This window comes from Lysinibacillus sp. G01H (genome assembly GCF_028872195.1).
Taxonomy (GTDB): Bacteria; Bacillota; Bacilli; order Bacillales_A; family Planococcaceae; genus Lysinibacillus; species Lysinibacillus capsici.
The window spans coordinates 2,710,562-2,825,904 of record NZ_CP118397.1 but is presented as its reverse complement, the minus strand read 5'-3'; the positions used below and the strand labels follow the sequence as shown (position 1 = coordinate 2,825,904).

General features: G+C 36.8%; 110 protein-coding genes and 1 other annotated feature (2 of these 111 running past the window's edge). Of the genes, 77 read left to right on the top strand and 33 right to left on the bottom strand.

All coding sequences use genetic code 11. From position 1 onward, the window contains the following. On the top strand, positions 1-464 hold the 3' portion of the coding sequence (locus PSR12_RS14420) for a hypothetical protein (protein WP_257522471.1). 805 nt of this gene lie to the left of the window's left edge; only the last 464 of its 1,269 coding nucleotides appear in the window; its start codon lies beyond the left edge, outside the window; its stop codon occupies positions 462-464. Between the two features lie 245 nt (positions 465-709). Here the strand turns inward: PSR12_RS14420 and PSR12_RS14415 are convergent, their stop codons facing one another. The 3 genes from PSR12_RS14415 to PSR12_RS14405 form a co-directional block, all read right to left on the bottom strand. Continuing rightward, positions 710-988 carry a hypothetical protein gene (locus PSR12_RS14415; protein WP_221680234.1) on the bottom strand — a complete coding sequence of 93 codons (279 nt, stop codon included), beginning with the start codon at positions 986-988 and terminating at the stop codon, positions 710-712. Between the two features lie 32 nt (positions 989-1,020). Next, positions 1,021-1,377: a hypothetical protein gene (locus tag PSR12_RS14410; RefSeq protein ID WP_274769480.1), complete on the bottom strand. Its 357-nt coding sequence runs from the start codon at positions 1,375-1,377 to the stop codon at positions 1,021-1,023. 315 nt (positions 1,378-1,692) lie between these two features. After that, entirely contained in the window at positions 1,693-1,980 is a 288-nt protein-coding gene (locus tag PSR12_RS14405; RefSeq protein ID WP_274769479.1) for a Rossmann-fold NAD(P)-binding domain-containing protein, read from the bottom strand. 958 nt (positions 1,981-2,938) lie between these two features. Between PSR12_RS14405 and PSR12_RS14400 the strand changes: the two genes are divergently transcribed. From PSR12_RS14400 to phnX, 7 genes are all read left to right on the top strand, one after another. Next, positions 2,939-3,613 carry a serine/threonine protein kinase gene (locus PSR12_RS14400; RefSeq protein ID WP_274769478.1) on the top strand — a complete coding sequence of 225 codons (675 nt, stop codon included), beginning with the start codon at positions 2,939-2,941 and terminating at the stop codon, positions 3,611-3,613. A gap of 858 nt (positions 3,614-4,471) precedes the next feature. Further along, positions 4,472-5,608 (top strand): phosphonoacetaldehyde reductase, encoded by a 1,137-nt coding sequence (locus tag PSR12_RS14395; protein ID WP_274769477.1) that lies wholly within the window; start codon positions 4,472-4,474, stop codon positions 5,606-5,608. 14 nt (positions 5,609-5,622) lie between these two features. Continuing rightward, on the top strand, positions 5,623-6,651 hold the full coding sequence (locus PSR12_RS14390; RefSeq protein WP_257522467.1) for a PhnD/SsuA/transferrin family substrate-binding protein: 1,029 nt from the start codon (positions 5,623-5,625) through the stop codon (positions 6,649-6,651). Between the two features lie 28 nt (positions 6,652-6,679). After that, entirely contained in the window at positions 6,680-7,444 is a 765-nt protein-coding gene (gene phnC / locus PSR12_RS14385) for a phosphonate ABC transporter ATP-binding protein (RefSeq protein WP_202341406.1), read from the top strand. Positions 7,445-7,455: 11 nt separating this feature from the next. Next, entirely contained in the window at positions 7,456-8,241 is a 786-nt protein-coding gene (locus PSR12_RS14380) for a PhnE/PtxC family ABC transporter permease (RefSeq protein WP_274769475.1), read from the top strand. After that, positions 8,242-9,084 (top strand): ABC transporter permease subunit, encoded by an 843-nt coding sequence (locus tag PSR12_RS14375; RefSeq protein ID WP_263081940.1) that lies wholly within the window; start codon positions 8,242-8,244, stop codon positions 9,082-9,084. A 27-nt stretch (positions 9,085-9,111) separates the two neighbouring features. After that, entirely contained in the window at positions 9,112-9,906 is a 795-nt protein-coding gene (gene phnX, locus PSR12_RS14370; RefSeq protein WP_274769473.1) for a phosphonoacetaldehyde hydrolase, read from the top strand. A gap of 209 nt (positions 9,907-10,115) precedes the next feature. On the opposite strand, the gene PSR12_RS14365 is transcribed toward phnX, so the two are convergent. Continuing rightward, positions 10,116-10,889, bottom strand: a complete 774-nt coding sequence (locus PSR12_RS14365) for a DeoR/GlpR family DNA-binding transcription regulator (protein ID WP_202341139.1) — start codon at positions 10,887-10,889, stop codon at positions 10,116-10,118. A 337-nt stretch (positions 10,890-11,226) separates the two neighbouring features. Here PSR12_RS14365 and PSR12_RS14360 point away from each other — a divergent pair, with 337 nt between their 5' ends. Continuing rightward, on the top strand, positions 11,227-12,732 hold the full coding sequence (locus PSR12_RS14360) for a LamG domain-containing protein (RefSeq protein ID WP_274769472.1): 1,506 nt from the start codon (positions 11,227-11,229) through the stop codon (positions 12,730-12,732). Beyond that, entirely contained in the window at positions 12,732-13,868 is a 1,137-nt protein-coding gene (locus PSR12_RS14355; protein ID WP_342456132.1) for a metallophosphoesterase, read from the top strand. The genes PSR12_RS14360 and PSR12_RS14355 overlap by 1 nt, the downstream gene beginning before the upstream one ends. 278 nt (positions 13,869-14,146) lie before the next feature. On the opposite strand, the gene PSR12_RS14350 is transcribed toward PSR12_RS14355, so the two are convergent. The 5 genes from PSR12_RS14350 to PSR12_RS14330 all read right to left on the bottom strand — a co-directional run bounded on the left by PSR12_RS14350 (position 14,147) and on the right by PSR12_RS14330 (position 18,883). Then, a complete protein-coding gene (locus tag PSR12_RS14350) occupies positions 14,147-15,274 on the bottom strand; it encodes a GerAB/ArcD/ProY family transporter (protein ID WP_274769470.1) in 1,128 nt (375 codons plus the stop codon). A gap of 19 nt (positions 15,275-15,293) precedes the next feature. Further along, positions 15,294-15,539 (bottom strand): hypothetical protein, encoded by a 246-nt coding sequence (locus PSR12_RS14345; RefSeq protein ID WP_274769468.1) that lies wholly within the window; start codon positions 15,537-15,539, stop codon positions 15,294-15,296. A 3-nt stretch (positions 15,540-15,542) separates the two neighbouring features. Then, on the bottom strand, positions 15,543-16,730 hold the full coding sequence (locus PSR12_RS14340) for a Ger(x)C family spore germination protein (protein WP_274769466.1): 1,188 nt from the start codon (positions 16,728-16,730) through the stop codon (positions 15,543-15,545). A gap of 24 nt (positions 16,731-16,754) precedes the next feature. Continuing rightward, positions 16,755-18,281, bottom strand: a complete 1,527-nt coding sequence (locus PSR12_RS14335; protein WP_274769464.1) for a spore germination protein — start codon at positions 18,279-18,281, stop codon at positions 16,755-16,757. 158 nt (positions 18,282-18,439) lie between these two features. Then, complete coding sequence (locus tag PSR12_RS14330; RefSeq protein ID WP_257522459.1) at positions 18,440-18,883, bottom strand: hypothetical protein; 444 nt, start codon at positions 18,881-18,883, stop codon at positions 18,440-18,442. A 222-nt stretch (positions 18,884-19,105) separates the two neighbouring features. Between PSR12_RS14330 and PSR12_RS14325 the strand changes: the two genes are divergently transcribed. Beyond that, positions 19,106-19,321 carry a DUF3955 domain-containing protein gene (locus PSR12_RS14325; RefSeq protein WP_257522458.1) on the top strand — a complete coding sequence of 72 codons (216 nt, stop codon included), beginning with the start codon at positions 19,106-19,108 and terminating at the stop codon, positions 19,319-19,321. Positions 19,322-19,373: 52 nt separating this feature from the next. On the opposite strand, the gene PSR12_RS14320 is transcribed toward PSR12_RS14325, so the two are convergent. Further along, positions 19,374-19,739 (bottom strand): winged helix-turn-helix transcriptional regulator, encoded by a 366-nt coding sequence (locus PSR12_RS14320; RefSeq protein ID WP_274769461.1) that lies wholly within the window; start codon positions 19,737-19,739, stop codon positions 19,374-19,376. Between the two features lie 142 nt (positions 19,740-19,881). Here PSR12_RS14320 and PSR12_RS14315 point away from each other — a divergent pair, with 142 nt between their 5' ends. After that, positions 19,882-20,910, top strand: a complete 1,029-nt coding sequence (locus PSR12_RS14315) for a zinc-binding alcohol dehydrogenase family protein (protein ID WP_446720636.1) — start codon at positions 19,882-19,884, stop codon at positions 20,908-20,910. Positions 20,911-21,098: 188 nt separating this feature from the next. Next, on the top strand, positions 21,099-21,377 hold the full coding sequence (locus PSR12_RS14310) for a YuzB family protein (protein WP_221680239.1): 279 nt from the start codon (positions 21,099-21,101) through the stop codon (positions 21,375-21,377). A 51-nt stretch (positions 21,378-21,428) separates the two neighbouring features. On the opposite strand, the gene namA is transcribed toward PSR12_RS14310, so the two are convergent. Both namA and proC read right to left on the bottom strand, forming a co-directional pair. After that, a complete protein-coding gene (gene namA / locus PSR12_RS14305; RefSeq protein WP_221680240.1) occupies positions 21,429-22,439 on the bottom strand; it encodes an NADPH dehydrogenase NamA in 1,011 nt (336 codons plus the stop codon). Positions 22,440-22,487: 48 nt separating this feature from the next. Continuing rightward, on the bottom strand, positions 22,488-23,291 hold the full coding sequence (gene proC, locus PSR12_RS14300; RefSeq protein ID WP_274769459.1) for a pyrroline-5-carboxylate reductase: 804 nt from the start codon (positions 23,289-23,291) through the stop codon (positions 22,488-22,490). 46 nt (positions 23,292-23,337) lie between these two features. Further along, positions 23,338-23,552: a binding site (T-box leader), on the bottom strand. A gap of 86 nt (positions 23,553-23,638) precedes the next feature. Here proC and PSR12_RS14295 point away from each other — a divergent pair. The 16 genes from PSR12_RS14295 to PSR12_RS14220 all read left to right on the top strand — a co-directional run bounded on the left by PSR12_RS14295 (position 23,639) and on the right by PSR12_RS14220 (position 38,161). Next, complete coding sequence (locus tag PSR12_RS14295; RefSeq protein ID WP_274769457.1) at positions 23,639-24,628, top strand: MBL fold metallo-hydrolase; 990 nt, start codon at positions 23,639-23,641, stop codon at positions 24,626-24,628. An 8-nt stretch (positions 24,629-24,636) separates the two neighbouring features. Further along, positions 24,637-25,392: an SDR family NAD(P)-dependent oxidoreductase gene (locus PSR12_RS14290; protein WP_274769456.1), complete on the top strand. Its 756-nt coding sequence runs from the start codon at positions 24,637-24,639 to the stop codon at positions 25,390-25,392. Between the two features lie 109 nt (positions 25,393-25,501). Next, positions 25,502-26,296 (top strand): MerR family transcriptional regulator, encoded by a 795-nt coding sequence (locus PSR12_RS14285; RefSeq protein ID WP_274769455.1) that lies wholly within the window; start codon positions 25,502-25,504, stop codon positions 26,294-26,296. A gap of 74 nt (positions 26,297-26,370) precedes the next feature. Continuing rightward, positions 26,371-27,180: a CPBP family intramembrane glutamic endopeptidase gene (locus PSR12_RS14280; protein WP_274769454.1), complete on the top strand. Its 810-nt coding sequence runs from the start codon at positions 26,371-26,373 to the stop codon at positions 27,178-27,180. A 283-nt stretch (positions 27,181-27,463) separates the two neighbouring features. Then, positions 27,464-28,657, top strand: a complete 1,194-nt coding sequence (locus tag PSR12_RS14275; RefSeq protein ID WP_004231366.1) for an argininosuccinate synthase — start codon at positions 27,464-27,466, stop codon at positions 28,655-28,657. Between the two features lie 81 nt (positions 28,658-28,738). Further along, entirely contained in the window at positions 28,739-30,118 is a 1,380-nt protein-coding gene (gene argH, locus PSR12_RS14270) for an argininosuccinate lyase (protein WP_274769453.1), read from the top strand. A 202-nt stretch (positions 30,119-30,320) separates the two neighbouring features. Continuing rightward, positions 30,321-30,698: a carboxymuconolactone decarboxylase family protein gene (locus PSR12_RS14265; protein WP_221680248.1), complete on the top strand. Its 378-nt coding sequence runs from the start codon at positions 30,321-30,323 to the stop codon at positions 30,696-30,698. 496 nt (positions 30,699-31,194) lie between these two features. Further along, positions 31,195-31,572, top strand: coding sequence for a GntR family transcriptional regulator (locus PSR12_RS14260; RefSeq protein WP_009370283.1), 378 nt, complete (start codon positions 31,195-31,197; stop codon positions 31,570-31,572). Between the two features lie 7 nt (positions 31,573-31,579). Next, positions 31,580-32,659, top strand: a complete 1,080-nt coding sequence (locus PSR12_RS14255; RefSeq protein WP_274769452.1) for a DUF1648 domain-containing protein — start codon at positions 31,580-31,582, stop codon at positions 32,657-32,659. 13 nt (positions 32,660-32,672) lie between these two features. After that, entirely contained in the window at positions 32,673-33,956 is a 1,284-nt protein-coding gene (locus tag PSR12_RS14250) for an alpha/beta hydrolase (protein WP_274769450.1), read from the top strand. An 11-nt stretch (positions 33,957-33,967) separates the two neighbouring features. After that, positions 33,968-34,273, top strand: coding sequence for a DUF3784 domain-containing protein (locus tag PSR12_RS14245; RefSeq protein ID WP_274769449.1), 306 nt, complete (start codon positions 33,968-33,970; stop codon positions 34,271-34,273). 233 nt (positions 34,274-34,506) lie between these two features. Beyond that, positions 34,507-35,694: a hypothetical protein gene (locus tag PSR12_RS14240; protein WP_221680253.1), complete on the top strand. Its 1,188-nt coding sequence runs from the start codon at positions 34,507-34,509 to the stop codon at positions 35,692-35,694. A gap of 18 nt (positions 35,695-35,712) precedes the next feature. After that, on the top strand, positions 35,713-36,888 hold the full coding sequence (locus tag PSR12_RS14235) for an amidohydrolase (RefSeq protein ID WP_274769448.1): 1,176 nt from the start codon (positions 35,713-35,715) through the stop codon (positions 36,886-36,888). Between the two features lie 105 nt (positions 36,889-36,993). Further along, positions 36,994-37,146: a YpzG family protein gene (locus tag PSR12_RS14230; RefSeq protein WP_004231380.1), complete on the top strand. Its 153-nt coding sequence runs from the start codon at positions 36,994-36,996 to the stop codon at positions 37,144-37,146. Between the two features lie 119 nt (positions 37,147-37,265). Further along, positions 37,266-37,802 (top strand): hypothetical protein, encoded by a 537-nt coding sequence (locus PSR12_RS14225; RefSeq protein ID WP_274769445.1) that lies wholly within the window; start codon positions 37,266-37,268, stop codon positions 37,800-37,802. Between the two features lie 20 nt (positions 37,803-37,822). Further along, on the top strand, positions 37,823-38,161 hold the full coding sequence (locus tag PSR12_RS14220; RefSeq protein WP_004231385.1) for a cupin domain-containing protein: 339 nt from the start codon (positions 37,823-37,825) through the stop codon (positions 38,159-38,161). 30 nt (positions 38,162-38,191) lie between these two features. On the opposite strand, the gene PSR12_RS14215 is transcribed toward PSR12_RS14220, so the two are convergent. Beyond that, positions 38,192-38,683, bottom strand: coding sequence for a GNAT family N-acetyltransferase (locus tag PSR12_RS14215; RefSeq protein WP_004231387.1), 492 nt, complete (start codon positions 38,681-38,683; stop codon positions 38,192-38,194). Between the two features lie 69 nt (positions 38,684-38,752). Between PSR12_RS14215 and PSR12_RS14210 the strand changes: the two genes are divergently transcribed. Then, positions 38,753-39,181, top strand: a complete 429-nt coding sequence (locus tag PSR12_RS14210) for an NUDIX hydrolase (protein WP_274769444.1) — start codon at positions 38,753-38,755, stop codon at positions 39,179-39,181. Between the two features lie 53 nt (positions 39,182-39,234). Here the strand turns inward: PSR12_RS14210 and PSR12_RS14205 are convergent, their stop codons facing one another. The 3 genes from PSR12_RS14205 to mscL all read right to left on the bottom strand — a co-directional run bounded on the left by PSR12_RS14205 (position 39,235) and on the right by mscL (position 42,365). Beyond that, a complete protein-coding gene (locus PSR12_RS14205; RefSeq protein ID WP_274769443.1) occupies positions 39,235-40,395 on the bottom strand; it encodes an aminotransferase class I/II-fold pyridoxal phosphate-dependent enzyme in 1,161 nt (386 codons plus the stop codon). A 3-nt stretch (positions 40,396-40,398) separates the two neighbouring features. Further along, positions 40,399-41,514 (bottom strand): methionine biosynthesis PLP-dependent protein, encoded by a 1,116-nt coding sequence (locus PSR12_RS14200; protein WP_274769441.1) that lies wholly within the window; start codon positions 41,512-41,514, stop codon positions 40,399-40,401. 461 nt (positions 41,515-41,975) lie between these two features. Next, positions 41,976-42,365, bottom strand: coding sequence for a large conductance mechanosensitive channel protein MscL (gene mscL / locus PSR12_RS14195; protein ID WP_009370295.1), 390 nt, complete (start codon positions 42,363-42,365; stop codon positions 41,976-41,978). Positions 42,366-42,551: 186 nt separating this feature from the next. Here mscL and PSR12_RS14190 point away from each other — a divergent pair, with 186 nt between their 5' ends. Continuing rightward, positions 42,552-43,250 carry a lytic transglycosylase domain-containing protein gene (locus PSR12_RS14190; protein ID WP_004231399.1) on the top strand — a complete coding sequence of 233 codons (699 nt, stop codon included), beginning with the start codon at positions 42,552-42,554 and terminating at the stop codon, positions 43,248-43,250. Positions 43,251-43,285: 35 nt separating this feature from the next. On the opposite strand, the gene PSR12_RS14185 is transcribed toward PSR12_RS14190, so the two are convergent. Continuing rightward, entirely contained in the window at positions 43,286-43,543 is a 258-nt protein-coding gene (locus tag PSR12_RS14185) for a GlsB/YeaQ/YmgE family stress response membrane protein (protein WP_004231402.1), read from the bottom strand. A 798-nt stretch (positions 43,544-44,341) separates the two neighbouring features. On the opposite strand from PSR12_RS14185, the gene PSR12_RS14180 reads away from it, so the two are divergent. The 17 genes from PSR12_RS14180 (at position 44,342) to PSR12_RS14100 (ending at position 66,971) form a co-directional block, all read left to right on the top strand. Then, the gene (locus PSR12_RS14180; RefSeq protein ID WP_274769434.1) at positions 44,342-45,517 is read left to right on the top strand and encodes an amino acid deaminase/aldolase; all 1,176 of its coding nucleotides are present in this window, start codon (positions 44,342-44,344) and stop codon (positions 45,515-45,517) included. Next, a complete protein-coding gene (locus PSR12_RS14175; RefSeq protein ID WP_221680259.1) occupies positions 45,505-46,827 on the top strand; it encodes a D-arabinono-1,4-lactone oxidase in 1,323 nt (440 codons plus the stop codon). The genes PSR12_RS14180 and PSR12_RS14175 overlap by 13 nt, the downstream gene beginning before the upstream one ends. 360 nt (positions 46,828-47,187) lie before the next feature. Then, a complete protein-coding gene (ilvD, locus tag PSR12_RS14170) occupies positions 47,188-48,858 on the top strand; it encodes a dihydroxy-acid dehydratase (RefSeq protein ID WP_274769432.1) in 1,671 nt (556 codons plus the stop codon). A gap of 485 nt (positions 48,859-49,343) precedes the next feature. Continuing rightward, a complete protein-coding gene (gene ilvB / locus PSR12_RS14165; protein WP_202341117.1) occupies positions 49,344-51,110 on the top strand; it encodes a biosynthetic-type acetolactate synthase large subunit in 1,767 nt (588 codons plus the stop codon). Beyond that, positions 51,107-51,622 (top strand): acetolactate synthase small subunit, encoded by a 516-nt coding sequence (gene ilvN / locus PSR12_RS14160; RefSeq protein ID WP_004231416.1) that lies wholly within the window; start codon positions 51,107-51,109, stop codon positions 51,620-51,622. Before ilvB ends, ilvN begins: the two co-directional genes overlap by 4 nt. 89 nt (positions 51,623-51,711) lie before the next feature. After that, complete coding sequence (ilvC, locus tag PSR12_RS14155; protein WP_016991908.1) at positions 51,712-52,746, top strand: ketol-acid reductoisomerase; 1,035 nt, start codon at positions 51,712-51,714, stop codon at positions 52,744-52,746. Further along, the gene (locus tag PSR12_RS14150; RefSeq protein ID WP_221680262.1) at positions 52,733-54,268 is read left to right on the top strand and encodes a 2-isopropylmalate synthase; all 1,536 of its coding nucleotides are present in this window, start codon (positions 52,733-52,735) and stop codon (positions 54,266-54,268) included. The genes ilvC and PSR12_RS14150 overlap by 14 nt, the downstream gene beginning before the upstream one ends. Positions 54,269-54,452: 184 nt before the next feature. After that, positions 54,453-55,553: a 3-isopropylmalate dehydrogenase gene (leuB, locus tag PSR12_RS14145; RefSeq protein ID WP_205444110.1), complete on the top strand. Its 1,101-nt coding sequence runs from the start codon at positions 54,453-54,455 to the stop codon at positions 55,551-55,553. Positions 55,554-55,570: 17 nt separating this feature from the next. Beyond that, positions 55,571-56,980 (top strand): 3-isopropylmalate dehydratase large subunit, encoded by a 1,410-nt coding sequence (leuC, locus tag PSR12_RS14140; RefSeq protein ID WP_274769428.1) that lies wholly within the window; start codon positions 55,571-55,573, stop codon positions 56,978-56,980. A 32-nt stretch (positions 56,981-57,012) separates the two neighbouring features. Beyond that, entirely contained in the window at positions 57,013-57,603 is a 591-nt protein-coding gene (gene leuD, locus PSR12_RS14135) for a 3-isopropylmalate dehydratase small subunit (protein ID WP_257522447.1), read from the top strand. A 399-nt stretch (positions 57,604-58,002) separates the two neighbouring features. After that, positions 58,003-58,887 carry a ribokinase gene (rbsK, locus tag PSR12_RS14130; RefSeq protein WP_221680264.1) on the top strand — a complete coding sequence of 295 codons (885 nt, stop codon included), beginning with the start codon at positions 58,003-58,005 and terminating at the stop codon, positions 58,885-58,887. 256 nt (positions 58,888-59,143) lie between these two features. Next, positions 59,144-60,994: a dynamin family protein gene (locus tag PSR12_RS14125; RefSeq protein ID WP_274769426.1), complete on the top strand. Its 1,851-nt coding sequence runs from the start codon at positions 59,144-59,146 to the stop codon at positions 60,992-60,994. Between the two features lie 104 nt (positions 60,995-61,098). Then, positions 61,099-62,319 (top strand): RtcB family protein, encoded by a 1,221-nt coding sequence (locus tag PSR12_RS14120; RefSeq protein ID WP_274769425.1) that lies wholly within the window; start codon positions 61,099-61,101, stop codon positions 62,317-62,319. A 72-nt stretch (positions 62,320-62,391) separates the two neighbouring features. Continuing rightward, positions 62,392-63,393, top strand: coding sequence for a LacI family DNA-binding transcriptional regulator (locus tag PSR12_RS14115; protein WP_263081901.1), 1,002 nt, complete (start codon positions 62,392-62,394; stop codon positions 63,391-63,393). Positions 63,394-63,493: 100 nt separating this feature from the next. Then, on the top strand, positions 63,494-64,915 hold the full coding sequence (locus PSR12_RS14110) for an aldehyde dehydrogenase family protein (protein ID WP_274769424.1): 1,422 nt from the start codon (positions 63,494-63,496) through the stop codon (positions 64,913-64,915). A gap of 20 nt (positions 64,916-64,935) precedes the next feature. Continuing rightward, positions 64,936-65,781: an AhlS family quorum-quenching N-acyl homoserine lactonase gene (gene ahlS, locus PSR12_RS14105; protein WP_004231440.1), complete on the top strand. Its 846-nt coding sequence runs from the start codon at positions 64,936-64,938 to the stop codon at positions 65,779-65,781. Between the two features lie 17 nt (positions 65,782-65,798). Then, entirely contained in the window at positions 65,799-66,971 is a 1,173-nt protein-coding gene (locus tag PSR12_RS14100; RefSeq protein ID WP_274769423.1) for an iron-containing alcohol dehydrogenase, read from the top strand. A 137-nt stretch (positions 66,972-67,108) separates the two neighbouring features. On the opposite strand, the gene PSR12_RS14095 is transcribed toward PSR12_RS14100, so the two are convergent. Together PSR12_RS14095 and PSR12_RS14090 are read right to left on the bottom strand one after the other, a co-directional pair. Further along, positions 67,109-67,618: a ferritin gene (locus tag PSR12_RS14095; RefSeq protein ID WP_259419644.1), complete on the bottom strand. Its 510-nt coding sequence runs from the start codon at positions 67,616-67,618 to the stop codon at positions 67,109-67,111. Between the two features lie 201 nt (positions 67,619-67,819). Further along, on the bottom strand, positions 67,820-68,581 hold the full coding sequence (locus PSR12_RS14090; protein WP_004230735.1) for a TerC family protein: 762 nt from the start codon (positions 68,579-68,581) through the stop codon (positions 67,820-67,822). A 415-nt stretch (positions 68,582-68,996) separates the two neighbouring features. Between PSR12_RS14090 and PSR12_RS14085 the strand changes: the two genes are divergently transcribed. Together PSR12_RS14085 and PSR12_RS14080 are read left to right on the top strand one after the other, a co-directional pair. Then, complete coding sequence (locus PSR12_RS14085; RefSeq protein WP_274769422.1) at positions 68,997-70,757, top strand: ABC transporter ATP-binding protein; 1,761 nt, start codon at positions 68,997-68,999, stop codon at positions 70,755-70,757. A gap of 283 nt (positions 70,758-71,040) precedes the next feature. Continuing rightward, a complete protein-coding gene (locus PSR12_RS14080) occupies positions 71,041-71,469 on the top strand; it encodes an SRPBCC family protein (protein ID WP_342456108.1) in 429 nt (142 codons plus the stop codon). Between the two features lie 39 nt (positions 71,470-71,508). On the opposite strand, the gene PSR12_RS14075 is transcribed toward PSR12_RS14080, so the two are convergent. The 5 genes from PSR12_RS14075 to PSR12_RS14055 all read right to left on the bottom strand — a co-directional run bounded on the left by PSR12_RS14075 (position 71,509) and on the right by PSR12_RS14055 (position 76,587). Beyond that, positions 71,509-72,990, bottom strand: coding sequence for a spore germination protein (locus PSR12_RS14075; protein WP_257522439.1), 1,482 nt, complete (start codon positions 72,988-72,990; stop codon positions 71,509-71,511). Continuing rightward, a complete protein-coding gene (locus PSR12_RS14070) occupies positions 72,990-74,114 on the bottom strand; it encodes a GerAB/ArcD/ProY family transporter (protein ID WP_221680273.1) in 1,125 nt (374 codons plus the stop codon). The genes PSR12_RS14075 and PSR12_RS14070 overlap by 1 nt, the downstream gene beginning before the upstream one ends. A 149-nt stretch (positions 74,115-74,263) precedes the next feature. Next, on the bottom strand, positions 74,264-75,154 hold the full coding sequence (locus tag PSR12_RS14065; RefSeq protein ID WP_263081896.1) for an anti-sigma-V factor RsiV: 891 nt from the start codon (positions 75,152-75,154) through the stop codon (positions 74,264-74,266). Then, a complete protein-coding gene (locus PSR12_RS14060; protein WP_004230723.1) occupies positions 75,147-75,665 on the bottom strand; it encodes an RNA polymerase sigma factor SigV in 519 nt (172 codons plus the stop codon). The genes PSR12_RS14065 and PSR12_RS14060 overlap by 8 nt, the downstream gene beginning before the upstream one ends. Before the next feature lie 154 nt (positions 75,666-75,819). Further along, positions 75,820-76,587, bottom strand: coding sequence for a sulfite exporter TauE/SafE family protein (locus PSR12_RS14055; protein ID WP_221680275.1), 768 nt, complete (start codon positions 76,585-76,587; stop codon positions 75,820-75,822). Between the two features lie 215 nt (positions 76,588-76,802). On the opposite strand from PSR12_RS14055, the gene PSR12_RS14050 reads away from it, so the two are divergent. The 6 genes from PSR12_RS14050 to PSR12_RS14025 all read left to right on the top strand — a co-directional run bounded on the left by PSR12_RS14050 (position 76,803) and on the right by PSR12_RS14025 (position 82,148). Beyond that, positions 76,803-77,228: a hypothetical protein gene (locus tag PSR12_RS14050; RefSeq protein ID WP_036077327.1), complete on the top strand. Its 426-nt coding sequence runs from the start codon at positions 76,803-76,805 to the stop codon at positions 77,226-77,228. 74 nt (positions 77,229-77,302) lie between these two features. Continuing rightward, positions 77,303-78,298 carry an LLM class flavin-dependent oxidoreductase gene (locus PSR12_RS14045; RefSeq protein WP_274769416.1) on the top strand — a complete coding sequence of 332 codons (996 nt, stop codon included), beginning with the start codon at positions 77,303-77,305 and terminating at the stop codon, positions 78,296-78,298. A 722-nt stretch (positions 78,299-79,020) separates the two neighbouring features. After that, positions 79,021-79,410, top strand: a complete 390-nt coding sequence (locus tag PSR12_RS14040; protein WP_004230719.1) for a GntR family transcriptional regulator — start codon at positions 79,021-79,023, stop codon at positions 79,408-79,410. Beyond that, positions 79,407-80,096 carry an ABC transporter ATP-binding protein gene (locus PSR12_RS14035; RefSeq protein ID WP_221680277.1) on the top strand — a complete coding sequence of 230 codons (690 nt, stop codon included), beginning with the start codon at positions 79,407-79,409 and terminating at the stop codon, positions 80,094-80,096. Before PSR12_RS14040 ends, PSR12_RS14035 begins: the two co-directional genes overlap by 4 nt. Next, positions 80,093-80,920 (top strand): hypothetical protein, encoded by an 828-nt coding sequence (locus PSR12_RS14030; RefSeq protein ID WP_221680278.1) that lies wholly within the window; start codon positions 80,093-80,095, stop codon positions 80,918-80,920. The genes PSR12_RS14035 and PSR12_RS14030 overlap by 4 nt, the downstream gene beginning before the upstream one ends. Positions 80,921-80,933: 13 nt before the next feature. Then, entirely contained in the window at positions 80,934-82,148 is a 1,215-nt protein-coding gene (locus PSR12_RS14025) for a hypothetical protein (protein WP_274769414.1), read from the top strand. A gap of 103 nt (positions 82,149-82,251) precedes the next feature. On the opposite strand, the gene yfkAB is transcribed toward PSR12_RS14025, so the two are convergent. Further along, positions 82,252-83,364 carry a radical SAM/CxCxxxxC motif protein YfkAB gene (gene yfkAB, locus PSR12_RS14020; protein WP_274769412.1) on the bottom strand — a complete coding sequence of 371 codons (1,113 nt, stop codon included), beginning with the start codon at positions 83,362-83,364 and terminating at the stop codon, positions 82,252-82,254. 274 nt (positions 83,365-83,638) lie between these two features. Here yfkAB and PSR12_RS14015 point away from each other — a divergent pair, with 274 nt between their 5' ends. The 6 genes from PSR12_RS14015 to PSR12_RS13990 all read left to right on the top strand — a co-directional run bounded on the left by PSR12_RS14015 (position 83,639) and on the right by PSR12_RS13990 (position 94,361). Next, positions 83,639-84,337: a YjjG family noncanonical pyrimidine nucleotidase gene (locus tag PSR12_RS14015; protein WP_274769410.1), complete on the top strand. Its 699-nt coding sequence runs from the start codon at positions 83,639-83,641 to the stop codon at positions 84,335-84,337. 1,101 nt (positions 84,338-85,438) lie between these two features. Next, on the top strand, positions 85,439-90,238 hold the full coding sequence (locus PSR12_RS14010; RefSeq protein ID WP_274769408.1) for a DNRLRE domain-containing protein: 4,800 nt from the start codon (positions 85,439-85,441) through the stop codon (positions 90,236-90,238). Positions 90,239-90,964: 726 nt separating this feature from the next. Continuing rightward, positions 90,965-92,224: an RHS repeat domain-containing protein gene (locus PSR12_RS14005; protein WP_274769407.1), complete on the top strand. Its 1,260-nt coding sequence runs from the start codon at positions 90,965-90,967 to the stop codon at positions 92,222-92,224. Beyond that, positions 92,224-92,631 carry a hypothetical protein gene (locus PSR12_RS14000; RefSeq protein WP_274769405.1) on the top strand — a complete coding sequence of 136 codons (408 nt, stop codon included), beginning with the start codon at positions 92,224-92,226 and terminating at the stop codon, positions 92,629-92,631. Before PSR12_RS14005 ends, PSR12_RS14000 begins: the two co-directional genes overlap by 1 nt. 93 nt (positions 92,632-92,724) lie before the next feature. Further along, positions 92,725-93,063 carry a hypothetical protein gene (locus PSR12_RS13995; protein ID WP_258860462.1) on the top strand — a complete coding sequence of 113 codons (339 nt, stop codon included), beginning with the start codon at positions 92,725-92,727 and terminating at the stop codon, positions 93,061-93,063. A gap of 662 nt (positions 93,064-93,725) precedes the next feature. After that, positions 93,726-94,361: a 50S ribosomal protein L25/general stress protein Ctc gene (locus PSR12_RS13990; protein WP_016991678.1), complete on the top strand. Its 636-nt coding sequence runs from the start codon at positions 93,726-93,728 to the stop codon at positions 94,359-94,361. A 45-nt stretch (positions 94,362-94,406) separates the two neighbouring features. Here PSR12_RS13990 and PSR12_RS13985 read toward each other — a convergent pair whose 3' ends face one another. The 3 genes from PSR12_RS13985 to PSR12_RS13975 form a co-directional block, all read right to left on the bottom strand. Continuing rightward, on the bottom strand, positions 94,407-95,015 hold the full coding sequence (locus PSR12_RS13985; protein ID WP_274769402.1) for a DUF2812 domain-containing protein: 609 nt from the start codon (positions 95,013-95,015) through the stop codon (positions 94,407-94,409). Then, positions 95,002-95,325, bottom strand: a complete 324-nt coding sequence (locus PSR12_RS13980) for a PadR family transcriptional regulator (RefSeq protein ID WP_274769401.1) — start codon at positions 95,323-95,325, stop codon at positions 95,002-95,004. Before PSR12_RS13980 ends, PSR12_RS13985 begins: the two co-directional genes overlap by 14 nt. 109 nt (positions 95,326-95,434) lie before the next feature. Then, entirely contained in the window at positions 95,435-96,061 is a 627-nt protein-coding gene (locus PSR12_RS13975; RefSeq protein ID WP_205444071.1) for a YczE/YyaS/YitT family protein, read from the bottom strand. Positions 96,062-96,224: 163 nt separating this feature from the next. On the opposite strand from PSR12_RS13975, the gene PSR12_RS13970 reads away from it, so the two are divergent. The 3 genes from PSR12_RS13970 (at position 96,225) to PSR12_RS13960 (ending at position 99,274) form a co-directional block, all read left to right on the top strand. Further along, a complete protein-coding gene (locus PSR12_RS13970) occupies positions 96,225-96,647 on the top strand; it encodes a pyridoxamine 5'-phosphate oxidase family protein (protein WP_048392416.1) in 423 nt (140 codons plus the stop codon). Between the two features lie 94 nt (positions 96,648-96,741). Next, positions 96,742-98,487 carry an adenine deaminase gene (gene ade / locus PSR12_RS13965; RefSeq protein ID WP_274769400.1) on the top strand — a complete coding sequence of 582 codons (1,746 nt, stop codon included), beginning with the start codon at positions 96,742-96,744 and terminating at the stop codon, positions 98,485-98,487. Between the two features lie 250 nt (positions 98,488-98,737). Then, positions 98,738-99,274 carry a DUF6143 family protein gene (locus PSR12_RS13960; protein WP_221680290.1) on the top strand — a complete coding sequence of 179 codons (537 nt, stop codon included), beginning with the start codon at positions 98,738-98,740 and terminating at the stop codon, positions 99,272-99,274. A gap of 115 nt (positions 99,275-99,389) precedes the next feature. Here PSR12_RS13960 and PSR12_RS13955 read toward each other — a convergent pair whose 3' ends face one another. The 3 genes from PSR12_RS13955 to PSR12_RS13945 all read right to left on the bottom strand — a co-directional run bounded on the left by PSR12_RS13955 (position 99,390) and on the right by PSR12_RS13945 (position 103,115). Next, positions 99,390-100,193, bottom strand: coding sequence for a methyl-accepting chemotaxis protein (locus PSR12_RS13955; protein ID WP_004230681.1), 804 nt, complete (start codon positions 100,191-100,193; stop codon positions 99,390-99,392). Between the two features lie 57 nt (positions 100,194-100,250). After that, positions 100,251-101,822: a phytoene desaturase family protein gene (locus tag PSR12_RS13950; RefSeq protein ID WP_221680291.1), complete on the bottom strand. Its 1,572-nt coding sequence runs from the start codon at positions 101,820-101,822 to the stop codon at positions 100,251-100,253. Between the two features lie 393 nt (positions 101,823-102,215). Then, a complete protein-coding gene (locus PSR12_RS13945) occupies positions 102,216-103,115 on the bottom strand; it encodes a MerR family transcriptional regulator (protein ID WP_274769399.1) in 900 nt (299 codons plus the stop codon). A gap of 351 nt (positions 103,116-103,466) precedes the next feature. Between PSR12_RS13945 and PSR12_RS13940 the strand changes: the two genes are divergently transcribed. The 4 genes from PSR12_RS13940 to PSR12_RS13925 all read left to right on the top strand — a co-directional run bounded on the left by PSR12_RS13940 (position 103,467) and on the right by PSR12_RS13925 (position 106,884). After that, on the top strand, positions 103,467-104,177 hold the full coding sequence (locus PSR12_RS13940) for a TspO/MBR family protein (protein WP_221680293.1): 711 nt from the start codon (positions 103,467-103,469) through the stop codon (positions 104,175-104,177). A gap of 253 nt (positions 104,178-104,430) precedes the next feature. After that, positions 104,431-105,033, top strand: coding sequence for a hypothetical protein (locus PSR12_RS13935; RefSeq protein WP_054550453.1), 603 nt, complete (start codon positions 104,431-104,433; stop codon positions 105,031-105,033). Positions 105,034-105,218: 185 nt separating this feature from the next. Continuing rightward, positions 105,219-105,767: a flavodoxin family protein gene (locus PSR12_RS13930; RefSeq protein WP_221680294.1), complete on the top strand. Its 549-nt coding sequence runs from the start codon at positions 105,219-105,221 to the stop codon at positions 105,765-105,767. A gap of 217 nt (positions 105,768-105,984) precedes the next feature. Continuing rightward, entirely contained in the window at positions 105,985-106,884 is a 900-nt protein-coding gene (locus PSR12_RS13925; protein ID WP_221680295.1) for a LysR family transcriptional regulator, read from the top strand. A 22-nt stretch (positions 106,885-106,906) separates the two neighbouring features. On the opposite strand, the gene PSR12_RS13920 is transcribed toward PSR12_RS13925, so the two are convergent. Further along, positions 106,907-107,935, bottom strand: coding sequence for an S-layer homology domain-containing protein (locus tag PSR12_RS13920; RefSeq protein ID WP_274769396.1), 1,029 nt, complete (start codon positions 107,933-107,935; stop codon positions 106,907-106,909). Between the two features lie 125 nt (positions 107,936-108,060). Beyond that, positions 108,061-108,798, bottom strand: a complete 738-nt coding sequence (locus PSR12_RS13915) for an SDR family NAD(P)-dependent oxidoreductase (protein ID WP_221680297.1) — start codon at positions 108,796-108,798, stop codon at positions 108,061-108,063. A 160-nt stretch (positions 108,799-108,958) separates the two neighbouring features. Between PSR12_RS13915 and PSR12_RS13910 the strand changes: the two genes are divergently transcribed. The 8 genes from PSR12_RS13910 to PSR12_RS13875 form a co-directional block, all read left to right on the top strand. After that, entirely contained in the window at positions 108,959-109,567 is a 609-nt protein-coding gene (locus PSR12_RS13910; RefSeq protein ID WP_221680298.1) for a TetR/AcrR family transcriptional regulator, read from the top strand. 206 nt (positions 109,568-109,773) lie between these two features. Then, complete coding sequence (locus tag PSR12_RS13905) at positions 109,774-109,935, top strand: hypothetical protein (protein ID WP_004230657.1); 162 nt, start codon at positions 109,774-109,776, stop codon at positions 109,933-109,935. A 153-nt stretch (positions 109,936-110,088) separates the two neighbouring features. Beyond that, the gene (locus PSR12_RS13900; RefSeq protein WP_221680299.1) at positions 110,089-111,003 is read left to right on the top strand and encodes a metal ABC transporter solute-binding protein, Zn/Mn family; all 915 of its coding nucleotides are present in this window, start codon (positions 110,089-110,091) and stop codon (positions 111,001-111,003) included. A gap of 9 nt (positions 111,004-111,012) precedes the next feature. Continuing rightward, positions 111,013-111,741, top strand: coding sequence for a metal ABC transporter ATP-binding protein (locus tag PSR12_RS13895; RefSeq protein WP_004230653.1), 729 nt, complete (start codon positions 111,013-111,015; stop codon positions 111,739-111,741). 11 nt (positions 111,742-111,752) lie between these two features. Then, complete coding sequence (locus tag PSR12_RS13890; protein WP_004230651.1) at positions 111,753-112,625, top strand: metal ABC transporter permease; 873 nt, start codon at positions 111,753-111,755, stop codon at positions 112,623-112,625. Continuing rightward, positions 112,622-113,491 carry a metal ABC transporter permease gene (locus PSR12_RS13885; protein ID WP_221680300.1) on the top strand — a complete coding sequence of 290 codons (870 nt, stop codon included), beginning with the start codon at positions 112,622-112,624 and terminating at the stop codon, positions 113,489-113,491. The genes PSR12_RS13890 and PSR12_RS13885 overlap by 4 nt, the downstream gene beginning before the upstream one ends. A 222-nt stretch (positions 113,492-113,713) precedes the next feature. Continuing rightward, a complete protein-coding gene (locus PSR12_RS13880; protein ID WP_274769393.1) occupies positions 113,714-114,910 on the top strand; it encodes an MFS transporter in 1,197 nt (398 codons plus the stop codon). Positions 114,911-115,056: 146 nt separating this feature from the next. Beyond that, positions 115,057-115,343, top strand: the 5' end (the start) of a protein-coding gene (locus tag PSR12_RS13875) for an ArsR/SmtB family transcription factor (protein ID WP_221680302.1). Its footprint extends 367 nt past the window's final position; the window shows 287 of its 654 coding nt (coding positions 1-287); its start codon is at positions 115,057-115,059; the stop codon falls past the right edge of the window.

Here is a 115,343-nt window from a genome sequence, read left to right as displayed (position 1 = left end):
AACCACATCCAGATTTGCGACCAATCACAGAGGAAGAAATTAAAAAGTGTGTCAGTAACATTAAAAAATTTTTAAGTCAAGAATACACGAATGATTCGGGGAAATGGGCATTAAAGTCGCTATATCGAGATAAGGGATACATCCATGCAATATTAAAAGCAAAGGAACAGAAAGAGCGTGTATTTAAAAGAAAAGTGAAGCTGTTCATCGACTCAGAGACTTATCAAGTATTAAATTACATGGATAATAAGCCGTTTTTAAAAATGTATATGGAACTAGATGAAGCAGAGGAAATAAAGATTTCAAAAGAGGATGCATTTGAGAAATTAAAAGACTTCATTGAATTGACACCATATTATGTATATGATTTTGAGCAGGGTTACTATATATTATGCGGAAAGTTAGATTGTCAATATGCAGTAAAGGCGAATAATGGAGAAGTTGTTAAACTAAATGAAATGTAATGTAAATAATATTGCTTCATTTAAAATATTGAGACTGCACACTATTCTTTTCTAATTCAACAATCGGGTGCATATCTTTTCTTTGAACTGAACCCCGAATAGTGGACACTTAAAAAAAGTGGACCGATTCGAGGTTCAGTTCATTGTGAGTACCTGGTCATTTTTTGTTTCTACAAAATTCACTTACCAAACACAAATTTCATCCAATTCCTCTATTGAATATGGACGCTTGGTTTTATTTTTAATTATGTATAATGAGTTGGTTTTTTCTTGTTATCTAAATAACGCTCTCTAGAATGTTGTGTGAAGTCATTAAACAATTTTGAAAGTGAAGTAGAGTCAAGACTAGATTGTATAACCTCAAATAATTGTGGGTCATATGAAATAATTTTATCTTTATATGAACCTAAAATAATGATTTTCAGTAATCCGATATCACCCAGACGTTTATAATGCTCACTTGTAATAATGATTTCTTGTTCTGGGTGCAATTTTAACCATCTTCTTACGCGGAATTTATTCATATTTACCTCTCCTATACTTTAAAAGTTAAACATTATTTGATAGAAATTTGGTGTTTCTCATTAAGTAGTGTTGTACCGTTTACTTTAACAACAATATTTAGACATAGTAATCCACCAATTTTTACTTTTACTTTAGATATGGTTCCATTAGCTTCTGTAATTTCACCTTTCAATTTTACAAAGGGGTAGACGTGTTTGAACATATTGTCCCTACTTTTTTTATCTATTACCTCATTATTAATATAAAGAACTTCTTCTGTCATTGCATTTACAATTCGAATGATATGCCCTTTATACTCTAACTGCCATACTTTAAATACTTTTTTTTCTAAATCCTCGGTTGTGTTTTTCCATTCTTCTTTTAGTTCTTCACGAAAATTTTTAAACAAGTTATTTCCTTCAAAAAAATTAATGATTAATTAATAGGGTAGCGTCCATCTATTTAATATTATGAATTAATGTAATTTTATAGGAAATACTTATAATTGTATATACAAAAAATAGACAGCTGTGTTAGTTTTCTGTTTATCTATCTAAATCCATGTACAACAAAATAGCTTCAAGGAACAAAAATACTTAAATTGTCACCAAATAAGAAATATGCGCGTTACCTTAATCGATAATGAGTTTTTTTAATATAATATAACTATTGCTTTGTCAACAAATGTTTAAGTACAAATTGTTAATTTAAGATTTTTGAATCATTAGTAATGAGTTTTTTCTTTTGGTTTAAAAGTACAAATAATACTGTCAGAGAAACTATCATTAATTGTTACATCACAACTGGAAATGGGATCGAGTAGTTTTTGTAAGCTTACGATAAATTGTTGATCAGTAGTGTTAGAATACATATCTTTTTGTATGAAATTAATTATTTCTGCTTTAGTATCTTCGTCAGTTGCAATACGACCAACTGTTTCGTGATTATTTTGGATTAATATTCTTTCAATTTCTTCTTGAGTATGATCCCTTTCTGCTGCTTCTTTAGTCATTTCATCACTCCTTAAGAATGTGTATACCTAATAACACCTAATATTGTATTGGTAAATAATTGAAGTGTAGGGAGGTATCCGATTTTGAGGTACGCTAGTCAAGGGCTAAAAACCAAGTTAGAGGAATTACTTATTTGCCATATGAACAAATGACCAGATGTTCATTAATTTGAGCCTGAGAATTTTTAATATATATAATGAGTTGGCTTTTTTTATTACTTAAATACTGTTCTCTCATTTTTTGAGTGTAATCCTCTACTACTTTTGAGTCACTGCGTATGAAGCAATATTGATAGAATGAATGTCAATCGTTTTCCAAATGAAAATAAGAGGTGGAGTAGGTTCTATTGCTATCTAACTAGCTAAATGGGCTGGGTTAACGGTTATAGGTAAAGCTTCGAGAATAGAGTCATGTATTTTGGCAACGGGAGCTAGGTGCAGACTATATTATAATTCATTATGAGAAATTTGCTTCAAAGCTTAATAGAATAGGTTTTGAAGCAGTCGATTATATTATGTGTTTGAAATCGACAAAAGAAAATTGGACTAATATGGCAGAGGCTATCGCTCTACAAGGAACAATTTGTTCTAGTGTGTAAACTAATGAACCACTTGAATTGACAATATTAAATAATAAAGCTAACAATAGAGCCACATCAAATCTCTTTGAAAGTTTTTAATGCAGATGGTTAAGGGTAAATAGAGGATAGAACTGGTTCTTCTGTAGCTAACGAAGCCGTATACTTCCACAAGGAGAAATGTATATAGGAACTTCTATTGGTTCCCAACGTTTTAAAATGAAAGAGAACGTGTAGGAAACTTGAGATATAAGTGTGTGAAAAAAGTATGGAGACGGGTGTTAGTTAAAGAAACTGATATTGTTAAGGGCGATATAGAATCTCTACTAAAGTAATTAGATAGTGTAGTTTTCTTTAATGCAAATGATGGGAGAGATGGTATGGAAAACGACTGGGACAAAGCTATAGGTTCTCTTTCTAAAATAAATGTTTTTTCAAACCCAAATAACGAGCCGGTAACCATAAATGGTGAAGCTGATGATTTGAAGTGTATAGGTGTTGGGACAGATGCGGCTGTTTTTCAAGCTCTTTCCGCTCCAGCGTATGCATTTAAAGTATATGCCAAAGACAAAGTACACAAAGTAAAAATTGAAGCAAATGTTTATGAAATATTAGGAGATTCACCTTTCTTTTCAACATGCTTTGCTTCATATGACGAATACCTTGTTTTAAGTTACGAAGAAGGAAAAACGCTCTTTGATTGCATTCTCCAAGGTATTCACATTCCAAAACAGGTTATAAATGAAGTGGAGGATGCAAGAGAATATGTTCGGAAGCAGGGCCTTAACCCTCGTGATATTCATTTAAAAAATATTTTGCTCCAAAATGGAAGGGCGAAAATAATTGATGTCTCTGAGTACACACTTCAGGGTAATGATTATCGATGGGAGCATTTAAAAAAAGGATACGAGCAATATTATCATGTAATAGATGGGAACTCTGTGCCGTTTTGGTTAGTAGAAACAATTCGAAAATGGTATAACCAGCGTGGAAAGAATACTTCATATGAAGAGTTTACAAAAAATATTTTAAAATTTTTGTTAAAAAATAATTGAACTTACAGGAGCTACCTTTTACGAGATGATTTCATATTGGTCAGTAACGCTACTCACATCGAGTAGCGTATTTTTAATAGTAAGAGGGTGAGAGTATATCAATTTACTGCAGCTATGTTTTGTCTCTTCAAAGAGCAACTGCCCTCTTTTTTAAAGAAATCTATCTTGTAAAATACAAACCCATGGTATAAAAAGCTGCTGCAGGAGCAACATAGCAATGTCATTACTTCATTTAAGATTGTAAAATTGATTTTTTATAGAAGGTTCTTTTCTTTTGATGTTACCCAGTACCCTTCTAGTAAAGCTTCTTTAACTTCTTTGATAGTATTTCCTTATTAGGATTATTACGAAAATGTTGTTCTAGTTTATTCATTAAAGTGTCCTTCTTTAGCTTAGTGAAAAATTGAAGAGGCATCTGTTATATACAAAACATAGAATCCAGTACTCAAATAACTTTGAGACTGGTTTTTTTAAAATATTTGACCAGACAAGAAGCTCTTTTTCTCTAGAATTCTAAATTCAGTTTAGATAGTAAAAATAGCTGCAAGCTTAGATGTTTTTGCGGCTTTTTGCTTTTTTTAGGAAATTCAATCTGATAATATATATATTCTTGCAAAAAGATGCATCATTAGTCTTTTATGCTCAATCCTACCAAATTATACATATTTACAAACAACTTAGGTTGATTATGGAATATTAATGTATTGTAAATTTTATAAATTGATGTAAAGATATTTCAGAATGGATTGAAAAACTGCAAAAAGATGATTAATATTGCAAATGTAAGCAAGAATTTGCAAAGGAATAAATAAGTTAAGTGCAAAAAGCAGTAGATTAAGAAGGAAGAAGAGTGATTTAATGGGAATTTTTTTTAATCCAGTAAAAATTAATATTGGGGAATTAAAGGTTTTAAAGCGAGTAATTGAAGAAATGCCCCAAAAGGTAACAAAAGTGCTTTTACTTACTCGTGGGGGTAATTTTAATAAATCGCCAGAAAGCGCTGAAATGAGGAAATGTTTACAGCAGTATGAAATGCAGCAAGTAGATATTGAAATTTCAAATCCTACTGTAGATGATTTATTCGCATTGTTCAATGAGACAAAAGATTTTGATTTTGATTGTATCGTAGGTATCGGAGGGGGGAGTGTACTAGATTTATCTAAATCATTAGTAGCGATTAAAGGAATGCAAATTGAAAACTCTAAGCAGCTGTTGACAATTATTGAACAAAAAAACTACAAGAATAACGAGCAGACAATACCTTGGATTGGAATTCCTACTACTTCCGGTACTGGCTCGGAGCTAACATGCTGGGCAACAATTTGGTATGACAAGCAAGGAATCAAACTATCTATTGATAACCCATCGTTATATGCCTATGCAGCAATTATTGACCATACACTAACAACTTCATTACCAATTAGTATTACTGTTTCGACAACATTAGATGCTTTATGTCATGCAACAGAGGCCTATTGGTCAAATAAATCGAATGAAATTTCGAGAGTTTATGCAAAAGAGGCCATTCAGCGAATTATGCAAAATTTAGAACCGCTAATTGAAGTACCAAGTAATATAGAATATCGACGTGAGATTGCTTTAGCAAGTATGTATGCAGGCTTGGCCTTTAGTAATACGCGTACAACAGCTTGCCATTCCATTTCTTACCCACTAACAATGGAGCTTGGGATTTCACATGGTGTGGCAGCAAGCCTAACATTAGCAAAAGTGTTAGCTATTAATTTTGAGAGTATCCCTGAAAAACAACAACTTCTTGAAGCATTTGGTCATCGTTCGTTTAAAGAAATACAACAATGGATAGAAAGCGTACAGGAAAGAGCGGGTTTTGCTACAAGACTTGTGCAATACAAAGGAACACATGAAAGTATTAATCGTATTGCAGAAAATGCGTTTACAAAAGGTCGTATGGATAACAATCCAGTCCCCTTAACAGAAGCGGATGTTAAAAATATTTTAATCTCAATCTATGAATAGGAAGGTATAGAACAATGAAGAAAACAATTTTAATGTCATCAGTTTTAGCACTATCAATCGCTTTAGCAGCATGCTCTGGACAAACAACAGAAAGTAAAGTAGACGACAAAATCGACATTGTTTGGTACCCAAATGAATCAGGCTCTGATTTAAAGGCATCACGTGATGAGATAGGAGAATTAATCGAGGAAGCCACAGGTAAGGAAGTGAAGCATCACTTAACGACAGACTATGCTATCGCGATTGAAACAATTGCAAATGGCAATGCAGATATGGGTTTTATGGGTTCAAACAGCTATATTGAAGCGAAGAAAAAAAATGATGCAGTTATTCCGTTAGCAGTACAATCTGGCGCATCTGGAACATTAGATGATGCAATTTATTATAGTTGGTTAGCTGTAGATGTAAATGAACAGGATGCATTCAAAAAGGATGATGAATTTTCATTAGATACAATTGAAGGGAAATCAATTTCATTTGTATCAAATAGCTCAACCTCTGGCTTTAAAGTACCATCCTCAACAATCATTAAGCATTTCTCAGAAACGGATAAATACGCAGACTTATCTGAGGAAAGCATCATGACAGGTGCTGAATTATTTGAGCAAGTATTATTTGGTAACTCTCACCAAGGATCGGCGGTGAACTTGTTAAATGGTGATGTAGATGTAGCCGCATTCTGTGATACATGTGTAGAAGAGTATGTAGAGCTCAAAGACGGAGAAGCAAATAGACAAGGTGCTATTTATACAGTAAAAGAAAATGCAGCAGAGCCATTTAACAAAGTAGCAGGTAAGGATTTTACATTAATGAACGTAACGCCTGTATTAAATGAACCATTCGTTGCAAATTTAGAAACTATGGGTCAAGAAGATTTTGATACAATTCAAGCTCTATTTACTTCGGATGAGTTTGCAAATAACGAAATGATTTTTGGTTTAGAGGGTAGTGAGACTGCAACATTATTCACAAAGGAAGAGAATGAGCGTTTCCTTAAAGTTGAGGATGCATGGTTTAACCCGATTCGAGAATTAACAAAATAATTAGCAAAAAGCGAGGATATTCGAGATGATACCATTATTGCAGGTTAATAAAGTAGAGAAGTTTTATAACGAAGAAACAAAAGTATTAAAGGATATTAGCTTTGAAGTTTATCCAGGAGAGTTTATTTCCATTATTGGTCCTTCTGGTGCAGGAAAATCCACGTTACTACGCTGTATTAATCGAATGGTGAATTTTAATCAAGGAACAATCCTATTTGATGAACAAAATATCGGTCAACTAAATAAGAAGGAGCTACGAAAAGTACGTACGAAAATCGGCATGATTTTTCAGCATTATAATTTAGTTCCACGTCTTTCGGTTTTAGAAAATGTACTGCATGGTCGTTTTGGTTATAAAACGACTTTGCAGGGAATTTTTAATCGCTATACGCAAAAGGAAAAGGAGCGTGCCTTTTTCCTCTTAGAAAAGCTTGGTATTGAGGAACATGCATATAAACGTTGTGACCAATTAAGTGGGGGACAGCAACAGCGAGTTGGGATTTGTAGAGCGCTTATTCAGGAGCCTTCACTAATATTATGTGATGAACCAATTGCCTCGTTGGATCCGAACTCCTCAAAAATTATTATGGATTATTTGAAGATGATTTCCTCTGAGCTAGGAATTGCGGTAGTCGTTAATCTACATCAGGTGGAGGTTGCGCAGCATTATTCGGATCGTATCATTGGCTTAAACAAAGGCAATATTGTCTTCAATAATCGCAGTGCTGCACTGACGAATGTGGAAATCCAAAATATTTATAGTTCGAACATGCAAGATTTAATCATGATATAAGGAGATCTAACATGATTGACAACAAACTGAAACGTAGTAACTGGCATATATGGTTTTTTCTAATCGCCATTATACTATTTACCTATGGCTCTGCTGCCATCACTCAATTTAATGTTGTAGAAGGTATGATTACCTTGCCAGATGCTCTATTGTGGATGTTATCAAATTTATTTGTAACAGGTGAGTCATTAGAAAAATTACCGATTATACTTGCAGCATTATTTGAAACGATTTTTACGTCTATTGCTGCTACTGTATTTGGCGCAATCATAGCACTATTTTTAGGGTTATTTGGCTCTTCTAAAACGATGATCAATAAACCGTTAATGCTAGTTTCTCGCTTTGTAGCATCGCTTTCCCGAAATATTCCAGTTGTTGTCTGGGCGCTTGTATTATTGTTATCGTTTGGACAGAATTCGGTGACAGGTTTTATAGCTTTATTTGTAGGCTCAACAGGTTTCCTAACACGCGCATTTATCGAATCGATCGATGAAGCAGGTGATAAGTCTATTGAAGGCTTACAAGCAACTGGAGCAACATATTTTCAAATCGTCTTTAAGGGCGTATTGCCACAGTGTTTACCGCAGGTTATTAGCTGGATCTTATTCATGGTTGAAACAAATATTCGTAATGCAACATTGATAGGCATTTTAACTGGTACTGGCATCGGCTATGTGTTTGATATTTATTATAAAATGCTGAACTATAATGTAATTTCACTCATTACACTCTGTATCGTAGTAGCCGTTATTGTTATTGATGTGTGTTCAAATCATGTGCGAAAGGTGATTTTATAAATGGTACAGGCTATGGAAAATAATCCGCCTCGCAAAAGGCATATTCCATTAAAGAAATATTCACGAGCAGATATTTATATCCGTGTGATGCTCCTAATTTTTACGCTATCAACAATTTTTGCGTTCTTTATATTTAACTATAAAGGGTTTGAGCTAAAAACAGCGATTGTTGATACGTTAAGCAATATTAAAATAATGATTTTAGAACCAGGGCTATCGCATTTTAGCTGGGGAGAAGCATTTTACCAAATTGGCATCACAGTTGGTCTTGCTTTTTTATCAACAATTATTGGGGCAGTGATTGCATTAGGGTTAGCTTTAATGGCAGCTACAAATTTATCAAATGAATGGTTGTCCAAGATTGTACGAATGGGGATGGCATTTATTCGTGCGGTACCCACAGTTTTATGGGTATTGATCTTTGCAATTTCTGCTGGTTTAGGGAGTGAAGCCGCGGTATTAGGGATGCTACTGCATTCGGTAGCATATTTAGTAAAGGCATTTTCTGAGGCTTTTGAGGAAATGGATTCAGGCATTATTGAGGCGTTACGAGCTAGTGGGGCAAATTGGTGGCATATCATTATTCATGCAGTCCTTCCTACGACATTTACCTATTTACTATCATGGGTATTTTTACGCTTTGAGATTAATTTTGGTGTAGCTGTTGCAATGGGTGCAGCGGCAGGTGCAGGTGGCATTGGCTTTGAATTATTTATGGCATCAAGCTTCTATTTTGACTTGCGTGAAGCAGGGATGATTACATACTTTATTTTAATCATCGCGATTCTATTAGAAATTACATCAACACAATTAAAAAAACGTTTCTTCCCAGCGAAGGCTTAGTAGGGAAGAATATTTGGAGGACATACTATGAAAGCGATTGAAGGAATTATTTTGGATTGGGCAGGGACAACAGTAGACTTTGGCTGTATGGCCCCAGTCAATGTTTTTGTAGAAATTTTTCACGATGCAGGTGTTGAAGTCACGATTGAAGAAGCAAGAAAACCGATGGGTATGCTTAAAATCGATCATATCCGTACGATGCTTCAAATGCCAAGAATTGAACAGCTCTGGCAGGAGGTACACGGAAGCCCCTTTACTGAACAGGATGTAGAGGCACTTTATGTAAAATTTGAAAAAAGTTTAATGAAAACATTGGCTACCTTTACGGATCCGATTGACCACGTAGTAGAAGCGGTTACACAATTGCGGAGTAAAGGGCTAAAAATTGGTTCGACAACAGGTTATACACAAATGATGATGGATGTCGTTGTGCCGAATGCTAAGGCAAAAGGCTATAGTCCAGATTTTTATATTACACCTGATGCAACTAACTCATTAGGAAGACCATATCCATACATGATTTATCGTAATATGGAGCAGCTTCAATTACAGTCTGTACAACAGGTTGTTAAGATTGGTGATACAATTTCAGATATTAACGAAGCATTAAATGCAGGGGTTTGGGCTGTCGGTGTAGTGATAGGAAGCTCTGAAATGGGTTTAAGCAAAGAAGAGTATGAAGCATTGACTTCTGAGGAAAAGGAACAAATCATTGAAAGAACCGTCCAAAAATTTAAAGATCTTGGCGCGCATTATACAATTCGTACAATGAATGAGTTACCTGGGTTAATTGATAAAATAAATGAGCGCATAAATAGGTAACGAAATTCACCAAGATAGCAATGCTTAAATATATTTTTCTTCATTCAGCGACATAAAAATAAAGCACTCCAAATGTTAGAGTATGTCTAACATTCGGAGTGCTGTTAACATTTGTATAGGGAGCTTTTCAATAACACATTAAATGTTTTTTGTTTATGTGTATGGATCTGAAGTGTCATGCTTTACTATTTTCTGGTTACGCTAGAGCCTTAATTTGGAGAAATAATTCTTATATCATGACTACTATAGTCCTCTATTGTTTTAGCTGAAATTGAACTATCAGATACGATGAGATCAATTTCATTTAAAGGACAGATGTTTATATAAGATGAAGTCTCAAATTTTGTAGAATCCGCCACTACAATTTTATGATTTGATCGAGAAAGGATAGCTTTAATCACGTCTACTTCGTGGATTCTAAAATCTGTTAAGCCGTTTTTTAGTGATAAGCCATTCACTGTTATAAATGCAGTATCAATATTAAAATTTGAGAGAACTTCCTCGCATTGCTTTCCATATAAAGTATACTCATCAGGATTGTAAAAACCACCAGAAAGAATGACCTTAAAATTTTTATTCGCCCCTAAAATACTTAGAATCCGAATATCATTTGTAATGATGGTTAAACGGTGGAACTTTTCTACTAAAACCTTGGCGATTTCAATGGTAGTTGTTCCACCATTTAATGCTATTGCCTGTCCCTCTTCTATTAGTTCAGCTGCTACAGACGCTACCTCTTGTTTCTTTTCTAAATTTTCTACTTCCCTTTCAACAAATAATTTATTAAGTACATTTTTATTATTTTGCTTCAAAATGGCTCCTCCATGTACTCGTTTAATGGTGCCTTTTTTTTCAAGAGTTTCTAAATCTCGTCGAATGGTGTCTATGGATACATTTAATAATGACGCAAGTTCAGTAGCTTTCACAGCTTTCTGTTGTTTTAAATATATTTCTATTTTTTGATGTCTATGTTCTTGTAACAATTGTATAACCTCCATTTATTCTTGCAATTAATAATTGCTCTAATCTAAATATTATCAATCATTTAATTAAAAAATGCAAAATACAGCAAATGTGAAAGTGTGTACAAAGTAATTATTCCATGTTTTCTATGTGAATAAAGTTAATGTTATGTAAAGAAAGTGCTAGTTAGATTGTAAAACAGCAGAAAACAGATTATTCTTGCACTATACAGCAGAAATAACAATAAAGGAGGTGGGAATTAAGGTGTAATTAAAATTAAGTTATATATTTTTTCAAACCAATTATAGAATTAATTTTTGGACTACACAAACTCTTTTAAAAGGAAGGAAGTTTTTCGTGAAAAAGTCAAAAGCGGTATTATCGTCCACTTTAGCACTATTAATGTTAGGTCAAAGCTCAGTATTAGCAGAATCTCAAATGGCTGAAAGGGAAACACTTACTCAGCTACTTGTTGAAACAAGTAAATTAGAAGGGCTATTCTTTGACTCTGAAAAGAAAAACTCAGTACAGCTAAATAAAGAATTGGAAAATGTTCCATCAACTTATGAAATGATTGTGAAATTTGAACCAAATCTAAATCAGCGTCAAATATTGTTTGGGAATTTTAAATCAGGAAACAAAACTGCATATAATATTGAAATAACAGCTGATAATCAACTTAGATATTATGAAATAAATCAATTTGGCACTATTGATAAAAAAACAGTAGAAGCAGATATTACAACAGGTGAATGGACACATTTTGCTATAATAAGAGATGTTGCGAATAAAAAAATAGTCTTTATTCAAGACGGAAAAGAAATAGCTTCATTTGATAACGTAGATTTAGAGGAAGATCTTGCTTTTGAAAATTATCATAGTATCGGTAAAGATACTAGGGATCAGTTTCACCCGAATGCTGAAATAACAGAAGTTCGTTTATGGGACGATGTTCGTACGTTGGATGAGATTAAAGATAACGTTTATGCAGACATTAAAGGTAATGAAGAAGGGTTAATGCATACTTGGATGTTAGATGATTCCGTATATGATAGTCCTAATGTCTATGATAAAGCGGGAAAAATTGATGGAGTGGCATTTGGGTTCCAAAAAGAGTCTGTGATAGAAATACCAGAAGAGAGTGCTTATAAAGGAACAGGTATTGATTTTTCAAAGGGTGACTTGGAGATTGCAGCAGACGAACCTATTACAGAAGCTCCTCGTACAGTTGAAGCATGGGTGAAAATTCCAGCAGATACACCAAAAGAAAAACGTGTAGGGAATATCATCGGAAATTATTATCACGAATACTATAAAGACAAATCCAGATTCAATTTTGAAATTACTAGCAACGGTAATCCAAGAATTTATTGGCAAGCTCATACCGCTCATACACTTGATTATTCAACAAATGTGAATGTCAATTTAGGTGATTGGGTACATGTTGCCATGGTATTGGATGACAAGCAAGGTATTGGATCGACATATATAAACGGGGAAAAAATTAACGAACAATCTATTAATACACCTATTCCGAGTATCCCTCCTAGAGAAGAACTTAAAATCGGCTCGGATTATAGAGGTTACACAGCTGATGGTAAGCCTGAATATAATTTTAATGGTGAAATAGCGGATGTTCGGTTATGGTCTACTGCTAGAACTTCAGAAGAAATTAAAGCAAATTATAATAAAGCATTGGAAGGAAACGAAGAAGGATTAATCGGTAATTGGAAATTGGATGATGGAAAAGATGGAGTGTATCCAGATCATTCAAAGAAGAAGAACCATGCTCATGAGTATGATAATGAGAATAGCAACTGGATTGATCCTGACTTTGCAAAAGGGGACTACTCAATTGTGTAATTCCTGACACGCAGTATTTTGTTGAACATTTCCCAAATGAATTTAAGGAATATATGACTTGGTTTAAAGACACTAAAGATGATTTAAACATAGAACTTGTAATGCAAGTAGGAGATTTAGTTAATAATCCAGGAAGTATAAAGGAATGGCAAACAGTTCAAGAAGGTATGTCCTATTTAGATGGTATAGTGCCGTATGTTTTTGTGCCTGGAAATCATGATTATAACGATCAAATTAAACGTACTACAACTAATTTTAATCAATACTTCTCTTATGAAAAATTTTCAAAAAGTTCTACATTTGGTGGTGCTTTTGAAATAGGACAGATGGAAAATACGTATTCTTTCTTCGATATACATGGACTAGAATATATGGTGATTAATTTAGAATATGGCCCACGAGATGAAGTGCTAGAATGGGCTAACCAAATAGCAAAAAATAATGAAGATAAAAAAATTATTGTCAACACCCACTCTTACTTATATCACAATGGAGAACATCAATCGCTAGACCATATGGATAACCCAGGAAGATACATTTCTGATGCCAATAATGGAGATCAAGTATGGGATAAGTTTGTAAGGAAGCATAAAAATATTATTCTAGTAACAGCTGGACATATTGGTAGCGAGGATTTAGTTGTGAGAGAAGATATCGGTGATCATGGTAATTCTGTTAAACAAATATTAGTTGATGCTCAATTCATGAAGCCTTATGATTTAGGGATGGTAATGTTCATGACCTTCAAAGAGGGAAGCAACGATGTAGACGTGAACTGGTATTCAGTTAAGAAGGATAAGCTATTCCGTGCTGACAACCAATTTACTATAAATTTAAACGTTTATGATGATGAAAAGTCAAACCAATTTATTGGTGATGTAAATGGTGACAATGTCATAGATGTTCAAGATGCTTTTTTCTTGAAAAATCATATCAATAAGCCTGGTAAGGGCCCAGAAAAAGCAGATATTAATCAAGATGGAGCCATCGATGCTAAAGATATGAAAATTATAGTAGACAATTACTTAAGGGTAAATGAAAAAGTAGAAAATGCACCAAGGCCAAAAGAGAAACATGGAGGCCTAACGCTTGAAGATATTCTTGAGGATTTGGATATGAAGGATTTAATAAAATAAAATATATTTATTAAGCTGGGACATTACTGGTCAAAACGTTACAAAGCGTGAGAAATCAATTTTAGAAACGTTGATTTCTCGCGCTTATCTGATGTGATATTTTTTAATTTTGCTTTGATAATATACTTATGTCCCAGCGTTTTGATAAGAGTTTTCAGTCGCAGATTGGTGTACGGTTAATGATTTAGTACGATAGTTGACTCCAAAATGTTCCATATTGCGTAAGCTAGTTTATTTTAGAAGTCTAACTTAAATTGTTTAGTTAGAATTACTTCATGTTATGCCTTATCCATAGAATCATTCATCTCAACGTTTTTGATCTTTAATCTTCTGAACCTAGCTACAAGTAGCAAAATTAATGGTAGTAAAGTAGCGAAAACACCTATAGCTAATGGCCAAGTTTGCTGGTTGTATATATCCGAATGAATGATGTTCGCATGAACAACTTGTGAAAGACCTATGGAAACCATTCCAAGTGGTAGAATGAGAGGTCTATGATCTTTTAGTTTAAGCATTTGGCTTATTCCTATTAAAGAAGCATAAAAATATATAAAAGATCTTACAAATATTGTAACCATCCACATGAAAGCCATAATAATTTCTATGCGTTGCAAAAAATCCCCAATAGAAATTTTTTGAGCTAACGTATAACTCGGAAATGTTCTTAAGGATGTATTGGTTACGCCCAATACTAAAATTGTTAATGCTATAAAAGCAGTTATAATAAATCCACCCACTAATGTGCCAATATAAAAGCCCTTCTTGCCAGTTTGAAGGTTATTAATAGCAGAAGGAAAAATCATTAAAAGGACAATTAATGGAAAAGAAAATAAACCCATGAAATGCAACACACTATATATTAGCGGAGGAACTGATACTTCAAAAAAAGGTTGTATATTTCTAATGTCAATTTGCGGTGAGACAAAGAACAAAAAAGTAATAAAGATGAACAAAAAAATTGGAAAAAGTATCTCTAAAGTGCGGGCAAACACTTCTATACCTTGATACACAGCGAATAGAATAATAAAGTTGAAAAGTATGGTAAATACTACTGGTGGTGTTTCAGGCATCACCTCTGTTTGTAGAAAATTACCAATGAAGTATAATAATTCTCCTGATGAAAGTAGTGTTAACAGGACAAAACAGAGAGAAATAAATTTACCGACAATGTTTCCTAAGAACTTTTCAGTTACTTCTACAATAGAAAGGTTCTCCATTTTATTTGATAAAATGATATAAAGCTTTACTAAAAATAAACTTAATAAGGTACCTATAGTGGCTACAATCCAAGCGTCTTGTTTTACTTCTGAAGCTATGCTTGCTGGTATTATTAATATTCCTGTACCTACCGTATAGAGAGTAACAATTATAGTGAATTGGCGGGAGCTTATCAATTGTTTTTTCATAATAGATGCCTCTTATTAATTATTTTTTATTTAACAAATTCTCCATTAAAAAGTCACTGATTGGTTGAAAAATATAAATGATGGGGTCCAGTGGGCTAATCATTGAAACATTTAAACTGATAGCAATGTTTAAGACTGCTCCTAGGACTAATAAAAATAAGAATAACCCAGCTAATTTTGCACCACCTTTTTTTAATTTAGGCAGTTCAATTAATGCAATAGCAATTGAAATGATTAATATGCCTAAGGTGATAAACATAGTCAATTTTTACTCCTTTACTTTTGAGTTTTGCATAGTCCCTAGCCCTTGCGTATTGACTTTAACCTTAACATTTACTTCTACCTCAGGATAGATTGTTTGCCAGTCATCTTTGATTTTTCCCCAAAGTGTAGGGTCTGCACGATGAATCATTTCTCCAAAACCAAGCACATCGGCTTGATAATTCACTTGAAGAATATTCAGTAATTGCTCAATATTTTTCTCAATTAGTTTTTCAGATTGATTATTAATCCAATCTATCTTTTTTAATGTTGTTAAATCAATATCACAATTGACCTCGGCAACATTTTGAACAACATTCATGTTAATCTGAATAGTAGGCTTACCATCAATAATTACTCCTTTTGTTTTTGTTTTAGATTGAGTAATCTCAGTTGATAATTCTCCTTTCGAAGGACAACTAATAATTTCAATCGTTGATTTGATTTGATTGTTTAAGTAATTTAAACTTTTACTATCATACTCATCAAGATAACCTAGTAATTTATCTTCTTTAAAAATAGCTAGCCCTGTAAACTTCAGCTTTACTGGCGTTTCAATTCTTTCTACATTAGTTTGGTCAATTCCTAAGCTTTTTTCTCCTAGTACTTCAATTGCTGATAGAACAAAAAATTGGTCGTTTACGCCTAATTTTGTTACTAAATCTTCAATATCCACTTCTAAAGTAGAGCCCCATGCATCTTGCATTACTTTTAAAGAATTTAACATTTTATTTGCAGGTATTTTTTCTATAGGAGTTAAGACGTTTAAAACATCTTTCGCAGTTGCTTGCTGTGATACTATAACCGTAAAGTCATTTCGTATCTCTTGATCTCTTCCTAAAAAATCTACGGTATCTCGTAAACCGTTTTTAGCTAATTCTTCACCCATAACAACCAGTTGTAAATGCGCAAAATATAATTTTCTTGGAGATAATGCCAATATCTTTCTTATAGCTTCAAACACTGTTTTTCCTTTAGCATGATAGGTAACAACTGGTGCATGGCCACTTGTAGATTGCTTTGACGAAACTTGACTAGGATCAATGACTTGTGCAGAAATAACGTATTCGTCATCAACAAGATCTATACCTAATGCTGCTACAAGCGCTAATTCATTTAACTCACGTTTACTCCAACACCCGCTTAGAATCAAAATTAGAAAGATTAATGAAAAAATAATAAAGTTCATTTTCATAAGGTAACCCCATTTAACAGTTAGTTATGACCGATTTTTACGCCCTCTTACATTATTAATCTGGTTGATCAATCGTGGACGTGTAAGTAAGGACCCACGTGGAAAAATAATTAAGGCATCTTTTTGATCTTGTGGTATTAAAGGTGCAAATGGGCTCATATAAGGAACACCAAATGAACGCAAACTACATAAATGGATGAGCAACAGCATAAGCCCTACAAAAACGCCAAACAGTCCAAACATCGCTGCTAACACCATTAACGGGAAACGTAAAATTCGGATAGAATTGGATAGACCATAAGCTGGAAAAAGAAAACTACAAATGGCTGTTAAGGCTACAATAATGACCATTGCTGCAGAAACAATTCCTGCCTCAACGGCTGCTTGACCAATGATAAGTGTTCCGACTATAGAGATTGCGGATCCAATCATTCTAGGCATCCTTAAACCTGCTTCCCTTAAAATTTCAAATGCAATTTCCATAATTAAAGCTTCTATAAATGCTGGGAAAGGAACGCCTTCTCGTTGTGCATATATACTGATAAGTAGCGGTGTGGGTATCATTTCATGATGAAAAGTTGTTAGAGAAATATAGAGAGAAGGAGCAACTAATGCAAGACTAATACCTAAAAAACGAATAAGTCGAATAAACGAACTAACAATTGCATTCTGATAATAATCTTCTGCAGATTGCAAGAAAGAAGTGAATAATGCAGGTACAATTAAAACAAATGGCGTGCCATCAACTATAATCGCAATTTTGCCTTCTAATAACTCTCCGGCTATAACATCTGGGCGTTCGGAATTATAAACGGTAGGAAATAAATTAAACTTTGAGTCTTGAATTAATTGTTCAATATAACCACTCTCTAAAATACCATCAATATCTATTTGATCTAATCTATGAAGTACTTCGTTAACAATCTTCTCATTCGCTATACCGTTTATATACATAACAGCTATTTCTGTTTGAGTAAATTCACCAATCACTCTTGACTTTATCCAAAGATTTGGACTTTTGATTTTGCGTCGAATTAAAGCTGTATTGGTTCTTAATGTCTCTGTAAATGACTCCCTTGGCCCCCTAATAACAGCTTCCGTGGCTGGCTCTGTTATTGCTCTCTCTTTGGGACTTCTAGTACTTGTAGAAATACCTAATGCAAGTCCATTTATTAATAGGATGGTTTCTCCACTCAAAATAGCGTTAAACAGAGAAGGAAAATCTGAGACATCTTTTATACTTCCGACAGTCAAGCAATATGTTTTTAATCGTAGCGCAATATCTTGTAATGTAGTTTCAGACGTCACCTCAAAATCAGAAATAATAGACTCTAATAAAAAGTCCGTAATTGAGGTGTTATCAGCTAGACCATCCGTATAAATAATAGCTATTGAGACCTCGATCGGTTTACCAATCAAAAATTCTCGAGTAATAATATCATTGCTGTTGCCTAGTGAATTTTTAATAGTTTTGATATTTTTCAGGAGAGATGTAGAAAGAGAATTAACTATTTTACTTTTTATGAGATTATCTATTTCTGAATTGCTCACTACAAGGTCCTCCTTTAGTTTTCTAATTAATAGAATATGCAAAAGATAGAGAGAATATACTTTGTCTATTTAAGAGAAGAAGAACTTAATAGAATTGTTCATTTGTTTTGATAGAAATAAAAAACAGACAACAATTTTTGTTGACTGTTTTAAAAACTTTAGTTGTTTAAAATAGTAGGTTTATCAAATGAAACAATATCAATAATATGGTCTAAACAAACAATCTGATAATGGAATAGCTCCTTGTAGGAATAGATATCGAGAGCTATAGTTCCTTTACTTATGAAATCTAAATAAGTTGATTTTGTAAAAAGACGTACTGAGTTACCCAAGAAATCATCTTCTTGATTTACAAAATGAAATGATTCGTCAAAAACAGTATAGGCTACATATGAATCGAATTCTATATGTATGACCGGTAATGTCTTATCAATTTCAATAGGATGGACATCATTTATAGTATATTCCTCAAAACTTATATCATTACTTTCGGAGCTAACGGAAGCTCTAGAAATAGAAACTCGCAAAGAGTTTGTCCCTGGCTCTACTATATTAGCTAAAAACAAATAACCTTTCCATTGCATTAAATCTTCATAGTTCATACAAATCACCCTTCCAAATTATCACTAGAGATTATGGTCATTTTATAGTTAGAATTTCAAAATGTCAATTTGGGATTGGTTGAATGAGAATAAAAATTTATTGTTTTTCAATAAAAAATAATTGACTTAGAATATATTTTGGATTTATGATTGTTACGGTAAGTTGTAGTAAGATGCAGTGGAGGAATTAAACCTTTTTACATTGAATGGAGGAAATAGGTTATGAAAAAATATATTTTTGCATCAATGCCAATCATATTAGGCGTACTTAGTTTTTTAATCGTTATGGTGAAAGGGAGTAATGTAGCACCTGATGGTACATTAGAAGAACCATTCTTTCTTATTCCAATAGGATTTTTATTGTTATTTATTGGATTTATATGTGTAGTAGGGGTAGCCTTAATTTCGTTTAATAAAAAGACACAATACGTTAAGTAATAGATAAAACAACCAGGTCAACATAAGAGACCTGGTTGTTTTAATATTTATTTTACTCAAAGAAAATATTATTTTTTAAATTATACTGCTCTCCCCAATCTCTCATAAGTTTTATGATTGGTTCAAGTGTTCGACCGAATTCAGTTAGTGAATATTCTACTTTGGGCGGTACTTCTTTAAAGATTTCTCTATGGATTATTCCATCCTTCTCTAATTCACGGAGTTGTAACGTTAACATTCTTTGAGTAATATCGGGCATTAAACGTCTAAATTCATTGAAACGCTTCGTTCCTGACATAAGATGATATAAAATAACGCCTTTCCATTTACCACCAATTACTGCAAGTGTTGCTTCAACAGGACACCCATAGGCATCAGGACAAGCTGAATAAGGGTTAATTTGATTGCTATCTGTCATTAAAATTCCTCCAGATTATTTATTTAGTATAAAAATTGATACTATACAACAAAAATGTGCGTACTTACATAAAATATATCATCATATTATTATAGCTGACATAAGGAAATAAAATATAAAGGCAAAAGGAGCAATTTTAATTATGGAAAAAATGAAAGCTGTAGGTTTACATCACTACTTACCTGTTGATCATCCAGAGAGTTTAGTAGATTTACAAATTGTAAAGCCAAGTGTCAAAGATAGGGATTTATTAATTAAGGTAAAGGCCGTTTCAGTAAATCCTGTAGATTATAAAGTAAGATCACCCAAAGAAAAGTTTGAGGACATTCCTAAGATTTTAGGATGGGATGTGGCAGGCATTGTTGAAGAGGTTGGTCCATTATGTACATTGTTTAAACCAGGTAATGAGGTATATTATGCAGGCGATATAACACGCCAAGGTTGTAATAGTGAATTTCACCTTGTTGATGAAAGAATTGTTGGTCATAAGCCGAAATCTTTAAACTTTGCAGAAGCTGCTGCATTGCCATTGACTTCACTCACTGCATATGAGTCCATATTTGACAGAATGAAAGTTAGTAGTTTTTCAAACGAAAATAACAATAAAACAATATTAATTATTGGTGCAGCGGGGGGAGTAGGTTCTGTCGCAATCCAACTAGCTAAATGGGCTGGGCTAACGGTTATCGCTACAGCTTCTAGGCAAGAATCACGCGATTGGGCAACTGACCTAGGGGCAGACTATATAATAAATCACTATGAGGAATTTATTCCACAGCTTAAAAAAATCGGTTTTGAAGCAGTAGATTATATTTTATGTTTGAATTCGACACAAGCATATTGGACTAAAATGGCAGAGGCTATCGCTCCACAAGGAACAATTTGTTCTATAGTAGAAACAGACGAGCCTATTAATTTGACATTACTTAAAAATAAAAGCGCTACATTTGTGTGGGAGTTTATGTTTACACGATCTATGTATCAGACTGAAGATTTGATTGAACAACATAAATTATTAAATAGAATAGCTATTTTAGTTGATAGCAATATTATAAAAACTACAATTTCTAAAATCTTATATCCAATTAATGCAGAAAATCTGAGAAAGGCACACTCAATTCTTGAAAGCGGAAAGACCATTGGGAAAATAGTACTTGAAGGTTTTGAATGATAAGTTTGTGACTGCCTTTTTTTCAGGGCAGTCATTTTCGTTTAATGGCTGTACATTAATTTTATAAGAAAAACTTATGTTAAAGATTAATAATATTTTATGAAAGTTATTTTGCTTAACGCTACAGTTTTCATGAAGTTTATGGAATTGTGGTATGATTATTTTTAGAGAGTAGGGGGGCAATAAACATGGTATTTTCTCTTTTTAAAAAAAAGAAGGAGCCACAGCAGCTAAAAAATAGAGTGGAGTTTTGTATCACTAATTTATCACTTGGTGCGGCAGATGCGTACGATGTATTAGTAGAGCGGGATGATATTGAGATAGAGGAATCTGGTTGTACATCCCATTGTGAAATCTGTGAGCAAGGTATTTTTGCAATAGTAAATGGAGAAGTCGTGACAGCAGATGACGTGGAGACATTGGTACAGGCTATTGATGAAGAATTAAAACAAAATCCATTATTCTAATGAAAAAAAACAGCTTGCTGGAGCACAAGCTGTTTTTTGATGGAAATGAATTTACCAACCACGAACGTATTGTACAGGAGGTTGCACGTCTTCTCTTAGCTCTTTAGCTGCATGTAGTGCCCAGTAAGGGTCTCGTAATAAAACACGCGCTAAGAATATTAAATCTGCACGATTATTTTGGAGTATCTCTTCGGCTTGAATGGCTGTTGTAATAAGACCAACTGCACCAGTAGGAATATCGGCCCCATGCTTAATCGCTTCTGCATGTGGTACCTGATAGCCTGGAAAGACATTGATGGCTGCTGGTACAACGCCCCCTGTTGATACATCAACTAAATCAACACCTTGAGATTTCATCCAGCGGCTAAAAACAATAAAGTCATCCATTGTTGTACCATCTTCCGCATAATCTTCCGCAGAGACACGTACCAATAAAGGTCCGTTCCATACACTGCGAACAGCATCGATGACTTGACGTAGGATGCGATATCGATTTTCCTGTGAGCCCCCATATTGATCTTGACGTTTATTCGTAGCGGGTGATAAAAACTCGCTAATTAAATAGCCATGTGCCCCATGAATTTCTAGTACATCAAAGCCAGCCTTTGCGGCACGAACAGCTGCTTGTTTAAATGCCTCGATGACATAGAGAATGTCCTCTTCCGTCATTTCTGTTGGCGTTTTATAGTCTGAGCTAAAGGCAATAGCTGATGGAGCAAAAATTTCGCCATCTACTGTTGCTTTGCGACCAGCATGTGCAAGCTGGATGCCTGTTTTAGCGCCGTACGCTTTCATCCCTTCAACTAATTGACTTAATCCTTCAATATGTGCATCATCCCAAATCCCTAAATCCTTATTTGAGATACGACCTTCTGGCACAACACCAGTAGCTTCTAAAATGATTAAGCCTACTTGACCAGCTGCACGTGTTGCATAATGGACGAAATGAAAGGGTGTTACCATGCCATCGTCTTGTGCTGAGTACATGCACATAGGGGCCATCACAACACGGTTTTTTAAGGTGATAGATTGCAATGTATAGGGTTCGAATAATTTACTCAAAATAAAGCCTCCTAATTCCTAGTGATACACTCTATTTTGCACATAATGCTACCCATTTGCAAGTGAACGAGATCGTGCCTCGGCTTCTTTAATGCAGGCTTCGATGGCTTCATTAAATTGATATTGCTCTAATGCCTGTATACCTGCCTCCGTCGTGCCCCCTGGACTCGTCACCTTTTTGCGTAAGACATCGGGTTCATCTAATGACTGCTTGAGCATCTCAGCTGTCCCCGCAAGTGTTTGAGTCATCAGTAAGCGCACTGTATCTTTCGATAAGCCTACCTTCGTCCCTACTCGTTCAAAAGCTTCCATTAAATAATAGATATAAGCAGGGCCACTACCTGAAAGGGCTGTGACAGCATGTAACTGATCCTCATCGACTTCAATAACGGAGCCAACAGCCTCTAATAACTGGAGGAAAAGGAGACGCTGGTCTGCAGACACCTCGTTATTGAATGCAATGCCACTTGCTGACATACCGATTGTAGCGGAAGTATTCGGCATCACCCTTGCTACTGGGCGACTCCCTAAAAATTCTGTAATCGTATCAATCGCAATGCCTGCTAAAATAGATAGTACAGCAGTGCTCGCTGTAAGTTTAGGCTTTAAATCACACATTGCAGCAATAGCATCTTTCGGCTTCATCGCTAAGATAATCAGATCTGCCTGTTGAAAAATCGCATGATCAAATACACAATGGACACCATATGTTTCATGTAAGAAATGTAATCGTTCTTTGTCAGAGCGATTGGTGACATAAATTTCCTGTGGTGTGAACACCTTTTGTTTAATCCAGCCTTGCATCAATGCTTCCGCCATTGAGCCTGCACCGATAAATAAAATTTTTTTCATGAACAAAACCTCCAGTTCAAAATAAAAAAGCGCTCTCGTCCTTATCTAGAAGGACGAAAACGCTCTCGTTTCCGCGGTACCACCTTTGTTTGCCAATTGTTGGCACAACTCTTAGCCCTCTTATCGCAAGGGAAACGGTTATGTTTGCATAACTGCTCAGAAGTAGGTTCGGTAATGGGAGTGGGTGATGTTACTCTCAGCAAATGTAACACTCTCTAACACCTTCACCAGTTACGTACTCGTCTTCTTCAACGCACATAAATAATTAGATTATTCAAAATTATAGTGAGGAATAGGCAACCTGTCAACAGGAGGATGACGAAAACAGAAAAAACTTGTAAAATAGAATGAATCAGTATTCACAAGTGCGTGAAAAGGGGGAGACAACTTTGTCTATATACAAAATAGAAATACCAACACCCTATGCAGTAGGAGATGTCAATGCATTTATTGTAAAAGGCGATGCACTTAGCATTTTTGATGTTGGCCCAAAAACAATGGAAGCCTATGATGCTTTAAAATGGGGGATTCGAGCAGCAGGCTTTGACATGCAAGATATTGAACAGGTTGTGTTAACCCATCATCATCCAGATCATGCGGGATGGGTCGATGCTTTTCCACATGCAGAAATTTTAGGGCATGCCTATAATGACAAATGGCTTCGTCATGATGAAGACTTTTTACGCTATCATGAACAATTTTACAGTGAACGTTTATTGGAGCATGGGGTACCACAAGAATATATTGCAAAAAGTGTCCATGTTCGTCGTGAATTGGAGCTTGTAGGGGAACGGCCATTAACGCAAATTTTGGCAGATGGAGATGAAGTGCCTGGGCATCCAGGATTAAAGGCAATCGAAACATTAGGTCACGCACAAAGTCATTTCATTTTTTGGGATGAAAAAACTCATCATGTGATTGGGGGAGATTTATTGCTTGAAAAAATAACGCCCAATCCATTAATAGAGCCACCATTGGATCGTACCGTAGGACGTACAAAATCTTTACTACAATATAATGCATCCCTTGAAATTCTGCGTCAATTACCTGTCAAAATGATGCATACAGGGCATGGAGCAGAGCTAGAGGATATTCCTTCATTGATTGATAAACGATTAGAGCGACAGCACCAACAATCACTGAAGGTTTTTGAATTATTAGGCGATGATCAATTAACAGTTGTCCAAGTAACAAAGCGCTTGTATCCGGCTATCTTCCAGCATCAGCTTGGTTTAACTTTATCTAAAACACTTGGTCATTTAGATTATCTAGAGTCCAATGAGTATATTACGTCAACGAAGACAGGAGCAGGTATCTATTTATTTCAAAGGAAGTAGGTTTATACATGAAACATTCTAACAAAACGATCTTTGTGACAGGAGCTACAAGTGGGGTTGGCTTAAAAATAACTGAATTACTAGTAGCTCAAGGGCATACCGTGTATGCCACAGGTCGCAATGCTGTTGCACTAAAGGTGCTAGAGCGTTTAGGTGCTCAAGTGATCCAAGCGGATTTAACCAATCTACATACACTTGATGATGTTTGTGCGCAGCTACCACCGATTGATGTAGCGATTCTTTCAGCAGGTGTAGGGAAGTTTGCTGTAGCCCCTGCTTTACAGGATGAGGATATTGCGCAAATGATCGAATTAAATGTTAGTGTACCGATTTATCTTGCCAAACGATTAGCCTCTAAGATGATAGAGCGCAAACAGGGCCATTTAATATTCATTGGTTCTCAGGCTGGGAAGGTGGCCACACCAAAAGCGAGTGTCTATGCTGCGACGAAACATGCTATTGTCGGTTTTACTAATGGGTTGCGTATGGAATTGGCTCCGTACAATGTAAAAGTGACAGCCATCCATCCTGGTCCCATTGATACACCATTTTTAGATAAAGCCAATGATACAAGTGGCTACCGAGAATCCTTAGGGCGCTTTTTATTGTCAGCGGAGGAAGTAGCTCAAGAGACAGTGAAAACGATTGATCGTCCTGTTCGTGAAATTAATCTACCTAGAATTATGGGATTATCAAGTAAATTGTATGCATTAGCCCCTGCAACCATTGAATGGTTAGGCAAATCATTTTTCCATAAGAAATAACAATATTTGAAACTGTAAACATGCTTCACGTGCATGTCTACGGTTTTTTCATATTTACATATATTTATAGCTATAGTAGTAAAGAGGAAGAGTTGAAAAGGAGACTTAGATGTATACAATTGGTCAAGTTGCAAAATTTTTAGGAGTTTCTAGAGATACCTTAAAATTTTATGAAGAAAAAGGATTAGTAAAGCCCCAGCAAAATAGTGAGAATGGGTATAGAACATACAATCATTTTGATATATATGATATCACAACAATCAATTTTTATAGAGAAATTGATTTTGAAATCAAAAAGATTCAGGAATTGAGAAAAGGCAAGAGTATAGAGGGCATTCAATCATTGTTAGTAGAAAAAGAACAAGTAATGTTAGAGGAAATAGCTTATAAAAAGCTACAATTAAAAAAGCTCCAGTTTGTAAAAGAGGATTGTCAAAAAATTAGCCAATTTCTAGGCACGTATACTATAAAGGAAATGAAACCATTAGAAATAATGGGCGTAATAGATCATTATACAGCCTATGATGAATATGATTCGTTAAAAGAAAATGCAGACAGTATAAAGAAAGCGGTAATTCTTACTTCTTTAAGAAGAGTTATTAGCTTCGATGATAGCGGAATGCTCGAAAATAAATTTATGGTTGTCAGGAAAGTAGAAAATAGCGATCATCTAATAAAAGGTGAAGTTTTAGCGCATCCAAAATGTCTTTATACTGTTATTGAAGATGGGCGCTGGTCAACAGGTGGCAAAAATACAGACAATAAAGTAGAGACTAGCATAAGAAAAGTAGCTAAGGAAAATGGCTATGAGCTTTTAGGGCTGGTTTATATCAACTTATTGCTTACCACTTATGAAGAAGGGCTTGAACGTATTTTTTTAGAAATGTATGTGCCAATAAAGTAATTTGAAAAAGCGTTTGACCTGTGAGCAACCCCTAGGTTTATGCTGAAGATATTCAGATGAAATGGGGGATCTACTTGCCTAGAAAAAAGAAATTAAAAAAACCAGTAGCAAGCTTTATTATTTTAACCAATATCATTTTTTGGCCACTTTTCTGTGTTGTAGGAGCCGTCAAGCTATTAGGCTATCCGACTTGGCTATTTGATATCGTACGCTGTCTATCGGCTTGGTCATCCACCTTTGCCTTTGCGCTACTTTTTCCAAGAATCTATCCTGAGCAACGTTTTATACACTTTGTCAAACAAAAATTCAAAAACAAATTGTCACTTTCAGTAATTGTTTTAATCGTGATGATACAAACAGCTATCTTTCTCATGATTTTGTTTCATATCATGAATAATTATGAAGAAACCTCTATTTTTACGCTGTCTTCATGGGGCATGCTCAGTTTTTATTTTGTTAAAACGCTTTTGTCAGGGCCATTAGGCGAGGAGTTAGGATGGAGGGGTTTTGCACTGCTGGAGCTTCAAAAGAAGTATTCGCCATTAATAGCTTCTATTATCATAGGCTTTTGGTGGGGAATGTGGCATTTACCGATATGGCTTACAACAGGGTTTATGGGAATAGATTTGGTCAAATATAGCTTCTTCTTTATGCTATCGATTATAGCTACGACCATCATCATGACAGTATTTTATACGATCAATCAGAATTTAATGATTCCTATTATTATTCATCAGCTCTTTAATTTTTTTATCGGTTCCATCAACGGAAACCTAATTGATTTAATCATGTATAATGCCATTTTATATTCGGCGGTGGCCGTTCTACTTATTTTGATTAATCCTAAAAAAGTATTGTATAAGATAAATCAGCCAAGTAACTAGAAAGAATCCAGTTTGTATAATGGATTCTTTTTTTCGTCCGTTGCTAAATTTATATAGTATACATTTATATAGATAGTAAAAAAACATTTTTTCGAGTGAATTGCCATGGATTTCTTGTCAACCTTATACAAGGAACGACTTACTTTTGACAATAAAAATAAAAGTCTATGAATTTATAAAAATACACTTGTATTTATTTTTATAACATGATACTATTCGTGTATAAACTTTTAAATGAATGTATAAAAATACATATCGATAGAGCAATGGAGGCGCATTTTTAATGGCAAATAAAAAAGTAGTATTAGCTTATTCAGGTGGACTTGATACTTCGGTAGCAATTCCATGGTTAAAAGAACAAGGTTGGGACGTAATTGCAGTATGTCTTGACGTTGGCGAAGGGAAAGATCTTGAATTCGTAAAAAATAAAGCTCTTCAAGTAGGAGCGATTGAATCTTATATGGTGGATGCGAAAGACGAATTTGCTGAAGGGTATGCATTAATTTCTTTACAAGCACATACTTGGTATGAGCAAAAGTATCCATTAGTATCAGCGCTTTCCCGCCCACTTATCTCGAAAAAACTAGTAGAGATTGCGAATCAAGTAGGCGCAGATGCTGTTGCGCATGGTTGCACAGGTAAAGGGAATGATCAAGTTCGTTTTGAAGTATCGATTAAAGCATTAAATCCAGACTTAGAGGTATTAGCACCAGTACGTGAGTGGGGCTGGAGCCGTGACGAGGAAATCGAATATGCAATGAAGCATAATGTACCGATTCCTGCAACATTGGATTCACCATTCTCAATCGACCAAAACCTATGGGGCCGTGCGAATGAAGCTGGCATCATGGAAGACCCATGGGTGTCGCCACCAGAGGAAGCTTACGGCTTAACTGTTTCTGTTGAAAATGCACCGAATGAAGCAGAGTATGTGGAAATCGAGTTTGTAGCTGGTAAACCAGTAGCATTAAACGGAAAAGAAATGAAGCTTGCTGATTTAATTCAAGAATTAAATGCAGTAGCAGGTGCTCATGGAGTAGGACGTATCGATCACGTTGAAAATCGTTTAGTTGGTATTAAATCTCGTGAGGTTTATGAAATTCCAGGTGCAAAAGTGCTGTTAACAGCGCATAAAGAGCTTGAGGACTTAACGCTTGTAAAAGAATTAGCACACTTCAAGCCAGTTATTGAGAAAAAACTTTCTGAATTAATTTACGACGGTCTATGGTTCTCACCATTACGTGATGCTCTTGAAGCATTCCTTGCGCAAACACAACAATATGTGAATGGTACAGTACGTGTGAAACTATTTAAAGGACATGCGATTGTAGAAGGACGTAAATCACCAAATTCATTATACAGTGAAAAGCTAGCAACATACTCGAAGGAAGATCAATTCAATCACGCTTCCGCGGTAGGCTTTATCGAGTTATGGGGTCTACCAACTGTAGTGAACTCATCTGTGAATAAAAAGTAATGTTGAACAAGCAAGGTGTGGTGAGGCATTTGTGCTTATACTACACCTTTTGATAAGTAATCGAGGAAAAGGTGAGCTGACATGACAAAACTTTGGGGTGGACGTTTCCAAAAATCAGCAGAAGCATGGGTAGACGAATTTGGCGCATCCATTGGCTTTGACCAGCAACTTGTGCTAGAGGACCTTGAAGGTAGTGTTGCACATGTCACAATGCTTGGTGCCACAGGAATTTTACCAGCAGCTGATGTAGAGGCCATACTAGGTGGTCTTGCCCAATTAAAAGATAAGGCAATTGCGGGTGAGCTTGAATTTAGCGTTGCCAATGAAGATATACACTTAAATTTAGAAAAAATGTTAATTGATTTAATAGGTCCTGTCGGTGGCAAACTACATACAGGACGTAGCCGAAATGACCAAGTAGCAACGGATATGCATCTTTTCTTGAAAAAGCGTGTGCAGGAAGCCATTGATTTAATTGTGACGTTCCAACAAACGCTTCTAGACAAAGCACAAGAGCATATTGAAACGATTGCACCAGGTTATACGCATCTACAACGTGCACAGCCAATATCCTTTGCACACCATTTAATGGCTTATTTTTGGATGCTAGAGCGTGATAAACAACGTTTTACAGAATCCATAAAACGTATTGATATTTTACCTTTAGGTGCTGGGGCAATGGCAGGGACAACTTTCCCGATTGACCGTTTAAAATCAGCAGAGTTATTAGGGTTTAGCGAGGTTTATGCAAACTCCATGGATGCGGTAAGTGATCGTGATTTTATTGTGGAATTTTTAAGTCATTCCTCCTTACTTATGGCGCATTTATCACGCTTTGCTGAGGAAATTATTATCTGGTCTACAGATGAATTTAAATTTATCGAACTGGATGATGCCTTCTCAACAGGTTCTTCGATTATGCCACAAAAGAAAAACCCAGATATGGCAGAGCTTATTCGTGGTAAAACAGGGCGTGTTTATGGGAATCTAATGGGCTTATTAACGGTGTTAAAGGGCACACCATTAACATATAACAAAGATATGCAGGAGGACAAAGAGGGGATGTTTGACACTGTTCATACGATTCTTGGTTCACTTAAAATCTTTGAAGGTATGATTCGTACAATGACTGTCAACACGGAACGCTTACATCAGGCTGTTCACGCTGATTTTTCAAATGCAACGGAGCTAGCAGATTACCTTGCTACAAAGGGGATGCCATTCCGTGAGGCACATGAGGTGACTGGTAAGCTTGTCTTTACATGTATTCAAAAGGGTATTTATTTATTAGACTTGCCATTGGAAGAAATGCAGCAAGAAAGTACGTTAATTGAAGCGGATATTTATGATGTACTAGCGCCAGAAGCTGCTGTTCGCCGCCGCCATTCCTTAGGTGGTACTGGCTTTGAACAAGTAAAAATCCAAATTGAAAAAGCGAAAGCCTGTCTTGTAGCCATTTAATTTTTGCGTGCATGTCCTTGTGACTTTTTGCATAGATATTCATTAAAGCTGTCCTGTGAGGCACTATGAAAACCTTTATCCTTTTTCACTGAGCCAGAGGGTGACGTGAAGAAGAGAACCTTACATATGTGAAGGACAATCCCCAATTCTGGAGACGCGGAATTGGGGTTTTTGTATAAGTAAATGTAGGAGGGATGAAGAAATGAATGAACGTTTTACAAAGGGGCTCGAAACAATTAAACAATATGTGACAGAGGAAGAAGCAGCACGGATGATTAAATCTGATGCATTAGCCGATATCGCACCCGATTTACGCAAAATGATTATTGAATTTGCTTACGGTGATGTCTATGCACGGCCTGGGCTGGATGCAAAGAGTCGAGCACTCGTCGTGATAACAGCGGTAGTTACACAAGGTGCTGCACCACAAACCAAAACGCATATTCAGCGTGGATTACATGCAGGCTTGACACAGACAGAAGTGGTCGAGGCACTTTTACAATTAGCACCCTACATCGGTTTTCCAAGAGTGCAAAATGCTTTAACGATAGCCCAACAAGTCTTTGCAGAAAAAAGCTAAAGCATGTATAAAAAATAGAAGAAGGCTCATAATAAGAGAGGAACCACTTATTAATCTAATCTGATGGGGAGGATGCAGAATGAGTAGTAATAGTCAAACACCCAAAGACCAAGAATCTCAGGAAAGTCCGCCACAACTGTTGAAGGTTGAAGCTTCATAAATCTTAAGCCTAAAGGTGAAACAGACTATTCTGTTTTGCTATAGATTAAGAAGAAGTGTAAACTATACCAGTTAAAAATCAAATAGAAGCAATAAGTGTCCATGGATCCAGAATTATTCTGGGTCCTTTTTGTTTCTTATGGGGTCTAAAGTACTCAAGATATCCGCTCTAAATGAAGTTCAAAGCACTACCAAGGGAAGGCTCTCGCTCTTATTGTGAAAAAACCTCTACTCAACACCATAAAAATTCCTTCATTTGACATTAGAGAAAATCTGTATTACTCTATACATAACAGATTTCTGTTTGGTTACAAGCAATACAGATTGGGGGAGTTTTATGCAAATACAATTAGATCCAAACAGTGAATTGCAGCTATATAAACAATTGGCCAATCAAATAATAGAATGCATTGCGCAAGGCGAGCTGAAAAATGGTGATACTTTACCGTCTGTACGTTCGATGGCTACAGATCTAGGCATTAACGTTAGCACGGTCAGTAAAAGTTATCATGAACTTGAAGAGAAGGGCTTAATTGAATTGAAGCCAAAAGCAAAAGCGGTCATTATTGGTGGTCAAAAGAGAGAGCTGGAAGAAACAGAGGTTGAAAAAGTCGAAAATGCCTTGAAGCCTATCATGGCGGAGGCTTTTGCGCGTGGCCTCGAGAAAGAGCAAATGACAAGTTTGTTCCAGCGAATTTTAAAACAATGGAAGTAGGGGTAGTATGCTTATAATTGTAGGCATCTTTATCATTGTCGGAATTATGGAAACGATGACCCCACATTTAACAAGAAAAACACTTGTTTTTGGTGTTTCCATACCCGAACCATATGTCAAACATCCACAATTAAAGCTGTGGAAGAAGCATTATAGCCAAATCATCGCAGGAATTACCGGCTTATTTTTAGTAGGTCAAATCGCTCTCTATCTTTCACCTATACAAGAGGAGAAGGTATCTTTAATTTCCTTTATCCTTTTGTATGTCATGCTCCTTTTGTCATCAGGTCTTTACATGAGTTATCATGTTAAAACGAAAAAATTAAAGGTGCAGGAGCAGTGGGAGACACAAATAAAAACAGTATATGTGACTGATTTGTCTATCCGTCAGAAAGAGGAAGCATTATCACCTATATTTTTTAGTGTACCCATCATCATCACACTTGCTTTAATTGCTTTTACGTACATGAACTATGAGACAATCCCAGAGGTTTTTGCGACACATTGGAATGGAGCAGGAGAGGTCGATGGTTGGACTCAAAAATCGCGGCTCTCAGTCATCAGTATGCCGCTTATATTATTGGCAATACAAACTAGTTTTTTCATGATGAGTCAAGGCATGAAAAGTGCCAAAATCCAATTAAGTGCACAGGCCAAAGAAGCATCCATTCATCGGGAGTTAACTCAGCGTAAATACGGAAGCTGGTACCTGGCAGCCATTAATTTTAGTATGACAATTCTATTTGTTGTTTTACACTATACAACTGTTATTTTACAAGACCAAACGGCTCCCTACTTCTTCCCACTTTTTCTTGTCTTTAATGTCGTTACGTTGGGTGGTTTACTAGTGTTCATTTGGAAGCTCAGTAAAAGTAATGAACGTTTTGATGAGGTACATACAAATGAAACAGCTGCCACAGATGATCAATACTGGAAATGGGGTATTTTTTATTGCAATAAAAATGATCCATCCTTATTAGTGCCTAAAAAGTTTGGAATCGGTTGGACTGTTAATTTCGCGAACAAATGGTGTTACATCTTAATAGCTATTACTTTACTGCCAATTTTATTGGTGATTTTCATATAGAAAGGAAGATTAGATGAAAAAATGGTTATTGATTTGCTGTATAATTTTACTTTTAGCTGCCTGTGGGCAAAAAGAGGTCACTGCACAACATCAAGGATCAAAGGGGACAAATGCAATGAATGAACAGTTTATTGGAAAATGGGAAGGAACTATTGAAACACCAAATGGACCATTACCGATTATTATCGATTTAAAGAAGGAAAGTGGAACATTATCCGTGCCAGCACAGGGCTTATCTAATTTTCCATTTCAAAGTGTGACGTATACAGGTGATAAAGTAAAAGTGTCCATAAATTTAAACGGCTCGGCGATTGCCATTAATGGCACAATCAAAAATGAACAAATAGAGGCTACATTTCAACAAAATGGTGCGAAATTTCCTTTAATACTAAAGGCTTATAAAAAGCAACCTGTTACCTATGACACATTAAAAATTCCCGTTCAAAACGGCAACTTAACGGTAGCTGTAGAAAAGGCTTCTACATCTCCATCACCAGTGGCACTGATAATAGCAGGATCGGGGCCAACTGATAAAGATGGTAATTCTGCTTTGGCTGGAAAAAATAATAGCTTGAAAATGTTGGCGGAAGGTTTAGCACAACAGGGCATTGCGACGGTGCGTTATGATAAGCGAGGACTAGGTGACAATCAAGCGCTCTTAACAAAGGAAGAGGATGGAACGTTTGACCAATACGTTGATGATGCTGTACAAATTATCCAAACATTGATGGCTGATAAAGCCTACACAAGTGTTCATGTAATTGGCCATAGCGAAGGCTCACTCATTGGTTTGCTCGCAGCTCAAAAGACAGGCGTAGCATCCTTTGTGTCCATTGCCGGTGCAGGTAGATCGTTAGATGAAGTGCTTTTAGAGCAATTAAAAGGTCAATTAGCACCAAAGCTTTTCAATGAATCCACGAATATTTTGACAGCTTTAAAGCAAGGGAAGCAAGTGAAAAATATTTCACCAGAGCTACAAGCCCTTTTCCGTCCATCTGTACAGCCTTTTCTGATTTCCTTGCTAAAATATCAACCTGCTAATGAGCTTGCAAAAGTAAAAAGCCGTGTATTGCTAGTACAAGGAACAACAGATTTACAAGTGAAGGAAGCCGATGCTGAGGCATTGAAGAAAGGCAAACAAGAGGCAAAATTACTTTATCTAGCGGGTATGAATCACGTATTGAAAAAGGCACCAGCCGATCGTGCCAAAAACTTAGCAACCTATGCAGACCCTTCACTGCCACTGCATGAAGAATTACTACCAGTAATTGAGCAATTTATTAAAAATGAAAAGTAGGATGATAAACCTTGGGAGTAATTGTCTATTTAATTATCATGCTGCCGTTTCTCATCTTCGCCATTGTTCTATCGCAAGGTAAAGGAGCTTTTCTACTTGCTGGCTTTCATACGATGGCACAGGAGGAAAAAGAATATTATGATGAAAAGGCACTGGCAAGATTTATGGGAAAAATGATGTATGGCTACTGTTTTTGTGTCCTTTTATGGATACTAAACGAATTATTCCATACACAATGGTTATTTCATGTAGGTCTTGTACTTTTTGTCGCCCTTACGATATTTTTATTGATCTATGTAAACACAGGTAATCGTTAAAAAAAATAGCATGTAAGACAAAGTAGAACCATTTTAGAATGGTTCTCTTTTTTTGTAAGCGCTTTACGAAAATTCTTTAAAATCTAAATATTTGGAAAACCGTAATTTTAGTGTCACGAATATGCTCGTTCATACGTTGTTTTTCTTCTTTTCTGTAAAAATAGAATTTTGAGAATAATTAGTATTATTATAGATGACATTAAAAAATTACTAAGTTAGGAGAATTCTTTGATATGTCGCAAATGTTAGCACTGACGATAGTACTTGCTATTCTTTACATCGGAGATATCGTAGCAACAAGAACGAAGGCGTGGATTCCATCTGTGTTCGTCTGTGCGGTATTATTTTTAATTGGCTATTGGACATTCTTCCCGAAAGATATTGTTAGTATTGCCGGGATTGGTCCAGTCGTTGCCACGATGTTAATGTATTTATTAATTACGAATATGGGTACACTTCTGTCCCTTAAGGAATTGAAAAACCAGTGGAAAGCCATCGTTATTTCTTTAGCTGGTATTGTAGGCATCATCGCCATATTATTTACAATTGGTGCCTTGCTATTTGATTTAAAAACGATGATTGTTGCAGTTCCACCATTAGTCGGTGGTGTAGTGGCAGCGCTAGTGATGTCAGAAGGCGCTTCTGCAGCTGGCTTAGAGGATTTAGCCGTCTTTGCCATTGTGATTTACGTCATTCAAGGTTTTGCAGGATATCCCATCACGTCCATTGTATTGAAGCGTGAAGCAAAACGTTTATTAAAAGAACACCATCAAGGGAATATACAATCGGTAACACTGGTAGAGGAAGATGTTGAACAGTCATCTGAGCAACCAAAATTATTTAGGAAAATTCCTACCAAGTACAATACAGAATACTTTAAATTTTTCCGTTTAGCGCTTGTTGGATTATTAGCGTATGGTACATCTACAGCATTAGCACCTGTTGTGACAGTCAATGCATTAGTGCTATGCCTAGTGTTTGGTGTCCTTGCATCGACATTTGGTTTTTTAGAAAGACAACCATTGCAAAAAGCAAATGGCTTCGGTTTTGCCATTATGGGGTTAATGCTCTTTATATTTGATGGCTTAAAACAGGCTTCCCCTGAAATGCTGATGCGTATTATTGTGCCATTAGTAGTGTCTATTGTCTTAGCAGTCATTGGTATGTATATTTTCTCTTTCATCGCAGGAAAAGTGTTAAAGGTCAGCCCGAATTTAGCGTTTGCTGTATCCTTAACAGCGCTCTATGGGTTCCCAGCAGATTATATTTTAACGAATGAAGTAGTGAAATCGTCCACAACCGACGAAAAAGAACGTGAAATACTGTTAAGCCATATGTTGCCACCGATGCTTGTAGGCGGCTTCATTAGTGTAACGATAACATCTGTTATTTTAGCAGGTATTTTCGTAAGTTGGTTATAAAACAAGGAGAGAGTAATCATGAACAATATCAAACGCATTATCGCGGAATTAAATAGTGAGCTTGTGACGATTCGTCAAAAATTGCACAGTGAGCCAGAGCTTTCTTGGGAAGAATATGAAACAACGAATTATGTAGCAGCGTATTTAGAGAACCTTGGTATTCCGTATAGACGAACAGAGCCAACAGGCATTATTGCGGAGTTAAAAGGGGGCAGGGAAGGAAAAACCGTTGCCTTACGTGCGGATATGGATGCATTGTCAGTTTATGAAATACGAGAAGATATTCCGTATCGCTCTAAAACAGATGGTAAGATGCATGCCTGTGGTCATGATGCGCATACAGCCATGTTGCTGATTGCAGCTAAGACATTACATACGGTACAAGAAGAAATTGAGGGAACAGTTCGTTTTATTTTCCAGCCAGCGGAAGAAGTTGCTACAGGTGCAAAAGCGATGGTAGAGCAAGGAGCAATGATAGGTGTAGATAACGTCTTTGGTATTCATATTTGGTCGCAAATTGACACAGGAAAAATTCAGTGCAATAAAGGTCCTGCCTTTGCCTCTGCTGATATTTTCAAAGTGCGCTTTAAAGGGCAGGGCGGGCATGCCGCAGTACCACATGATGCCATTGATGCCGTGATGATTGCTTCAACGTTTGCTTTGAATGTCCAAACAGTTGTGGCACGTACAGTCAATCCACTTCAACCTGCCGTTCTTACAATTGGAAAAATGGAGGTTGGCACACGCTTTAATGTAATTGCTGAAGATGCCATTTTAGAAGGGACTGTGCGCTGTTTTGATAAAGAGGTCCGTTCACATATCGAAGCGCAAATTCGTCATTATGCTGAGCAGATTGCCTCACTTTATGGGGGCACAGCAGAGGTTGTTTATGAATATGGTACACAAGCCGTCAACAATGATGTGGCGAGTGCCAGCTTAGTCGATCGCCTTGCAGCTGAACATTTTGGGGCGGAAGCTTATCATGTTGATGATCCGACAATGGGTGGAGAAGACTTTAGCTTTTACTTAGATGAAGTACCTGGCTGCTTTGCTCTAGTAGGCTCAGGCAATACAGAAAAGGATACACGCTGGGCACATCATAATGGCCATTTTAATATCGATGAAGATGGTTTGCGCGTTGGAGCCGAATTATATGTACAATATGCGTTAACTTGGTTAAGCGAAAACAAATAAAGAGAAGTGGACATGCTTCTTATGAAATTAGTATAAATTCACCTTAGCTGGTCATAATAAAGAAGATTTCACTTATGAAATCTATAATGATGAGGAGGATGAAAAATGAGTAGGTTCGAACAACTAGACCCCAAATCTCAAAAAATCCACCGCAACTGGTCAAGGATTAAGCGATCAAAATCGCAAGTAAATGGTGAAACGGAGATTACTCTCCATAACCGTCTCTTGCGAAGTGAAGCAAAGGCCCGTCAGTTTTAATCATGCTAGAAAAGTAAGTGTCATCAAGCCCAGAAAAAATTCTGGGTTTTTCTTTATGACTGAGAAAGATATATTATATTGTAAGGAAGTAATTTCTAACAGAAAAGGAGAGGAAAGCTATGATTAATCCTATTCCCATTTATCTACAGCAATTTGCAGGAAACGTCCAATTTATAGATGACGTTGAATCACAGTTTCAGCTTCATTCTAGTGCAGGCAATGAACAATTTGAAATTTGGTATTACGGTGATTTGCTAATCATTGAAGGGGAGGAAATGCCTTTTATTACAGGCTCCACCGCTAGAATCGTTGCTAAAGATCCTTTATCCGCAGAGGAAATTTTGCTCTTTGATGCGACTCTACATGGTTATAATGCGCTATTTTGTGAGGCGTATACAGAGGATCACCGTGACAAACGTCCACTAGAAAAATATAATTTACCCGAAACAGAAGTCGTATTATCATTTTTCTATAACATCGACTATGACGAAGAAATAGACGACTATGAGGTAGATGAACAAGAAAATGTTCGACTTATCAATGGAGAAACCACTAACTGGGAAACGATTAAAAGAAATGGCTATGATGCATTTGCTTTTTATATCAAAAAAGAAGATGGAACTCTTTTAGCATTTGCTGAAGAAGAACTAGCCTAATAAGAAAGGATTTTCGCGAAATGCAACTTATACAATTTACACAAGATTTAGCAAACCCCATTCATCAATACCAATCCATCGATACATTCTATAGAAAAATTACGAAAACAGAAGTGCCTACGACGATCGGTTTCATCTATATTGAGTCAGGTGGAGTGGTTGGTATGCATGAAGCCCCTGTTCCACAGCTATTTATCGTTATTAATGGGGAAGGATGGATAAGAGGTGAAGATGGTGAAAAAATCACCATAAAAACAGGACAGGGAGTGCTATGGCATCAAGGACAGGCACATGAATCTGGTAGTATAACTGGCTTAACAGCACTTGTTATCCAAGCGGAGCAGATAAATCTTACATAAATAAAAGTGTAACGGTAGTTGCAAGAACCGTTACACTTTTTCATATTGTTTAACCAATTTAACTGTCTTAAGTAGATGACCATCAAATTGTTCATCAAATTCTTCTATTGCTACAAATCCCTTTGCTTGATAAAAATGCATTCCAAGTTTATTTTCTTTCTCTACACAAACAAATAAAGACGATAGATTTGGTAGCATGCGTAGTCCTTCCTGTAAAAGTGCGGTACCCACGCCCTTACCATGCATATCAGGATGTAAATAAATCGCATGTAGCTCTGCCTCACCTTGTGTTACATTTGAAAAATTAGCAAAGCCTACTAGCCATTCGTCAAAAATTGCAACAAGAAACGGACTGTTGATAAGACGTTCAATTAATCGTTCTCGACTATAAGCTAGTTGTAAAAAACGATCTTGAATGTCACGTGGAATGATTCCTTCGTATGTATGATGCCAGCTTATTCTAGCAATTTCTTGTACAAAAGTAATGTCATTTTCTTGCATCTGTCGTATAATAAGTGTCAACACTTTTCACCTGCTATTCCAATTTTTCTCTTTATTGTAACATTCAATCATTCAAAGGGGGTCACTTTCATGCAAGTAATTGAAAAAGCATTTGGCTATATCACGCGAACGCATGAGGATCAATTACAGGTACTCGTATTTGAACAGAATTCAGTTGGGGCAGGTATCCAGGTGCCCAAAGGTACGGTAGAGGAAGGGGAAACACCTTTAGACGCTGTGAAACGTGAAATGCTAGAAGAAACAGGTCTAACCACACTTGTCGTTCAAGCGTTAATAGCACAGGACTATTTTAATCATCCATCAGGTGTTTTACAAAAACGGTATTTTTATCATTTAACATCCGATGAAACACGAAATACATGGCAGCATCATCCAACAGGATTAAACGAAGGGGATTTACTCTTTTCGTTCTATTGGATTTCAGCTGAGCAAGATGCCCTGTTAGCAAAGGGGCATGGGGATTATTTATACCGATTGTTAGCAAAGGTGAAAAATTGAACCTATCATAAATAAAACCGCGTCAACTGGACGCGGTTTTTATGTTGATTCAATTAAGCCTTGGCAGCAATCTCTAGGGCTTGTGCAAAATCAGCAATTAAGTCATCAACATGCTCAAGTCCTACAGAAAAACGTAGAAGGCCATCTGTGATGCCTCGTTTAGCACGCTCTTCAGGCTCCATAGCAGCATGACTCATTTTTGCAGGGTAAGAAAGAATAGATTCTACTCCTCCAAGAGAGACCGCAAATACTGGAATTGTCATCGCCTCAACCAATGCCTTTGCAGCTGCATAGCTTGGTAGTCGGAAGGATAAAACGGCCCCAGGACTTGTGCTTTGACGTTGATGTATAGCGTAGCCAGGATGTGAAGCAAGCCCTGGATAGTAGACCTGCTCAACTAGTGAATTACTAGCCAAATAAACAGCAATTTTTTGTGCAGATTCAGCAGAACGACTAAAACGTACATCTGTTGTTTTGATGTTTTGTAGAAGTGTGAATGAATCCTGTACACCTAAAATATTACCGAATGAATTTTGGATAAAGTAGAGATCCTGACCTAGCTTTTCATCGGCAGTAACCGTTAAGCCAGCAATAATATCAGAATGTCCAGATAAAAACTTTGTTGCACTATGAATAACGACATCTACACCAAGTTCTAGTGGGCGTTGGTGTAAAGGTGTCATAAAAGTATTATCCAAGAATGTAAGGCAGTGGTGTTGCTTGGCAAGCGCCACTATACCACGTATATCTGTAATGCCTAACGTTGGATTTGATGGTGTTTCCATATAAAGTAGTTTTGTAGCTGGCGTGATTGCTGCTTCTACAGCTGCTAGATCCGTAAAATCTACAAATGTATGGGAAATCCCAAAGCGTGGCAACACCTTTGTTACAAAACGATAGGTTCCACCATAAACATCCTCAGTCATGACGATATGATCTCCCTGCGATAACAGCATTAATGCTGCTGATACGGCAGCGATTCCAGATGAAAATGCATGGGCACGAACACCACCCTCAAGCTCTGCTACAGCTTTTTCTAATGCATCTCTTGTAGGGTTGCCTGAACGAGCATAATCATATTCTCCGAATTCATCTATACTTTCTTGATGGAAAGTAGAGGACAGATACATCGGGACATTAACAGCCCCTTTTTTATCACCATAGCCATCACGAACACCTGCGTGAATGAGGCTTGTTTCAATACGTTGCTTCATCCATTACGCCTCTTTTCTAAGGATATCAAATACTTGTCGTAAGTCTGCAATTAAATCTTCTGCTTCCTCAATGCCAACAGAGAAGCGTAATAAACGATCACAAACGCCACGCTCCACACGTTCTTCATAAGGCATATCTGCATGTGTTTGTGTAGCAGGATACGTAATAAAGCTTTCAACACCGCCAAGACTTTCAGCAAAAGTAATTAACTTTAAGTTACGAAGGAATGGGTCAATCCACTCAGGCTTTTGCAAGCGGAATGACAGCATGCCACCTTTTCCAGTATAAAGGACATCTGTCACTAACTCTTCTTCCTCTAAGTAAGCAGCAATCGCCTTCGCATTGGCATCATGTTGCTTTAAACGTAGATGCATTGTTTTTAGACCACGAATAAGTAACCATGAATCCATAGCTCCTAGCACCATTCCACTACCATTATGAATAAAGCCAATACGTTCAGCTAATTCTGTGCCTTTAGCAACCACTAGCCCAGCTAAAACATCATTATGACCACCAATATACTTCGTTGCAGAATGAAGCACAATATCTGCGCCTAATTCAATAGGGCGTTGGAAGTATGGCGTATAAAATGTATTATCCACAATTAACCATGCCCCATGCTTATGTGCTAACTCCGCATACACTTGTAAATCAAATTCCTGCATAAGTGGATTTGTTGGTGTTTCAATAAATATTGCACGTGTATTTTCATTCATTAATGCTTCCACCTGTTCAACTGATTCAAATTTTGAATAAACAGGCTTGATATTATAAGTATCTTGGAAGAAGTTAAATAGTCTATATGTACCGCCATATAAATCATCTGGCACGACTAATTCATCGCCTGGTTTAAATAGGGATAATACCAATTGAATGGCAGCCATCCCGGAACTACAGGCAAAGCCCATATCGCCACCCTCTAAATCAGCAATTCCTGCTTCTAAAAGAGCACGTGTTGGATTTTTTGTACGTGTATAGTCAAAACCAGTAGATTCACCAATCCCAGTATGTTTATAAGCAGTCGATAAATGAATGGGCGGACTCACAGCTCCTGTTGCTGGGTCACTTAAATTACCAAGTTGTACAAGCTTTGTTTCAATACTTCTGTTTACTGTCATGACGTCACTCTTTTCTTCAATATTATTAAAAGCAACAACTTTCGCTTTCAATTTAATAGTATTCTCAATAATTGTTACCAATTTAACATGGATACTAAAGAAGAACAAGGTGATTTCTGAAAATTAGCTAGATTATTTATAGTTAAACACCTAGGAATAGTAGGAGATTCCGGAATAAAGATAGAGCTGAAGAAGTGGAGGATAATTTCAAGTTAGCGGATACAAGATAGAAAGTAGCGGATAGAACGTGAAAAGTAGCGGATAGAACGTGAAAAGTGGTGGATAGAGCAGACAAAGTGAGGGATAGGTTCTGAAGTAGCGGATACAACGTGAAAAGTGGTGGATAGAGCGGACAAAGTGAGGGATAGGTTCTGAAATAGCGGATAGAGCACAAAAAGTAAAGGATACAAAATAAAAACATCTGCCTCCTTTAAATGAGAGACAGATGCTTTAACAACATGTTAGGCTTGTTCTTTTTTCAGTAAGTCGCGAATTTCTTTGAGAAGCTCTTCTTTGGCGTCGAGTTCAGGTGCTGGTTCTTCCACGACTGCTTCTTCTTTTTTACGTGTAAGCTTAGTCATAATTCGTAAGGCCATAAAAATGGCAAATGCTATGATTAAAAAATCAATGATGGATTGTAGAAATACACCAAAATTGATTTGAGCTTCACCTGAGCCAAAAACAAAACTCTTTGTTAAATCAATACCACCCGTTAAAACACCAACTAATGGCATGATGATATTTTCAACTAAGGAGGTAACAATTTTACCGAAAGCACCACCAATGACTACTGCTACTGCTAGATCGACAATATTGCCTTTCATCGCAAATTCTTTAAAGTCTTTCCACAAAATAAATTCCTCCCTATTAATATCCAATAAACGAATCAATCTGTATTTTACTATATTTTTACCAAACCTTTCAACTGCTTTCATAGTGGAAATTGGAGGACTTCGATCTTTCAAAACTAAAAGATATACTGCACATTACGGAAAATTTGGTAATATAGAAAAAGAATACTAGATTAGGTGTGACGTATGGCAAAGAAAAAGAATAACAAACCCATGTTATCACCCGCGACAAAATTGGGTATGATAGCATTATTGATTCCAATTGCAATTACTGTGTATGTCCTCACATTTTTTGCTTGGAAGGAGCTTCAAACATTACCGATATTCGAAAAGCTTGTCCAGCAAAAGGCAATTGAGGAGATTCAACAGCATTTCGATATGAAAATTCCTGAGCAATACATTCCCGTTTATGTAGCTGCAGAAGAAAAATATGGAGTACCATGGACATTACTTGCTGCGCATCATCGTATTGAAACGCGTTTTTCTACGGTAAAATCAATGGTATCATCTGCTGGGGCAGAGGGGCATATGCAATTCATGCCCTGTACATTCGTCGGCTGGCAACATCCCACATGCGCAGGTTTAGGAAAAGGAAACATCACGAAAAATGAATTGATGAATCCTGAGACAATTGCTAAATACGGAGGATATGGCGTAGACGCAAATGGGGATGGAATAGCAGATCCTTATGATATTGAGGATGCAGTATTTAGTGCTGCGAATTACTTATCTAAATACGGTGCTGCGACAGGGAATATTAAGAAAGCTGTTTATCAATACAACCATAGCGAGAAATATGTCGAGGATGTGTTATATTACTACCAGTTGTATGATGATTTTCACGATGAACTCCAAGCAGCTGTTCTTTTACATGAAGAAAAATAAAGAGCCATCACACTGGATGGCTCTTCATTACATATTTAAGTTGCTTTACGCATACCTTTTAAAATAAGGCTGACGATAAAGATCAACACGATGGCACCGATCAGTGCTGGGAACACGTAGAAATCACTTACTCTCCAGCCCCAGTTCCCTAAAACCATACTACCAATCCAAGAACCGACAATACCTGCAATAATATTCCCGATGATGCCGCCTGGTACATCTTTACCTAAAATGACGCCAGCTAACCAACCAAGAATTCCTCCAATAATTAAATACCAAATGAAACTAATCATTACTTTCATCTCCTTAAATTTAAGATATAATGGCGATTACTTAGTTATACCCTGAATGGAGTAGATTAAACACTGTGATTTGTTTAGTCATTATTACATGTTGTAAATAAGGCTGTAGACAAGTGAATGCAGCTCCTTTGCTGTGCTCACTTTATTGCTAATCCAACTGCATAAATTACTGTGAAAATGTCCACATTAACGACAATTACTTCTATATTGTACATACACCGATTATCGCTTACTTCTATAGTATGTTCATGCAATCAATTCGTACCAGAAAGGCATACAACGCCCAATCGCCAGAAACAATAAAAAACAGCCATTTAACTAAATTATTTACTACAATAGCCTTTTCATTCGTGAAAAAATACATTATTTATTGAAACAGAATGTCAATTCCCTGTACAATTCCTTATTTCCTGGGAGAATTTTTTATGTAGAAAAAGAAAAATGGGTAAATTTCCACTTTTTAATAGTTTGAAAATTCTGTATAAAGGGATTATAATGTAGAAAAGGAGCGTGGTCGTATGAATATGGCTGTTATGAAACGTTTAAATCGTCAAGGCTTTTTAATTGCTGGTTTGCATTTATTAGTAATGCTAAATCTTGCAGCTGATTTCTTATACGCATCGTAACCAATTTAATAGAAAGGTGAATGAAATGTTTATCCTATATTAAAACAACCGTGTAGTCTTATTGTAAAACAGGCGCACGGTTGTTTTATTTTGTTTAATTAACTGAAAAAAGGAATTATTCTGTTAAGTGTCAAATACATAGTACAGACAAGGGAGTGATGAAATGACGTTCAGATTCGATCAAGCATTTTGTGATTTGGAAAGGCCATTTGCATGGTTAGACTTAGATGCACTAGATAAAAATATACAAATGGTTCAAGATGCTTGTGGTGGAAAACAAATTCGTATTGCAACAAAATCGATTCGTTCTATTGAGGTCCTTCGTTATATACAGAAAAAACTTGTGAATGTTGTGGGATTAATGACATTTACTGCAACAGAGACCCTTTATTTATTAGAGCACCAGTTTGATGACTTATTGCTTGGCTATCCAGTAATGGAGGAAGCAACGATTCGTCGATTGTTACATTTTGTAAAGGAAGGAAAAATCGTCACTTTTATGGTAGACAGACCAGAACATATCCAACTATTGGCGAAACTAGCACAAGAGATTGGCGTACGTGTACAGGTTTGCATTGATCTTAATGTTTCAAATGATTTTAAAGTATTGTATTTTGGAACAAAACGTTCGTCATTGTCTTCTCTTGAAACGTTGACACCTTTTTTACAAACCATTCAAAACACCCCTGTAATTGAAGTGGTAGGAGCGATGGGCTATGAGGCTCAAATAGCAGGGGTTGGCAATCGTCCAGCAAATGCTGTAAAAGGTAGAGTCATAGAAGCCATGCAAATACAAGCCAAAAAGCAAGTAACGCAGTTTCGTCGATTAGCGGTCGCCCATATCAAGGCCTATTTTCCAAATCTGCGCTTTGTTAATGGTGGGGGATCAGGAAGTATGACGTACACCAATCAACAGAAGGAAGTAACGGAAATTACAGTTGGCTCGGCTTTTTATGCACCTGCATTGTTCGATCAATTTACACATTTACAGCTAGAAAAGGCTGCTGGATTTGCCTTACGTGTAACAAGAATGCCTGAAAAAAATATCGTTGTTTGTCATGGGGGAGGCTATACGGCTTCAGGAGCAATTGGGATGGATCGTTTGCCTGTATTCTATGACCCTACCACTTTTGCATATCTTAGCCTAGAAGGCGCAGGGGAAGTGCAAACACCCATAAAGGTCAAAGAGAAAAGTATCAATATTGGCGATACTATTTATTTTCGACATGCGAAGGCTGGAGAGCTTTGTGAGCGTTTTCAGATCCTGCATGCTATTCGTGGGGACAAGTATGCAGGACATTACACAACATACAGGGGGGATGGACAATGTTTTCTATAGAAAAATGGCGTAATGGTGAAAAGTGGACAAACTGGGCTGGTAATGTTATTTCCTATCCGAATGAAATGTATTTACCACACTCCATTGATGAAGTTTCAGCAATTGTGAAGCATGCGTGTCAATCAGGAAAGACAATCCGTGTCACAGGTGCTGCTCATTCTTTTAGCGCTGTGGCTATGCCTGAGCATATAGCCATTTCCTTACATAATCTGCGTGGATTAATCGCTGTGAATGAGGAAAGGCAGGAGGCAACATTATGGGCAGGGACCTACCTATATGAAATTGGTCCAATGCTAGCGAAACATGGTTTTGCGTTAATCAATATGGGCGATATACAGGAGCAAACCATTGCAGGGGCAGTGTCAACTGGCACACATGGCACAGGGGTTACACTTGGTTCTCTATCGTCAGCTGTCCAGGCATGGGGATTTGTAGATGGTACTGGTACTTATCAGGAACATAGGAGAGGGATGGATGATTTATCTGAAGCGCTGCATGTATCTCTTGGGATGCTAGGTGTTCTGGTCAAAGTAACGATTAAGGTCATACCACTATATGGTTTGCATTATGTGGGGGCAAGAGAAACATTGACAAATGGTCTCTCGTTATTTGCTGAGGATATTCGTCAACATCGTCATGTGGAGTGGTTTTATTTTCCTGGTAGTGAAACAATTCAAGTAAAACGGATGAATGCGGTCGCGCCTGTCTTTCAAAGCGAATGGAATAAAAAAATAGAAAGGTTAAAGCTACAAATAGTAGAAAATGGGGCTTTTTTTGCGATGTCAGCGCTTTGTAAGTGGAAACCAGGTTTAAGTGGTACCATGAGCAAGATAGCGGCTGCCAATGTGGTAGAAAGTGAAAAAGTAGGGATAAGCTATGAAATTTATCCTTCACCTCGTAGCGTGAAGTTCCAAGAGAGTGAATATGCCATCCCTTTATCACAGTTTGAAGCTTGTTTGGAGGAAATCCATGCAACGTTTAAAAAAGGGACTTTTAATGTGCATTTTCCTTTAGAGTGTCGAACAACTGCAGGCGAAGCAGGTTTTTTAAGTCCAACACAAGGGCGTGAGTCAGCTTTTATAGCCTTTCATATGTATAAGGGAATGGCAGAAGAACCTTATTTTAAATGGGTGCATACATTGATGCAAAAATATGAAGGTCGTCCTCACTGGGGAAAACAACATCATTTAACAGCGCAAACGGTCTATGCGTTGTATCCAGAGATTGAAAAGTTTTTAAGTATTCGACACCAATATGATCCTGAACAAGTATTTTTTACAGGATACTTAAAAAAGTTGTTTCTACTGTAAGCGTTATCTCGAGGATTGGATGATTTAGCTTATTCAAATATATGGGAATAATTTATTTACTCATTTTTGTTTATTATTAAAAAATTAAAATTTGAACGAAATGTCAAAATTTTTATCAAAGCGAGATAAAACTGATGCTTAATCAGCATGTAAACGATTTCAATTTTGACAGATTTTTTGAATTGTTTAAACAATTCAAAAAATACTGTTGACGAGACCTTTTTTTCGTACTATGATAACAACAATCTTTACAGCAGTAATCGTCTAAGAGACCATTACTCTATAAACAAAAAATAAAAAGACAGAACATTTTGTCTATAGCAACGAACATAGTATGGATAGCAATGAGGGGCGTTTAAAATGAGAAGTGACATGATTAAAGTAGGCGTAGATCGAGCGCCACATCGAAGTCTTTTATATGCAACAGGCAAAGTAAAAGCAAAAGATCTAGGCAAACCATTTATTGGGGTTTGTAACTCTTATATCGACATAATACCAGGTCACGTTCATTTACGTACGTTCGCTGATGTAGTGAAAGAAGCTATTATAGAAGCGGGTGGTATTCCATTCGAATTTAATACAATTGGCGTCGATGATGGTATTGCAATGGGGCATATAGGTATGCGTTATTCCTTACCGAGTCGTGAAATTATAGCAGACTCTGCTGAAACTGTTATTAATGCACATTGGTTTGATGGCGTATTTTATATTCCAAACTGTGACAAAATTACACCAGGAATGCTTATGGCAGCAGTTCGTACGAATGTACCATCTATCTTTGTTTCAGGTGGTCCAATGGAGGCGGGAACTTCTGCAGCAGGAAAACAGCTTTCCTTAACATCTGTGTTTGAAGGTGTAGGAGCCCACAAATCAGGAAAAATGTCTGCGGAAGAGCTGTTGGATATTGAGAATAATGCTTGTCCAACATGTGGCTCATGCTCAGGCATGTTTACAGCAAATTCGATGAACTGCTTAATGGAAATGCTTGGTGTTGCTTTACCTGGAAATGGTACAATCGTTGCCACTTCTGAAGAGCGTCACAAGCTGATTAAAGAAGCAGCTAAACAATTAATTCGCATGGTCAAGGAAGACGTTAAACCTCGCGATATTATTACAAAAGAGGCAATTGATGATGCGTTTGCTCTTGATATGGCAATGGGAGGCTCCACAAATACAGTTCTTCATACATTAGCAATTGCCAATGAAGCCGAGATAGATTACAACATTGAAGATATTAATAAAGTAGCGGAAAGAGTGCCTTATTTAGCAAAAATCATGCCTGCTTCAGATATTTCAATGGATGATATTAATAAAGCAGGTGGCGTAAGTGCCATTATTAATGAATTAACATCTATTCCAGGTGCTATTCATCCAGACCGTCCAACCGTAGCAGGCGTTACAATGGGTGAGCTTGTCAAAGATTATCACATCACGAATGATCAAGTCATTCGAACAAAAGACAATCCATATAGTGCTGTAGGTGGATTATCAGTTTTATTCGGTAACATCGCACCAGATGGCTCTGTTATTAAAGTAGGGGCAGTTGATCCTTCTATCAAAGTATTCAAGGGCGAGGCTATCGTCTTTGATTCACAAGAAGCAGCACAAGAAAACATTGATAATGGAACGGTGAAAGAGGGCCATGTAGTCGTCATTCGCTATGAAGGACCTAAGGGTGGCCCAGGGATGCCAGAAATGCTCGCACCAACATCTGCCATTCAAGGTCGAGGCCTGGGTACAAAGGTTGCCTTAATTACAGATGGTCGTTTCTCAGGGGCATCTCGTGGTATTTCAATTGGCCATATTTCACCAGAAGCTGCTGAAGGCGGTCCAATCGCTTTAGTAGAAAACGGTGATATTATCGAAATTGATCTACCAAATCGTACGATTAATTTACAAGTTTCAGATGAAGTTTTAGCTGAACGTCGTGCAAAATTACCAGCCTTTGAGCCAAAAATCAAACGCGGTTGGTTAGCAAGATATTCAAAATTAGTGACGAGCGCTTCTACTGGAGGCGTAATGAAAATTTAACAACTAGATAAATAAAAACGTTGATGAGGTTAAAGGTTCTAGAGCCTTGTATCTACCAGAGAGCCGGTCGTGCTGGAAGCCGGCGATACAACTAGATCCGACATCCCCTCGGAGTGGGCTATTAAACGTGTTTACACCATTAGATAGCTCCGGGCATAGTCGAAAGTGCTCGTTATTAATGAATAAATGTTTTATGACACTATATTGGATGCGATGTCTGTCGCATTGGTGCATAAATGCAGTCATTTATTCGCGAGGTAGCAATTATTTGCTATAAAAAAGGGTGGTACCATGGAAAGTCTTTTTCATCCCTACGTAAGGTAGTTCTTTGCGTGTGGAGAAAAAGGCTTTTTATTATTTTCACGATGCAATTGAACAACCTCTCAACGAAAAGGATGAGAGGAATAGTCAATCCAGCTATTGACACTTCACTAATCTACAACACTGATGTGTGAGTTTGAAAGAAATGAAGGAGGCATAATTTGATGAGTGCGAATGTTTCAATCAATGAACAAGAACAATTAGCGACAACAGCAACAGCTGAACAAACCTATCAAGCGAAGGACGGTGCAGATGTATTAGTGCAGGCATTGCACGATCAAGGGGTTGAAATTGTCTTTGGCTATCCTGGAGGAGCCGTATTACAAATTTACGATGCGATGTATAAAAACCCTATTCGCCATATTTTAACAAGACATGAACAGGGTGCTATTCATGCGGCGGAAGGCTATGCTCGTGTTTCAGGTAAAACAGGCGTTGTTATTGCCACAAGTGGACCTGGTGCAACAAACCTTGTAACAGGTATTGCGGATGCCATGATCGATTCTATTCCATTGGTTGTTTTTACAGGACAGGTTGCGACATCTGTGATTGGAACAGATGCTTTCCAAGAAGCGGATATTATGGGGATTACAACACCGATTACAAAGCACAACTATCAGGTGCAGGATGTCAATGATATCCCCCGCATTGTGAAGGAAGCTTTCCATATCGCTAGCACAGGTCGTAAGGGGCCAGTTGTCGTGGATTTCCCAAAAAACGTTTCCCAAATGTTGTTTGATGTAGAGAATCCACCGCAAGCACCTGATGAAATTTATTTACCAGGTTATCAGCCAACATATAAACCAAATTATTTACAAATCCAAAAGGCGATTCAAGCCATTTCATTGGCAAAAAACCCAATCATCTTAGCAGGTGCAGGTGTTCTTTTTGCGGATGCACGTGAGGAATTAACGACTTTCGCAGAAAAATATCGTATTCCAGTAACGAACACATTGCTAGGCTTGGGCTCCATCCATGGTGAACATGACTTATTCCTTGGAATGGCTGGGATGCATGGAACAGCTACAGCAAATACAGCGATCACAAAATCGGATTTATTACTCAATATTGGGGCACGATTTGATGATCGTCTAACAGGTAATCTAGCTACATTTGCACCAAATGCAACGATTATCCATATCGATATTGATCCTGCTGAAATTGGCAAGAATGTACCGACAGATATTCCAATTGTTGCTGATGCCAAAGAGGCTTTAAAAGCACTGTTGAAAAAGGATTTCCAAGGTCCTGATACAGATGATTGGTTAGCTTATTTAAGGAATCATGCGATGGAATATCCATTATGGTATTGCAAGGATACAAATACGCAAGAAATCCTACCACAAGAGGCATTGCAATTAGTGCACAAGATTACTGAAGGGAATGCCATTGTGACGACAGATGTTGGGCAGCATCAAATGTGGGCAGCGCAATATTATCATTTAAATAATGATCATGCATGGGTAACGTCTGGTGGACTTGGTACGATGGGCTTCGGCTTCCCGGCCGCAATTGGCGCCCAATTTGCGAAGCCAGACAAAAAAGTTATTTCGATTGTAGGAGATGCAGGATTCCAAATGACGGCACAGGAGCTATCCATCCTACAGGAATTTAACTTACCAGTAAAAATAGTGATTTTGAATAATAGCTGTCTAGGCATGGTGCGTCAATGGCAACAAACATTCTATGAAGAGCGCTATTCATCATCACTTATGCCGATCCAACCAGATTTTGTTAAGTTAGCTGATGCTTATAACATTAAAGGCTATCGAATTAACACAATCGATGAAGCAGAGTCTATTTTCCGTGAGGCACTGCTGTCTGATGAGCCAGTATTAATTGACTGTCGAGTGAAACAGCTTGAATGTGTTTACCCAATGGTAGCACCTGGCAAAGGCTTACATGAAATGATTGGGGTGAAAAAGAATTGAAGCGAGTAATTACCGTAACTGTGATTAACCAAAGTGGTGTATTAAACCGTTTGACAGGTTTATTGATGAAGCGTCAGTTCAATATTGAATCGATTACAGTAGGTCATACGGAGCAACCAAATTTTTCAAAGATGACCTTCGTTGTCAACGTAGAGGACGAACGCAAAATTGAACAGCTAGTGAAACAGTTATCCAAGCAAATTGATGTGTTAAAGGTCAATGACATTACCGATAAATCGATTGTTCTACGAGAGCTAGCACTAGTAAAGGTGATTTCCCCACCAAATTTACGTTTGGAAATGAATTCAATTGTTGAACCGTTCCGCGCCCAAATTATAGATACAGCTAAAAATGTTGTGACGTATCAAGTAGTAGGGCATCCAGAGAAGATTGATGCCTTTATCGAACTCATTCGACCATATGGCATTAAAGAACTTACACGTACAGGAGCAACTGCCTCCGTTCGTGAAACACAAAAAGTCTCAAACCCGCAGCTCTCTATTTTAAAATAGTTTGCATATAAAAATGAATAGCTTGATAGACAGCGTAAGTTATCTAAAGCTATAAAAAAAACAAAACATATTCTAGGAGGAAATTAACTATGGCTACAATGTACTATGAGCAAAATATCAACGAGGACGTATTAAAAGGAAAGAAAATCGCAATTATCGGTTACGGTTCACAAGGTCATGCACATGCTTTAAACCTTAAAGAATCAGGTTTTGATGTGGTAGTAGGGGTTCGTCCAGGTGGATCTTTCGATGCGGCAAAAGCAGATGGTATTGACGTGAAAACAGTGGCTGAAGCAGCACAAGAAGCAGATGTTATCCAAATTCTATTACCAGATGAGCGTCAAAAAGCAGTTTATGAAGCGGAAATTGCGCCACATTTACAAGCTGGTAAAGCATTGATGTTTGCACATGGCTTCAATATTCATTTCGGTCAAATTACACCACCAGCAGATGTTGACGTATTTTTAGTAGCACCAAAAGGACCAGGACATCTAGTTCGTCGTCAATTCCAAGAAGGTGCTGGTGTACCAGGACTATTCGCTATTCACCAAGATGCTACAGGTCAAGCAAAAGATTTAGCGCTTGCGTATGGTAAAGGAATCGGTGCTGCACGTGGTGGACTTCTTGAAACAACATTCAAAGAAGAAACAGAGACAGACTTGTTTGGTGAACAAGCGGTACTTTGTGGTGGGGCAACACAGCTAGTAAGAGCAGGATTCGAAACATTAGTAGAGGCTGGTTATCAACCAGAATTAGCTTACTTTGAAACACTACATGAGCTTAAATTAATTGTTGACCTAATGTTTGAGGGCGGTATGGCAACAATGCGCTACTCAGTTTCAGATACAGCAGAGTGGGGAGATTATGTTGCAGGACCACGCATCATCGATGAGTCTGTAAAAGCTCGTATGAAGGATGTATTAACAGATATCCAAGATGGTACATTTGCTCGTCGTTGGATTCAAGAAAATGAAAATGGTCGTCCAGAATATACAAAATTCAAAGAAGCTGGTGCGAACCATCAAATCGAAGAAGTGGGCGCGAAACTACGTGCTATGATGCCATTCATCAACGAAGGTAAAGAAAAAGTTGTGAGAGAAGTGGCGACAAGTGCGAAAAATTGATATTTTCGATACTACGCTTCGCGATGGTGAACAATCTGCTGGGATCAACTTAAACACAGCCGAGAAGATTGAAATTGCCAAACAATTAGAGCGCCTTGGTGTGACAATTATAGAAGCAGGATTTCCTGCTTCGTCACCCGGTGACTTTGATGCGGTCCATCGCATTGCAGGTACAGTAAAAAATTCCATTGTGACGGGGCTAGCTCGCTGTATCCAAAAGGATATTGATGCTACATGGGAAGCGATAAAAGTAGCACAACAGCCACATATTCATATTTTTCTAGCCACATCACCTATTCATATGGAATACAAATTAAAAAAATCTCCTGATCAAGTGGTGGAGCAAGCGGTAGAGGCTGTTAAATACGCTAAAAAGTTCTTCCCACTTGTACAATGGTCTGCTGAGGATGCATTCCGCTCTGATCGAGAATTTTTAGTGCGAATTATGAACGAAGTGGTTGCTGCTGGTGCAACAACGATTAATGTTCCAGACACTGTAGGGTATGCATCCCCACAAGAATATGGTGCATTATTTAAGTTCCTACTGGAAAATGTCAAAGGTGCTGACAAAGTGAAATTCTCTGCCCATTGTCATGATGATTTAGGGATGGCAACAGCTAATACGATTGCCGCAATAGAAAATGGTGCTGCACAAGTCGAAGGAACGATCAATGGTATCGGCGAACGCGCAGGTAATGTGGCACTCGAGGAAATTGCTGTAGCACTTCATATTCGCAAGGACATTTATCAGGTGCAAACAGGCATTCAGTTGCAAGAAATTAAACGTACGTCTCAATTAGTCAGTAAATTGACAAATGTTGTGATTCAGCCAAATAAAGCGATTGTAGGAAGAAATGCATTCGCACACGAATCGGGCATCCATCAAGACGGTGTCTTAAAAAATCCAGAAACCTATGAAATTATTTCACCTGCTTTAATCGGCGAAGGTGAAATACCATTAGTTCTCGGGAAACATTCTGGTCGTGCAGCCTTCCGTGATCGTGCTGAAACAATGGGCTTCCATCTTTCTGATGAAAAGTTGAACAAAGCATTTGTGGAATTTAAAAAATTGGCTGATCGTAAAAAAGAAATTACAGAGGAAGATTTACTCACTCTTCTTACTGAGCAACAAGTTCAAGTAGAAGATGTACCACTCTTTGATTTGAAAATGGTGCAGGTGCAATATGGTACTGAAAATATTCCTACAGCGACAGCTATTGTGCTTACACCTGAGGGACTAGAGAAAACCGTTGTAGCTACTGGCTCTGGTTCAGTAGAAGCCATTTTTAATACACTGGAGCAACTTGTACCTGGAGCTGTGCATGTCATTGATTACCGTGTGACATCGGTTGGCAAAGGACGAGATGCACTGGGTGAAGCGGTTATAAATATTCGCTATGATGAGGTTTCGACTACAGGCCGTAATTCCTCTCAAGATGTTTTAGAAGCATCGGCAAAAGCTTATTTAAATGCTATTAACCGTCATTTAATTCAAGCATGCCTTCGCGCACATCCTGTATAGGTTTCTAAGGTAGTGAATTGTATGAAGTACCATTCACAAGTCGGATGCAATGAAGTCATGGCGTATTGTATCAATTAACCAAAAATTACGCTTAGACGTAATGACTACGCTCACCTCGATAAAAGGTAGGTGAGCGTCTTTACTAAATTAGCGAATACGCTATACAAAGAAAGGTGTTTTGACGATGGAGAGAAAAATTACAGTACTTCCCGGTGATGGAATTGGGCCAGAGGTTGTTGCTTCTGCTGTACGTGTATTACAGGTGATTGGTAAACGATTTAATCATACATTTCATTTAGGATATGCAACAATTGGTGGTGCTGCAATCGACCAGCACAACAATCCATTACCGGATGAAACGATCGAGATGTGTGAAAATAGTGATGCGATTTTATTAGGAGCTGTAGGTGGTCCAAAGTGGGATCAAAACCCTCCTGAATTACGCCCAGAGAAAGGGTTACTGCGAATTCGGAAACACTTCGATTTATTTGCCAATCTACGTCCAGTAAAGGCGTTCCCGAGTTTACTAGATGCTTCACCATTAAAGCGTGAAGTGGCTGAGAACGTTGATTTAATGATTGTACGTGAACTAACAGGCGGCGTATACTTCGGGGAACCACGTATGCGTACTGAAAATGGCGCAATTGATACAACCGTTTACTCTAAAGCAGAGGTAGAGCGTATCGTTGAAAATGCCTTTGAACTAGCACGTTTACGTGGTGGCAAATTATGCTCTGTTGACAAGGCGAATGTGCTTGAAACAAGTCGCTTATGGCGTGAAGTTGTAGAAGCAAAGAAAAAAGAGTATCCAGATGTAATCGTAGAACATAACCTAGTAGACTCTGTTGCAATGAAACTTATTACAAATCCTGGACACTATGATGTAGTCGTTACTGAAAATATGTTTGGTGATATTTTAAGTGATGAAGCATCTGTTATTACTGGTTCTCTAGGTGTTTTACCATCCGCATCCATTCGTGGTGATAATTTTGGCTTATATGAACCAGTACATGGCTCCGCACCAGAAATTGCAGGGCAAGGTGTAGCAAATCCCGCTGCAACCATTTTATCCGTAGCGATGATGCTGCAATATTCATTCGGCTTAAAAGAAGAAGCAGCAGAAATTGAACGCGCTGTAAGTGCAGTATTTGATGATGGCTACTTTACAGCAGATCTTGCTCGCGACGGCAGTCGCGTTTTATCGACTAATGAATGGACAGATAAGGTAATTAACGAAATTGATACTAGCTTTGTATCACAAAGTATTATGACAACATATATTTAAAGAAATAGGTGAAGACAATGGGTAAAAATATAATTGAAAAGATTTGGGATAAACATGTTGTTTATCAGGAAGAGGGCAAACCGGACCTGTTATATATTGATCTTCATTTAATTCATGAAGTAACATCTCCGCAAGCTTTTGAAGGGTTACGTATGAACGGACGTAAAGTGCGTCGTCCTGATTTAAGCTTTGCCACAATGGATCATAACGTACCAACAAAAAATTTACCAACTATCCAGGATCCCATTGCACGCAATCAAATCGAAACATTAGCTAAAAATGCTGAGGAATTTGGTGTTGAGTTAGCAGGCATGGGTCACCCTGACCAAGGGATTGTCCATGTTATTGGGCCAGAGCTTGGATTAACACAGCCTGGTAAAACGATTGTTTGTGGTGATTCTCATACATCGACTCACGGTGCCTTTGGGGCCATTGCATTTGGTATTGGGACATCAGAGGTGGAGCATGTATTATCGACGCAAACGCTATGGCAAAATAAGCCGAAAACGATGGAGATTCGTGTCGAAGGGGAGCTACCAGTTGGGGTAGCGGCAAAGGATATTATCTTAGCCATCATTGCCAAGTTCGGTATTGGTGTTGGTACAGGACATATTGTGGAATTCACTGGAGAGGCTATCCACAAACTATCTATGGAAGAACGCATGACTATTTGTAATATGTCAATTGAGGCAGGGGCAAAAGCTGGGCTTATCTCACCTGACCAAACAACAGTCGATTATATTCGTGGACGCAAATATGCACCGCAGGGAGAAAAATTGGAAGAAGCAACCGCTTACTGGTTAAGTCTTGCTTCAGACGAAGATGCAACGTACGATACGGTTCGTATTATAAAAGCTGAAGAAATTGAACCAATCATTACGTGGGGAACAAACCCATCAATGGGTACTGGTGTTTCTGGGCATGTTCCAACACAAGCAGATTATGAGGATGAATCTGACAAGGCGGCACTTCAAAAAGCACTTGCCTATATGGGCTTAGAGGAAGGACAGCCATTAACATCCATTGACATCCAGCATGTCTTCATTGGCTCCTGCACAAACTCACGCATTAGTGATTTGCGTGCAGCTGCTGATGTTATCAAAGGGCGTAAGGTGCATGACAAAGTCACAGCCATCGTTGTCCCAGGCTCACATACAACGAAAAAACAAGCAGAGGCAGAAGGTTTAGATAAAATATTTATAGATGCAGGCTTTGAATGGCGAGAGTCTGGTTGCTCGATGTGTCTTGCGATGAATGATGATGTCGTACCAGCTGGAGAACGCTGTGCCTCTACCTCAAACCGCAACTTTGAAGGACGTCAGGGCGCAGGAGCTCGTACACATTTAGTGTCCCCACCAATGGCAGCAGCCGCTGCGATTGCAGGTCACTTTGTCGATGTACGTGAATTTGTGAAGGAAACGGTGTAAGTCTTGCTTTACTCGAAAGGGATGATTGAAAAATGGAACCAATTAATATCGTAAATAGTGTCATCACACCACTTGATAGAAAAAATGTTGATACCGATCAAATTATTTCAAAAGAATTTCTAAAACGTATTGAGCGCACAGGTTTTGGACAGTTTTTATTTTACCATTGGCGTTTCGATGCACAAGGGAATGAAATAGCTGACTTTGTATTAAATAAACCTGAATTTAAAGAATCTAAAATTCTAGTGGCGCAAGATAATTTCGGCTGTGGCTCCTCTCGTGAACATGCACCATGGGCTATTTTAGATTACGGTTTTAACGTTGTCATTGCACCTTCTTTTGCAGATATTTTTCATAATAACTGCTTCAAAAACGGTATCTTACCGATTAAGCTAACAGAATCGGAATGTGATGCTATTTTAGCAAAAGGGTTAGCAAAGCCCTATAGTATGGAAGTAAATCTTGTAGAGCAAACCGTAACAGGGGAAGATGGTACAGTCTATCATTTTACAATTGACCCGTACTATAAAGAAACGTTACTGAATGGTTGGGATGAAATCGCCTTAACCTTTAAATATGAGGAACACATCGCCGCATATGAGGCGAAGCGAGTAGCCTATTAATTGATATGACTGAAGACAAATTGGATGTTGTCTTCAGTTTTTTTTGTGTGTAGTTCATTTCCCATAAGAAATTCTTTATAATAAAGAAAGCATCGACAATATTATCATAGTAAAAAAGATTTTGAATGTTACAAGAGCTAGTCCAGCCTGCTTTTGGAAACGTTTGTGGCTTATCTCAAGCATTGCTCAGTATGAAGTATAGGAAGATAATCCGAGTGGTTCACGAAACAAGATCGGATTAGCTTTCGAAATATTACTGTTTATAAGGTCGTGTTTGAACTTGATAGGTATCTAGTAGATTTGTGAGTTTATACGAAATTTATACTGTTAAGCTACTGAAATGATACTGCTCATTTCAGTTGTTTTTTGTTTGATCAAAAGATGAAAGGTAGGAATTCAATGATTACAGTTATAGGAAGTTTAAATATGGATTTAGTTGTACAAATGAATGCTTTTCCAAAGCAGGGGGAAACCATTCTAGGTAACTCGTTTCAAACAGTTCCAGGAGGAAAAGGGGCTAATCAAGCAGTTGCCGCAGCTCGTCTTGGCAGTGAGGTGGCGATGGTTGGCTGTTTAGGGAATGATCATTTTGGTGAGACATTACATGCCGTTTTACAGCAAGAGCAGATTCAGACAAACGCCATTGTAAAAAGCACCACTGCTCCTACAGGCATTGCTAATATACTTATTTACAAGAACGATAATCGTATTGTTGTCGTACCGGGAGCTAATTATGACTTAAGCATATCCCATCTTGAAGCTTCTAAAGAGGTGATACAAAAAAGTCACTTGGTAATTATACAGCTTGAAATCCCTAAAGAGACGACAGCCCATGCCATTCATTTATGTAAAGAAGCGGGTGTTCCAATACTGTTGAACCCTGCTCCAGCAGCCAATTTTGATGTGCAGTGGATGGAGGATATTACCTATTTAACACCCAACGAGACAGAATGTGCTGAAATTTTTAACGAGCCAGTGGAACAAGTTTTAGAAAAATATCCTAATAAATTAATCGTGACATTAGGAAGTGACGGTGCACGTTATTTCGATGGCTCCTATCCAATTCATGTTCCAGGTTATATGACAACAGTCGTGGATACAACGGGGGCTGGTGATACCTTTAATGGGGCTTTAGCCCATGCTTTAGTAGAAGGGCAATCGTTGGATGAGGCTGTATATTTTGCTAATATCGCTGCTTCCTTATCTGTAGAGAAATTAGGTGCTCAAGGTGGAATGCCAACACTTGGAGCTGTTTATGCTCGTATGGCAGGTTTGGAGGAATAGGTCAAATGTCAGCTACTCAGCAACCTTGGATAGAAATCTCCAAGCCTTATACTTCTAAACTCATAGTCTGGACTATACCCTTTAGTCTGTGTAGCAATCATATATGAGGCAGACAGGAAATGGGTGTAAGGATGAATTCCTATTTGTGGTATAAACGTATAAGTATATTGTCCTCTTTTCATCAATCGATGTATTAGAAAAGCCATAGTTTCATTTATAATGGTCTTATAGATACATACGAAAAGAGGTTTTGAGGATGACGAACATTGACAATACGCCAATCGAAAATGCCACCTCAGCGAATAATATTTTGCCGCAATTTGTTGACCAACTACGACACTTGTACGGCATCATCGTCCAAAATACATATGTGAAAGATACAGCAAAACATTTAAATCGAATCATTCAAGATGCCAATAACCAGACCATGATTTTAATAGTTGGAAAAGAGCGGGTGGGCAAAACAACACTTGTGAATGGCCTTCTAGGACGCGAAATATTATCGGTAGATGATCAGCATCCAACAAGTGTAAATACGTTTATACGATACGGCGAGCAAGAAGAGATTAGAGCTTATTTTTTAGATGGTGTTGTCGCTGTATTTGATCTCAGTAAATTAGAACTACTAACAACTGGCGATACGTTTGCTTCCCAGATTTTACGTGAACATTTAGATTACCTAGAAGTCTATTTGAAAAATGATTTGTTAAAATCCGTGACAATCATTGATTCTGTGTCATTAGAAGCAGGCGGGGGAGAAATGGCTTATTTTTCAGAGGCGCTTATGAACCGTGTTGATGAAATTTTCTGGGTGTTACGCGCTGGTTCAATGGCAATGGATGCTGAACTTCTATTGATTGAAACGTTAAAAAATAAAGGTGTTGAACCTTTATGTGTCATCAATGGCATCGATGATGAGGAATATCCCACAGCATTTATGGAATCTGAACAACAACGTATTGGTCATTTGATGAGTGATTTTATAGGGATTTCAGCCATTAATGCACTAGTAGCCAAACAAACAGACAATCATGAGCTTTGGCAAAAAAGTCAGTATGATCAATTAATTGCTCACATTCATCGTGTGGCTGAAAATAGTAATAAAAAAACATATGCCATCCTAATTCGCTTCTTACAATGGCTTGAACGATTCCGCTTCGAATTGACTGTAATTCCACAACGAGATCCATTTCAATCTGCTGTAGAGAATATTGAAAAATACGCAGGCGATACCCAATATGAATATTCTCGCTATCAACGTGACTTAGCAATTGTCAAAGAATATGAGCAAGAATATGAACAGGTAGCGAACACGTTTAAACAGGTTCAAACACTGTATCAACTATTACAAACGATAGCGCAACATGATTATTTACAAGATTCCAAGGTGGAAGAATTTACCGAAATTGCTGTGCACTATCAACAAATGTTGCGTGAATACCGCAACATGCACAGTGAGTATTTACGCGAATATGAGCGTTTAGATGCACAACATAAAAAAATTCATGGTAAAGGTCTTATGAAAGCTTTCTTTGGCCAACATACGCAAAATGAATTTTTCAAAGAGCGTGTTCAAAAACTAAATGAGCAGCAAGAGGTTTGTGTCGCCCAATATGCCAAGGTACAACAAGCAGAGGTTTCAATGCTACAGGCGATTCGAGATACACAGCCTTTTTTGATTGATTTAGTGAAAGAACGCATGAGCCGTATTGAACAAAAAGTACAGAAACTAAATCAACAGCGTGCAAATGATAAGCGTCAGTTAAAGCGCTATGCTGAAAAATTAAATGAATTTTCTTGCTTAATCGAAGCACAGGGTTATATAAAAGAGCATCTTCAACCATTTTTAATGAATGAGCAAATGCCGTTGAAATCGAAGGATATTGCCATGCTTGAGGAAACTGTTCAGGCTATTTTAGCCATTGATTTATCAAACAATGGCTTACTGGCACGAAGTCAAATGAATAATAAAATGGAAAGTATTGCAATACCTTTTGTGGTGCAAGAAAAATATCCCCTGCAAATGCTTGCCTTAAGGGAAGAAGATGTAAAATCAAATGATATACCCGAAATACCCAAAAAATTAGTTGTCCAATATGAAGATTAGGTTTTCACCAAACGTTCTAAAAGTAGCATGCTTTTAGAACGTTTTCTTTATGACATGAAACAAATCATTCCAGTTTTACGTATAAGTAGTAAGGAGGGATACACTTGATTGAAATAAATGGACGCTTTACGAATGCTAAAATTTTTGCGCAAACAGCATTACAAACAGCTGTTGATCAGATTCAAGAATTAACAGATCAGGCTTTCATGGCAGGCACTAAAGTACGTATTATGCCAGATTATCATGCGGGTAAGGGATGTGTCATTGGCACGACCATCCAATTGCAAGACCGTGTTGTACCAAATCTTGTAGGCATTGATGTGGGGTGTGGTGTATTTGTAGCAAAATTAGACGTAACGACCGTTGATTTTGCTCAACTCGATGCCATCATTCGCACATATGTACCAAGTGGGCAGGATATTCATAAAGAAGTATCGCCAAGCCGACATTTTGTCGAGTTTGAAGGGAAACAATTTCGAGCAAGCGGCTTGAAAGACGACTATACGAACTTGTCATTAGGTACACTTGGGGGAGGCAACCATTTTATTGAACTTGCCAAAGATGAAGATGATCAGCACTATTTGCTCATCCATACGGGGTCACGATATGTAGGGGCAAAGGTTGCTAATTGGCATCAAAAAAGAGCTTATGATAATTTACGTCGAGAAGATTTGACAGAGAAAATAGAAGCATTGAAACAGCAAGGACGACATCAAGAGATCCAATCCATGATACAAGCCTATAAAGAACAAACACCGTTCGTTCCAAAAGACTTGTCATATTTAGAGGGGGAAGCTTTCCATGATTATATCCATGATATGAAGATTGCACAGCAATTTGCACGGATGAATCGTTGGACCATTGCAGAAACCATTGCTAAACAGATGGATTGGCATTTTACGGATACGTTTGATACGATTCATAACTATATCGATACAGAAACGATGACGCTTCGCAAAGGGGCTGTTCGTGCAAATAAAGGTGAAAAGCTAGTTATTCCAATGAATATGCGGGATGGATCTCTGATTTGTATAGGGAAAGGCAATGCAGAATGGAATTATTCAGCCCCCCATGGAGCGGGACGTATGTTTTCACGACGCGCAGCGAAAAAAGCTTTGAATATGGCCGATTTTAAAGATACGATGCAGGGGATTTGGACAACATCAGTCAATGAAGAAACCTTGGATGAGGCGCCAATGGCCTATAAGCCGATGACCGAAATTACTTCTGCTATTGGTGAAACTGTAGATATTGTCAAAGTGATTAAACCTGTCTATAACTTTAAAGCAAGTGAAGCTGCAAAGCCATTTGAGCGAAAGGGTTAAGGGAGAGAAGGAATCATCACTATAATCATTATTCTATAAATGGTATAATATAGCTTCACAATGATGAAATGGGTGGTTTTTTTGGTTTCTTCAAAAGATGTGGCGAAGCATGCTGGTGTCTCACAAACAACTGTATCTAGAGTATTGAATACACCAGAGCTTGTAAAGCCAAAAACAATTAAAAAAGTAATGCAGGCGATAGAGGAGCTAAACTATGTGCCAAATGATATAGCAAGATCGCTTGTTCAGAAAAAAACAGGCATTATTACATTGATTTCGGGGCCCTTACACAACCCTTTTTTTGTTGATACAACTACAGCTATCGTGAATTATGTTAATGCACGTGGCTATAAAGTGAATGTCTATTTTGGCACAGAGGATAATCTAAATTCAATCTACAATGCAGTTTTAGAAACGAAAGCAGACGCAATTATTTTGTCTTCTATGCTGTATCAGGATGATTTATTTTATAAACTAGAGAAACTAGCTATTCCATTTATTATGTTTAACCGTAAGCATAAAGAGAATAGACATTTTGTGGAAATTGATAATGTTCAAGCAGGTTACCTTGCGACCAATCATGTCCTATCATTAGGGCATGACTCTTTATGTTGGATAGGGGGGCCACATCAAATGAGCACCTTCCATGGACGCTATCTGGGATTTGAACAAGCTTTACAGGATTATGGGCTAGATGCAAAATTAGTGCCTACTTTTTTAACGAACACCAATAAAATAGATATTGAACGAGCGTTTACAGAACTTTTACAACTCGAAAAAAGACCAACAGCTATTTGTGCTGCTACCGATGCCATTGCCATTGAAATATTGAATCTTTGTTTAGAGAGAGGTTTTCAGGTCCCGAGAGATTTTAATATCATTGGTATTGATAATGTAGAACTTAGTAAACATCACTCTATTGCCTTAACAACAGTAGGTTTAACATCAGAAGAGAACTTAGGTTTTATTGCTATCGAAAAATTATTTGAGGTAATGGAGAAAAAAAATACTTGCATTAGACAAACAGAGTCTGTTAAGATTTTCCCAAGAAATACAACGTGTAAAATAAACTGATAGACCATCAGTTTATTTTTTACACCAAAATGGTTACGTATTCATTTCTTTATTTTCTGAAATGAATACGTAACCATAAAAAGAAAGGAGTGAATTACGATTGAAAAAGGGCTTATGGATCAATGGAGAATGGAAGATGACTGCTGAATGGATGGAGATCCAAGCTCCCTATTCGCAAGAGGTATTGGCACACTTTGCGATGGCCACTGAAAAAGATGTACAGGAGGCCATTGAAAGTGCGCATGGTGCAGCTCCTCAAATGGCTGCATTAACTGCTTTTCAACGAGCAGAGATATTAGAGCAGTTATCCACCCTTTTTGCAGAAAATAGAGATGAAGCAGCAAGTATCATTGCAATGGAATCAGCCAAACCGTTAAAGTATGCTTACGCTGAAATTGATCGCACAGTTGAAACCTATAAATTTGCGGCAGAAGAAGCAAAGCGACTTACTGGTGAAATGGTTCCAATGGATGCATCAAAAAATGGAGAGGGGCGCTTTGCTTATACATTAAGAGAGCCAATCGGTGTTGTGGCAGCGATTACACCATTTAACTTTCCGCAAAATCTAGTAGCACACAAAGTTGGGCCAGCATTAGCTGCAGGCAATACGATTGTATTGAAACCTGCCACGCAAACAGCACTATCAGCCCATTTTTTGGCAAAATTATTGACGCAAACAAATTTACCAGCAGGTGCCTTTAATCTTGTAACTGGACAAGGTAAATTAGTAGGCGATGCATTTTTAGCACATCCCAATGTTAAGATGATAACGTTTACAGGAAGTCCAGCTGTAGGGATTTCTCTACGCAATCGTGCAGGCTTGAAGAAAGTAACCTTAGAATTAGGTTCCAATGCAGGAGTAATTATAGACGAAGGGGTACAGCTTGAGCGTATTATGGATCGCATTGTGATGGGGGCCTTTTCCAACCAAGGTCAAGTCTGCATTTCTTTACAACGTATCTATGTCATGGAAAGTATGGTGGAGGAATTTTTAATACGGCTGAAGGAAAAAATAGAGCAGCTTACAATTGGTGATCCAATGGATAATCAAACAGATCTTGCTATGATGATTTCACAAGCTGAACAACAGCGTGCTTATCAATGGATTGAAGAGGCAGTAGCTGAAGGGGCACAAGTAATTACAGGTGGTCACATTGACAATCATATTTTATTGCCCACTGTTTTATATAATGTTCAACCACAGAGTCGTGTATCCTGTGAAGAAATTTTTGCACCTGTTGTTATCGTCAATACGGTATCCACCATTGATGAAGGGATAGCGGCTATCAATGATTCTCACTATGGCCTACAGGCAGGCATCTTCACTCCTTCTATTCAGACAGCTTTTCAGGCTACAAAAGCATTGCACGTTGGTGGGGTCATCATTAATGATGTACCTACTTATCGAGTAGATCACATGCCATATGGTGGTGTAAAGGAAAGCGGCACAGGCCGAGAAGGCATTAAATATGCGTTAGAAGAAATGACGGAAATGAAGCTAGTAATTTGGAATAACCAATAATCACGAATGGAGATGGGAAAATGAAAATGATTAAACAACATCCAAAATTGTATGTGATGGACAATGGTACGATGCGAATGGATAAAAATTATATGATTGCGATGCATAATCCCGCAACCATCGATCATCCAAACCAGCCAAATGAATTTGTTGAATTCCCTGTTTATACAGTACTGATTGATCATCCAGAAGGCAAAATTCTATTTGATACAGCATGCAATCCAAACTCGATGGGTCCAGAAGGGCGATGGGGTGAATTTACGCAAAAAGCATTTCCTATTAATATGCCAGAAGAATGCTATTTACATCATCGTCTAGAAGAATTAAATGTTCGTCCAGAGGATATCAAATATGTTGTTGCTTCCCATTTGCATCTCGACCATGCAGGGTGCTTAGAACTCTTTACAAATGCGACAATTATTGTACAGGAAGATGAGTTTAATGGCACATTACAAACATATGCTAGAAACGTGAAAGACGGTGCCTATGTTTGGGGTGACATTGATATGTGGATAAAAAACAATCTACAATGGCGCTTAATCAAACGTGGCGAGGATCATGTAAAACTAGCTGAAGGGATACAAGTATTAAATTTTGGTAGTGGTCATGCTTGGGGAATGCTAGGTTTGCATATTCAAATGCCTGACACAGGTGGTATTATCTTGGCTTCAGATGCTATTTATACGGCAGAAAGCTTTGGCCCTCCTGTCAAGCCACCAGGCATTATCTATGATTCTGTAGGTTATAATACGACTGTGGAACGGATTCGAAGACTAGCACATGAAACAAATTCACAAGTATGGTTTGGCCATGATCCTATTCAATTTAAATCATTTAGAAAATCGACGGAAGGCTATTATGAATAGATAGGAGTAGAGAAGTCATGCATAAATTAACCTTTACGCCTGCTAGCTATACTGGCTGGGGCTGTTTGAGTCAGCTTCTGCTAGAGGTAAAAAAGTTTAACGCTCACAATATTTTGATCGTGACAGATCCATTATTAAAAGAAATAGGTCTAACGGACAATGTCGAAAAGCCTTTGATTGAGAAAGGCTATACAACAACCATTTATACTGATATTGCACCAGAGCCTCCGCTTGCAATTGGCGAAAAACTAGTTGATTTTACGAGAAAGCATCCATTTGATTTGGTGATTGGTGTAGGTGGAGGCAGTGCACTAGATTTAGCGAAGCTTGCCGCCGTATTAGCAAAACATGATGGAAAAGTTGCAGATTATTTAAACCTGACAGGAACGAAGACATTAGATAATAAAGGGTTACCTAAAATCTTAATTCCTACCACTTCTGGGACAGGCTCGGAGGTAACAAATATTTCTGTGCTATCACTGGATACAACCAAGGATGTCGTGACACATGATTATTTATTAGCGGATATAGCGATTGTAGATCCTGCCTTAACGATTTCCTTACCATCGAAGGTGACAGCGGCGACTGGGGTAGACGCGTTAACTCATGCGATAGAAGCCTACGTATCAGTAAATGCGAATGCAGTAACGGATGCACTTGCACTACAAGCTATCCGATTAATTAGCCAGTCAATTCGAACAGCTGTCCATAATGGGCAAGATAAGCAAGCGCGCACAGATATGAGTTATGGCAGCTATTTAGCAGGGTTAGCCTTTTTCAATGCTGGTGTAGCAGGCGTCCATGCTTTAGCCTATCCCCTGGGAGGTCAGTTCCATATAGCTCATGGTGATTCCAATGCAGTACTATTACCATATGTCATGGGTTATATTCGTCAAAGCTGTGAAAAACGAATGAAAGATATTTTAGATGCCATGGGGATATCATCTTCCTATTTATCGCAAGAAGAGGCTTCCTATAAATGTGTTGACGCCTTACAAAAACTCGTTCAAGATGTGAAAATTCCCTCAACATTACAAGGATTCAATATCCCTGCCTCAGCACTTGAACAGCTAACAGAGGATGCTACAAAACAAACGCGTATTTTAGCGCGAAGTCCAATGCCATTAGAGCGTGAAGATATCTATCAAATCTATCAAGCTGCCTTTGATGGTGTGGTAAGAGAACCATAAAGAACCTGAGAAACGTTGATTATTCAACGTTTCTCTTTTATTACATCTTTTGAAAATCCCACACATCGTAATGTGGTTTCCAAAAGATAGATACCTAAAAAAATCTGCTCTAATGGCAGATTTTTTTATAAGAAATACTATGCTTCTGTATCTGGTGTAAATGTACGTGTAGCCAATTCTGCATCTAGCATAAAGATTGCGTTTGAGTCAGTTTCGATACGCTCGATTTTACGAATTAATGTATCAAATGTAGATTCTTCTTCTACTTGCTCGTCGATGAACCATTTTAAGAAGGCCATTGTCGCATGCTCACGTTCATCTAAAGCAATGTCTGATAAATTGTAAATACGGCGTGTTACTTCTTTTTCGTGTGAGAGAGCTGTTTTAAAGGCATCTAAAATGGATTCGAAATGATTGCTTGGGCTTTCAAAACCTTGAATTGTTGCGCGGTAGCCCATATCACTTAAGAAATTATAAAATTTCATGGCATGGAAGCGTTCTTCTTCTGCTTGTACTAAAAAGAAGTTAGCGAAGCCATCATAATCTTGATCAGTGCAATAGGCTGCCATTGCCATATAGGCATGCGCAGAGTAGAATTCAAAATTCATTTGTTCATTAAGAGCTGTGTGTAGTTTTTCAGATAACATAAAAGTTTTCCTCCTTTTGCAGTAAATGACTTCTTTACTAGTATACAGTGTTGAGGCAGTAACATACAAAAAATTTAATTTTTAAAGCAATTCATGCAAAAGTTAATTGATATTCGTTCTCAATTAGAAAATCTCTTCTTTTATACTTTTAAGAAAATAAAAAAAATCGCCTCGATCGTAATCGAAGCGATTTTTTCATTATTATTGTTCTTGTTTCTTTTGATTTTTCACACCGATTAGGTAGCCACCTAATGCGATAGCAATTAAGACAATCCAGAAAATAGCTTTCCAAATAGTGGAGTGGGGGAATTCGTGTGGAATCACACCCAATTTTTCATGTGCTAATGTTAATACAGCTAATTTTACACCAACCCAGCCGACAATTAGGAAAGCAGCTGTTTCAAGTGATGGGAATTTGTCGAGAACCTTTACAAACCAACGAGCTGCGAAACGCATCATGATGACACCAATAATACCACCTAAGAACATCACTGCGAACTGACCTGCGTTAATCCCGCCAATATCAAAATCACCGATATGTGGAAGTGTGACAGCAATGGCAACCGCTGCAAGAATAGAATCCACAGCAAATGCGATATCAGCAAGTTCTACTTTTACAACCGTCATCCAGAAGCCAGATTGTTTTTTCGGCTCTTGAATTTCTTCGGAGTTTTGGGATGCTTTCCGCGAATCATAAATATGCTTAATAGACATAAACAGTAGATAAGCTGCACCTATTGCTTGAATTTGCCAGAAATTAACGAGCGTTGTAATAAGGAATAATGCGGCAAAACGGAAAACAAATGCCCCCACTAATCCATACAATAAAGCTTTTTGTTGTTGTGCCTTTGGTAAATGCTTAACCATAACAGCCATTACGACGGCGTTGTCTGCTGCTAACAAACCTTCTAGTACAATTAATACGACAAGTACCCATGCGTATTCTAAAAATATTGCCTCCAAATTTATTGCCTCCTTTAATTGTTGAACAGAAATGAATGGCTTGCTAACTTATTCTTTCCCTATTTTAAGCAAAAGAAAAAGACCCCTGCCTAAAAAATAGGCAAAGGTCTTGCTAAGCAATTAACTGTTCGTTGCACAGAAAGTTTTCTGTGTGACAAGAAATGCCATCACACCCGATGGTAATATACCATGTAATGACGAATGTGAATCAGATGCTTCGATCGCATCTGCTAGCTACTCCCCTTTGACAATAAAGTCAAAAGCTATTCAATTCTTACTAACATAATAACATGCAACAATATAAAAGTAAATAAAAATATACTGCTATGGGGAAAAAATACTTTTCCGTTACGTTTGCACAAATGGTACTATAAAAAGATAGGCAAAATTTTTACAACTTAGAGAGGAGACAAACATGTATAGAAAATTTTTTTCCTACTACAAGCCACATAAACGATTGTTTGTCATCGATTTTTCGAGTGCCATTATTGTAGCAATCTTAGAGCTTGCGTTTCCATTGGCTGTTCAATGGTTTATCGATGAGTTATTGCCAACAGGAGATTGGGGCATGATCGTGAAAATAAGTGTCCTATTACTGCTTGTTTATGCCATTAGTACATTATTGAACTTTATCGTTAACTATTTAGGACATAAACTAGGCATAAATATCGAAACGGATATGCGTCAGGAATTATTTACGCATGTACAAAGGCAATCATTCCGATTCTTTGATAATACGAAAACAGGTCATATTATGAGTCGCATTACCAATGATTTGTTTGATATAGGTGAGTTTGCCCATCATGGACCAGAGGATCTCTTTATTGCGATCATGACCTTTGTTGGGGCCTTTGCCATTATGTTTAATGTGAATCCAACACTCGCTTTGATTGCAGCCATTATGGTGCCATTTTTAACATGGCTTGTGACATTTAGTAATATAAAAATGAACAATGCTTGGAAAACGATGTATGGCAAAATTGCTGATGTGAACGGACGTGTAGAGGATAGTGTGTCCGGTGTCCGTGTTGTGAAATCCTTTACAAATGAAGAATTTGAAATTAAACGCTTTAAGGAGCAAAATGGATTTTTCCGTACGGCTAAATTATATGCCTATAAAATTATGGCAGGGACACACTCCAGTATTTACATGATGACGCGCCTCCTTACATTAATGGTGTTAGTGGTCGGCGCTTGGCTAAGCTTTAATGGGAAATTATCTTATGGGGAGCTAGTGAGCTTTGTTTTATATACGAATGTTCTGATTAAACCAATTGATAAAATTAGTGCTTTATTGGAGCTTTATCCGAAAGGAATGGCTGGCTTTAAGCGTTTCCGTGAATTAATTGAACAGGAGCCAGAAATTCAAGATCGTGAGGATGCAAAGGTTATTAAACATTTAGATGGAAATATTGCATTCAATCATGTTCATTTTAATTATGATGCATCCAAACAGGTTTTACATGATATATCATTTGATGTAAAAGCTGGCCAAACTATTGCCTTTGTAGGTCCTTCGGGTGCTGGCAAAACTACAATCTGCTCATTGATTCCTCGATTTTATGAGGTGACAAAGGGCGCTATTACGATTGATGGTATCGATATACGTAATATGACACAAGCTTCATTACGTGCTCAAATCGGTATCGTACAGCAGGACGTCTTTTTATTTACAGGTACGATTCGTGAAAACATTGCCTATGGAAAATTAGATGCAAGTGAAGCGGAAATTCGAGAGGCAGCGAAAAAAGCCCATCTAGAGGCATTTATTGCAGAGCTGCCCGAGGGCTATGATACACAAATAGGTGAACGTGGCTTAAAATTATCAGGTGGACAAAAGCAACGACTCGCGATTGCTCGTATGTTCCTAAAGAACCCGCCTATCTTGATTTTAGACGAGGCAACCTCTGCCTTAGATACAGAAACAGAAATGATTATTCAGCAATCGTTAACAGAGCTTGCTGAAAATCGTACAACACTAGTTATTGCCCATCGACTGGCAACTATTCGCAATGCTGATCGTGTATTAGTTGTGACACCGAAGGGCATTGAAGAGGATGGCACCTATGATGAGCTAGTGGCACAAAATGGGATTTTTGCAAAGCTTCATCATATTCAATTTCGCAAGGGACAAACAGAACAAAGCGTTCAGAAAGATTTTGTGGAATTGACGTAAATGAAGGAAAGGGAGATTGTTTTTTTAAACAATTTCCCTTTTTTAGTTGCTTCTCATATTACTTGTACTGCTCATGTTGTATCTAAAGCACACTAATATGCATAATAAAGGTTTATGTAGAAAGAGGGAATCCATTGAAAGGTAATACCATCGAATAATCAAAGGGTATCAGGTCAAATTATTGATATGGATAATGGAACATTTATTTCTGAATACATAGAAGGAATGTTTAGCAAGTTTATCGAATAGAACTGCAGTTCACTATAAAGGTCATAAAATAGAGGTGAAGCAATGGGTAACGATAGAATCATCGGTCAAACGAAAAGTGTGGGTTTTCAAATCGGGGTTAGAAGGACGTTTTCCAATTTCGCAGGAGCAAGCATGGGCATTGCTCACGACAACAGAAGGGGTACGTACATGGCTAGGTGAAGGCACTTCAGTTATATTTGAGCCTGGGCACAAATACTATTCAAAGACAGGGTCAGGCGAAATCAGGATTGTTAAACCGTTAGAGCAGCTTCGATTAACTTGGCAAAAGGAAGAGTGGTCAAAACCATCTACCGTACAAATCCGTATTTTACCAAAAGATCGTATTAAAACAACCATTAGCTTTCATCAGGAACATCTTTCTGATCAGACAGTACGAGAAGAAATGAAAGGTCATTGGGAAAGTGTACTGGACGTTATAACAAAAAGAGTCCAAAATCGTTGAGCAAATAAAGATAGCATCCCTTCACAATCGATAGGGATGCTATTTGTTTTTATTTGGAGAATCCTTGTTTTCATGTCCTTTTGAAGTTCGTGTATAATCCTGTGGAGCAAGTGCTTTGTTACGTTCTGTATAGCCCTTAGGTGATAATCGAAAGATGGATTTTTTAATGGTTGCCCAATTTAGATCTGTTGCCAGGTTCATGTAAGAGTAGCCGTAAATTCGAATATTACTTAAGTAAAGCAGTGTTAGGTATAAAGAAACAAAGAAGCCAAATAATCCGAAAAAGGCACTAGCAAAGATAAAGGCAACGCGTAATATGCTAACAGAAGTTACAAGCGACTGATTCACTAATGTAAAGGAGGCAATGGTAGAAATAGCGATGACAACGATCATTTCAGGACTGGTTACACCTGCTCGAATGGCTGCATCCCCGATAATTAATCCACCTACAACACTGATGGTCCCACCGATAACGGAAGGGAGACGCAAGCCTGCTTCACGAAACAATTCAAACATCAGCAACATGAGCAACATTTCAAGCGAAGAGGGGAGCGGTAAGCCCGCCTTCGCTTGCACAACGGTTGCGAGTAGTTGGAGCGGCAATTGGTTTTGGTGATAGGTTGTCAAGGCAAGCCAGAATGCAGGAAGTAGTAATCCGATTAAAATACCAAATATTCTCAATAATCGTTCGAGTGAACTGAAAATAATAGGATATTCATTGTCCTCAGCTGATTTTAGTAAGAGAAACAAATTGACAGGGGTAATGATGGCATAGGCGACACCATCTACAAAAATAATAAAACGTCCTCTTGCTAAGGCCTGTACCGCATAATCAGGTCGTCCTGTATAATCAAACTTCGGAAAAAGCTTGGAATTTTTATTGACCCGTTCCATCAATAAATCGCCACTAAATACAATATCTGTATCAACGGCAGCAAGCTGCTTTTTGATTCCATGTAAAATATCCATATCCACAATATCATCAAAATAAAGAATGGCTACCGTAGTTTTTGATCGCTTCCCAAGCTCCACTTTTTCCACACAAAATGAGTTGGTCGGCAAGCGTTTTCTTACTAGTGCGATATTGACGCGTATATCTTCAATGAAATTATCTCTGGGCCCTTTAACAAGAACCTCCATGCGTGTTTCTTCAGGCTGGCGGTTCGGCTTGTGGGCAATATTGCTTGCATATAAAAGATTGCCTTCATCAAAATACAACAACAAGAAGCCACTATAGACAAAAGTTATCAGCTGTTCCTTGTCTTGTACTTTTTGAATACTTGGAACATGAAGATGCCTTGCGATATTCTCTTCAAAGGGGACCTCATCCAAATGATCATATAAATACTGAATACGTTGAATAATCACTTCATTAAGCATTTGTTGATCAATCATAGCATCACACGTAATAAAGTGTACTTTCTGCTGATTAAACATATATTCCTGAAATTGAATATCTGCCGATTTTTGAAATAATTTTCTGAGCGTACTAAGATCTAGCGCCTGTTCTTGCTGAGGCATTATGATTCACCACTTTTCATATCTTGTTTTTCAGTTTTCCCCTTTTTAGAAGATTTATCCGACAAGAAAGCTACGACTACGAAAAATATTGAGAGTAAAAAGAAAAAAATAAAAGTGGCTGTAAGAATATAATGTCCTTTTACTTTTAAAAATAGGCTTTCATTTAGCATAATTAATGGTAAACAAAGAATAAAGAAGGGAGGAGCAAGCATTTGCCATATACGCTTCGGATCTCCTGTCATCTTCAATAAATCTGCCACAATGTACAAAAGGAAACTAACTCGAATAAAGGTTCCTGTCAGCCATTGATAAATGGAGAAAAAGTCAAGATGCTCGATATAGCGACCGATTGTCACTAATCCCCATTCCTCGTAGGCAGGGTAGCGTTGCTTAGCTGCTTCATTCGGTCCAAATTCTGTAATGGCCCCAATTAATGGTCCTAATGTCAGTCCTACTAAAATGGCCAGCATAATAGCAAAATGGTACCAGCGAATACGTTCCTTAAATTGATGCTGTAAAAATAGCAACATTAAAAGCTCAATAAACCCGGATGCAGGGAAAATCATGCCTCGCAATACAGGCTGGAATCCATGTTCAAAAAATGGACGCAATAATTCATAATCTTTCACCTGCATGTTCGTAAAGGCAACGAAAAAGCCGAAGATAACTACACCGAATAATACAAAAACGTTTAAAATGACAATTGTCTGTAAGCTAGTCGCCACAAGAAGAATACACAGAATGGTATAGATAAATAATAAGATGATCACAGGTGTTTGAGGTAAAAATGTAGTATTAACCCATTGCAGTGTTTCAATCATTGTAAAAGCTGCGATAATCATTAAAAAAATAGCAACTGTATAAATTACAATAGTAGAGCCAATTTTCCCGATTTTTGAATCAAGCCAATCTCGGATGGGCTCCTGATTAGATTTTGATTGAATATATACTAATAAAAATAGCCAAAAGAAAACAATTCCCCCAGCAAACAATACTGACAGCCAGCCATCTCTTTTGGCCACATCTAGTAGCGGAGGAATAATGGTTACATGATTTTTTAAGCCAATAACAGTCATTGATAGGAAGATGACATGTAAAATACTGATTGATCCTACACTTTTCATGTTGAAAACCCTCTAACATAGATTGATACATATTAGCTTTGACAAAAAAAGTCGGCTTTATAAGCAGAAAATGGTATGGTTTCATGAAAAAAATGAGGTATTGGATGACACCATCATCCAATACCTCGTCATAGGAAAAGTAAGCTAAATTAATGAATATATTTTGTGCTTACAAGATCTTCTTTTAAGACATCTGTTGGGATTTCAAACTCTACAACGCCCATATAGCCAGGTGCCACTTCATATTTATCAAAGGAAATCACAAGCTTGCCTTTATCAGAAATGTAGAATTGCTGATCAGGTTTAATGGCTGTAAATTCCTCCATTAACTCTTCATCGGCAAGGCCAGCACCCTTTACCCAGTAAACTTTATCTTGATTCGATTCAGCTATTTGTGTACGCATTTGTTCTTTAATATTTTCACTAATTGTTTCAATATAGTGCTGATCTTTAAAGAGCATTGGTAAAGTAATTAAAATTTCGTTTTCTTTATCGATCGTATCGTATTCCATCACCGTTGAAGAAGAAGCAACGGTATTCACTACATAACGGCCAATCGACAAAATTTGTTCGTTATCAGTTTTGATTTCGTAGCCACTATCAATACCTAAATGACCACCGCCATTTAATTTTAAATCGCCCACTTCTGCCATAAATTCATCGTAAAGTGTCTTACCTTCTGCACGATATTTTTCATTTAATGTATTCGCCAGATCTTGATTTTCTAAATTTTCAATAGAAGGAACTTTAATGTTGGCATCATAAGTATCTTCTGCCACTTCATATTCTGTCCAAGTCAATACTTTTATCACACTACCAACCACGGGAATTTCTGAAAGTGTGCGTGCCATTGCAGGACTTACATTTAAACCAGCTGTAAATAGCATGGCTGCAGCGGCAGATCCAAGGACCCATTGAGGTGTACGATTTTTTTTCTTTTTTTGACCTTGCTTAAGTGCTTTTTCAACCACGAAGTCTAGCTCTTTTGGAATCGGGACTTTCATATATTGTTTTTCTAACTCCTGTAATTTTTTATCCATGTGCAGTTTCTCCCTTCACATCTTCCAATTGGATTTTCAATAGTTTTAATGCTTTATAAAGACGCGATTTGGCTGTACTCAACTTAATGTCGAGGATGTTCGCCACGTCAGCGAGTTTTAAATCCTCGAAATAATGGAGAATGACAACCTCTCGATACATTTGCGGGAGTTCATCCAACGCATGCTCCAAGTCAACATTCTCATAAACATCCTCTTGAGCAGGTGTTAAATATTGTAATGTATCATCATCTGTCACTTGTAAGCGTTTATGCTTACGTAAAAAATCTATGGCTGTACGGACAACTATTTTATAAAACCAGCTTTTCATATAGGTCACATTTTCAAGTCGATCTAATGAAAGCATGGCTTTTTGGATACTGTCTTGTACAACATCTAGTGCGTCCTGTTCATTTTTTGTATAGCTATACGCGAGCAAATAAAAACGCTCTTTTTGTTCTCGAATGAATTGGACAAACACCTCTTCATGTTGAAATGCATTTCTTGTTCTCATGTCCAAAGAAGCTCCTTTTTTAACATTGTCAAATTGTATACATTTACTAGACGTACGAGGAGAGGGAAAAAGTTGATGCCATGAAAAAAACTTACCCCAATTGAGATAAGTTTGATCCTTCTATAGTATTGGCATACGTTAGTATAACGGCTGATCATGAAAAATAGTCATATGTATTTTTCAAGAGTAATAGAATGGTCACAACGATAAATAATTTACGTACATAGCCACTGCCGCGTTTAATGGCAAATTTTGAACCAACAATAGCTCCTGCAATTTGCGCAAGACCCATAGGTAGTCCGTAGGCATAATTTATTTGTCCTAAGTATATAAACATAAGGAGGGCAGCTACATTACTGCCGAAATTTAAAAATTTGGCGTTTCCTGCTGATTGTAAAAAATCAAAGCCAACTAGGAGAAAAGCAAAGAGTAGAAACGAGCCTGTCCCAGGACCTAAAAAGCCATCATAAAAGCCAATAAGTGTAATCACAAAAACAAAAATAATAGAACGCTTTGGGGTTAATTGTTTATAGGTGGTCATACTGCCCCAGTCTTTTTTAAAGATGGTATAGATAGCAACGGCTGCAAGCATAATCAGCATTAATGGCTTCAGTACACTTGGGTCCATTAAGTGGACAATCCAAGCACCCAGCATAGAGCCAAAAAAGACGAAGGGGAAAAGCTTATAGACGGCTTTTATATCTAGTTTACCAGAGCGATAAAATGTCACTGTGCTAGTAAGGGAACCCATTGTACCTGCCAATTTATTGGTTGCTACTGCAGCAGAGGGAGGAAGACCAACGAACATAAGAGCTGGTAATGAGATAAGCCCACCTCCTCCAACCACTGAATCAATAAAGGCTGCTAAAAAACCGAAGAGGATTAAAATTAATAAAATATTTACATCTAAATCAAAAGGCACAAAAGGTCATCTCTTTTCTATCATAATAATCTGATAGTAGCGAACTGAGGATAGGCTGTAAATACTCTAGCTGCTATTTTTTAATAGAAATAAATGAAGTGATCCGATAGGAAATGACGATAATTTCTACATAACACAAAAAAATTCTACTTGGAGTCATTATTTTGATGTATTATGTAGTTGATGGTGTTTTTACGTAAAGGGGACGTGATGACATGAGTTTAGGAAATCATATACGTGTATTTCTCTGTGTTGTGTTTATGGGAGTACTTGTAGGGTATGTCTTTAATGCAAAAAAAGATATAACAGATCATGAGTATATTGATACTGTAAAGGAAGGCTATTTGGAGAATTTTTCAGATGTCACAGTTCGAAATGCGTTTAATTACGCTTTTTTTGAACCTTACTGGCGCTATTATGAAGCGAAAACTGGGGAGCAAGTTGTAGAATTGTCAGGTGATATTACGTTTCAAGACGAAAAAGGACATGCTATTCTCCAATTTGTCGTGAACGAACAAACGCAGCAATTTTCCCTAGAGGCAATGAAATTTAAAGATGTCGTATTAAACCAGCAACAACAGCAAAAGCTTGTTGGCATGGTCTATCACACTTGGGAAAAGAAACAACTAGCTTATGAGTAAGGTTTTTTATTTTGTAAATCATCCAAACTGTATTACAGTAAAAGGGGGAGCTAGAGACAGAGAGGATGTTTTACATGAGATTAAGTATTTTAGATCAAATGCCGATTCCAAAAGGTCATTCTGCAGAAGAGGCCTTCCAACGTACAGAACAGCTGGCATTGCTAGGTGAAGAGCTTGGCTATCACCGTATGTGGCTTGCTGAACATCATAATAGTCAGTCATTGGCGAGTTCAGCTCCTGAAGTAACTGCTGCTTTTTTAGCTGCTAAAACACAGCGGCTTCGCATTGGTACGGGTGGCGTCATGATGATGCATTATTCACCCTATAAGCTAGCTGAGGTCTTTAAAACATTATCGGGGCTGGCACCCAATCGTATTGATTTTGGTGTGGGGAGAGCTCCTGGTGGTGATCATGCCGCTATCTATGCATTGGCAGAGGGAAGACGACAACGCTTCACGGAACAGTACGATAAGCTAGAAATCATATTAAAACTAATGAATAATCAAAAAACAGGTGAACATGTCTATGATCAAGTCGTTGCAGCTCCTGCTCATATTTCATTACCAGAGGCTTGGTTACTAGGTTCTAGTGGTCAGAGTGCCATGCAGGCTGGCCAGCTGGGAGTAGGCTATTCGTATGCACAATTTTTCACGGGCAATATGTCAAAGGATATCTTTGATGCCTATAAAGCCTATTTTACGCCTTCTTATTATATGGATAAACCACAAATCATTGTGACATATGCAGCAACAGTTGCCCACACCTTAGAAGAAGCGGAATATTTAGCTAAACCGATTGATATTTCTCGTCTTCAATTAATGAAAGGGCAAATCATTCAAACAATGTCACCCGAAGAAGCGAAGGATTATCCATTAACTGAAATGGATAAATTGACGATTGACAATAATCGCAAGGCGAATCTTGTCGGGACACCCCAAGACATTGCTTCTTTTTTAAGTGCTGAGCAAGAACGCTATGGCTTTGATGAAGTAATGCTAAATTGCAATCAATATGAATTAGAAAGTCGTTTAAATACCTATAGATTCCTGGCAAAGGAATTAATTAGATAAGGGGAAAGCCATATTCATCTGAATATGGCTTTTATGTATTTAGCTGAATTAAAATAGCGGCTTTACAATTAGAAAAACCCGGAAATTTATTTCCGGGTCTGATTACCACTTACATTTTCTGCTCCATGACACACTGCCTCGCTTCCGCATAGGATCTTAAGATATTCCTAAGAAATCTGTACTTTAGCTTATTCAGTTTTGATGGTCCTTCTGAGTTATCGATCAATCGCACTCATCGGGTTAACCCTCCTAGTCATTGGATTTGAAGTGAAATCTTTAATAGTATAGCTCAACTATAATTTCTTATACCTCTTGTGAGCATAAAATTTATTTTTTTGTGCTAAAGAAAACATACATTCCTAACCAGTTAACAATTAGCATGATTATTGAGAAGATAAAAACACTCGTCTGTTTGAAGAAAAGCATATTTGCATCCCAGATTGTACATGCTACTTGTCCAACTGGTTGTGATTTTAATTATTGATAGTTATTTCCATAAATATGGTTGACTTAAAATGTGTATTAAGCATATAATACATTGCAAGAAGTGTATTAACTGTTTAATACATTTTTTTAATGACAGTGTATTAAGTACTTAATACGCAGAGGTGTTAGCGAGAAAAAAATATGTCCATGTTTATTGATAGGGGCAACCCATCATTATGCATACTGTGTATTAAGTGGTTAATACGCGAAATTAATTTTTTGAGGAGTTGAGTTATTTGACTATAAATTTTAATAATCGGGACCCGGTGTATGTCCAAGTTATTCGGCATTTGAAAGAACAAATTGCCAAGGGGTTTTATGAGCCCGGTCAGGAGATCCCATCCAGAAGGGAATTAGCCAATCAGTTAAAGATTAACCCAAATACTGCGCAACGAGCTTATAAGGAAATGGAGGAACAAGGATTGATTTTTACAGAGGGGAATATGCCTAGCTGCATTACAAAAGATGAAGCGGTCCTTAAAAATGTCCGTGAGGAATTGATTATCGAAGCGGTTGACTTATTTTTGGGCTCTATTAAATCTATCGATGTGCCGTTAGCAGAAGTGTTGGAACTCGTAAAGAAAAAACATGATGCCGAAAGCGGAGAAGCGGAGGAATCGAAATGATTGAAGTAAATAATGTTAACAAGAAATACGGCAGGAAACAGGTTTTAAAAGACTTTTCTTTTACTGCAGAAAAAGGGGAGATTACTTGTTTAATAGGAATAAATGGTGTAGGTAAGACGACAATCATGAAAGCTATTATGGCGCTCACACCAATTAATAGTGGTGAAATTTTAATTGATGGAGAAAAAATCACAAAAGAAAGCTTTGAAAAAATAACCTTCATCCCAGACACAATAACGATGTTGCCACAAATGAAAATCAGTGAAGCTTGTGCGTTCATGGCTGATTTTTATAAAAGCTGGAATCCTCAGAGAGCAGAAGAATTACGACAATTTTTTAAACTTGATCCGAATGAACGAATTGCTAACTTATCGAAAGGAAATACAGCAAAAGTGAATATGCTACTGGGTTTGTCACTTGATGTCGATTATTTACTGATGGATGAACCATTCTCTGGCATTGATATTTTCTCTCGTGAGCAGATTGCAGAGGTGTTTACAAGCCATTTAATTGAAGAACGTGGTGTCATTATAACAACGCATGAAATTAGTGATATTGAGCATTTGATTGATAAAGCAGTCCTTATTGATGACGGTGCAGTATTGAGAGAATTTAGCGTGGAGGAAGTACGTGAAAATGAAGGGAAATCAGTGGTTGATGTGATGAGGGAGGTATATCGAGCATGAAAAACTATTTAAAACTTGTTAATTTTGAAGTAAATCGATTTTTTAAATTGTATTTGATTTTAATAGGCTTGACCATGCTCAGCCAGCTTATAGGAGCGGGAATTATCTCACAAACCTATATGAAAAATGCTAAACAGTTGATGGCAGAAAACCAGTTATCCAGGAACCAGTATGTGGAGCAATACGGGACTTTTTCTTTCGATCGATTCACTGATTCAGAATGGTTTCTGCTGCCAATCTTTTTTTGTATCGCCATGCTGATGATTTATGTTTTCTTTATTTGGTATCGAGATTGGTTTGGTAAAAATACATTTATTTACAGATTATTCATGTTACCAACTGAAAGAATCGCCATTTATTTTGCGAAATTAACGACGATTATGCTTTTAGTTCTTGGCTTGATTGCTTTGCAAATCTTGCTAATTTTGATGGAAAAACAAATAGTGAATAAGATTATACCAATAGACCTCCAATCAAATTTCTCAATTTATACTAGTTCTACTTTAAATATGTGGAGGTGGCTGTATCCGACTAGCTTTACAGAGTTTATCCTGGTTTATGCACTTGGGTTACTTTTCGTGGCAGTAATATTTACCGCGATTTTAATTGAGCGAAGTTATGGTTTAAAAGGGATTTTTTACGCTATTTTTTATGGCTTACTGTCACTTGGGGTATTTTTTGCTCCAATCCTATTAGTTAATGTTTATACAAATTACTTTTACCCACTTGAAATTTTCTTAATGGTACTGGTAACGAGCATGATCGTTTTAGGCAGTGCCATTTGGATTGCGAATCATTTATTAAAATATAAAATCAGGGTCTAGAGGAGGTATAACAATGAAAAAATATTGGAAAACAATCAGTATTAGTTTCTTCATCGTGGTGTTTATCAGTTCTTACTATATCCAAAAAACAGCAATGGCATCGAAAAATGACAGATCCTATAAAATTGAAACGATCAGCGGAAATAAGGAAGAAATCGAAAATCTTATTCTTCAAACAAGTTATCAGAGTAATGATCTTTATCATATGTTGTACATATCAAAGGATGGTTCCACGAATCCCAATAATCAGTCTTTTTTTAGAGATTTGATGGCACCGAATGAACCTATGAACCTTCGAAAATATATTGAGGAACACCGTAATTTTATGCGTGGGAAAGAATTTGATCCAAGAAAATATTTTGAAGACAAATCACGTTTGATTTACACAACGTTTTTAGATGATGGCGGAAAAGAAGCTAGCAATGTCGTAACGCTTCAAATTGATACACTTGATAAAAATACAAATGACAGTTCTTCCTTTAAAATCGATATACCAGTCAAAGCTAGCTATGATTGGATTAATGTGAATGACGTCTACGTAGGAGATGGAAAGATAAATATTTTAACAACAAACTATTTATCAGCCAACTATCTTATAAAAGCTAGGGAAGAGTTGCATGTCTATTCGATTGATGAGAACAAGAAGGAATTAGTAAAGGACGCCATCCTTGCAGAATTAGTGTCAGAAGAAAGAGGCACTTCCAGTATCCGTATTTTTAATGAATACAATACTACTACTCAAAACGAAAATTATTATTTATATATGGTAGAAAAATACAGTGATCGAAAAGAAGATACTGAGCTAGAAGTTATCTCTAGTCAAATATATCTCTATAATAATGCCAAGAATGAAGCAGAGGAATGGACTATGCCAGAAGAATTAAAACCCTATCGGAAGTCAATGCTGATTCATAAAGAAACGATATACATTCCTGTTTATTCAGCCAATGGTTTAACGCTGAATCGTTATCATATTGAAAAGAAAAAGTGGGAAGAGCCCTTAACCCTTCAATATTCAAGCATTGCGAATGAGAAAGATGCTCCATATTTACGTATAGCAGAGGGGAAATTTTATTTAATATATCGTGTTTCTGATGGACAGTGGTTGTCTATCGTTGATTTACGTACAGGTGGATTGATTTATGAAGGGAAAATCATTTCCGAAGACAAGAAAAATCAAGAGGTGGATTCTTCACTTACGATCGAACAATTATATACGATGCATTAAAGAACAGATAAGGCCAACTTACAATTTATAACGCCATATGTAAAAGCAACTCCATGTTGATCAGTCTTTGTTCAACATGGAGTTGCTCTCTTTATCGATGAACTTATACACGAGCAGAGCCACTCACAAAAGCGGTGTTTTGATAATACATATTTTTTACAAGGACATTTGGGCCTAAGCATTTGACTGCGGGACAATGGCAGTTAAGCGATTTTGCCAAGTCGGTTGCCATCCATTTATCAAAAATCAATGGTAGTTCGTCATGTACAATATTGCCGAGGGCTGGTGTATCACCAAAGTCGGTAACGATCACATCACCTGTAAAGATATTGATATTCAATCGTGAACGACCGTCTGGGTCATTACGCATTGTGACATTCTTCGCTGTGCGGAGACGTTGTAACAGCTTTTGATCCTCTTCATTCAGGCTACATGGGTAGAATGGGAGTGTACCAAACAACATCCATGTATTGTCATCACGAATATCTAACAGGTGATGAATGGCCTCACGTGTTTCCTCTAGTGATAAAGAAGTGAGTGCACTTGCAAAGTCGGATGGGTACATTGGGTGCACCTCATGGCGTGCACATTTCATCTCATGGATGATTTGGTTATGGATATGTTCTAAGTATGGTAAAGTTTTTTTGTTTAACATAGTTTCCGCAGATACCATAACGCCGTGTTCAGCTAGCATTTTTGAGTTATCAATCATGCGTTGGAATAAGGCTGCACGTTGGTCGTATGTTGGTTTGCGTTCCATCATAGCAAAGCCTGTTTCAACGAATTCATCGATCGTACCCCAGTTATGTGAGATATGTAGGACATCTAAATACGGTGCAATCAGTAAATAACGTTCAGGTTCTAATGTTAAGTTGGAATTGATTTGTGTGCGCACGCCTCGTTCATGTGCATACTTCAATAAAGGCAATACATAGTTTTGAACGGACTTCTTAGACATCATCGGTTCTCCACCAGTAATCGAAATCGTTTTAAGATGTGGAATTTCTTCTAGGCGCTTTAAAATTAATTCGATTGGTAATGCCTCTGGATCTTTATTTTGTAATGTATAACCTACCGCACAGTGGGCACAGCGCATATTACAAAGTGTTGTTGTTGTAAATTCAATATTTGATAGTGTCATTTGTCCATGCTGTTCCACATCTAAATAAGCTTCCCAAGGATCAAAGACAGGTGTTATTTTTTGTAAGGTCGTCATCTTTCGTACATCTTCCTTTCTAGCAATCTATTGTCTCATATTCACCGATAATTTCAAATATGAAATTACAGAACGGGCTATTTTAGGGCTAGACGAACATTTTTTGCCAATATAGAAAAAGTTCCCTAGTTTCAATGGACGGATAAGCATGTGTATAAAGCGCCTATATGTTCTAATATTCTGTCATAGGACATTTTACTGTTATTTTTCATAAAAAACGTTATCATGATATAGAGTAAATAGTCACAATGCATCGAAGAAAGTGGGAATGAACATGACGAAATATGAGATATTATTATTTGACGTAGATGATACATTACTAGATTTTGATTTAGCTGAAAATGCAGCACTTGACCGCATGTTTAAAGAGGAAAACATAGCAGTTACTCCAGAGATGATTGCGCGATATAAAGAAATTAATGAGTCCATGTGGCGTGCTTTTGAGCGTGGGGAATTAACAAAAAATACATTACATAATACGCGATTTGCTGTTGCCTTTAAGGAATTTGGCATAGAAGTCGATGGAGCTTACTTTGAAGCACTGTTCCAAAAATATTTGTGTGAGGCCCACCATTATGTAGAAGGTGCCTATGAGGTAATTGCACAGCTTGCAGACCATTATCATTTATATGTGGTGTCAAATGGTGTCACGGCTACACAAAATAAACGTCTTGTGGATGCTAAGCTAGCGCCACATTTTAAAGACATTTTTATTTCGGAGCAAACAGGCTATCAAAAGCCTATGCCAGCATTTTTCGATTATGTTTTTGAACGGATCGATGATTTTGATAAAGATAAAACGCTGATTATTGGGGACTCGTTGACATCCGATATTAAAGGCGGTTTACTATCAGGTATCGACACATGCTGGTTTAATATCCGTAATATCGAAAACACAAGTGAAATTAAGCCACATTATGAAATTAACAAATTACACGACTTATTTGAAGTATTGAATAAACAGCTAGTTTAGTACTACCAAGGTGGAACTATTGGACCAAATCAAAAATCATTGAGCACAGAGAAGATAATTATTTCCATGTACGGAATGAAATAGCTGGGAAGATATGTCCACTTTATATTAATACAAAGATTTAAGTACAAGCATGAAATTGTAAAAAAACAATTTCATGCTTGTACTTTTACCCAAACTTCATAAATTCGAACTGTTTCTTTAATCATTTCTCTATCATTGTCACTGGTTTAAAGATAGCCATTTCTAATAAATCCTTTTACATAATTTTGTCTGCTTTAATCAAGGCATCAATTATGACACCACTTCATAAAAAATAATATCCAAGTCTTAATGATTATGTCATATTTTATCATAAGAATTGTAGAGGGGAGTTCACTTGCTAGCAGTCTCTATAGTCGACAAGCCTCAAATTTTTATGCTTGCTACTACTTATTTTTAATGGGGTTCTTTGCTATTTTATGCCTTTACCTAAGAAACATCATGATACTATTTTAATATGCCTAAAAACACATATGTGATAAGGTGCTCAAAACTTTTAAAGATTCAATTTCAAAGTTAATTATCAAAAATTGAAGCCCAGGTGTTCAGAGACGAATTGAAATATTGTTTAACGAATAATGATATGTCTTACATGTAATTAGCTATGACAAACGTGTTGTACTTGTGTTAGAAAAAGAATATCATCAACAACTATCCGAGTTAGCGAAAACCCAGAACATAACCGATAGTAGGCTCGCACAAAGGATGATAGAGGAATATTTAGACAAGCATCAGAATTAAGGTATTTATTTTGAACAAAAACCTGGTTAATTTAAAAAACCGAACTCCCCATTCATCTACACGATAGTGCAATTTATTTGCAGTCTATTTCGTGTGAATGAAGGGGTTTTTAGTTAGAAACAAACTATACATAATATCAAAATTTAGGGGTATAGGATTTATGGTTTAATCATTTATATGTATATACAAATAGTTCTTTTTGTATATTAATTCCCATAATGTACTACCTAAAACGGTTAGTTTAGCACCATCCTAATAGTGATTGTCTGTTTATAATAGATAATGTTTCAAAAATCACAAGTATTAGGAGGAAACAATTTGCTAAGGAAGATTTTCATTCAATTGATTGTTTTGGCAATGTTCATTGCCTTTATTCCTTTTGGGAATTTTGCAAGTGTTGCTGCCAAAGAAAATCCCCAAAAAAATATGAAAGGAAATGAGAAAACCGAAGTAGTAGGAAAACGTACGCAAACTTCTAAAACGTTTAACAATTCTGATGGTACTTATACAACTGAAATATATGAAGCACCTATTCATTTTAAAGATAGTAAAGGTAACTGGAAAGATATTGATAACGACCTACAAAAAAAGAAAAATAATGGCAAAGGACAATTTGAAAATAAAGCCAATACCTTTGCTGTAACATTTGATGAAAAACTTGAAGAGGAAACGAACAACGTACAAGTAGCGGATAACCATTACAACCTTAATATTGGATTAAAGGAAATTGAACAAAAAGGTGAAATAATTCCTGCTAAAGAGGTTATCGGGGTTGCTACAGATAACCAAATTGAGTACCAAAATGTTTTTGATAATATTTCGACTACATATTCTGTTGGAGAAGACTTTGTAAAAGAAGATATTATAATTAACAAGAAGCCCGAAAAAGGGTTACCACAAACCTTCTCATATCAGCTATCTCTAGAAAATTTGACATATGAACAAATTAATAATCAAATCTATTTGAAGGACGCCAAAACGGGTGAGATGGTTTATGTTATAGAAGCGCCGTTTATGTATGATGCTTATAAACCTGTAGGCTTTCAATCTATTGATGGTTCAAATTCTATACCAGAGGAAGCAAAGTCTTATGATATCACGTTAAAAACACGAAAGGAAAACAATACTCTATGGATTGATTTAACCCCCGATACAGCATGGCTACAGGATTCTAAAAGACAATACCCTATTGTTATTGATCCAACAATTGTACGTATCCAAGGAAACTCTAAAATGGTTGATACAACAATACGAAAAAAGTTTCCAACTCAAACTGGGGGAAATGATACAGAATTAGGTACAGGTACAGCCACAGATGGGAATATTGTAAGAAGTTTATTGAAGTTTGATGTAACACCTATTCCAGAAAAAAGCATTATTATGTCTGCAGATGTAAGTCTTTATCTATCTTCAACTAATGATCCAACTCCTATTAATTTAAGTATGCATGCTATGAAACGCTCATGGGATGAAAATACGGCGACATGGAATAACTATTCTACAGCAGGGGGCTGGACAACAGCAGGGGGAGATTTTAATACCACGGCTCTTTCAACTGTCACAGGAGTCTCTTCAGTGCCAAGTAATGTAGAAGAGGGTATTAAACGATGGTCTATTCCTACGAGTATGGTGAGTGGGTGGCTATATAATCCCGAATCAAATCTGGGTTTATTATTGAAAAGTACATCAGAAAATACAATGATTTACAAAAAATTCATCAGTAGTGAAAGTACAACCAACCCACTCCCTTATAAACCGAAACTTGTCGTTACTTATAAAACACCCAACCGTTTAGGGTTAGAAGACTATTGGGATTATGCCACACATGATATTTCAAATGGATCTAACTATGTAAATTTAGGCACAAATAATAATGTTATTCAATACACAGATTTTAGCTTATTCAACTATGGTGGATTTGGTTTAGATTTTACTAGAACTTATAATAGTAAGGATTTTGAAAAATCTCCATTTGGCTATGGTTGGAGTTTTACAGGTTCAGAGAAATTATTTTATAATGATAAATATTTTAATGTCGAATATAAAGATGCAGATGGTACGGTCCATGCTTACTCATGGGATGGAGATAAGTATATTGCACCAGCAGGTAATTATGATAGTTTAGATATGGTGGATAAATACACTTTTAAACTGACTAGCAAAACTGGTATCATAACAACATTTAAAGTTAGAGAAAGCACTAGTGATACAGATGTGGAAGTAGCATATGTAACAGAGCAAAAAGATTTAAATAACAATACAATCACTTATAATTACGATACATCAAATCATCTTACTTCTATCAATACTAATCTAGGCACAAAATTAGTGTTAACTTATACTGATGGGCTTATTACAAATGCAAAATATAATGATCAGGATATTAAGTATACTTATACAGATGGTTACTTAACACGAGTAATGGTTAAGAAAGATAAGAACGATGACAAAACATCAACGCCTACTTCGTTCTACTACACAACTAATGGACAGTTAACAAAAATTATTGATAGTAATCAGAAGATTATGCTTTATGGATATAATAGTGAATTGGATTTAGTATCGGTAACAGAACCTTCATTAGATGGGCAAGTAGATTCTATCACTAATTACTCTTTAGATCGAACAAATAATATTGTGACAGTTACAAGCCCAGAAGGTACTGTTACACGCTATGGTTTAAATAACAATTTTAATGTAACGAAAATGTTTGATCCTTCAGGTGATACAACAACCTATACATTAGATGAAAAAAGCTATAATGTTCTTTCACAAAATGTTATGTATTCAGATGGATCTACTTATACTAAGAAATTTGAGTATGATACAAAGGGAAATTTATTAAGCACTAATGATTCAAAAGGTGTGACAGAATCCTATACGTATGATGAGTACAGTAATCTTTTAACTCAGACAGATGCCAATCAGCAAACAACTACCAACACTTATGAGAATGGTAATCTAAAAACCTCCACAACACCTAAAGGAGAAACAACAACCTATACGTATAATGACCATGGAGATTTGACACAAGTAAAATATCCAGATGGGAAAATCGAAACGTATAGCACTAGCTATGAGAATAATCAAAAACTAACAACCTATCAAGATATTGAATTAGGTATCACAACTAAAACTGTAACTGATTTTAATGGAAATATCCTCTCTTATGAAGACGGAAAAAAGGGGAAAACTAGGTATCAATACAATTTGAAAAATGAACTAGTAGAGGTAGAAGATGCTGCAAATAAAATAACAACTTATACGTTTGATGCCAACAGCAATTTAACATCTGTGACAAATGCTAATGGTAAAAAGCAAATGTCTCTTAGCTATAATGCACAAAATGCCATAGAAAAAGAAACAAATGCAGAGGGACAAGTTACATCTTACAATTATAATGCTGATGGTGATTTAAGTGAAATTATCAAAGCAGCAGGTGAAAAAATCGCCTATACTACTTCAGCTGATACCAATACACAGATAGTGAAAATAAATGGGGTTAATCAGTTTTCAACACAAGTAGATGGTTTATCTACGACAGTGACAAATCATACACTTAGCAATCAAAAAGTTACGTATACACTTTCAGAAAATGAACTATTACAAAGGGTAGACATTAATGCACCTGTAAATCGTTCAATAATGTACACTTATAAAAATGAGAAAGATTTAGAAAGCATTCAATATGGTACAAATACCATTGAGTATGAATCAGATGAAAATGGTCAAACAATTGCAGTAACACTCAATGGACAACCTTCAGCGAGCTTCGCAAGGAACACAAATGGCTTATTGGAGAGCACGACTTATAAAAATGGTGCCGTTATTTTAAATAAGTATAAAGCTGATCAATTACAAACAGAAACTTTGAAAACAAATAGTACAACAACTTGGCGTACAAATGCGTATGAGTATGATAAAAACCAGCAAATTACCAAAGTAACGAACAGTGATGGTACGGTAACTTACACATATGATGCTTTAAACCAACTAACCAAAGAACAATATAGTAATGGTTTATCCATTTCATACACATACGATTCAGTTGGAAATCGGACTTCTAAAACGACTTTGCATAACGGCAATACAACTACAACCAACTATAGTTATAATGATGCAAATCAAATGAAAGCTGCTGGTGATAAAACTTATACTGTAAGTCCTAACGGAAATGTAACTAATGATGGTGTTTTCCAATATGTTTGGAATGCCTTTGATCAATTAACAGAAGTAAAGACCCTTACTGGTACGACAGTTGCAACCTATCGTTATGATGAAAATGGTCGTCGTGTATACAGTAAAGATAGTAATGGTGAAACGTATTATCGATATAATGGCCTAACAAATGAAGTGCTGTTTGAAGAAGATGCAAGTGGCAATCTTACAAAAGCATACACTTACGGTGATAATGGGCATCTATTAACAATGACATATCAAGGTTCAACTTATTACTATTTAACGAACTATCGTGGAGATGTACTAGCCCTAACGGATTCAAATGGTGACATTGTGGCGAAATACACATATGATGCATGGGGTAATATTATGAGCGAAATTGGTACAATGGCAACTATCAACCCATACCGCTATGCTGGCTATCGTTACGATGAGAGTACAAAACTATACTATTTAATGGCACGTTACTATAATCCAGATACAGGTGTGTTCTTATCGTTAGATTCTGTACGTGGAGATATTATGAATCCTTTAACATTGAATGGTTATAGCTATGCAAACAATAACCCAGTAATGAATATCGATCCAAATGGGGAATATTGGAAAAATGCATGGTGGAATAATAAATCTTTTTTATCTAAAACAATAAATGCTGTAATATTTATTGTTTCTGTATCTTTTGGAGGAGGAATAGCAAAAATTTTATCTAATTATTCAAAGAAACAATTTAGTAAAGCTAAACGAATTCTTTTTGCAGATAAAGTAAAAAAATCATTAATCCGAAAGGGCGTTTCTGCGAAAATTTCTAGTAATATTGTTACTGCTTTAACCACAGCTGTTAACATTGCAGGGTTTTATACTGACCCTGGTACAGCTATTTTTAAGTTTTTAGATGCAAGAGATAAATATCCCAAAAACGGATATTTTAATGGATATTAGTATCTAAATTAATATATGGAGAACTAAATATGAAAAATCAATTTCTACGAATGCTTTTGTATAGTATTATTCTACTAGTATTATTGAGTTGGCATAAACTAAATTTTTATATTCTGGCAACTTTATATTTTCTTTTTATGGTGATAGAAGTTTTCTTGAATTCAAAAGAATATAAGAAGGAAAGTAAATATATAGTTTTAGGATATCGAATCCTCTTTATTCTTACAGCAGTGATAATTATATTTAATAGGGATAAGATTATGGGATAAATATTTAAAAAAATAAAAGGTTTATTACTAATAAATATAAAGCATAAGAAATGACAAAAGGTATGAGAATAAATCTCAGTGCCTTTTGTCCATTTAGTTATTCCCTTTATATTTACAGTGATAGCACTATATTTTGCAAACAGACTAACCGAAAAAATGGACTGGTAGTATTAATAATCAATTATGAATGTACAATTCAATATGGGGAAAATACACATAAATTAATAGATATAGAGTTCAAGTAGTGCTCTAATTTAGTTTACTTTACATATTGTGAGAAATAGTGTTAAAACAGTAGGACGACTAAACTGAATTACACCATAATACCAAGTAAATTTAAATTACTCTGCGATTCTTACATAAAGCCCCAGCCACTGATAGTTCAGAGGTTTGGGCTTTTATTATTTATCTTCTTTTATCCATCTCATTTAACACCTTTTCACCATCTTTAGAAGACATGTTCTTATACAATGAAGTTGTTTTAATATGGTATAGTACAAGCTATGAGAATAATCAAAAACTAACAACCCATCAAGATGTTACGTATATACAATCTGAAAATGAACTATTACAAAGGGTAGACATTAGTGCACCAGTGAATCGTTCAATAATGTACACTTATAAAAATGAGAAAGATTTAGAGAGCATTCAATATGGTACAAATACCATAGAGTATGTAACAGATGAGAATGGTCAAACAACTCAAACCACACTTAATGGGGCAAACACTGCTAACTTCATATGGAATAAAAACAACTTATTGGAGAGCACAATTTTCAGAAATGGTGCAGCTATATTAAATGAGTATAGTTTTAATCAATTACAATCAGAAACATTGAAAACCAATAGTGAAACGACTTGGCAAACAAATAAGTATGAGTATGATAAAAATCAGCAAATTACCAAAGTATCAAACGATGATGGTACAGTCACTTACACGTACGATGTTTTAAACCAGCTAGTCAAAGAACAATACAGTAATGGTCTATCCATTTCATATACGTACGATTCAGTTGGAAACCGTATTTCTAAAACCACTTTGCAAAACGGTAGTATAACTACAACCAACTATAGTTATAATAATTCAAACCAGATGATGGCTACTGGTGATAAAACTTATTATGTTAGCGACAATGGAAATGTTACAAATGATGGTGTTTTCCAATATGCTTGGAACGCATTTGATCAATTGACAGAAATTAAGTCTCTAACGGGTACGACAGTTGCCTCATATCGTTATGATGAAAATGGACGTCGTATATATAGTAAAGACAGTAACGGCGAAACGTATTATCGTTATAACGGTATAACAAATCAAGTATTGTTTGAAGAAAACTCAGAAGGGGTCATTTCAAAAGCATATACTTATGACGATAATGGTCATCCTCTAACAATGACTTATCAAGGTTCAACATATTACTACTTAACGAACTATCGTGGAGATGTACTAGCCTTAACAAATACAAATGGTGAAATTGTTGCAGAATACACATATGATGCATGGGGCAATATTATTAACCAAAGAGGTGCACTGGCAATTATCAATCCGTACCGTTATGCTGGTTATCGATACGATGAAGATTCAAAACTTTACTATCTAATGGCACGTTATTATAACCCAGATACAGGAGTGTTCTTATCGTTAGATTCTGTACGTGGAGATACAATGAATCCTTTAACACTGAATGGTTATAGTATGCGAACAATAATCCTGTAATGTTTGTTGATCCAGATGGGGAATTCTCAATTTCAAAAAATTTAAAATCAATACTAAAATCATTTATTAAAATGATTTTCGCTGATTTACGTGTAAATACATTAACAAATTTTGTATTGTTTGTTGGTGGTGGTGGTGTATCCGCTTATGTTGCAAGAAAAATGGCCTTAAAGGGGTTTACTATGTTGAATAGAGCACCAAATAAAAAGGCAATTAAAGCTTTTATTACAGGTGGATTTAGCGCATATATTTCTGGATCCTTTCTTAAGGGAGCTGCAAGTACAGCAGTGAATTTAAGTGGAAAACTATGGAAATGGGATCCGTGGTTTGATACTACTAGGCTTGGAAAAACAATTGATAAAGGATTACTTAGTGCAGAGCGATATTTACTAAGTAAAATTAAGTAATAGGTGGTAATTAAAATTAATATATCTAAAAATCAGCCATCCAGAAAATATAATAGCATAGTAAGAAAAGCGAATCTTTATGATTTATTTTTTATGAAAAATAAAGCTATTAATACATTGGTTTCAGGGTTAAACTATTCTTTAACAGACACTGAAAAATCGAGTGCATTTATTTATATAGGACTTTTATATTCTGATTTAAAAAAATACAATAAGGCATCTGAATATTTTCATAAAGGTTTGAAAATCCTTGAAAATGAAGAATTCTATTACAGTCCTAATTTCAATAAAATCATTAAGGTTTTTGTAAAAAATAGAGATTTCGAAAAAGCCACTTACTGGTTAGAGAACTTTAATGGTAGAATATCCTATGATAAAAAATTTAGTAAACTAGGTAATCTTAATTCATATATAAAAAACATTAATAAGTAACCTGAGATAATATCAATTTTTTGAAAAACGTTCTAACAAGCAAGGGTTTAATACCTTGCTTGTTGTTTTTTATAGCGCTACTAGTAATAAAGCCCAAACACTATTGGTCAGTAGTTTGGGCTTTACTCTTTTATCTACGTTTATCCATCTCATTGAGTACCTTTTCACCATCTTTAGAAGACATGTTCGTATATAAGGAAGTAGTTTTAATATCTGAGTGACCTAATTGATCCCTTTATAAAATTATGTCTCCACCGCTCCGGATAAAATCTACTGCAAATGAATATCTAAGATTATGTGGACTTTTACCGTTTCTAAAGAAAGCTGATGTATATTTATTTACGATATTTTGAATGGCTCTTCTATATAAAGGTCTTACAACACCACCATAAACGCTAACAAAAAGGAAAGGGGGATTTTTTAGCGCCTGGGTATCTAGATTTCTCTAACATCCATGAACCGTTCTAAATCTACAATAGCACTTTCTAAAACGGACACAAAGTCAGGTTTGTTACCTTTTCGTACAACATCTATGTATCTGCTGTGCAAATGTATATTGTTCATTTCGAGGAGGTATTTTTAGTTATAGACAAAGGTATAAAAAATAGGGGAAAAGGCAAAACCTTTTATGAGACTAGTTTCCATGAAAGGGGAAATCTTCGATGAATATGGTTCTAACTGCTAATAAACGTCAAAAAGGGCGTCATTCGTCACTAACACAGCTTCGACAAAATGGGGCTATTCCTGGTGTTGTTTACGGTTTTCAAATGGAGCCGACAGCCATTACGTTAGATGCTAGAGCTTTTGCGAAAATATTGGCTGCACATGGTACGAAAAGTGTCTTTCAACTCGATGTGGAAGGAAAGCGCATCAATGCTGTTTTAACAGAAGTGCAGCGCTGTGCATTGAAGGGTAATGTAAAACATGTTGATTTCAAGTCCATTAATATGTCTGAGGAGCTAGAAGTCGATATTCCGGTAACCGTGATCGGTGATGCTGTAGGAGTGGCAGAAGGAGGCTTCCTGCTTCAGCCTAATCGTGAGGTTCGCATTAAAGTGAAGCCAACTGAAATTCCAGAAACCATTGAAATAGATGCCACGAATGTTGCGATTGGCACTTCTCTTTATGTAGGGGATATTCGCCAACAGTTTCCGTTTGAAATTTTACATGAGGATGACTATACACTGGTGACCATCACACCACCAGCTGCTGAAAATGTACAGGAAGATGATACAGTCGACGATACACCTGAAGTGCTTGAAGCGACAGGGCAAAATACGGATGAAACAAGAGGATAGAGAAAGAGGGAGCCATCTTACATTTCGTAAGTGGCTCCTTACCATTTATTGGTTAAACCGCTGTATCGATTTTCGGTAACGATAATATAAAGTGATGTAAATACTACAAGTTACTAAAAATAGCCATGGTGGGATAAAGCGCCCGATGGCAAAGGGTGTTTCAAATAAAAAGGCAAAAAGGAAAGAAAACCCTACTTTCTCCCATAAACCAGGTGTAAAATACGCATTTTTTATACTGAAAAGGGAGTAGTAACTATCGTTGGCATAAAAAATCATTAAGAAGGTAAATGACAGTATGGCCCAGTTGCTTGCTTGTTTCATTAAACGTTTATATTTCGCAATGTAGGAATCATGATCTGAAAATAATTCATCATTGCCATCTTTTCTTTTTAACCAATAGTAGGTGCCGTCATAGGCTTTTTCTTTTACTATACGCCAGCCAAAATCCTCATGTAATTGCTTATAGGTCGCTTTCTTTTCTTTGCGAAGCTCCTGCTGACAATCAATCCGAATAACTTGTTCAAGATCTTCAGTAGGCTGAAATGTATAAATACCTGCTGAGTTTATGTTGGAGCATAGCCAACCCTTAGCTAACATTTCATTTAACCAGCGCTCTTCCTTTTCGATATCAAAAAAGACTTTAAATTTTATCATGTTTGCTAGCTCCCTCATATAAAGCTAAAATGTGCTGCAATCTTTGCTGCTCTGCCGCTAATATTTCTAGACCCTCTTCGGTCGTTTGATAAACCTTGCGTCTTGAATCCTGGGTTTCAACAGGTGTAATCCAATGATATTTCAATAAATTTTCAATGGCTCCATACATAGTACCAGCAGCAATCCTTACTGTACCAGCACTCATTTCCTCAATTTTTTGCATCATCGCATAACCATGCAGTGGTTCACGTAAGGCAAGTAAAATGTAATGCATGGTTTCAGATAAAGGTAATAATTTATGTTTTTTCATATCTTCACCTCAAATATACAGTCAGACTATATAGTTTGATTATATATAGTTGAACTGTATATTTCAACTGTAAAAAAAGACAATGCAAAAACTGCATTGTCATTAAAGTTTAGACAACAGCGCTTTTCACGCCTGTCCATCGCATAAATAATTTTTCGTTATAGGATAAGGCAAATTGTACGATTGGTCCAAGTCCAAATGCCATAAATACCGTACCGATACCAATAGGACCACCAAGTAGGAAGCCAATAATTGCAACCGTTACTTCCATTGTTGTACGAGAGCGAGTCACACTCCAGCCAAGCTTATGGACCATCATCAGCATGAGTGTATCACGCGGTCCAATACCTAAGTTCGCCACCATATACATCCCACAGCCCCAGCCAAGTAAAACTAACCCTGTTAGGTAAGATATAAGTTGCATCCAAAAACCATCAATATCAGGTAACCAATAGTTAAAAATATCAATAAAAATGCCTGCCAAAAACATATCGATAAACGTTCCAGGTAAAGGGAATTTTTTTGTAATCAGCATATCAAATGCTAAAATAGCAAGTCCCAAAATAATGGACCATGAACCGATTGATAAGCCTACTGTTTTTGTTAAGCCAATATGTAGTACATCCCATGAGCCCACTCCAAAAAGTTGGCCTTTAATTGTTAAGGTGATACCAAAAGAAAGCACGATAATGCCTGTTATGAAAAACAAACAGCGCGTAAGAAAAGCTTGTTTCATTTTTAACCCTCATTCATTCGAAAATTCCTGTTGTCCATCCAGTTATTATAACAATAGATTTTCATTATGTCCGAAGATTGTCATTTCGCATTTTTCAAAAAAATACGGTTTAGCTTTCTTGGGAAAGGGCAAAATAGGTATATAGATGAAAGGATGGGATACTATGACTTCTGTACGTGATGAAATTTTAGAAGTATTAAATCGAGAAAAGATTGGAACAATGGCAACTGTAGAAAATGGCAAGCCTTACTCACGATACATGACGTTCCAGCATGAAGATTTTGTATTGTATACAGTGACGAATAAACATTCAGAAAAAATGGAAGAGCTACGCAAAAACCCATATACCCATATTTTATATGGCTACGAAAATGGTGGTTTTGGTGATACGTATGTGGAAATAGAAGGAAAACTTACAGAAGTACATGAAGAAGGGATAAAAAATAAACTAGCTGAATTTTTTACGAGTATCTTTATTGGCAATCAGGATGAAATGGTGACATTAAAGATTGAGCCTATTCGTATGCGCTTAATGAATAAAAAAGGGCAGCCACCTAAAGAGCTAGAATTTTCAAACGACCATTGACAATGGTCGTTTTTTACTGATGTAGCGATAAATAGTTGCAATGGTTAGCATCTTTTTGGCATGATAGTTCTTAAAAGAAAAAGGAGTATAGGTTATGGCGATAAAATTACAGCAGCTAACACAAAATGTATTATCCTCTCAAGGAAAATTAGAGGCAGATTTTATACTGAGAAATGCGCAAATTGCGGATGTTTTTTCGTTAACATGGCAAAAAGCAGATATCGTCGTGAAAAATGGTATGATTGTTGCTCTAGATCGCACGAATAAGTTTCACGCTAAACAGGAAGAGGATGCGGCAGGAGGCTATGTCATTCCTGGTTTAATTGATGGGCATATACATATTGAGTCTTCTATGTTGACACCAGGGGAATTTAGTCGCGTTTTACTTCCTCATGGTATTACAACAGTGATGACAGATCCTCATGAGATTGCCAATGTCGCAGGAGCGGAAGGCATTCAATTTATGCTCGATGATGCACAAAATGCAGATATGGATATTTTTGTCATGCTGCCATCAAGTGTACCAGGTACACAGTTTGAAAATGCAGGCGCTACACTAACGGCTAAGGATTTGGCGCCATTTCTACAACATGAACAGGTTCGGGGATTAGCTGAGGTCATGGATTTCCCAGCGGTATTAAATGGGCAAGAGGACATGCTTCAGAAAATTTTATTATCAAAGGAAGCAAATTTAGTCATTGATGGGCATTGTGCAGGCTTACAAAGCGAGCAAATTACAGGCTATCGAGCTGCGGGTATTCACACAGATCATGAATGTGTAACGGCTGAGGAAGCCATTGACCGTGTAGAGCAGGGGATGTATGTACTGATCCGAGAAGGCTCAGCCGCTAAAAACTTACGTGACTTATTGCCAGCTGTCCAGTCACATAATGCTCGGCGCTTTGGTTTCTGTACAGATGATAAATATGTGGATGAATTAATCGACGAAGGCAGCATCAATTATGATATCGCCATGGCAATAGCTGAAGGGATGCCACCATTGCAAGCAATCCAGTTAGCTACCGTTAACACCGCAGAATGCTATCGTTTATTGGATCGAGGTGTACTCGCACCAGGCTATAAGGCAGATTTTGTGTTAGTAGAGAATTTGTCAACAATGCAGGCAAAGGCCGTATGGAAAAATGGGCGGAAAGTGGCTGAAGATGGTAGAATGCTGACTAATCGTCAAGTGCCAGTTGTGCCTGCTCATATCCATCAATCTGTCCATTTACCAACCATTACAAAGGATAGGCTACAACTAGCATTCACAAAGGGTACAAAGGCGAATGTAATGGAGATTGTGCCAAATCAGCTAATTACCAATCATGTAATAATTGATGTACCTATAAAGGATGGTGTTTTCGTCCCTTCTGTAGAACAAGATCTACTGAAATTAGCCGTCATCGAACGTCATCATCAGTTACACACGACAGGTTTAGGAATCGTCAAAGGCTTTGGCTTACAAAAAGGGGCAGTTGCCACAACAGTAGCTCATGATTCACATAATGCCCTTGTTGTAGGAACAAATGATGGGGATATGGTCCTGGCGCTTACACGCATTCAGGAAATTCAAGGAGGCTTTGTCATTGTAGCGGATGGCCATATTCTAGCGGAGATGCCATTAACCATTGGAGGCTTGATGACAGATGTACCAGCTCAGCAGGCAAAGGAGCAGCTAGCAGGCCTGCACAGTGCATTAAAGACGCTTAATCCAACATTAGATTTCCATTTTCTACTGACGTTTTCTTTTGTGGCATTACCAGTTATTCCTGCTTTAAAGCTAACAGATACAGGATTATTTGATGTGACAACCTTCCAGCATATCTCAGTAGAAGCATAGATAAAAAAACGACCTACTAGCTTTCATTAAGCTTTTAGGTCGTTTTCTTATATTGCTTATTTAGTGCTAGCTCTCATTCACCATCATTTACGAACTATAAACATGCTTAAAAGTCATTGTAATATGGAATTAGTCGTAAAATTAAGGATTGTGTGTTGATTATTTCAACCTCTTATTTGTAAGATATTTTCGTCTAAACATCCCTACTAAAAATACATACATTAATATATAAAAGGGGGTGAGATTGACAATGAAAAATAATGATCGATTTATGAAAGTAGTTAGTATTCCTACGCCTTTATATGAATCATTATTAGGTCAATATTTTGTTGGGCAAACCGAATTAATTACCTTACAAAAAGGAAGAAATGCGTGGGGAAGCTTGAGTAATCCTAAATATTCTAATGTGGATTTGTTTGTAAATGCGTTTACCATTACTAATTATTCTAAGCAACCTATTCTAGCTGAAATTTGGTTTAATGCAATACCTCCTGGGGATTCAATGATTTCTAAAAATGTAACGCCTACTAATACAGCCATTTATCCACCACCAAATCCAGACGTTAAAATTGAATTTGCTGAACTTGTTGAAGGGCACCCATATAAAGGAGTAAATGCGTTTAAACGAATTGTTCCACCACAAAGTACTTTAGTAAGCGATGAAGATGGAAAATTTATTTTTCCATCTGGTGAATCATTTGTAATTTTTTTAGTTACACAGGACAATGAATGTATAGAGGCTGAGATAGCATTTGGGTGGTTTGAAAAAATGAAAAAATACCATTAAATAATAAGGATATTGTTAGTAGAATATAATTTATAGTGATATTAATTAGTTAGAAAAAAGAAGCTAAAGCTCTCAAATATCTATTGAGAACTTTAGCTGCTGTATTATTGACTAGTTAAAGCATTTTTTCGAATCTATCAATGGCTTTATTAAATTCATTGTGAGTTTCTGTTACAACTTTCTTCAAATCATGTGTAATATTATCGACCTTTTCCGTATCACTTTCTATAGTCATTACATTATATTCGATATTTCGAAGTGCATTATCAACATTCAGTGCTAATTTTCGTACCTCTTCTGCTACGACTTTAAATCCGCGACCTTTTTCACCAACACGTGCAGCCTCTATTGCGGCATTCAGTGCTAGGACATTTGTTTGTTTAGCGATAGTATGAATCACTTTTACAGTATCTCTAATTGCGTCAACTTCTTTGGCAAGTGATGCTACAGCTTTTATGTTTTCTTCTGAATTGGATACAACAATTTCTACTAACTCCTGAGGCATACTTTTTAGTTTAGCAATAATCTCTAAAGTATTGAATTCTCGATTTGTAATATCTGTTGAAATTTTTAATATGGAACTTACCTTATTATTGTCATTGAAAATGGGGAGGTAAGTTGCTTCAAGCCATATAGAATCGTTCATTTTACTTATTCTTTCAATTTTTCCTTCATATTTTTCTCCATTTAATAAACCTTGCCATAGGAGATGATAGTCTGGGCTTTGTATAAAATCCGGTTTACAAAACTTTTCATGACCCATCCCAATAACTTCATCCACCTGATATCCTAGAACCTCTGCAAATTTTTTATTAGCCCAAATCACTTTTCTATTCAAGTTAAACTCTACGAGGGCTAAATTTTTTTTCATTGAATCTACAATTGCATTTTCATTCATATGTTTTGTCTGAATATTCATATTTTCAAATCCTTATATTAGGTAGCTAAGCTAAATTTAATTCATACTTAATGATTATTAGATATGCAACATTACTTTTTCACTAGGTTTGTTATTGAGTTCCGTATTAAAGAGATCTATTTTAGGTAAAGGTTTCACTGCTAATTGTGCTAGACCATGCTTTTGTAGAATTCCATTAGAAGTAATACGGGCAGACTCCAAGATAATCGGTAAACCACTTCCTGGATGTGTACCACCGCCAACTAACCAGCTATTTTTTAATTCTTCAAATTTATTGTGAGGGCGGAATGTCAGCATCTGTGTAAGCTGATGACCTAGGTTAAAAGTTGCTCCTTTATATACACCTAAATTCTCTTCCCAATTTTTCGGTGAAATTATGTGTTCTTCTTCAATGTATTGCTCTAGATTTTCAATGCCAAGTTTGTCCTCAATTAACCCAATTAGCATGTTACGATAATCTTGTTCACAGGTATCCCACTCAATATGACTGAAATTATTAGGTACTGGTGCTAATACATATAGCGTTGATTTCCCTTGTGGGGCAACTGTCGGATCTGTTACAACTGCATTTTGAATGTAGATAGATGGATCATCCGACAACAATTTATGGTTAGTAATTTCTTCAACATTTTTTCGGTAATTTTTTGCAAACCAGATCGTATGATGGGGCAAATCAAATTTTTTATTGACACCTAGATAAAGCATAAAAGTAGAGCAAGAGTATTTTTTCTTCTCTAACTTTTCTTTAGTGTATTTTTTAAGAACACCAGGCTCGACTAAATGAGTCATCGCATGACCAAAATCACTATTTATTATTACTTCATTAGATGCTATTTTTTCGCCATTATCTAAAATGACACCCTTTACCTTTCGACCATCCAACCAGAGCTTTGAAACGCCACAGTTCGTGTAGATCTCTCCACCATTTTCTCGTACAACCTTTGCCATTGCCTGTGTTAACTTATTAATGCCACCTGTAATGTGATAAACACCATAAGCATGCTCAATAAAAGATAGAATGGAAAATGCACCAGGACTTTCCCACGGAGACATGCCTAGGTATTTTGCTTGGAAAGTAAAGGCAAGTTGTAATTCCTCTTGCTTGTAAAATCGTGAAAGCGTATCGATTAAAGATCTACCGATTTCAAGCTCACCCAATGCCTTTAAAACTTTTGGTTGTAGTAAATCTGTATAACGGTTCATGCTTGCTTGCAATACAGGTACTAACGCTTCTAATTTGTGATTAGTTTCCTTCATATATTTTTCAAAAGATCCCTCATTGCCTGGAAATAGTTCATTTATTTGACGAATCATTTCCTCACGATCACGAGTCATTTTAATGCGTTTATCGTGAAAAATTAATTCATACATTGGATCGAGGTTTACTAGATCTATATAATTATGTATATTTTTACCGGCAAGCTCGAATATTTCTTCAATAATATAAAACATATTTAAAAATGTGGGGCCCATATCAAATTTATATTCTCCTAGCTTTATTTCACTTGTTCTACCACCAATATAGGGTTGTTTCTCGTAAACTTTGACATTAAATCCTTTAGCGCTAAGCAGCATTGCCGACGCTAAACCACCTGGACCAGCTCCTATAACAATAATCTCCTTTTTCATTGTAAAAAACCTCCGTATCTGCTATTTAGTCTTTTAACACTACCTGTATTGAGTCATGATTTATAAATAGATAAAAATATTTATGGTTGTACAAAAGTTATACAGTGATTATACAGTTAGTGTACAAAAATGTGCAAACTATATATTCTTGAAATTTAAAAAATTATTTTATGGCTATTGCGTACAAAAAAAATCATAGACAAAAGCATGCGTAACCAATGCTTTCATCCATGATATTCTCGTTTAACTTCTCAATAAAATAGATTGTAATAACAATGCCTTATTTAAACAGGGATAGCAGTATTAATAAACTTTTTAACGTTTGTTTATAGTACTAGTTCTAACCAAAAACGTTAAACTCCTACTAAAAATAAAGTTATTTAGAGTGAGAGTTTATAAGTTATTTATAACTTCATCAATAGTACTGGCAATAGCAATTGAATGTAAGGAATGTGTTTTTAAATACTCTTCAGAGCCAGCACCCCCCATATAAAATCGAATAGAAGGATGTTGTGCAGCGAAGTCATCTAATTGCTGAATGCTAGTAGGGTATAACTCAAATGGCCTTGTAGTCATAGCAGATAATAGAACCACCTTTGGTTTAAAATGTATGATTAAAGATTCAATTGCCCCAACAGCTGGAGAACTGCCAACAAGGAATGATCGCCAACCAGTCATCATTGCTTGCAACAATAAAATATGAAGTTGAACTTCATGATGCTCCCCTGGTAAGCATGCGCCCATTATAAGTGGTGCATCCTCTTTAGAGTGATAATTTCGTCTTAATTGTACTAAATAATCTCTAACAATCATCGTAGTCACAGATTCTTGATACTCAGTCCATTCCTGTTTTTCCCACAATCTTCCTACCTCTTGTAAGAAAGGAATAATCACATGAGATAGAAATTTTGCTAATCCTAATGAATGATTTGCTTGTTGCAGGAGTCGATTAAGTTCTACTTCATTGCAAAGTCTTCCTTCTTCCAATAAAAGATGACAGAAATGATCTACATTGTCGCTTATGGTCAACACTGTGGGGGTAACTGCCTCTAAAACATTTTGATTGCTAAGTACAATTGTCACTGCTTGTTTTATAGAATAGCCTTGGTTCGAAAGGCTAAGTACTTTTAAATATAGCTGCACATCCTCTTCACTATAAACACGGTGTCCATTTTCTAATCTTTTGGGATGAACAAGTTGGTAGCGCTCTTCCCATTTACGTATCACTTGTTTGGATAGCCCTGTGATTTCAGATACCTGTGTAATATTATATTGCCAATCTGTTGGTGTCATTATTTCCCTGCCTTTCTATAGCTAGTAACATTCATGATTGTGAGTATTTGTGTACCGTAGTGCTCTCCGAAACCTTACAACTTTTCATATTATAATATAGATATTTAAAAGTTGTACAACAATTGTATAACTATAGTGGTTGAATATTGAATAACAGGGAAATAAGGGTGGGGAATTTAATGAGACAATTTGTTGGTTTTTTCTTCCATACCATAATGAATAGGCTATACGATTTTATAGATAAGCTAATGGCTTTAAATAATTTATTAATGTTATGTAAGCGGAGTAATTATAAGTTGGAAAGGGTAATGAATATATTGAATTAGATGATGTATATGAGGGGGAAAGAACATGAAATGGATTGCACTCATAAGTTATTTTGCCATGGTTATTATTAATGGACTAGCTAGCACGGTGGGGATTAATGGGAAAAAGACAGGTGAAATTTCTAATCAGGTAGATGTATTGTTTATTCCAGCAGGCTATGTTTTTAGTATTTGGGGCTTGATTTATTTTTTATTATTCATTTGGCTTGTACAACAATTTCGGTCTTCCACTACTAATCGTATAAATAGCAATCTGGGTCTCTTTGTAATTACTGCATTTTTAAATATCGCATGGTTGTTGAGCTGGCATTATGAATTGTTTATAACGTCCATTGTTATTATGGTCGGCTTATTGGTTCATATAATTTTTCTGTATGTAAGTTACCCGAAAGAGGATAATCGTTTTTCAGGGAGACTTCCGTTTTCTGTATATTTAGGGTGGATTAGTGTGGCGTTGATGGCTAATATTAGCTTTGTGCTTAAATATTATGAGTGGGATGGGTTTGGGCTCTCAGAGGAAATATGGGCACAGTTATTACTTATTCTTGCGACTGTGCTAGCTGCTTTTATACGTGTTTATAAGCAAGATGTATTTTTTCCATTAGTAATTATCTGGGCTTTTATAGGAATCGCTATCAAGAATGGAGAAGATGCAGGGAGTATTTTCTATATGCCATTTATATATAGTTTGTTCCTGGTAATTTGGATTTTCATTGGAAGGCCTAAAAGAATATAGTTAAAGTATCTATAATATTTGATAGAAAGCGTGCTTTGAAAAGAAAATTTATTTATAAAGAAACCCAAACTAATGAAGTGTTATGGGCTTCTGTGTAGTTTGGGTTTTTTGTAAAGATAGGTGACCTTTCATCCAATTCTTCTTATCCAATGATTAAAATGTATTCACTTTTTTGAATGTAGAAATAATGGAAATATAAAGGGAATAAGCTCTTTTTGTCGAATCTTCTTATGATGAAAGGAGTAATCAAGTTTTGCTTGTCACAAATTATTTTTATGATCTACCAGAAGAGACTAAAGAGTCTATTTATTTATATGAATATAATCTTATATTGAGTAAAGAAGTTGAAATCATTCAATTACATCGAAAACGGTCAATTGTTTATGAAATGAAAAACAAAGGAATTATATTGAAAAAATTTTTATCTGAAGGAAAAGGGGATAACGATATTTACGCATTGTTGGAGTTAAACAGTAGTCCTTATTTTCCTAAAATTTATGCATATAAAAAAAGAGAGTTTTTATTTGTAGAAAAAGTGAATGGTAAAACTTTATCACAGGTTTTAAAAGAAGGCATAACTAACAACGAATTAAAAGAAATTGTTTTGAAAATGATTGAAGCAAAAAAAGATATGATGAATGTAGACAGATACGATTTTGATTTTAAATTTGAACATATATACTGGGATACGGAAAATAGCACTTTGAAATGGATTGATTTGGGTGCGTGTGTAAAAAACCCAATAGGATATTCTGAAGAAGAAAAAAAGAAACGAATTGAATATTGCATTAACCAAGTCAAACAACAATTTGCTAAATATGGGTATAGTTTGTTGGATAATTTAGAGGGGCTATAACTAACTATTGATTTCATTTTGTAACCTAGTTTAATTGAACATAATTTTAAAAGTATGCATGCAATTGTAATCGGATTTTTCGATTTATTTTATCGAAATAATCATCTTTATCGATTTGTGAAATCATAATAAGCTATTGATATACGGGGACACTAGTTAAAACTTTAAGGAAGTAGGGATACTAAATGTCAATAGCAGTTATTTACGGTGGAAATCGTCCTGATGGGAATGTAGAGACATTAACAAAATTAGTTATTCAAGGCCTAATGGTAGAAGAAATTTATTTAAAGGATTATTTAATTCAGCCGATCATTGATAAGCGTCATACTGAGGAGGGCTTTTCTAATATCAACGATGATTATAACGCCATCATTGACCGCATACTTCCGCATGACATTCTTATTTTTTCTACGCCTATTTATTGGTATAGCATGACAGGAATAATGAAGAATTTTATTGATCGATGGTCGCAAACTTTAAGGGATCCAGATTATCCTGATTTTAAGGCCCTGATGTCTTCTAAAAAAGCATATGTCATTGCAGTTGGTGGAGATGAGCCCTATATAAAAGGGTTACCCATGATTCAGCAATTTCAATATATATTTGACTTTATTGGGACAAAATTTGAAGCTTATATTGTAGGAGAAGGAAACAAACCAGGCGACATTCTACAAGATTTAAAAGTGTTATCTGCAGCTAATCTTCTAAAAAATGAATTAGCAGGGAACGAGTAATTGATAGCCGGATAAAAAGACTTATTTGGAATCTATTATGATCCAAATAAGTTTTTTTATTTAAATTTTAATGGCAACAGGCTTGGCTCCATCGTTTCAGATTGCTTTGTTCGCAAGCCTGTGTCCCTGTCACTTAGCTACTAACTAGTGTAAACTGAAATTTACTATCGATAAAGATGAATGTTTCGGTAAAATTGAATAAAAGGGGTTTGAGTGAATGGATATGAAGCAACTTCAGACGTTTTTAACAGCAGCTGAGACCTTAAGCTTTACTCAGACAGCACAGCTTCTTGACTACGCTCAATCAAGTATCACTGCCCAAATTAAAACATTAGAGCAGGAATTGGGTGTTATTCTTTTTGAGCGCCTAGGAAAACGTATTGTCCTAACAGAAGAAGGTAACCGTCTACAACAGTATGCCAAAAAAATGCTAGAGCTAGATCGTGATTTGAAAAAAGCTATGTCCACTGAGCCCGAACAAATCGTCTTAAAAATTGGGGCTCAAGAAAGTCAGTGTGTCTATCGACTACCAAGTATTTTACAGCAATTTCAACAAGCACACCCGCAAGTGAAAATCATTTTCAAGCCTGTGCATACAACAGCTATTGCAAAGGATTTATTACAAGCTGGTAAACTTGATATTGCATTGATAACGGACACTTATCAGGAAACTGCCATGCTCAAGCGAGAGCGATTGATTCAGGAACAGCTTGTTTTTGTGAGTGCCCCCAAAGAAATTAGTCAGCCTCTATCGGCTCAACAAATTTCAACTGAAACGATGCTGTTAACAGAAACAGGGTGCTCCTATCGTAATCATTTAGAGGCACAGCTACAGCAAGAGGGTGTCAAGCCCTTACAAATGATTGAATTCGCCAGTATTGAAGCGATCAAGCAATGTGTGATGGCAGGGTTAGGTATTACATTTTTACCTAAAATGGTTGTAGAGAAGGAGCTGGAAAGTGGGCAATTAATGGAAGTACCGTCCACAGTTGATTTAGCGCCGATTTATACAGATATTGCATGGCATAAAGATAAGCATATGCATCCCTGTCTCGAAGATTTTATTGCCATCGCCAAACATAGCTATGAAGCTTTTAAGGATGAAAAAAGAGCCTGAATGAATCAGACTCTGTTACAAATTATTGCTGCTTGAGGGTACCCGAAAAATTGGTGCCTTCATTACGTTCAGCACGACAATCAATCTCGGACACCTTTAGGGCATTATTGGATAAACGTTCAAACTCGACGACACAACGATTGCCATTCGAGGATGTATTCATGAGGGCTTTCGTGTTGCTTGTAATTGTGGCTGTGCCATTTACACTACCTGAAGCGGAGCCATCATTCGCCGTTAAAGCAATAGAAAAGCTCTTGTTTGTGGCATTGGAGATTATAGCATCACGGCGGTTAAACTCATTTGTACCCTTACCCCATTTATAGTAATAGGTATATACACCTTCCCATGCGCTTTTACTAGGAGTAGCCTGTTGTAATGATTTGTCGAGCTGATTTTGAGCATTTTTTGCCCTACTATTTAAAGATACGTTGTTGGCATTCTCATGAATTGCTTGTGCATCCGCTGAAATTTCATAATAATTTCGTTCGTCCATACGATAGAGCATCGTGACAACTTGCGCACGGGTCATGTTGTTTGTCACGCCATAAAACTTTTGTAAATTTCGCTCTTCGTACTGTGGATTTAGCCCGGAAGAAATATAGGTATCAAGTAAAAATTGAATAGATTGATTTAAGCCCTTCTTACCGCTAGCTAAATGAGCAATAGCCTGTGCCACTACACCGCGCTTCACAGTAGCCGCTCGGATTCGGTTGTCGAAATAGCCATTTAAAGGCACCCCATAGCTTGCGAGCTGGTTATAGAATTCATCCGACCAGTTTGCCGAAGGAGTTTGCTTTTTTAATTCGTCGATGGGCGTTTCGAGCTCATAAAAATTGGCTAATAGTTTTGCTAATTGCTGTTCCGTAATGGAAGCATTCGGTTTAAATGTACCGTCTGTAAAGCCGTTAACAATATCATATTCTTCTGCCCATAAAATAGCTTCATAGGCATAATGATCCTTTGATACGTCCCGAAAGCCAGCAGCTTGTACATTGCCTGCACTAGCTATTATCAGAATAGAAAATAATAATGTACCTATTACTTTTTTCATTTGTTGTCTTCATCCTTTCTTGCTCGCTTTAGTAATAGTTTGCAGGAAATGGATAAAAACTGCAAATTTTTCTAGTGAAAAAATAATCGCTGCCCTTTGTTGGGTAGCGATTATTTTAAACGTCGTTATTGGGCTGTGTAGCCACCATCTACTGTTAATGTGTTCCCTGTCATAAACGTTGAATCTTCACATGCCATAAATAAAACAGCTTTCGCCATTTCCTCTGGTTGTCCTAGTCGTTGCATAGGTGTGATCTGACGTAATGGCTCCTTACTTTCTTCCGGGATAATTGGTGTATCAATAAAGCCTGGACATAGGGCATTGACACGAATCCCCCGCGTAGCAAATTCCAATGCTAATGAACGTGTTAAATTAATCACGCCACCTTTTGCTGCATTATAAGCAGCTGATCCTGGCGAGCCAACCCAACCATACATTGAAGCTGTATTAACGATTGTTCCACCATTCGCTTTTAGCATTTCTTTGATGGCAGCCTGTGCCATTAAAAATACACCATCTAAGTCTACATTTACAGTTTGACGCCATTCCGCATAAGGAAGCTCCTCAGTTGGCGTAACACGTCCAATTCCTGCATTATTAAAAAGGACATCGACTTTGCCAAATGCCTCAATAGTTGTTTGATAAATAGCTGCTACTTCCTGTTCATCCGTTACGTTTGCTTTGATAAACATGGCTTCTGCTCCTGTTGCCTGTAGTTCAGCTGCAAATGCTTGGCCTTTTTCCTCGTTTAGGTCCACAAGCACCACTTTTGCTCCCTCTGCTACAAATAATTGGGCTGTTGCAGCACCGATACCAGAAGCACCACCTGTAATAATTGCGACTTTATCTTGTAATTTCCCCATACATGACACTCCCTTAAACAATCTTTTTTCTTGCACACTGTGTAAATCACGGTGTACTTTTATTGTAAAACGCCTGAAAACGGAAACAATCATTAATGTCGTAGTAAATATCTAACTAGTAGACATATGTGCCTGAAATGTCTAAAAGGGGGAAGTAAAATTGCCAAAATGGACACAAAGACAAGAAAGAACCCGCCGTCATTTTTATGAAGCGTTTGTCGAGTTAATGAAACAGCATGGTTTTCAAGCCATTACAGTGAAGGATATTGTAGAACGAGCGGGCTATAACCGTAGTACCTTTTATGTGCATTTTCAAGATAAATTTGAACTAGCAGAGAATTTACTAGAACAAATGCTGAGTGGTCTGGAAGTGGCAGTAGGTGAACCCTATCTATATGGTGAAAAGGTATATACGACAAAATTGAAAGCACCATCCTTTAATATTATTCATTACATTTATAAGCACCGTCAGTTTTTCGAGCTGCTGAATGTGGAAGATACGATTCCTGGGTTGCACACCCGTATGCCCTTAACGATTACAAAAATTTATCAAGAGCAATTTAAATTTGAGACGATCAATCAGCAGCCTGTCAACATGAACATGTTCAAGCATTATACTTCCTACGGCTTTTATGGATTGATGATGCAATGGATTGCAAGCGGTTATGAAAAATCAGAAGAAGCTTTAATCAAGGACATTATTGAATTAACGAAAACACATATTTATGCATTTGAATTTATAGGAAAGCCGCTGGAAAAAGAAGAATGAAAGTATATTAAAATAAATATATGTATTTTTATAAAAGAATCTCTAATGTCTGCATTAGGGATTTTTTTGTTTGGGCTAAACTAATTTTTGTGTAAGAAAAAAATTTTTTAAAAGAAATTTTCATAAAGTAGTTGAATTTTCTTTGTATTAAGCATATATTTTTCCTAAGGGAAACAAAATATCTCCAAAGAAAGAAGAGTGCGTGAATGAAAGATTTAGGTGATTTCAAGCTGACGATTCTTCCAATGGCCATTTTAATTATTTTAGCAATCGTATGGAAACTGACCGATTCAGTAGGCGCAGGTATGATGTTAATACTTTTCTGGATGAGCTGGCGCCAGCTTATCAGGAAAATGAATATAAATTAAGGTATTGTATGGAAAAAGTTAGGAGATTGAAGTTGAATACTACTAGGGGCGGGCATGACAAACAATTTACGGCTTGTCCGCCGATTGGTTACTTCGTTGTTTAGGCACTTTTTTCAAACAATTGCTTAAAAAAGAGAAAGTCGAGGTAGGAAAATGAAACAATGGTTAGGTGTGATGGTATTATCACTCTCATTTCTATTATTAGGCTGTTCAGCAGAAACAGAGGGTGAAAAAGAAGGTATTGTGGTTGCAACCACTGGACAAATTGCAGATGCGATAAAAGAAATCAGTGGTGATCATTTACAGGTATCAGCATTAATGGGTCCAGGTGTAGATCCCCATCTCTACAAGGCGACTCAAAGTGATTTATCAAAATTGGATAAAGCAGAAGTCATTTTTTATAATGGCTTACATTTAGAAGGACAAATGCTCGATATATTTGAACAAATGGCGAAGGATAAAACGGTCTTGGCAGTGGGCGAGACATTAGATGAAAAACAACTGCTTGCCAGTGATACGGATGCCATGCTCCATGATCCACATATTTGGTTTGATATTGAGCTTTGGAAAGGTGTTGTCAAGGCAATCAGTACGCAGCTTCAGGAAGAATACCCTGAATTTAAAGCAGATTTTCAAACAAATGAAGCAGCTTACTTGAAAAAGCTGGATGATTTACAAAGCTACGCAGAAAAGCGGGTGAATGAAATACCACAGCAACAAAGAATATTAGTAACCGCTCATGATGCATTCAATTATTTTGGCAGAAGTCAGGCATTTGAAGTACGTGGCTTGCAAGGGCTGAGTACGGATTCAGAGTATGGAGTGAAAGATGTTCAGGAGATGGTTGATTTCTTAGTAGAAAATAAGATTAAGGCTCTTTTTATAGAATCCAGTGTGTCCGATAAGGCGATGAAAGCTGTTATTGAAGGGGCTAAGGAGAAAGGCCACGACATTGTCATCGGTGGAGAATTATTCTCCGATGCTATGGGAGCTGAAGGAACAACAGAAGGTACGTATGTAGGTATGTATCAACATAACATCGACACGATCGTCGATGCATTAAAGTAGGTGAAGAATATGTATGCATTAACAGTGGAAAATCTATCGGTGGCGTATGATAAAAAAACAGTATTAGAAAATGCCTGTGTAACAGTGCCTACAGGTCATCTAGCTGCCATTATTGGCCCAAATGGTGCAGGGAAATCCACATTTTTAAAGGCCATTTTAAATCAGCTTCCCAATAAAGTAGGAAAGGTAGAAATTTTAGGGAAGGTGTTTGAGCCAAAGAGTTTAGTAGTAGGCTATGTTCCTCAGCGTAATGCGGTGGATTGGGATTTCCCAACAAATGCGTTGGATGTGGTGCTCATGGGGCGTTATGGCCATACAGGTTTATTTAAAAGACCGTCTAGGCAGGATAAAATTGTTGCTCGACAAGCTTTAGCAAGTGTTGGGATGCAGGATTTTGCAGAGCGTTCCATCGGGCAGCTTTCAGGAGGTCAGCAACAGCGTGTATTCCTGGCTAGAGCCCTTGCACAAAATGCAGATATCTATTTTTTAGATGAACCATTTGCAGGAGTAGATGCTGCGACAGAAAAAACGATTATTGATATTTTAAAGGATTTAAAGGCACAGGGAAAAAGTATTTTTGTTGTGCATCACGATCTTCAAACCGTTAAAGAATATTTTGACTATACGATTCTATTAAACAAAACGATTTTAGCATCAGGCGCAACAGAAGATGTTTTTACACCAGAGCAATTACAAAAAACATATGGTGGTAAACTTTTCATGATGCAGCATGTGTAAGGAGGGACATAATGTTAAGCGGTAACTTATTGTGGGTACTGAGTGGAACGATGTTACTTGGCATTGCAGCAGGTATCACAGGCACGTTCTCCTTCTTACAAAAACAAAGTCTAGTTGGGGATGCTGCTGCGCATGCAGCATTACCAGGCATTGCCCTTGCGTTCCTGCTAACAGGTCAAAAGGAATTGCCGATTTTAATGCTAGGAGCGGGCATTACATCTGCATTATCTGTGTATTGTATTCAATGGATTGTGTCATTTTCAAAAATGAAGGCTGACGCTGCCATTGGATTAGTCCTCACTGTATTTTTTGGTGTGGGTGTTGTATTTTTAACAGTGGTCAACCGTAGCCCACTGGGGAATCAGAGCGGTCTGAATAATTTTATCTTCGGTAAAGCAGCGACGATGACCAAGGCAGATTTAATGTGGCTCTTTATTAGTGCAACCATCATTATTGTAGTTAGTCTCTTGCTTTATAAGGAATGGAAGCTACTGATCTTTGATCCTGTTTATGCAAAAGGGATTGGCTTACCGATAGAGGCTTTAAAGGCAACATTAACGGTTTTAATTGTTATGACAATTGTTACAGGTATACAAGCTGTTGGCGTTATTTTAATGTCAGCTCTATTAATTATTCCTGCTGCCAGTGCCAAGCTATGGACAAAAAAATTGAGCACAATGCTCATTTTAAGTGCTGCGATTGGAGGTATCGCTGGCATAACAGGAACCTTTATTAGTGCAATTCGAACAGGGTTATCGACGGGTCCGATAATTGTCTTAGTGGCAGCAGGTATATTCTTTATTTCGTATTTTATAAGTCCAACTGGTCAAATTAGTAAATATCGTAGGAAAATGCAATTTCGAAAGCAGGGTGATGTAAGATGATTGAATTTTGGGTTGTATTCACGGGACTGTTAGTTGGGATAACTTGTGGAATTGCAGGTGTCTTCCTCATCTTGCGTAGAATGTCCATGATTGCAGATGCGATCAGTCATACAGTGCTCTTTGGCATTGTGATGGCTTACCTTATTACCCAAACGTTGAATGGTTTTTGGATGTTGGTAGGTGCTGCGTTTGCAGGAATTTTAACAGCCTATCTTGTGCAATTATTACATTCTTCTGGTATTCAAGAAGACGCAGCGATAGGCGTAGTGTTTACATCTCTGTTTGCAGCAGGTGTTCTCCTTATCACCTTATTTGCAGGCAATGTGCACTTAGATGTTGAGCATGTTTTAATGGGAGAAATTGCTTTTGTTCCTTGGGATAAATGGACATTGCTTGGGCTAGCAATGCCTAAGGCAGTATGGATGCTCTTGCTCGTCCTCGTCATTAATATTGGGTTCCTACTTCTTTTCTTTAAAGAAATGAAGCTTGCGACGTTTGACCCTGTTTATGCAGCAACCATTGGAATTCCCGTTGTCTTTCTTCATTATGGCTTTATGACATCGATTTCGTTTACAACAGTGGCAGCTTTTGATAGTGTAGGGGCCATTTTAGTGGTTGCCATGTTAATTGGACCAGCTGCAACTTCCTATTTAATCAGCAAGACGATTAAGCAAATGTTTGTCTATAGTATGCTCTTTGGAGCTGCTGCTTCCGTCATTGGCTATTATTTAGCGAAATTCTGGGATACCTCTATAGCAGGTATGATGGCGACAACAGTCGGCTTCATTTTTTGCATGACGTTCATCTGTCAAAAAATCGTTGAGCGTAGAAAGAAAGCACTTGTTCATAAACTAGAAACCTCTTAACGAAAAACATCGTTTGATACGCTCATCAAACGATGTTTTTTCTATTGGGGGCAAGTTCAAACTTTTGAATGAGTACTCCTTCTAGGAAAAATAGTATACTCGTTAAGATAAACTAGAAAGAGAAAGTGTAGCATAGCATCTAGCAAATTTTTCTATATTTTTATGTACGAATATTTAAAATTTTGTTACGATAAATTTTATGATAGCAACAAGGAGAACAGCATGTGGAGAAATCGAAACGTATGGATTATTTTATTAGGTGAATTTGTCGTAGGTCTCGGCTTATGGGCTGGCATTATTGGCAATTTAGCCTTTATGCAAGAGGTAGTACCTTCTGACTTTCACAAATCATTAATTATTTCTTGTGGTATTTTAGCAGGCTTAGTCGTTGGTCCAATGGCAGGGCGTATCATTGACCAATCGAAGAAAAAAACGGTTGTCCAGTTGGCGAGTATCGGACGCATCATCAGTGTTTTATTTATGTTTATCGCACTTTATACTAATTCTGTCATTTGGATGATTCTATTTTTAATCACACTGCAAATAGCAGCAGCATTTTATATGCCTGCCTTGCAATCTATTATTCCCATGATTGCGAAGGAACAGGATTTAATTACATTAAATGCTTGGCAAATGAATGCGAGAACCATTTCAAGGATCGTCGGTACAGCCGCTGCCGGATTTATGCTCAGTTTTTTTGAGTTAAAATGGTTATATATTATTTCATTTATTGTCTATTTATGTATGTTTGTCATTACTAGTCTATTGCAATTGGATGAAGCATCTACTGAAACGATGACAAACAAAGAAAAAGGGAATTTTAAAGAAGTGTTACCGATGGTCAAAGAGCATCCAGTCGTCTTGATGACCCTTGTCTTAATGTTAATACCTACATTATTTTTAGGCTCTTTTAATTTAGTAATTATGAAAATAGCTGAAATTCATCAATCTACCACAATTTCAGGATTATTGTATACGGTGGAAGGTCTCGGATTTATGCTTGGTGCAGCTGGTTTAAAAATGATTGCTGACCGTGTACAAATGGGTACTCTGCTTTTTTCATTAGCCTTTATTATCGGCTCAATGGAGCTACTATTATTACTGGCAGATATTCCATTTTTCGCTTTAGTGGCATTTGGCGTTTTTGGCTTTTCAGTTGGCTGTTTTTTCCCAACAACAATGGTAATCTTCCAAAAGCAAGTACCCAAACAGTTCCATGGACGCTTTTTCTCATTCCGCAACATGATTGATTCAGTCGTCTTTCAAGTCGTGCTTTTATCGACAGGCATGATGCTAGATTTAATTGGTTTAAGTGGTATGGGACTTGTTTTCGGAATCATAAGCTTAAGTTTAACCACTACTTTCTTATTTTACGCTAAGAAAAAGAAAGTCGTTATGCATGCACATTCAATCAATTAAAAAGGTAGAACATGTTTCTTTGGAAGCATGTTTTATTTGTGCATAAAAATGTAGATGTGTATCAATCGATTGACAATGGTAAAATAAAACATTATCATTCAACTATTCAATAAATTAATTGAATAGTTGTAAGGGGGTTAGTATTAATGAATGAGCGTAATTTAAAGGATTTGTTATATCAAGAATTCGCTAGGATAGGAAAAAGTTTATCTAGTCCTAAGCGATTGGAGATTCTTGATATACTTTCTCAAGGTCCGAAGTCTGTTGAGGCATTAGCCAAGAACACCGACATGTCAGTTGCGAATGTATCTCAACATTTACAAACACTTTTGAACGCCCGATTAGTAAAATTCACAAAAGAAGGTAATTTTGTTATTTATGAATTAGCAGATGATGTAATTTCTGATTTTTTAACGACATTACATGCATTATC

Excerpts from the sequence above, each read along its gene's own strand:
- PSR12_RS14415 (WP_221680234.1), bottom strand. The coding sequence starts at position 988 with ATGAATAAATTCCGCGTAAGAAGATGGTTAAAATTGCACCCAGAACAA.
- PSR12_RS14405 (WP_274769479.1), bottom strand. The coding sequence starts at position 1,980 with ATGACTAAAGAAGCAGCAGAAAGGGATCATACTCAAGAAGAAATTGAA.
- PSR12_RS14400 (WP_274769478.1), top strand. The coding sequence starts at position 2,939 with ATGGAAAACGACTGGGACAAAGCTATAGGTTCTCTTTCTAAAATAAAT.
- PSR12_RS14395 (WP_274769477.1), top strand. The coding sequence starts at position 4,472 with ATGGGAATTTTTTTTAATCCAGTAAAAATTAATATTGGGGAATTAAAG.
- PSR12_RS14390 (WP_257522467.1), top strand. The coding sequence starts at position 5,623 with ATGAAGAAAACAATTTTAATGTCATCAGTTTTAGCACTATCAATCGCT.
- PSR12_RS14380 (WP_274769475.1), top strand. The coding sequence starts at position 7,456 with ATGATTGACAACAAACTGAAACGTAGTAACTGGCATATATGGTTTTTT.
- PSR12_RS14375 (WP_263081940.1), top strand. The coding sequence starts at position 8,242 with ATGGTACAGGCTATGGAAAATAATCCGCCTCGCAAAAGGCATATTCCA.
- phnX (WP_274769473.1), top strand. The coding sequence starts at position 9,112 with ATGAAAGCGATTGAAGGAATTATTTTGGATTGGGCAGGGACAACAGTA.
- PSR12_RS14350 (WP_274769470.1), bottom strand. The coding sequence starts at position 15,274 with ATGAAAAAACAATTGATAAGCTCCCGCCAATTCACTATAATTGTTACT.
- PSR12_RS14340 (WP_274769466.1), bottom strand. The coding sequence starts at position 16,730 with ATGAAAATGAACTTTATTATTTTTTCATTAATCTTTCTAATTTTGATT.
- PSR12_RS14330 (WP_257522459.1), bottom strand. The coding sequence starts at position 18,883 with ATGAACTATGAAGATTTAATGCAATGGAAAGGTTATTTGTTTTTAGCT.
- PSR12_RS14325 (WP_257522458.1), top strand. The coding sequence starts at position 19,106 with ATGAAAAAATATATTTTTGCATCAATGCCAATCATATTAGGCGTACTT.
- PSR12_RS14320 (WP_274769461.1), bottom strand. The coding sequence starts at position 19,739 with ATGACAGATAGCAATCAAATTAACCCTTATTCAGCTTGTCCTGATGCC.
- PSR12_RS14315 (WP_446720636.1), top strand. The coding sequence starts at position 19,882 with ATGGAAAAAATGAAAGCTGTAGGTTTACATCACTACTTACCTGTTGAT.
- PSR12_RS14310 (WP_221680239.1), top strand. The coding sequence starts at position 21,099 with ATGGTATTTTCTCTTTTTAAAAAAAAGAAGGAGCCACAGCAGCTAAAA.
- proC (WP_274769459.1), bottom strand. The coding sequence starts at position 23,291 with ATGAAAAAAATTTTATTTATCGGTGCAGGCTCAATGGCGGAAGCATTG.
- PSR12_RS14295 (WP_274769457.1), top strand. The coding sequence starts at position 23,639 with ATGAATCAGTATTCACAAGTGCGTGAAAAGGGGGAGACAACTTTGTCT.
- PSR12_RS14290 (WP_274769456.1), top strand. The coding sequence starts at position 24,637 with ATGAAACATTCTAACAAAACGATCTTTGTGACAGGAGCTACAAGTGGG.
- PSR12_RS14285 (WP_274769455.1), top strand. The coding sequence starts at position 25,502 with ATGTATACAATTGGTCAAGTTGCAAAATTTTTAGGAGTTTCTAGAGAT.
- PSR12_RS14275 (WP_004231366.1), top strand. The coding sequence starts at position 27,464 with ATGGCAAATAAAAAAGTAGTATTAGCTTATTCAGGTGGACTTGATACT.
- argH (WP_274769453.1), top strand. The coding sequence starts at position 28,739 with ATGACAAAACTTTGGGGTGGACGTTTCCAAAAATCAGCAGAAGCATGG.
- PSR12_RS14265 (WP_221680248.1), top strand. The coding sequence starts at position 30,321 with ATGAATGAACGTTTTACAAAGGGGCTCGAAACAATTAAACAATATGTG.
- PSR12_RS14260 (WP_009370283.1), top strand. The coding sequence starts at position 31,195 with ATGCAAATACAATTAGATCCAAACAGTGAATTGCAGCTATATAAACAA.
- PSR12_RS14255 (WP_274769452.1), top strand. The coding sequence starts at position 31,580 with ATGCTTATAATTGTAGGCATCTTTATCATTGTCGGAATTATGGAAACG.
- PSR12_RS14250 (WP_274769450.1), top strand. The coding sequence starts at position 32,673 with ATGAAAAAATGGTTATTGATTTGCTGTATAATTTTACTTTTAGCTGCC.
- PSR12_RS14240 (WP_221680253.1), top strand. The coding sequence starts at position 34,507 with ATGTCGCAAATGTTAGCACTGACGATAGTACTTGCTATTCTTTACATC.
- PSR12_RS14235 (WP_274769448.1), top strand. The coding sequence starts at position 35,713 with ATGAACAATATCAAACGCATTATCGCGGAATTAAATAGTGAGCTTGTG.
- PSR12_RS14230 (WP_004231380.1), top strand. The coding sequence starts at position 36,994 with ATGAGTAGGTTCGAACAACTAGACCCCAAATCTCAAAAAATCCACCGC.
- PSR12_RS14225 (WP_274769445.1), top strand. The coding sequence starts at position 37,266 with ATGATTAATCCTATTCCCATTTATCTACAGCAATTTGCAGGAAACGTC.
- PSR12_RS14220 (WP_004231385.1), top strand. The coding sequence starts at position 37,823 with ATGCAACTTATACAATTTACACAAGATTTAGCAAACCCCATTCATCAA.
- PSR12_RS14210 (WP_274769444.1), top strand. The coding sequence starts at position 38,753 with ATGCAAGTAATTGAAAAAGCATTTGGCTATATCACGCGAACGCATGAG.
- PSR12_RS14205 (WP_274769443.1), bottom strand. The coding sequence starts at position 40,395 with ATGAAGCAACGTATTGAAACAAGCCTCATTCACGCAGGTGTTCGTGAT.
- PSR12_RS14200 (WP_274769441.1), bottom strand. The coding sequence starts at position 41,514 with ATGACAGTAAACAGAAGTATTGAAACAAAGCTTGTACAACTTGGTAAT.
- PSR12_RS14190 (WP_004231399.1), top strand. The coding sequence starts at position 42,552 with ATGGCAAAGAAAAAGAATAACAAACCCATGTTATCACCCGCGACAAAA.
- PSR12_RS14185 (WP_004231402.1), bottom strand. The coding sequence starts at position 43,543 with ATGATTAGTTTCATTTGGTATTTAATTATTGGAGGAATTCTTGGTTGG.
- PSR12_RS14180 (WP_274769434.1), top strand. The coding sequence starts at position 44,342 with ATGACGTTCAGATTCGATCAAGCATTTTGTGATTTGGAAAGGCCATTT.
- PSR12_RS14175 (WP_221680259.1), top strand. The coding sequence starts at position 45,505 with ATGTTTTCTATAGAAAAATGGCGTAATGGTGAAAAGTGGACAAACTGG.
- ilvD (WP_274769432.1), top strand. The coding sequence starts at position 47,188 with ATGAGAAGTGACATGATTAAAGTAGGCGTAGATCGAGCGCCACATCGA.
- ilvB (WP_202341117.1), top strand. The coding sequence starts at position 49,344 with ATGAGTGCGAATGTTTCAATCAATGAACAAGAACAATTAGCGACAACA.
- ilvC (WP_016991908.1), top strand. The coding sequence starts at position 51,712 with ATGGCTACAATGTACTATGAGCAAAATATCAACGAGGACGTATTAAAA.
- leuB (WP_205444110.1), top strand. The coding sequence starts at position 54,453 with ATGGAGAGAAAAATTACAGTACTTCCCGGTGATGGAATTGGGCCAGAG.
- leuC (WP_274769428.1), top strand. The coding sequence starts at position 55,571 with ATGGGTAAAAATATAATTGAAAAGATTTGGGATAAACATGTTGTTTAT.
- leuD (WP_257522447.1), top strand. The coding sequence starts at position 57,013 with ATGGAACCAATTAATATCGTAAATAGTGTCATCACACCACTTGATAGA.
- rbsK (WP_221680264.1), top strand. The coding sequence starts at position 58,003 with ATGATTACAGTTATAGGAAGTTTAAATATGGATTTAGTTGTACAAATG.
- PSR12_RS14125 (WP_274769426.1), top strand. The coding sequence starts at position 59,144 with ATGACGAACATTGACAATACGCCAATCGAAAATGCCACCTCAGCGAAT.
- ahlS (WP_004231440.1), top strand. The coding sequence starts at position 64,936 with ATGAAAATGATTAAACAACATCCAAAATTGTATGTGATGGACAATGGT.
- PSR12_RS14100 (WP_274769423.1), top strand. The coding sequence starts at position 65,799 with ATGCATAAATTAACCTTTACGCCTGCTAGCTATACTGGCTGGGGCTGT.
- PSR12_RS14095 (WP_259419644.1), bottom strand. The coding sequence starts at position 67,618 with ATGTTATCTGAAAAACTACACACAGCTCTTAATGAACAAATGAATTTT.
- PSR12_RS14085 (WP_274769422.1), top strand. The coding sequence starts at position 68,997 with ATGTATAGAAAATTTTTTTCCTACTACAAGCCACATAAACGATTGTTT.
- PSR12_RS14075 (WP_257522439.1), bottom strand. The coding sequence starts at position 72,990 with ATGCCTCAGCAAGAACAGGCGCTAGATCTTAGTACGCTCAGAAAATTA.
- PSR12_RS14070 (WP_221680273.1), bottom strand. The coding sequence starts at position 74,114 with ATGAAAAGTGTAGGATCAATCAGTATTTTACATGTCATCTTCCTATCA.
- PSR12_RS14065 (WP_263081896.1), bottom strand. The coding sequence starts at position 75,154 with ATGGATAAAAAATTACAGGAGTTAGAAAAACAATATATGAAAGTCCCG.
- PSR12_RS14060 (WP_004230723.1), bottom strand. The coding sequence starts at position 75,665 with ATGAGAACAAGAAATGCATTTCAACATGAAGAGGTGTTTGTCCAATTC.
- PSR12_RS14050 (WP_036077327.1), top strand. The coding sequence starts at position 76,803 with ATGAGTTTAGGAAATCATATACGTGTATTTCTCTGTGTTGTGTTTATG.
- PSR12_RS14045 (WP_274769416.1), top strand. The coding sequence starts at position 77,303 with ATGAGATTAAGTATTTTAGATCAAATGCCGATTCCAAAAGGTCATTCT.
- PSR12_RS14035 (WP_221680277.1), top strand. The coding sequence starts at position 79,407 with ATGATTGAAGTAAATAATGTTAACAAGAAATACGGCAGGAAACAGGTT.
- PSR12_RS14030 (WP_221680278.1), top strand. The coding sequence starts at position 80,093 with ATGAAAAACTATTTAAAACTTGTTAATTTTGAAGTAAATCGATTTTTT.
- PSR12_RS14025 (WP_274769414.1), top strand. The coding sequence starts at position 80,934 with ATGAAAAAATATTGGAAAACAATCAGTATTAGTTTCTTCATCGTGGTG.
- yfkAB (WP_274769412.1), bottom strand. The coding sequence starts at position 83,364 with ATGACGACCTTACAAAAAATAACACCTGTCTTTGATCCTTGGGAAGCT.
- PSR12_RS14015 (WP_274769410.1), top strand. The coding sequence starts at position 83,639 with ATGACGAAATATGAGATATTATTATTTGACGTAGATGATACATTACTA.
- PSR12_RS14005 (WP_274769407.1), top strand. The coding sequence starts at position 90,965 with ATGTTCTTATACAATGAAGTTGTTTTAATATGGTATAGTACAAGCTAT.
- PSR12_RS14000 (WP_274769405.1), top strand. The coding sequence starts at position 92,224 with ATGTTTGTTGATCCAGATGGGGAATTCTCAATTTCAAAAAATTTAAAA.
- PSR12_RS13995 (WP_258860462.1), top strand. The coding sequence starts at position 92,725 with ATGAAAAATAAAGCTATTAATACATTGGTTTCAGGGTTAAACTATTCT.
- PSR12_RS13990 (WP_016991678.1), top strand. The coding sequence starts at position 93,726 with ATGAATATGGTTCTAACTGCTAATAAACGTCAAAAAGGGCGTCATTCG.
- PSR12_RS13985 (WP_274769402.1), bottom strand. The coding sequence starts at position 95,015 with ATGATAAAATTTAAAGTCTTTTTTGATATCGAAAAGGAAGAGCGCTGG.
- PSR12_RS13980 (WP_274769401.1), bottom strand. The coding sequence starts at position 95,325 with ATGAAAAAACATAAATTATTACCTTTATCTGAAACCATGCATTACATT.
- PSR12_RS13975 (WP_205444071.1), bottom strand. The coding sequence starts at position 96,061 with ATGAAACAAGCTTTTCTTACGCGCTGTTTGTTTTTCATAACAGGCATT.
- PSR12_RS13970 (WP_048392416.1), top strand. The coding sequence starts at position 96,225 with ATGACTTCTGTACGTGATGAAATTTTAGAAGTATTAAATCGAGAAAAG.
- ade (WP_274769400.1), top strand. The coding sequence starts at position 96,742 with ATGGCGATAAAATTACAGCAGCTAACACAAAATGTATTATCCTCTCAA.
- PSR12_RS13960 (WP_221680290.1), top strand. The coding sequence starts at position 98,738 with ATGAAAAATAATGATCGATTTATGAAAGTAGTTAGTATTCCTACGCCT.
- PSR12_RS13955 (WP_004230681.1), bottom strand. The coding sequence starts at position 100,193 with ATGAATATTCAGACAAAACATATGAATGAAAATGCAATTGTAGATTCA.
- PSR12_RS13950 (WP_221680291.1), bottom strand. The coding sequence starts at position 101,822 with ATGAAAAAGGAGATTATTGTTATAGGAGCTGGTCCAGGTGGTTTAGCG.
- PSR12_RS13945 (WP_274769399.1), bottom strand. The coding sequence starts at position 103,115 with ATGACACCAACAGATTGGCAATATAATATTACACAGGTATCTGAAATC.
- PSR12_RS13940 (WP_221680293.1), top strand. The coding sequence starts at position 103,467 with ATGAAATGGATTGCACTCATAAGTTATTTTGCCATGGTTATTATTAAT.
- PSR12_RS13930 (WP_221680294.1), top strand. The coding sequence starts at position 105,219 with ATGTCAATAGCAGTTATTTACGGTGGAAATCGTCCTGATGGGAATGTA.
- PSR12_RS13925 (WP_221680295.1), top strand. The coding sequence starts at position 105,985 with ATGGATATGAAGCAACTTCAGACGTTTTTAACAGCAGCTGAGACCTTA.
- PSR12_RS13920 (WP_274769396.1), bottom strand. The coding sequence starts at position 107,935 with ATGAAAAAAGTAATAGGTACATTATTATTTTCTATTCTGATAATAGCT.
- PSR12_RS13915 (WP_221680297.1), bottom strand. The coding sequence starts at position 108,798 with ATGGGGAAATTACAAGATAAAGTCGCAATTATTACAGGTGGTGCTTCT.
- PSR12_RS13905 (WP_004230657.1), top strand. The coding sequence starts at position 109,774 with ATGAAAGATTTAGGTGATTTCAAGCTGACGATTCTTCCAATGGCCATT.
- PSR12_RS13900 (WP_221680299.1), top strand. The coding sequence starts at position 110,089 with ATGAAACAATGGTTAGGTGTGATGGTATTATCACTCTCATTTCTATTA.
- PSR12_RS13895 (WP_004230653.1), top strand. The coding sequence starts at position 111,013 with ATGTATGCATTAACAGTGGAAAATCTATCGGTGGCGTATGATAAAAAA.
- PSR12_RS13890 (WP_004230651.1), top strand. The coding sequence starts at position 111,753 with ATGTTAAGCGGTAACTTATTGTGGGTACTGAGTGGAACGATGTTACTT.
- PSR12_RS13885 (WP_221680300.1), top strand. The coding sequence starts at position 112,622 with ATGATTGAATTTTGGGTTGTATTCACGGGACTGTTAGTTGGGATAACT.
- PSR12_RS13880 (WP_274769393.1), top strand. The coding sequence starts at position 113,714 with ATGTGGAGAAATCGAAACGTATGGATTATTTTATTAGGTGAATTTGTC.